Source organism: Ureaplasma ceti, assembly GCF_040369755.1.
Classification (GTDB): Bacteria; Bacillota_I; Bacilli_A; order Mycoplasmatales; family Mycoplasmoidaceae; genus Ureaplasma; species Ureaplasma ceti.
Genome location: NZ_BAABQM010000001.1, coordinates 230,685 through 346,027, shown reverse-complemented (window position 1 = coordinate 346,027; position 115,343 = coordinate 230,685). Strand labels below are relative to the sequence as shown.

Annotated in this window: 92 protein-coding genes and 1 other RNA gene (2 of these 93 cut by a window edge); 76 read left to right on the top strand and 17 right to left on the bottom strand. The window is 32.5% G+C overall.

Features of this window, described 5'->3' with window-relative positions; genetic code table 4:
* Positions 1-138, top strand: partial view of a nicotinamidase gene (locus ABWU82_RS01295; protein WP_353289704.1) — the final stretch only. Its footprint begins 501 nt before the window's first position; the window shows 138 of its 639 coding nt (coding positions 502-639); its start codon lies beyond the left edge, outside the window; the stop codon is at positions 136-138.
* A gap of 116 nt (positions 139-254) precedes the next feature.
* On the opposite strand, the gene plsY is transcribed toward ABWU82_RS01295, so the two are convergent.
* Positions 255-1,031 (bottom strand): glycerol-3-phosphate 1-O-acyltransferase PlsY, encoded by a 777-nt coding sequence (gene plsY / locus ABWU82_RS01290; RefSeq protein WP_353289703.1) that lies wholly within the window; start codon positions 1,029-1,031, stop codon positions 255-257.
* Between the two features lie 125 nt (positions 1,032-1,156).
* Here plsY and parE point away from each other — a divergent pair, with 125 nt between their 5' ends.
* The 8 genes from parE to ABWU82_RS01250 are packed head-to-tail and all read left to right on the top strand — an operon-like array spanning position 1,157 to position 11,753.
* Complete coding sequence (gene parE / locus ABWU82_RS01285; RefSeq protein ID WP_353289702.1) at positions 1,157-3,058, top strand: DNA topoisomerase IV subunit B; 1,902 nt, start codon at positions 1,157-1,159, stop codon at positions 3,056-3,058.
* A 19-nt stretch (positions 3,059-3,077) separates the two neighbouring features.
* Positions 3,078-5,594: a DNA topoisomerase IV subunit A gene (gene parC / locus ABWU82_RS01280; RefSeq protein WP_353289701.1), complete on the top strand. Its 2,517-nt coding sequence runs from the start codon at positions 3,078-3,080 to the stop codon at positions 5,592-5,594.
* Positions 5,595-5,602: 8 nt separating this feature from the next.
* Entirely contained in the window at positions 5,603-6,181 is a 579-nt protein-coding gene (locus tag ABWU82_RS01275; RefSeq protein ID WP_353289700.1) for a YqeG family HAD IIIA-type phosphatase, read from the top strand.
* On the top strand, positions 6,168-7,259 hold the full coding sequence (yqeH, locus tag ABWU82_RS01270) for a ribosome biogenesis GTPase YqeH (RefSeq protein WP_353289699.1): 1,092 nt from the start codon (positions 6,168-6,170) through the stop codon (positions 7,257-7,259). The genes ABWU82_RS01275 and yqeH overlap by 14 nt, the downstream gene beginning before the upstream one ends.
* Positions 7,246-8,349, top strand: coding sequence for a nicotinate-nucleotide adenylyltransferase (locus ABWU82_RS01265; protein ID WP_353289698.1), 1,104 nt, complete (start codon positions 7,246-7,248; stop codon positions 8,347-8,349). Before yqeH ends, ABWU82_RS01265 begins: the two co-directional genes overlap by 14 nt.
* A gap of 18 nt (positions 8,350-8,367) precedes the next feature.
* The gene (gene mtnN / locus ABWU82_RS01260) at positions 8,368-9,057 is read left to right on the top strand and encodes a 5'-methylthioadenosine/S-adenosylhomocysteine nucleosidase (protein ID WP_353289697.1); all 690 of its coding nucleotides are present in this window, start codon (positions 8,368-8,370) and stop codon (positions 9,055-9,057) included.
* Positions 9,050-10,852 carry a translation elongation factor 4 gene (lepA, locus tag ABWU82_RS01255; protein WP_353289696.1) on the top strand — a complete coding sequence of 601 codons (1,803 nt, stop codon included), beginning with the start codon at positions 9,050-9,052 and terminating at the stop codon, positions 10,850-10,852. Before mtnN ends, lepA begins: the two co-directional genes overlap by 8 nt.
* On the top strand, positions 10,845-11,753 hold the full coding sequence (locus tag ABWU82_RS01250) for a PQ-loop domain-containing transporter (RefSeq protein WP_353289695.1): 909 nt from the start codon (positions 10,845-10,847) through the stop codon (positions 11,751-11,753). Before lepA ends, ABWU82_RS01250 begins: the two co-directional genes overlap by 8 nt.
* 532 nt (positions 11,754-12,285) lie before the next feature.
* Here ABWU82_RS01250 and ABWU82_RS01245 read toward each other — a convergent pair.
* The 6 genes from ABWU82_RS01245 to ABWU82_RS01220 all read right to left on the bottom strand — a co-directional run bounded on the left by ABWU82_RS01245 (position 12,286) and on the right by ABWU82_RS01220 (position 26,100).
* The gene (locus tag ABWU82_RS01245; RefSeq protein ID WP_353289694.1) at positions 12,286-15,180 is read right to left on the bottom strand and encodes a DUF885 family protein; all 2,895 of its coding nucleotides are present in this window, start codon (positions 15,178-15,180) and stop codon (positions 12,286-12,288) included.
* Positions 15,181-15,524: 344 nt separating this feature from the next.
* Positions 15,525-18,674 carry a DUF885 family protein gene (locus tag ABWU82_RS01240; RefSeq protein WP_353289693.1) on the bottom strand — a complete coding sequence of 1,050 codons (3,150 nt, stop codon included), beginning with the start codon at positions 18,672-18,674 and terminating at the stop codon, positions 15,525-15,527.
* Between the two features lie 481 nt (positions 18,675-19,155).
* On the bottom strand, positions 19,156-20,904 hold the full coding sequence (gene aspS / locus ABWU82_RS01235; protein WP_353289692.1) for an aspartate--tRNA ligase: 1,749 nt from the start codon (positions 20,902-20,904) through the stop codon (positions 19,156-19,158).
* A gap of 25 nt (positions 20,905-20,929) precedes the next feature.
* On the bottom strand, positions 20,930-22,255 hold the full coding sequence (gene hisS, locus ABWU82_RS01230) for a histidine--tRNA ligase (RefSeq protein ID WP_353289691.1): 1,326 nt from the start codon (positions 22,253-22,255) through the stop codon (positions 20,930-20,932).
* A 2-nt stretch (positions 22,256-22,257) separates the two neighbouring features.
* A complete protein-coding gene (locus ABWU82_RS01225) occupies positions 22,258-23,823 on the bottom strand; it encodes a CTP synthase (RefSeq protein WP_353289690.1) in 1,566 nt (521 codons plus the stop codon).
* Positions 23,824-23,934: 111 nt separating this feature from the next.
* Positions 23,935-26,100 (bottom strand): RelA/SpoT family protein, encoded by a 2,166-nt coding sequence (locus ABWU82_RS01220; RefSeq protein ID WP_353289689.1) that lies wholly within the window; start codon positions 26,098-26,100, stop codon positions 23,935-23,937.
* A gap of 112 nt (positions 26,101-26,212) precedes the next feature.
* On the opposite strand from ABWU82_RS01220, the gene ABWU82_RS01215 reads away from it, so the two are divergent.
* Together ABWU82_RS01215 and ABWU82_RS01210 are read left to right on the top strand one after the other, a co-directional pair.
* On the top strand, positions 26,213-29,380 hold the full coding sequence (locus ABWU82_RS01215; RefSeq protein WP_353289688.1) for a hypothetical protein: 3,168 nt from the start codon (positions 26,213-26,215) through the stop codon (positions 29,378-29,380).
* Positions 29,381-29,413: 33 nt separating this feature from the next.
* A complete protein-coding gene (locus ABWU82_RS01210) occupies positions 29,414-29,935 on the top strand; it encodes an adenine phosphoribosyltransferase (RefSeq protein ID WP_353289687.1) in 522 nt (173 codons plus the stop codon).
* A 69-nt stretch (positions 29,936-30,004) separates the two neighbouring features.
* On the opposite strand, the gene ABWU82_RS01205 is transcribed toward ABWU82_RS01210, so the two are convergent.
* Complete coding sequence (locus tag ABWU82_RS01205) at positions 30,005-30,805, bottom strand: TrmH family RNA methyltransferase (RefSeq protein WP_353289686.1); 801 nt, start codon at positions 30,803-30,805, stop codon at positions 30,005-30,007.
* An 18-nt stretch (positions 30,806-30,823) separates the two neighbouring features.
* Here ABWU82_RS01205 and ABWU82_RS01200 point away from each other — a divergent pair, with 18 nt between their 5' ends.
* Positions 30,824-32,365, top strand: coding sequence for a hypothetical protein (locus ABWU82_RS01200; protein ID WP_353289685.1), 1,542 nt, complete (start codon positions 30,824-30,826; stop codon positions 32,363-32,365).
* A 40-nt stretch (positions 32,366-32,405) separates the two neighbouring features.
* Here ABWU82_RS01200 and glpK read toward each other — a convergent pair whose 3' ends face one another.
* Positions 32,406-33,908 carry a glycerol kinase GlpK gene (gene glpK / locus ABWU82_RS01195; protein ID WP_353289684.1) on the bottom strand — a complete coding sequence of 501 codons (1,503 nt, stop codon included), beginning with the start codon at positions 33,906-33,908 and terminating at the stop codon, positions 32,406-32,408.
* Between the two features lie 324 nt (positions 33,909-34,232).
* Here glpK and ABWU82_RS01190 point away from each other — a divergent pair, with 324 nt between their 5' ends.
* The 9 genes from ABWU82_RS01190 (at position 34,233) to ABWU82_RS01150 (ending at position 41,320) form a co-directional block, all read left to right on the top strand.
* Entirely contained in the window at positions 34,233-34,538 is a 306-nt protein-coding gene (locus tag ABWU82_RS01190) for an urease subunit gamma (protein WP_353289683.1), read from the top strand.
* A 21-nt stretch (positions 34,539-34,559) separates the two neighbouring features.
* On the top strand, positions 34,560-34,970 hold the full coding sequence (gene ureB / locus ABWU82_RS01185) for an urease subunit beta (protein ID WP_353289682.1): 411 nt from the start codon (positions 34,560-34,562) through the stop codon (positions 34,968-34,970).
* Between the two features lie 20 nt (positions 34,971-34,990).
* Positions 34,991-36,775 (top strand): urease subunit alpha, encoded by a 1,785-nt coding sequence (gene ureC, locus ABWU82_RS01180; RefSeq protein ID WP_353289681.1) that lies wholly within the window; start codon positions 34,991-34,993, stop codon positions 36,773-36,775.
* 103 nt (positions 36,776-36,878) lie between these two features.
* A complete protein-coding gene (ureE, locus tag ABWU82_RS01175) occupies positions 36,879-37,328 on the top strand; it encodes an urease accessory protein UreE (RefSeq protein WP_353289680.1) in 450 nt (149 codons plus the stop codon).
* Positions 37,309-38,025 carry an urease accessory protein UreF gene (locus tag ABWU82_RS01170; RefSeq protein WP_353289714.1) on the top strand — a complete coding sequence of 239 codons (717 nt, stop codon included), beginning with the start codon at positions 37,309-37,311 and terminating at the stop codon, positions 38,023-38,025. The genes ureE and ABWU82_RS01170 overlap by 20 nt, the downstream gene beginning before the upstream one ends.
* A 38-nt stretch (positions 38,026-38,063) precedes the next feature.
* The gene (gene ureG, locus ABWU82_RS01165) at positions 38,064-38,687 is read left to right on the top strand and encodes an urease accessory protein UreG (protein ID WP_478212873.1); all 624 of its coding nucleotides are present in this window, start codon (positions 38,064-38,066) and stop codon (positions 38,685-38,687) included.
* Positions 38,688-38,693: 6 nt separating this feature from the next.
* Positions 38,694-39,584, top strand: coding sequence for an urease accessory protein UreD (locus ABWU82_RS01160; protein WP_353289679.1), 891 nt, complete (start codon positions 38,694-38,696; stop codon positions 39,582-39,584).
* A gap of 110 nt (positions 39,585-39,694) precedes the next feature.
* A complete protein-coding gene (locus ABWU82_RS01155; protein WP_353289678.1) occupies positions 39,695-40,588 on the top strand; it encodes a Cof-type HAD-IIB family hydrolase in 894 nt (297 codons plus the stop codon).
* 60 nt (positions 40,589-40,648) lie between these two features.
* A complete protein-coding gene (locus ABWU82_RS01150) occupies positions 40,649-41,320 on the top strand; it encodes a ribulose-phosphate 3-epimerase (RefSeq protein ID WP_353289677.1) in 672 nt (223 codons plus the stop codon).
* A gap of 764 nt (positions 41,321-42,084) precedes the next feature.
* Here the strand turns inward: ABWU82_RS01150 and ABWU82_RS01145 are convergent.
* From ABWU82_RS01145 to ABWU82_RS01135, 3 genes are all read right to left on the bottom strand, one after another.
* Positions 42,085-42,426 (bottom strand): hypothetical protein, encoded by a 342-nt coding sequence (locus ABWU82_RS01145; RefSeq protein WP_353289676.1) that lies wholly within the window; start codon positions 42,424-42,426, stop codon positions 42,085-42,087.
* A 72-nt stretch (positions 42,427-42,498) separates the two neighbouring features.
* Positions 42,499-43,038: a M48 metallopeptidase family protein gene (locus tag ABWU82_RS01140; protein ID WP_353289675.1), complete on the bottom strand. Its 540-nt coding sequence runs from the start codon at positions 43,036-43,038 to the stop codon at positions 42,499-42,501.
* A 142-nt stretch (positions 43,039-43,180) separates the two neighbouring features.
* A complete protein-coding gene (locus tag ABWU82_RS01135; RefSeq protein ID WP_353289674.1) occupies positions 43,181-43,681 on the bottom strand; it encodes a dUTP diphosphatase in 501 nt (166 codons plus the stop codon).
* 94 nt (positions 43,682-43,775) lie between these two features.
* Here ABWU82_RS01135 and ABWU82_RS01130 point away from each other — a divergent pair, with 94 nt between their 5' ends.
* The 4 genes from ABWU82_RS01130 to ABWU82_RS01115 all read left to right on the top strand — a co-directional run bounded on the left by ABWU82_RS01130 (position 43,776) and on the right by ABWU82_RS01115 (position 50,755).
* A complete protein-coding gene (locus tag ABWU82_RS01130) occupies positions 43,776-45,140 on the top strand; it encodes a leucyl aminopeptidase (RefSeq protein WP_353289673.1) in 1,365 nt (454 codons plus the stop codon).
* A gap of 230 nt (positions 45,141-45,370) precedes the next feature.
* On the top strand, positions 45,371-46,318 hold the full coding sequence (locus ABWU82_RS01125) for a hypothetical protein (protein ID WP_353289672.1): 948 nt from the start codon (positions 45,371-45,373) through the stop codon (positions 46,316-46,318).
* Between the two features lie 128 nt (positions 46,319-46,446).
* On the top strand, positions 46,447-48,516 hold the full coding sequence (locus ABWU82_RS01120) for an AAA family ATPase (protein ID WP_353289671.1): 2,070 nt from the start codon (positions 46,447-46,449) through the stop codon (positions 48,514-48,516).
* Between the two features lie 139 nt (positions 48,517-48,655).
* Complete coding sequence (locus ABWU82_RS01115; protein ID WP_353289670.1) at positions 48,656-50,755, top strand: AAA family ATPase; 2,100 nt, start codon at positions 48,656-48,658, stop codon at positions 50,753-50,755.
* 28 nt (positions 50,756-50,783) lie between these two features.
* Here ABWU82_RS01115 and ABWU82_RS01110 read toward each other — a convergent pair whose 3' ends face one another.
* Entirely contained in the window at positions 50,784-51,533 is a 750-nt protein-coding gene (locus tag ABWU82_RS01110; protein WP_353289669.1) for a hypothetical protein, read from the bottom strand.
* A 69-nt stretch (positions 51,534-51,602) separates the two neighbouring features.
* Positions 51,603-52,142: a peptide deformylase gene (gene def / locus ABWU82_RS01105; protein ID WP_353289668.1), complete on the bottom strand. Its 540-nt coding sequence runs from the start codon at positions 52,140-52,142 to the stop codon at positions 51,603-51,605.
* A gap of 154 nt (positions 52,143-52,296) precedes the next feature.
* On the opposite strand from def, the gene gmk reads away from it, so the two are divergent.
* The 10 genes from gmk (at position 52,297) to ssrA (ending at position 60,570) form a co-directional block, all read left to right on the top strand.
* Entirely contained in the window at positions 52,297-52,872 is a 576-nt protein-coding gene (gene gmk, locus ABWU82_RS01100) for a guanylate kinase (protein ID WP_353289667.1), read from the top strand.
* A gap of 30 nt (positions 52,873-52,902) precedes the next feature.
* A complete protein-coding gene (gene rlmN / locus ABWU82_RS01095; protein ID WP_353289666.1) occupies positions 52,903-53,958 on the top strand; it encodes a dual-specificity RNA methyltransferase RlmN in 1,056 nt (351 codons plus the stop codon).
* Positions 53,942-54,682: a PP2C family protein-serine/threonine phosphatase gene (locus ABWU82_RS01090; RefSeq protein WP_353289665.1), complete on the top strand. Its 741-nt coding sequence runs from the start codon at positions 53,942-53,944 to the stop codon at positions 54,680-54,682. Before rlmN ends, ABWU82_RS01090 begins: the two co-directional genes overlap by 17 nt.
* Positions 54,675-55,856 (top strand): serine/threonine-protein kinase, encoded by a 1,182-nt coding sequence (locus ABWU82_RS01085; protein WP_353289664.1) that lies wholly within the window; start codon positions 54,675-54,677, stop codon positions 55,854-55,856. The genes ABWU82_RS01090 and ABWU82_RS01085 overlap by 8 nt, the downstream gene beginning before the upstream one ends.
* Positions 55,843-56,721, top strand: coding sequence for a ribosome small subunit-dependent GTPase A (gene rsgA, locus ABWU82_RS01080; protein ID WP_353289663.1), 879 nt, complete (start codon positions 55,843-55,845; stop codon positions 56,719-56,721). The genes ABWU82_RS01085 and rsgA overlap by 14 nt, the downstream gene beginning before the upstream one ends.
* Complete coding sequence (locus ABWU82_RS01075; RefSeq protein WP_353289662.1) at positions 56,721-57,095, top strand: hypothetical protein; 375 nt, start codon at positions 56,721-56,723, stop codon at positions 57,093-57,095. Before rsgA ends, ABWU82_RS01075 begins: the two co-directional genes overlap by 1 nt.
* A gap of 218 nt (positions 57,096-57,313) precedes the next feature.
* Entirely contained in the window at positions 57,314-57,883 is a 570-nt protein-coding gene (locus ABWU82_RS01070) for a hypothetical protein (RefSeq protein WP_353289661.1), read from the top strand.
* A gap of 2 nt (positions 57,884-57,885) precedes the next feature.
* Positions 57,886-58,404 (top strand): hypothetical protein, encoded by a 519-nt coding sequence (locus ABWU82_RS01065; protein WP_353289660.1) that lies wholly within the window; start codon positions 57,886-57,888, stop codon positions 58,402-58,404.
* Positions 58,405-58,540: 136 nt separating this feature from the next.
* A complete protein-coding gene (locus ABWU82_RS01060) occupies positions 58,541-60,118 on the top strand; it encodes a formate--tetrahydrofolate ligase (protein WP_353289659.1) in 1,578 nt (525 codons plus the stop codon).
* A gap of 45 nt (positions 60,119-60,163) precedes the next feature.
* Positions 60,164-60,570: a transfer-messenger RNA gene (ssrA, locus tag ABWU82_RS01055) on the top strand.
* Positions 60,571-60,668: 98 nt separating this feature from the next.
* Here the strand turns inward: ssrA and ABWU82_RS01050 are convergent.
* Entirely contained in the window at positions 60,669-61,631 is a 963-nt protein-coding gene (locus ABWU82_RS01050; protein WP_353289658.1) for a bifunctional 5,10-methylenetetrahydrofolate dehydrogenase/5,10-methenyltetrahydrofolate cyclohydrolase, read from the bottom strand.
* Positions 61,632-62,011: 380 nt separating this feature from the next.
* On the opposite strand from ABWU82_RS01050, the gene rpsJ reads away from it, so the two are divergent.
* The 32 genes from rpsJ (at position 62,012) to truA (ending at position 81,279) form a co-directional block, all read left to right on the top strand.
* A complete protein-coding gene (gene rpsJ / locus ABWU82_RS01045) occupies positions 62,012-62,329 on the top strand; it encodes a 30S ribosomal protein S10 (RefSeq protein WP_478212874.1) in 318 nt (105 codons plus the stop codon).
* A 25-nt stretch (positions 62,330-62,354) separates the two neighbouring features.
* Positions 62,355-63,068 carry a 50S ribosomal protein L3 gene (gene rplC / locus ABWU82_RS01040; RefSeq protein WP_353289657.1) on the top strand — a complete coding sequence of 238 codons (714 nt, stop codon included), beginning with the start codon at positions 62,355-62,357 and terminating at the stop codon, positions 63,066-63,068.
* A gap of 18 nt (positions 63,069-63,086) precedes the next feature.
* Positions 63,087-63,737: a 50S ribosomal protein L4 gene (gene rplD / locus ABWU82_RS01035; protein ID WP_353289656.1), complete on the top strand. Its 651-nt coding sequence runs from the start codon at positions 63,087-63,089 to the stop codon at positions 63,735-63,737.
* An 11-nt stretch (positions 63,738-63,748) separates the two neighbouring features.
* On the top strand, positions 63,749-64,084 hold the full coding sequence (gene rplW, locus ABWU82_RS01030; protein WP_353289655.1) for a 50S ribosomal protein L23: 336 nt from the start codon (positions 63,749-63,751) through the stop codon (positions 64,082-64,084).
* Between the two features lie 79 nt (positions 64,085-64,163).
* Entirely contained in the window at positions 64,164-65,003 is an 840-nt protein-coding gene (gene rplB / locus ABWU82_RS01025) for a 50S ribosomal protein L2 (RefSeq protein ID WP_353289654.1), read from the top strand.
* Between the two features lie 37 nt (positions 65,004-65,040).
* The gene (gene rpsS, locus ABWU82_RS01020; protein ID WP_353289653.1) at positions 65,041-65,307 is read left to right on the top strand and encodes a 30S ribosomal protein S19; all 267 of its coding nucleotides are present in this window, start codon (positions 65,041-65,043) and stop codon (positions 65,305-65,307) included.
* 24 nt (positions 65,308-65,331) lie between these two features.
* A complete protein-coding gene (gene rplV / locus ABWU82_RS01015) occupies positions 65,332-65,760 on the top strand; it encodes a 50S ribosomal protein L22 (protein ID WP_353289652.1) in 429 nt (142 codons plus the stop codon).
* Positions 65,761-65,762: 2 nt separating this feature from the next.
* Positions 65,763-66,572, top strand: coding sequence for a 30S ribosomal protein S3 (gene rpsC, locus ABWU82_RS01010; RefSeq protein ID WP_353289651.1), 810 nt, complete (start codon positions 65,763-65,765; stop codon positions 66,570-66,572).
* A gap of 12 nt (positions 66,573-66,584) precedes the next feature.
* Positions 66,585-67,007 (top strand): 50S ribosomal protein L16, encoded by a 423-nt coding sequence (gene rplP / locus ABWU82_RS01005; protein ID WP_353289650.1) that lies wholly within the window; start codon positions 66,585-66,587, stop codon positions 67,005-67,007.
* Positions 67,000-67,227 carry a 50S ribosomal protein L29 gene (rpmC, locus tag ABWU82_RS01000; RefSeq protein WP_353289649.1) on the top strand — a complete coding sequence of 76 codons (228 nt, stop codon included), beginning with the start codon at positions 67,000-67,002 and terminating at the stop codon, positions 67,225-67,227. The genes rplP and rpmC overlap by 8 nt, the downstream gene beginning before the upstream one ends.
* Entirely contained in the window at positions 67,227-67,481 is a 255-nt protein-coding gene (rpsQ, locus tag ABWU82_RS00995) for a 30S ribosomal protein S17 (protein ID WP_420017777.1), read from the top strand. Before rpmC ends, rpsQ begins: the two co-directional genes overlap by 1 nt.
* Before the next feature lies 1 nt (position 67,482).
* Entirely contained in the window at positions 67,483-67,851 is a 369-nt protein-coding gene (gene rplN, locus ABWU82_RS00990; protein ID WP_353289648.1) for a 50S ribosomal protein L14, read from the top strand.
* A gap of 14 nt (positions 67,852-67,865) precedes the next feature.
* Positions 67,866-68,195, top strand: coding sequence for a 50S ribosomal protein L24 (gene rplX / locus ABWU82_RS00985; protein ID WP_353289647.1), 330 nt, complete (start codon positions 67,866-67,868; stop codon positions 68,193-68,195).
* Positions 68,196-68,211: 16 nt separating this feature from the next.
* Positions 68,212-68,766, top strand: coding sequence for a 50S ribosomal protein L5 (gene rplE, locus ABWU82_RS00980; protein WP_353289646.1), 555 nt, complete (start codon positions 68,212-68,214; stop codon positions 68,764-68,766).
* Positions 68,766-68,951: a type Z 30S ribosomal protein S14 gene (locus ABWU82_RS00975; RefSeq protein ID WP_353289645.1), complete on the top strand. Its 186-nt coding sequence runs from the start codon at positions 68,766-68,768 to the stop codon at positions 68,949-68,951. The genes rplE and ABWU82_RS00975 overlap by 1 nt, the downstream gene beginning before the upstream one ends.
* 31 nt (positions 68,952-68,982) lie before the next feature.
* Complete coding sequence (rpsH, locus tag ABWU82_RS00970) at positions 68,983-69,384, top strand: 30S ribosomal protein S8 (protein ID WP_353289644.1); 402 nt, start codon at positions 68,983-68,985, stop codon at positions 69,382-69,384.
* A 22-nt stretch (positions 69,385-69,406) separates the two neighbouring features.
* Positions 69,407-69,958 (top strand): 50S ribosomal protein L6, encoded by a 552-nt coding sequence (gene rplF, locus ABWU82_RS00965; protein ID WP_353289643.1) that lies wholly within the window; start codon positions 69,407-69,409, stop codon positions 69,956-69,958.
* A 15-nt stretch (positions 69,959-69,973) separates the two neighbouring features.
* A complete protein-coding gene (rplR, locus tag ABWU82_RS00960) occupies positions 69,974-70,333 on the top strand; it encodes a 50S ribosomal protein L18 (RefSeq protein ID WP_353289642.1) in 360 nt (119 codons plus the stop codon).
* Positions 70,334-70,356: 23 nt separating this feature from the next.
* Positions 70,357-70,959, top strand: coding sequence for a 30S ribosomal protein S5 (gene rpsE, locus ABWU82_RS00955; RefSeq protein WP_353289641.1), 603 nt, complete (start codon positions 70,357-70,359; stop codon positions 70,957-70,959).
* A 19-nt stretch (positions 70,960-70,978) separates the two neighbouring features.
* A complete protein-coding gene (rplO, locus tag ABWU82_RS00950) occupies positions 70,979-71,428 on the top strand; it encodes a 50S ribosomal protein L15 (RefSeq protein ID WP_353289640.1) in 450 nt (149 codons plus the stop codon).
* 46 nt (positions 71,429-71,474) lie between these two features.
* The gene (gene secY / locus ABWU82_RS00945) at positions 71,475-72,917 is read left to right on the top strand and encodes a preprotein translocase subunit SecY (protein ID WP_353289639.1); all 1,443 of its coding nucleotides are present in this window, start codon (positions 71,475-71,477) and stop codon (positions 72,915-72,917) included.
* Positions 72,918-72,924: 7 nt separating this feature from the next.
* Positions 72,925-73,566: an adenylate kinase gene (locus ABWU82_RS00940; RefSeq protein WP_353289638.1), complete on the top strand. Its 642-nt coding sequence runs from the start codon at positions 72,925-72,927 to the stop codon at positions 73,564-73,566.
* Between the two features lie 79 nt (positions 73,567-73,645).
* Positions 73,646-74,401 carry a type I methionyl aminopeptidase gene (gene map / locus ABWU82_RS00935; RefSeq protein ID WP_353289637.1) on the top strand — a complete coding sequence of 252 codons (756 nt, stop codon included), beginning with the start codon at positions 73,646-73,648 and terminating at the stop codon, positions 74,399-74,401.
* Between the two features lie 236 nt (positions 74,402-74,637).
* Entirely contained in the window at positions 74,638-74,751 is a 114-nt protein-coding gene (rpmJ, locus tag ABWU82_RS00930) for a 50S ribosomal protein L36 (RefSeq protein WP_353289636.1), read from the top strand.
* A gap of 20 nt (positions 74,752-74,771) precedes the next feature.
* Positions 74,772-75,146, top strand: coding sequence for a 30S ribosomal protein S13 (gene rpsM / locus ABWU82_RS00925; RefSeq protein ID WP_353289635.1), 375 nt, complete (start codon positions 74,772-74,774; stop codon positions 75,144-75,146).
* Between the two features lie 26 nt (positions 75,147-75,172).
* Positions 75,173-75,538 (top strand): 30S ribosomal protein S11, encoded by a 366-nt coding sequence (rpsK, locus tag ABWU82_RS00920; RefSeq protein WP_353289634.1) that lies wholly within the window; start codon positions 75,173-75,175, stop codon positions 75,536-75,538.
* A 62-nt stretch (positions 75,539-75,600) separates the two neighbouring features.
* Positions 75,601-76,581 carry a DNA-directed RNA polymerase subunit alpha gene (locus ABWU82_RS00915; protein WP_353289633.1) on the top strand — a complete coding sequence of 327 codons (981 nt, stop codon included), beginning with the start codon at positions 75,601-75,603 and terminating at the stop codon, positions 76,579-76,581.
* Between the two features lie 36 nt (positions 76,582-76,617).
* Positions 76,618-76,977 carry a 50S ribosomal protein L17 gene (rplQ, locus tag ABWU82_RS00910; protein WP_353289632.1) on the top strand — a complete coding sequence of 120 codons (360 nt, stop codon included), beginning with the start codon at positions 76,618-76,620 and terminating at the stop codon, positions 76,975-76,977.
* A 160-nt stretch (positions 76,978-77,137) separates the two neighbouring features.
* A complete protein-coding gene (locus ABWU82_RS00905; protein ID WP_353289710.1) occupies positions 77,138-77,974 on the top strand; it encodes an energy-coupling factor transporter ATPase in 837 nt (278 codons plus the stop codon).
* Positions 77,962-79,281 (top strand): ATP-binding cassette domain-containing protein, encoded by a 1,320-nt coding sequence (locus ABWU82_RS03635; RefSeq protein WP_420017770.1) that lies wholly within the window; start codon positions 77,962-77,964, stop codon positions 79,279-79,281. The genes ABWU82_RS00905 and ABWU82_RS03635 overlap by 13 nt, the downstream gene beginning before the upstream one ends.
* Before the next feature lie 2 nt (positions 79,282-79,283).
* The gene (locus ABWU82_RS00890; protein ID WP_353289631.1) at positions 79,284-80,540 is read left to right on the top strand and encodes an energy-coupling factor transporter transmembrane component T family protein; all 1,257 of its coding nucleotides are present in this window, start codon (positions 79,284-79,286) and stop codon (positions 80,538-80,540) included.
* Positions 80,541-80,547: 7 nt separating this feature from the next.
* A complete protein-coding gene (truA, locus tag ABWU82_RS00885; RefSeq protein WP_353289630.1) occupies positions 80,548-81,279 on the top strand; it encodes a tRNA pseudouridine(38-40) synthase TruA in 732 nt (243 codons plus the stop codon).
* Positions 81,280-81,363: 84 nt separating this feature from the next.
* Here truA and ABWU82_RS00880 read toward each other — a convergent pair whose 3' ends face one another.
* The gene (locus ABWU82_RS00880; protein ID WP_353289629.1) at positions 81,364-82,329 is read right to left on the bottom strand and encodes an NAD(P)/FAD-dependent oxidoreductase; all 966 of its coding nucleotides are present in this window, start codon (positions 82,327-82,329) and stop codon (positions 81,364-81,366) included.
* A gap of 143 nt (positions 82,330-82,472) precedes the next feature.
* On the opposite strand from ABWU82_RS00880, the gene ABWU82_RS00875 reads away from it, so the two are divergent.
* The 6 genes from ABWU82_RS00875 to ABWU82_RS00850 all read left to right on the top strand — a co-directional run bounded on the left by ABWU82_RS00875 (position 82,473) and on the right by ABWU82_RS00850 (position 109,382).
* Positions 82,473-85,088, top strand: a complete 2,616-nt coding sequence (locus ABWU82_RS00875; RefSeq protein ID WP_353289628.1) for a hypothetical protein — start codon at positions 82,473-82,475, stop codon at positions 85,086-85,088.
* A gap of 33 nt (positions 85,089-85,121) precedes the next feature.
* On the top strand, positions 85,122-90,053 hold the full coding sequence (locus ABWU82_RS00870) for a hypothetical protein (protein ID WP_353289627.1): 4,932 nt from the start codon (positions 85,122-85,124) through the stop codon (positions 90,051-90,053).
* A 481-nt stretch (positions 90,054-90,534) separates the two neighbouring features.
* Positions 90,535-91,068 (top strand): hypothetical protein, encoded by a 534-nt coding sequence (locus ABWU82_RS00865; RefSeq protein WP_353289626.1) that lies wholly within the window; start codon positions 90,535-90,537, stop codon positions 91,066-91,068.
* A gap of 130 nt (positions 91,069-91,198) precedes the next feature.
* Positions 91,199-105,097 carry a hypothetical protein gene (locus ABWU82_RS00860; RefSeq protein WP_353289625.1) on the top strand — a complete coding sequence of 4,633 codons (13,899 nt, stop codon included), beginning with the start codon at positions 91,199-91,201 and terminating at the stop codon, positions 105,095-105,097.
* A 318-nt stretch (positions 105,098-105,415) separates the two neighbouring features.
* A complete protein-coding gene (locus tag ABWU82_RS00855; protein ID WP_353289624.1) occupies positions 105,416-106,957 on the top strand; it encodes a site-specific DNA-methyltransferase in 1,542 nt (513 codons plus the stop codon).
* Position 106,958: 1 nt separating this feature from the next.
* Positions 106,959-109,382, top strand: a complete 2,424-nt coding sequence (locus ABWU82_RS00850; protein WP_353289623.1) for a DEAD/DEAH box helicase — start codon at positions 106,959-106,961, stop codon at positions 109,380-109,382.
* A gap of 229 nt (positions 109,383-109,611) precedes the next feature.
* Here the strand turns inward: ABWU82_RS00850 and ABWU82_RS00845 are convergent, their stop codons facing one another.
* A complete protein-coding gene (locus ABWU82_RS00845; protein ID WP_353289622.1) occupies positions 109,612-110,118 on the bottom strand; it encodes a hypothetical protein in 507 nt (168 codons plus the stop codon).
* An 806-nt stretch (positions 110,119-110,924) separates the two neighbouring features.
* Here ABWU82_RS00845 and ABWU82_RS00840 point away from each other — a divergent pair.
* The 3 genes from ABWU82_RS00840 to ABWU82_RS00830 all read left to right on the top strand — a co-directional run.
* Positions 110,925-112,766 (top strand): type 1 periplasmic-binding domain-containing protein, encoded by a 1,842-nt coding sequence (locus tag ABWU82_RS00840; RefSeq protein WP_353289621.1) that lies wholly within the window; start codon positions 110,925-110,927, stop codon positions 112,764-112,766.
* 238 nt (positions 112,767-113,004) lie between these two features.
* On the top strand, positions 113,005-114,861 hold the full coding sequence (locus tag ABWU82_RS00835; protein ID WP_353289620.1) for a hypothetical protein: 1,857 nt from the start codon (positions 113,005-113,007) through the stop codon (positions 114,859-114,861).
* A gap of 404 nt (positions 114,862-115,265) precedes the next feature.
* On the top strand, positions 115,266-115,343 hold the beginning of the coding sequence (locus ABWU82_RS00830; protein ID WP_353289619.1) for a hypothetical protein. 4,197 nt of this gene lie beyond the right edge of the window; only the first 78 of its 4,275 coding nucleotides appear in the window; its start codon is at positions 115,266-115,268; its stop codon lies off the right edge, out of view.

Genomic DNA, 115,343 nt, shown 5'->3' with positions numbered 1-115,343 from the left:
AGAAAATTAGGTTACGAAGTTTACTTGATCCAAGACGCTACTAAACCAGTGTTTATCGACAAAGAACAAGAAACTTTGAACAACTATAGAGCTGTTGGGGTAAAAATTATTACTTCTGCAGACTTCATGAAATTATAAAGTTCGAATTAACTAAGTGTTAAAACAAAAAATCTTAGGGTCTGTGTATTCTAAGATTTTTTTGTACGAATAAAAAAATCTATGAAGTTTTGACTTCACAGACTTTAAGTTAAAAATTATTTTTGAATATCAGTTGGAACTTTATTTTCCACTTTATCTTTGCTAGGAATCTTTCAGAATTTGTTTTCTACACCCTTAGCGATTCTCTTTAAGTTAGGGATATGCAACACAATGATGAAGATACCTAAGAATAATAACATACCAAATAATGGTAAGAATATACATGGTTCGTGAACGGCAGTTCAAACTGAGAAATGAATATCAGGATACATTAAGTAAGTGTAGTTAACTCCAGGTACTAACGCCAAGAATGGTGCTAGTAAAACAGCGATTACTGAACCTAATGAGACATATCTAGTAATTAATACACATAGGATGATAATTAATCCAGCTGTCGCGCCCATAAAAGGACTCATAATTAATAATAATCCGCCTAGACTAGCAATACCCTTACCGCCTTTAAATTTGTAATATACTGGGAATAAATGGCCTAAAACTGCAAAGAAACCAGCGAAGTAAATAAAGATAGCGGGGTTATATCTTGTAGTAATGTGTGCATCTAATACATTCTTTAATGAGAATCAGTAAATAATGAACATAATTAGTGTCGGAATTACCGCTTTTAATACATCACAAATTAGAACGAAAGCACCGATTTTTCAACCAAAGACTCTAGTGGTATTGGTAAAACCAGGGTTACCTGAACCAAACTTCCGTAAGTCTTTTTTACCTAATCATTTGCCGATATGAACGGCATATAAAACGGACCCTGAAAGATAGCCAATCACAGATCCAACTAAAATTAATATTACTAATGCTCCTGCATACGTCATGAGAATATGTCCTTAATTGTCTATTAATAGTAGAAATGATTGATTTCTCAATTAACTTATTATAAATTTAATATTTTATAATTAATAATAAAAGTATAAAACATAAAAAAGGAATGAGAGTAACTATGGAACAAAATTACGACGCTAGTAAGATTAAAGTCTTAGAAGGATTAGAACCAGTACGAAAACGTCCTGGAATGTATATTGGTTCCACAGACATTAGAGGCCTTCACCATTTGGTTTGAGAAATCTTAGATAACTCAATCGATGAAGCGATGGCCGGTTATGCAAATAACATTGTTGTAACCTTGAAGGCAAACAATGTTATTTCTGTTGAAGATAACGGGAGAGGGATTCCCACAGACATTAATCCCAAATCAAAAATTTCCGCTGTAGAAACAGTGTTTACTATTCTTCATGCTGGGGGAAAATTTGACGATAGTGCTTATAAAACTTCTGGTGGGCTACACGGGGTAGGTTCTTCTGTAGTAAACGCTTTAAGTGATAGTTTAGTCTGTCAAGTTTACCGTGACGGTAAAATCCATGAAGCAAAGTTTATTAATGGCGGACACATTAAACAAAAATTGACTGTTGTAGGTAAAACCACTAAAAGAGGAACTTGTGTGGAATTTCACCCAGATCCTTTAATTTTTAAAGACTTAAAATTTAGTCCTTCAATTATCAATGAAAGATTACACGAATCAGCCTTTTTATTTGAAGGTCTAAAAATTACTTTTGTGGATGAAGTGAATAATGTAACTGAAGTTTTCCAAGCCAAAGAAGGAATTAAGGAATTTGTAGAATACATTAATATTCCGAAGAAGACAACTTCACCAGTTATTCTATACAAATCGGCTTTAAACGAAATTGAAGTAGATGTAGCGTGTCAATACACAACTGAGATGAACGAAATTATTGTGTCATTTGCTAACGCTGTTAAAACCATTGAAGGTGGTTCGCACGAAAATGGTTTTAAAGCTGGGTTAACTTCTGCTATCAATGCGTATGCAAGAAAATGAAAATTATTAAAAGAAAAAGATAAAAACCTTGAAGGTGATGATGTTCGGGAAGGTTTAACTGCCATTATTTCAGTGAGAGTTCCAGAAAAATTAATTACTTATGAAGGCCAAACTAAAAATAAATTATTCACACCTCAAGCTTATGAGGCTTTAAGAAAAATTACAGAAGAACAAATCACATACTGATTAGATCAACATAAAACAGAAAGTTTTAAAATTGTACAACAAGCGATTGCAATTCGGGAAGCACGTTTAGCTGCAAAAAAAACTAGAGAATCAGTAAAGAAAACGAAGAGTAAACAAGCAGAAAAAATCTTAAGTTCTAAATTAACACCCGCACAATCAAAAGATGCTAAGTTGAACGAATTATTCTTAGTTGAAGGGGATTCTGCCGGTGGTTCAGCCAAATTAGGTCGTGATAAAAAACACCAAGCGATTTTACCTTTAAAAGGAAAAGTCATCAACGTTGAAAAAGCTAAGCTATCTGATGTTTTAAAAAACGAAGAAATTGGTACAATTATTACTTGTTTAGGAACGGGAATTGGTAAAGAATTTAATATTGAAAAATTAAAATACCACAAAATTATCATTATGACCGATGCCGATGTCGATGGTTCACACATCCAAGCTTTATTGTTAACAATGTTCTACAGATTTATGAGACCACTTGTAGAAAACGGTCACATTTATTTGGCTATTCCACCTTTATATAAGATTTCTAAAAAAAGTAATCCAGGCGATTTTAAATACGCTTGAAATGAAGAAGAATTGGATCAATGAAGAGAACACTACAAGTCTTATGAAATCCAAAGATATAAAGGTCTTGGGGAAATGAATGCTGATCAATTGTGAGAAACCACAATGAACCCTGAACACAGAATGCTATTACAAGTAGATATTAAAGATTTAATTGCCGCTGACAGACAAGTTGACATCTTAATGGGTGAAAATGTAAGCGTCAGAAAAAAATGAATTGATGAAAACGTTAACTTTGAATACGATGACTAATTAAGATAGGAGCTTAAGAATGGATAAAGATAAAAAATTAATTAACCAACCACTTTCTATTTTGATTGGTGACTGTTTTGGTAGATATGCAAAATATATTATTCAAGACAGAGCTTTACCTGACGCGAGAGATGGTTTAAAACCAGTTCAAAGACGGATTTTATACGCAATGTATGAATTAGGCTTAACAGCTGATAAATCGTATAAAAAGTCTGCTAGAACTGTCGGTGAAGTGATTGGTAAGTACCACCCACACGGTGACTTTTCAATTTACGAAGCGATGGTTAGAATGTCTCAGGACTGAAAGAACAATTTACCATTATTAGATATGCACGGGAATAATGGTTCTATTGACGGTGACTCAGCTGCTGCAATGCGTTACACTGAATGTAAGTTATCAGAAGTATCTAACTTAATGTTGTCTAACATTAAAAAAAATACTGTACCATTTGCCTTTAACTTTGATGATTCTGAAAAAGAACCTACTGTTTTACCAGCAATGTTACCTAACTTATTAATTAACGGTGGTATGGGGATTGCTGCTGGTTACGCAACGAATATTCCGACGCATAACCCAACTGAAATTTTTAACGGAATTATTTATTTAATCGATAACCCTAACGCTCATTTAGATACATTATTAAAGATTATTCCTGGACCAGATTTTCCAACTGGTGGAATTATAGAAGGCGCGGCAGGTATTCGTGAATCCTTTGAAACTGGTCGTGGTAAATTTATCATTTCTTCAAAAATTAAATTTGACGAAAAAGATAAAAAAGTAAACCGTTTAATCGTTACAGAAATTCCTTATGATACTTCTAAAGCTACTATTATTAAAGAATTAAACGAAATTCTTTATGACGAAAAAGTTGGTGGAATTTTAGAAGTGCGTGATGAATCTGATAAAAATGGTATCAGCATTGTTATTGATGTGAAAAAAGACAAAAATTTAAACCAAGTAAGAAATTACTTATTAAAAAACACACACTTACAAATTAATTACTCAACAAATTTTGTGACGATTGTAAACCGTAAACCAGTGTTATTAAGCATGAAAGAAGCCTTACAAACTTACATCGATCACGCGTTAGATATTCAAAGAAAAACTGCTTTATTTGATTTAAAGAAAGCTCAAGATAGATTAGAAATTGTTGAGGGTTTAATTAAAGCAATTAATGCAATCGACATTGTAATTAAATTAATTAGACAAGCTGATTCTAAGGAATCGGCAAGACAAGCGTTGATTGATTACTTCAACATCACTTGAAACCAAGCAGAAGCTATTGTAGTCTTGAGATTATACCGTTTAACTAAAACTGATATAAACGACTTATTACAAGAATCAGCTGAGTTGATTGAAAAAATCAATAATTTACAAGCGTTGTTAAGTTCTGAAGCTTTACAAAAACAATTATTGAAACAAATCATGCGTGATTACCGTGAAAAATACGGATACGACAGAAAAACTCAAATCAGAGAAGATGTGAGAAAATTAGAAGTTGATGAAACTGAAATGATTGAAGTGAAAGAACTAGCCGTATTGGTCAGTCGTGATGGTTACATCAAAGTTGTAACGAAGAAAACATTTGATTCTAATAGTTTACAAGACGGCGGTATTAAACAGTCAGATTTTGTCTTCTATGTTAACAGTTGTTTATCTAACCAATACTTATTGTTAGTAACGCAAGAAGCTAAAACTTTAGTGCTACCGCTTTACAAAATGAATACTGTAAAGTGAAAAGATGTAGGTGAACATATTAATAGTTTCACTACTATTGGGCCAAAAGATAAAATTATGTATGCACAAATTGTGAACGAAGTTCAGGCTGATGACGCTTTAGTTTTAATTACTAGAAATGGTATGGCTAAAGTAGTGAAAGCTGATGACGCTTTCAACACAAAACAATTAAAATCATCAACAGCCTTTAAACTAAAAGGTGATGATGGCTTGATTTCGGTTTCACCGGTAAAATTGAGTCAAGATTACTTTGTAAGTATTTTAAATAATCACGGTGTAGGTTACACTTTCAGTAGTGGTGAAATTCCAATCACATCTAAGACTGCATCTGGCGTGAAAACTATGAAGTTAAAACCAGATGAACATGTAGTTAATGCTGTAGTAAGTAAAACGCTAAAACCATACGTTTTATTAGTGTCTTACAAAAACGGTGTAAAATTAGTAAACTTAGCTGACTTTAAAGTGTCAGCACGGACTGCTGTCGGTAAAATCGTTTCAGAGCAACCTAAGAATATTGAATTAAATAATATGGTATTAGTGAACCGTAGTTCATCTGTGGTGACAATTTTAACGGACGAAAATGACTTATTATCAATTAACACTAGTTCATTGGAACCAAACGCTGTGAGATTTACTAAAATTAAAACAGTGAATGCTATTGTTGATTCACACATTAACGATTATTTATCTGATGCAATTAAAGATCAACCATCATCGGGTGACGTATTACCAAAAGCTCGGGCTAATGAAACTAGCGAAGATACCGATGATGACGTGGAACAATTAACAATTATTTAAACAAACTCATGATTAAAGATAAACAATTTGCTTGGTTAAACTATTTTCGGCCAAATATCTTTGTTAATTCAATTGAAGATATCAATATTAATAACTTTAAGCAACAAGGTTTTCGGATGGTCATTTGTGATTTAGACAATACTTTAGTACCTCACTTCACAAAGATTCCTACCAAACAAGCGATTAACTTTGTGAGAAGCATCCAAAAGCAAGGATTATTGTTTATTGTAGTGTCTAATAACTCCAAAAAACGGGTGACTGAATTTTGTAAAATTTTAAAGCCTGATGATTATGTTTGAAACGCCAAAAAACCAATTACTAAAAAGGTGAAAAAGGTGATTCAAAAATATAATATGAACAAAGAAGACGTAATTTTTATTGGTGACCAAGTGGTTACAGACATTTGGGTCTCAAACAGATTACAAGCAAAGTCGATTCTAACTTTACCCATTGTTAGTTCGACAAAAGAAAAAAATGGGTGATTATTAAACTTGCTAGACAAGTTTATTTATAAATATTTACAACATAACAATATGTTGAATGATAAAGAAGAATTAGAAATTGAGGATATGTATGAAATCTTATAACGTAAAATGCGTAGGTTGTGGTGCCTACTTAAATGACGACCCTAAAAAAACTGGATACGTCGCTAAATTTGAAGAAAACAAAACTAAATACTGTCAACGTTGTTTCCGTTTAATTAATTACGGTGAAATTGACAACTCTAACTTAGATGTTGGTCAAATCGTGCAACAAATTAAAGAAATTGACTTAGATAAAGCCGCTCACATCTTCCACGTAGTAGACGTTTTAGACTTGAACGACACCGTGTTAACTCAATTTTTAGACCACCAAGATAAATTAACTTTTGTGGTAAATAAAGTCGACTGTTTACCAAAGAGATTAAACTCACAATTAACAGCACAAATGATTGAAAAAACTATCCAATCATTTGGCTTTAGAAAACCAATTATTTTATTTACTTCAGCTAACAATAAATCTTCAATTAAAAGACTTTACAACGAAGTAGAAAAAGTTCAAAAGAAGAAAATGAAAGCTATCTTTGTTGGGTGCACTAACGTAGGTAAATCAAGTTTAATTAACCGTATGTGTGAACTAAACGAAGTAAAACCAGAATTAACTATTAGTCCATACGTTAACACAACAATCTTGTTACAAAAAGTGAAAATTGGTAGATGTGAAATTATTGACACACCGGGTTTACCAATGGACCAAAACATCTTAAACTACGTTGGCAGAGCTGAAGTGAAAAAATTAACTAACTTCAAAAACACACGTCCTAAAAACTACTTCATTAATCCTGAACAATCTTTAATGATTGAAGGTTTAGGTTTTATTGACTACTTAGAAGGCGAAAGAGCAACTTTTACTTTCTACGTGTCAAACGAAGTAACTGTAAGACGTACAAAATTTGATAAAATTGACAAAATTTTCTATAAGAGAAATGAATTAGCAGACATCCAAGTTCACTACAGTGATGAACCAACTTTTGTAACTCACACATTTGAATTAGACCCAACTCGTAAGCACAACTTATGTATTTCTGGTATTGGTTTAATTACATTAAATAGAGGTATTAAAAAGATCACCGTTACAATGGACCAACGTGTCGGAGTAAGCGTGGCTAAATATGCAATCATCTAAAAAAATTATTCTTTTTGGTGGATCATTTGATCCAGTCCATTTTGGACATACCAAAATTTTAAAAAAGGCAATGGATATTGTCCAACCAGATAAGGTTTTAGTTTTACCTAACTTTCAAACGCCGTTAAAAGACAGAGTTTTAACTCCTGGTGCTGAACGGTTAGCGATGCTTAAATTAGCATTTAAAAACTGACCATTAGTGGAAGTAAGTGATTATGAAATTGCTCAAAACCAAAAGTGTTACACAATTGACACTCTAGAACACTTTCAAGAAATCTATACTGACCATGAATTTTATATTTTGTTAGGTAGTGACCAAATGGTGTCTTTCAAACAATGAAAACGTTACGACGAATTGTACAAAAAAGCAAAAATTATTTGTTATAAAAGACAACACTACTGTAAATGTTGCAGAACTAATACTTGTTTATGTGACACCCCGGTGAGAGATTTTCAAGACATCATTTATCTAAAAGAAGAACTAGTAGAACTATCTAGTACAGAAATTAGAAAAGAACCCTTAAAACCATATTCATTAAACGTAGATGTTTTAAACTACATTAACGATCACGGATTGTATGCTATTGAAAGAATTCAACAATTCGAAAAAGAATCACGTTTTAAACACTCTTTAAGAGTAGGCTATATGGCGAAACAATTAATGCAAGCGGTAAAACCTGAATGAGCACATTTAGCGTATTCAGCAGGAATTTATCATGATATTTGTAAAGATATGCCATTAGATTTACAAGTAGATATTGCAGAAAATATTTTAGGCATTACTGACTATGTGAGTCCTAAGGTGTTACATGGTTATATTGGGGCTTACAAATTAAAAGCAGAATATGGTTTTAGTAACGATTTAGTGTTAGATGCAATTAGAAGACACACTAAACCGTTTGATTATTATGAAACCGAACCAACTTTATTGGATAAAGTGGTTTATTTAGCAGATAAGCTAGAACCTAATAGAACTGACGAAGATGTTTGTGGTGACATTGAATACTTCAGAGCGCTAGCTAAACAAGATATTGACAAGTGTTTTGTTGAATTATTCGAACATACACAAAGAGCATTTAATAGAAAATAATTTAAAGGAGAATTTACGATGTTAGGTATTATTGTTGCATTAGACTATGAAACCGATAAAATTGCTCAAAATGCAAGAAAAATTACAAAACATAATCAAGTCTTCTATCAGTTAAACGATTCAGTCGTATTAACTTTTAGTGGCATCGGTAAAGTTAATGCAGCAGCTAGTTGCATGAATTTAATTAATAATTTTAAAATTGACGCCATCATTAATGTGGGTACATCAGGTAGTTGCAACGCAACAATCAACCCTCTAGATGTTGTTTTAGTGCAAAACAATGTGTACGGTGATGTAGACGTTACTATTGACGACAGTTATGCAATGAACCAAATGCCTAGAGAAACTAAATTTTTCAAAACTAATGAAGAATTAACTCAAACTTTAGGTGGTTTGTTAACTCAATTAAACATTCCATTTAAAGCGGGTAACTGCATGACAATTGATTCTTTTGTAACGAAAAAGAATTACATGAAATTTAACGAATTAGAAGATGTGCAAGCTTATGCAGTAGATATGGAATCTGTGGCTTTAGCTCAAGTTTGTCAACACACACAAACTCCGTTTGGCTGTGTAAAATTTGTGAGTGATGTATTTGATTCAAAAAATAATCACGACGATTTTTTAAAAAATGTACAAACTATTTCAGTTTGAATTGACCAATTATTAAGTGAAATGATTAAAACTTGAGAGGTAAAACATGGATAAAAGTAAAATTAGAAACTTTAGTATTATTGCTCATATCGACCACGGAAAATCTACTTTAAGTGACAGAATTATTGAGTTAACTAATACTTTGACTAAGCGTGAAATGAAAGACCAAATTCTAGACTCAATGGACATTGAAAGAGAACGTGGAATCACAATTAAATTAAATGCTGTGCAATTAAATTACCACGCAAAAGATGGTAATGATTACACTTTGCATTTAATCGACACACCAGGTCACGTTGACTTTACTTATGAAGTGAGCCGTAGTTTGGCTGCTTGTGAAGGTGCTGTTTTAATCGTTGATGCTGCCCAAGGGATTGAAGCTCAAACTTTATCTAACGTTTACTTGGCGTTAGAAAATAGCTTAGAAATTATTCCAGTAATTAATAAAATCGATTTACCATCAGCTGATATTCCAAGAGTAAAAGATGCAATCGAGAATGTAATTGGTTTAGATGCTTCAGAAGCGCCATTAATTTCAGCTAAAACTGGTTTAAATGTAGAAGATGTTTTAGAAGCAATCGTAAAACATGTTCCAGCCCCAAAAGATAATCATGATGATGCTAAATTACAAGCTTTAATCTTTGACTCTTACTATGACTCATACAAAGGGGTTATTTGTTTGGTGAGATTAGTAAACGGAACCATTAAACCTGGAGACACAATCAGAATGATGGCCACTGGTAAAGAATTTATCGTGACTGAAGTTGGTGTAAGAACGCCAAAAATTGTGAATAAAGATATCTTAGTGTCTGGTGAAGTAGGTTGAATTGCCGCTTCAATTAAAACGGCACGTGATGTTCACGTTGGGGATACTGTTACTTTAGCTAACGATCCATGTGAGACACCGTTACCGGGTTATAAAAAAATTATGCCAATGGTGTTCTGTGGATTATATCCAATTGACACCGCTCAATTCGAAGATTTAAAAGAGGCGATGGCTAAAATCAGTTTATCAGACGCTTCTTTAACTTACGAATACGAAACTTCTCAAGCCTTAGGTTTTGGGATCCGTTGTGGTTTCTTAGGATTATTACACATGGATGTTATTCGTGAAAGAATTAGTCGGGAATTCAATATTGAATTAATTATGACTGCACCGAGTGTTGAATACTTGGTAACTAAAACTAACGGTGAAGTAATAAAGGTAGATAACCCTGCCAAATTACCAGAAAAGACAGAAATTGCAGAAATGACAGAACCATTTGTCAAAATTGAAATTATTACACCACAAGAATATGTAGGTTCAATTATGGAACTATGTCAAGAATACCGTGGTAATTACTTGGATTTAGAATACTTAGATAACTCTAGAAGAAAACTAGTTTATGAATTACCGCTAGCAGAAATCATGTATTCATTCTTTGACAGATTGAAATCTATTTCTAAAGGGTATGCGACTATGGACTACGAACTAATTGGCTACCGCAAAGAAAAATTAGTAAAAGTAGATTTAATGTTAAATGGTCAAAGAGTAGACGCTTTAAGTTTCATTACTCACCAAGATTTTGCTTATAAAAAATCAAAAACAATCGTGGAAAAATTAAAAGATTTAATTCCACGTCACCAATTTGAAATTCCGGTACAAGCCGCTATCGGTTCAAAAATTATTGCAAGAGAAACAATTAAATCTTACAGAAAGAACGTTCTAGCTAAATGTTATGGTGGTGACATTTCTAGAAAGAAAAAACTGTTAGAACAACAAAAAGAAGGTAAAAAACGTCTAAAAGCAATTGGCCAAGTAGAAGTGCCACAAGACGTATTTGTTAAAGTTTTAAAATCAGATGATTAATAATGCTAATTTTTTCACGTCGCACATTACTGATTTACACACAATGGGTCATGTACCGGCTTGAATGGATCAAGTTTTATTCATTATCCAATTAATTTGTTCTGTTATTTCTGTTTCTGCTGCAATTCCACAAGTGATTAAAGTCTTAAAAGAAAAACGAGTTGGTAATGTCTCTTATGCTTCCTTTTGAGTGTGACATTACGGTTCTTTCTGTTGGGTTGCGTTTGAAGCCTTTGCGCCTGGCATCTTTCAATTTCCTAATGGTAGTTATTTTTCTTCTTATTTAATTTCTTTTGTGGCTGATATGACCTCCCTGGTCATTAACGGAATTTTATTAATTATGTTGTATTACTACAACCCTAATTTAATAAAGAAAAAATCAATACGAGCTTACGGTTTGATTACATTAAATTGAATACTAATGATTGTGTTTATTTGTATACACTTTACGACTTTTCAAACCGAACACTTTATGAATGGAGTCTACTATCCTGAAACGCACCATGTTGTAAGGTTTAGTCAGACAGCGGCTACAGTTTTTTCATTACTGTGTCCCGCTTTAACTGTAACTTGATTAATTCCTCAATTAATTAAGTCGTATAAATATGCTAAGTGAGATGGAGTCTCTGTTTGAACTTTCATTCTTTTATTCATCATTAACTGTTTATGGTTATTCTGATATTCAGTTTCTATTTCTCAACAAGTTATTTTGTTGGGTAATAAAGGTCAGTACGGCGAAATGGCTGGTGGATTAGTCTGACAATTAATTTATTTTGCAACCGTAATCGCACAGATTGTAGGTTACACTTTAAACAAACGTAAACTAAAACAACAAGCCGCTGTAAGAACGTGGCTGTTCGCAACCATTCGTGCAAGAAACACTAGATGCATTGATGGTTAAATTTATAATAGTACAAGTTGAACAAAATCTTGGTCTAATTCAATTGGACCAGGATTTTTTATTAAAAAAGCAATTTGTCTCTAATAAAATAAAAATTTATTATTAAATTAAGTAAATTTAATAGAGTTTTTTAGGAAAAATTTAGTACAATATTTTCATTGTCAAAACATTAATTAAGTGTGAAGCTACATATGGTTATGCAGAAACTATAGTAGTGCAGAATAAATAATCTAATTATTTTTTTATTACGTATACCAATCATTATATATACCTATTGAAACCTTTTAAATCGCTTGAATTAAGATCTCGTCAATCTTAATTATTAATTTAAGCGCGTAGTAAATAAATATCGTCCTAGAATATTTCTTTGTTAGGTTTATGTAAATAAATAACACGATTAGTTTTTTGTAACAATTGTCTTTACTGATTTATTGATTGATAAAGAATTAAAGACCTAACCAAAAAAAGAAGTAAGTGTCAAAGCTTACTTCTTTTTTGTTACCTAAATAATTCTGAATAATAAATTAAAGAACTATCTTTGTTGAGTGGCACTGTTAATAGATGATGCAGTAGCATCGTTTTCAGTGTAACTTCTGTTTTGACTAATCATTGCTTGTTTATCATCTACGATATAAGCAATCATGTCAGGGTTGTCTACTTCGTTTTTCAACGCATCTAACGGAATAGAACCGTTTCTTAAATAAATGTCGAAGAGTTTTTTAACTGCTGTTGTGTCAGACACTAATTGTTTATTAGGGTGAGTTTTTTGGTATGCCTTATTAACGTTAGTGTATAACTCTTCCATCACGTGTTCACCAGTCATGTAACTTGTTGCTTGACCAGGTAAAACTAAGTAACGAATAGATTCAGCTTGAATGTTACCGATATCTAATGCTGAGTTATTCTTTAAGTATTTTCTAACATCGTTAATTGAAGCGCCAGAAGCTAGACTACCATCTTGTGAAGTAGCACTGAATTTAGCGTGAATAGCAGTATCTACAGCTTCACGCATGTTTCTTAATTGAGCTAAGTTTAAGAAACCATAGTATTGCAACATATTGCCTAATTCAGTTGCGATACTTCAACCAGCTTTATCATCTTTTAAAGTGTAAGCTTGGTTATGTTGTAATTTATCTCAGTAAACTCCGTTTTGGAAACCAAAGCTTGTAGTTTCGTTACCGGTTTTAACTCTTAAAATGTCTTGGTAGTTTTCACCACCATGATCGTTACCGTGTAAATCGCCAGCAACAAATCCTTCTGCATCAGTACCTTTGAAGCTTGAAGGTAAACTACTTGAATAGTTGATTTCGCCGTTTGCTGGTGCTTGTGGTTTACCGTAAGCGCCGATTTGGTTTTGGAATCATTCAACGAATAGTGCTCAACCTTCAGCGTAAGAAGAGAATGAGAAGATTGGACCTTGTTTATTGTTTACTTTAGCTCCGTGTTCAGCTACGTATTCACCTTGAGTTCTGTGACCTAAGAATGTTTCGTGAGCTACGAATGAGTGTTCACTTCATTTTGATAAACCATAGTATGGGTCAATGTTTAAATAGAAGTGGTTGTCATCAGGTCCGCCAGATGCACCAGCCCCTTGAGTATTTCTATCATTGTATTTTCATGGTTTGATACCGAATTCAGACACACTCTTTGTGAATCTACCATTTTCATACTTCATTGCATAATTAGTAACAAAAGCTTTGAAGTCGCGGTATTCTGTGAAAGCAGCACATAAAACAGATTTAGCTGGGATGCTACCGTACATTTTATTGTCTTGGTTTCATTGTGTTCAGTAACCGTTAGTTTCTAATTCATTCTTTCAGTATTTGTAATCAGCAACGCTTAAACCGTATCTATTTAATTGGTCTTGTGTAGGAGTGTTTTGACCTAAAAGGATGTCGTAGTCTTTTTGAGTGAAGATAGAAGCGTCATTTTCTTTTTCTCTACCTCAGAAGAAATCTTCATCATTTAATCAAGTGTTAAATTGAGTTCAGTTTTTAGTTCAATCAGCACTGTTTGCATCAGTTGTATATTTGAATGTTAAATTAGTTGCTTGTGGAGCTTGTGGCCCGATACCGTCATGGTCAATGTTAACATTAGTAGTTCAAGTGGTTTGTGTCTGAATACCAGATTTAGTAGCATCAGCATCAATGTACTTGTTACCAGTTTCTAAGGCAACTACAGCATTGGCTAAAGCTTTCATATTAGCTGTACCGTTTTGAGTATCTTTAATACCTGTATTAAAGATTTCTTCAGCGGTTTTATTAGTTGTAGTTGAAAGTTCAAGTAAGTGGTTGTAAAGATCAGCTCCAGCTGTAGAGTTACGCATGAATGATAATCCTACGCTATGAGTGTTTAAATCTTCTTCAGTTAAACCTAATCCATAAAGAGAATGTGTACCGGCTTGGTTAGTTCAAGTCATTTCAATTTCTTGATTATTATCCATTTGTTTTTGGTATAAGAATGGTCTAGCTTTAGCTCCCATTGCTCCACCAAAACCGTAATCACTGCCCTCTTTAATAGCGTTAGCAAAATAATCCCCAACATAGTAAGTGATAAATTGGTTCAATTGTTTTTGAGCATTTTCACAAGCTGTTTCGTATGCACTGACATCTCCAACGTTTGCTTGTTTAACATCTTGCAATTGTTGTAAGAAGAAGTCGGTTTTTGGATAATCTGTTGCTCCACTAGGACCGTTAATAAAATCATTAATAGTGATAATACCGTTTGCACCAGTTCCCTTATGACTTGGGTTTGCTCATCATTCTAATTGTTCGGGATAGAAGTTTTTTAGCATATCACCAATTAATAATCTTTGACCAATAATAGATTGGGCTACTTGGTGGGCTACCCCTTCTTTTAAATTAGTTTCTAGTAATTTTAAATAGCCAGTATATTCTGTTAAATTGTGAGTCACACTATTAACATCATTGGCACTAATTTCTTGAGGATCTAAACTAGTTCCTGTAGTATTTCATACAACATAGTCTTGAATAGAAGCTAACGGATAAGTAGAACCGTTATCTAGTGAAGAACCACCTAATCATTGAATATGAGTAGAATAATTTTTCAATTCTTGTTCTAGGTTGTAAATAATTGAATTAATTCAAACTACTTGATCAGAGTTTAAGTTTAATTCTTTACTATTTTTGGCTAAATTATTAAATTTTTCTAATCATGTATTAGTCAAAGCAGTTAATTCTTGAATTTGACTATCAGAAGCTAAACCACAGTGTGATTTGCTAGTAATTTGGTCTTTAGCGTTAGTAAAATCACTGTATGCGTCTAAGACAGGGTTTACTAATTTTTGTTGTTTATCATTACTGTAACTACATGCTGATAAACTAGCTGCTAAAGGTACAACAGTTAATGCAGTAGCTGCGATACCTAAAGTAGTAAATAAAATTTTTTTATTACGTTTAGAAATCATCTTTATATACCTAATCTTCAATTACTGTACGTAATTGTAACCTTATGATTTTAGTTACTTATATCTCGTCATATAAGTAACACTTATATTATCTATTAAGTAAATTTTTCAAAAGAACTAAATCCTAAAATTCTTAGGAATTTCTGCAGACAAAAAAACTGCAAAACCGCGTCTTGCGGATTACATACAAAAACAGGAAAAAAACAGTTTTAATCTTTGTTAAAATTAAATTGTTTATTTCATTAAAAATAGCCTACGCCATTACTGACGTAAGCTATTTTTTATGTATATGTTATTTATAAAACTTTAAGAGGTTTGTATTTTGTTATTAGGGCAAGAATTAATTAAATTCTTGAAGCTGTTGGAGCATCAGCGCTTTTTGCTTCAGCTGTAGAGCTTGCATCAGTAGTTGTTGTAGATGGTACATCCTTTAATTCTCAATTATATACTCTGTTTTGTTCAATCATTTTTTGAGTATCATCGATTACATAAGGAATTTGTGGTTCTACTGAGTTCTTTAAGACATCTAATGGAATACATCCATCTCTTAGATATAAGTCGAACAATTTCTTCATTGCTGTTTGGTCAGTAAGAATTTGTGCGCCTGAGTGTTTAGCTTGGTAAGCTTTGTTAGCATCAGTATAAATAGTTTCCATAACGTGTTTACCAGTCATGTAACTTGTAGCTTGAGCTGGGTAAGCTAAGTAACGAACAGATTCGTTAGCAACGTCACCAACACCTAAAGCTGAGTGAGCATGTAAGTAGTTTCTAACATCTTGAATTGATGCACCACCAGTTAATCCGTTGTCGCTTAAACCTTTTAATGGAGCGTGGTAAGCAGTGTCTACTACTTGTCTCATGTTTCTTAATTGAGCTTCGTTTAAGAAACCGTAGTATTGAAGCATGTTACCTAATTCAGTAGCAACACCTCAACCGGCTTTATCATCTTTCAATGTAAAGGCTTTATTGTTTTGTAATTTGTTTCAGTAAACTCCGTTTTGGAAAATCTTGATATCTTCAAAATTACCACCAGTAGTACTATTGCCGTGTTTATCACCAGCAACAAATCCTTCAGTATCTTCGCCTTTGAAGCTTACTGGTAATCCGCTTGATAAGTTAACAGGTTCAGAACCTTGTGAAGTTTTACCGTAAGCACCAATTTGGTTTTCGAATCATTCAACAAATACAGCTCATCCTTCTGCGTATGAAGTGAATGAATAAACTGGTCCACGTTTTCCGTTAACTTCAGCACCATATTGGTGAACGTATTCACCTTGAGTACGGTGTCCAAGAACTGTTTCGTGAGAAGTGAATGAAGTTTCGCTTCATTTTTGTAAATCGTTGTATGGGTCAATGTTTAAGTAGAAGTGGTTATCATTTGGACCACCAGATGCACCAACACCTGAGTTATTTCTATCTACATATGCATATGGTACGATTGTAAAGTCCTCTACAGACTTAGTAAATTTACCGTTTTCATATTTCATAGCATAATTTTCGATGAAGTTTACATAATCACGGTATTCAGTAAATGTTGAACATAACACTGATTTAGCTGGAATACTACCGTAGTTACCAGCAACATTTCATGCTTTTCAGTAACCTTTATCTTGTAATTGACCTTTTCAGTAGTTGTATTGATTAACTGTTAAGCCGTATTTATTTAATTGTGTTTGAGTTGGTTCTGTATCACCCAACAACACTTTATAATCTTCTTCTCCAAATAATGATTGTGTATTGTTTGCATAAGTTCAAGCTGGATTACCAGTTGTTTCATCTGAAACTTCTGCAGCCGCATGGGTAACTAAGTTTTCAGATGGTTGACCAGAAACATGTGAATCTCCTTCAGATGAAGTATCGGCCGGAGCACCATCGTTATGTTCTACTACTGGTCCTGATGAACTACCACCGTTCACTACTTGTTTAGCTGTAACTTCTCTTCCTCAGAAGAAATCTTCATCGTTTAATCAGTGGTTAAAGTCTTGTCAGTTTTTTGTTCATGCTGCTGAATCTTCTGATTCATTAGCAACGTATTTGAATGATAATTTTTGTTGAGTTGGTAATTCAGAACCGATACCATCGTTATCACGAAGAATAGTAGTATCTCATGTTGCTTGCGGTGTAATTGAACCTTTTACATCACTAGCATCTACATATTTATGCCCTGTTTCTAAGGCTACAACAGCGTTAGCTAACGCTTTCATGTTAGCTACACCATCATTTGTATCTTTAACACCATTTTGGAATACTTGATCAGGTGTTAAATCTGTAGTTGTAGATAACGCTAATAAGTGGTCATAAATTTGTGAACCAACTTCTGAGTTTTTCATAAATGATAAACCAACATCTTTAGTGTCTAAGTCTTTTTGAGTTAAACCTAAACCATAAATATAAGTTTTGGTACCGCCTTTTTCTGTAAATGAAACTGTTCTTTCAACTTCTTTATCTGTTGAAGATTCAGTTCTGCTTAATAATGGTCTTGTAGTACCACCAAAACCGTATGAACTATCTGCTTTAATAGCGTTTGCAAAGTAAGTGTCACCGAAGTAAGTTACAAAAGCATCTAATTGTTTTTGAGCAACTGTAGCTTCTGGTAAGCCACTGCCAAAGAAGTTTGTTTTATTTTCTTCTGGAACGTTTAAGAATTGAGCAATTGTTAATGTTCCAGTGCTTGGTCAATGAGATGCATTTGCAGGGTTTGCTCAGTATTGTAATTCATTACTATAGAAAGTTTGTAACATGTTAGACATGAATAAACGTTGAATAATAATTGATTGTGCAACATTATTTTTTGCACCTTCTTCAAAGTTAGTTTGTAATTGTTTTAAATAACCTGTGAAAGCTGTTAGTTGTTCAGCATTACCTTGAGCTGATTCAGCGTTTCAAACAACGTAGTTGTTAAATGCACTTAACGGATAAGCTGAACCGTTATCTGTTGCTAAACCACCTAATCATTGAATATTGATATTGTAGTTTACCAATTCTTGTTTCAAGTTATATAAAATTGAGTCCATTCATACGACTTGGTCAGAGTTTAGTTTTAACTGACTTGATTCTTTTTTAAGATTTTCAAATTTAGTAATTCAGTCTTGAGTTAAAGTTTTTAAAGCATTTCTTTGTGAATCGCTTGCAAGACCCATGTATGATCCCTTTAAAGCGTTTTCTTTAGCTTGTAAGTAATTGTCGTATTGTGCTAAAACTGGGTTATTTGCTTGGCCTTCTACTAATTTCTTATTAGTTTTTGTACCACTTGTTTCTTTGCCTGTAGTGCTTGATCCGGATTGATCGCCAGAAGTTGTACCACTAGTTGTAGTGCCAGATGTTGAACTACCACTTGTAGTTCCTTTTTTATCACTAGTATCAGTTTTTTTAGTTGTTGTAGTTGTTGTTGAACCACATGAAGTTAATCCAACAGCTAACGGAATAACAGTTAATGCAGTAGCTGCGATTCCGAAAGTAGAGAATAAAATTTTTTTAGTACGTTTCGTCATCATATTCTTAATATACCTATTTAATTTATTCATGTTTTCGTCAGGCATGAATAAATCCCTTTATTTCGCTATTGACAATGCTCGTCTTTTATATTGTCTAATAACAACTTTATTATATTAAATGGAAGACCTACTTTTTTTAACTACCAGAAGAACGTAAGCATTATTAAAAAGGTTATTTTCGAAAATAAGAACTTTTTTTATGATTGGTGAAAAAAAGTCAAAAATAAGCATCGTTTTTAGTGTTAAAATAAAAACGTTCGTATTACTAAAAATTAATATCGATTTTTTCAGATAATTTCAGGAAAAAATATGGAAATTTCATAGTTTTAAGGTACACGAACTATCATTAAATTTTTGAGTTTTAGAATTAAAAAATCATTCTTCTTATAAATTAAGAGGAGTGATTTTTCTTTTGTTTTATTGACTTTCAATAAAAAAAACTAAGAAGAAATGACTTTCTTCTTAGTTCTAAAATAATAAATTATTTCTTTAATTGGATTCCTAACTCATCAAGAGCTGCTTCATCAATTTGGCTTGGTGCTTTCATTAAAGCGTCCACAGCGCTTGTGTTTTTAGGGAAGGCAATACATTCTTTAATGTTGTCTAGGTTTAACATGATAGCAATTAATCTATCAAAACCTAAAGCTAAACCACCGTGTGGTGGAACACCATAGTTGAAAGCTTCAATTAAGTAACTGAATTTACTTTCTACTTGTTCTGGTGTTAAACCAATAGCTTTAAACATACGGTCTTGCATGTCTGGGTTAGTGATTCTGATACTACCACCACCAACTTCGAAACCGTTTAAAACGATATCGTAAGCTCTTGCTTTAGCTTCTGCTAAATTAGTATCGAATGTTGCATGACAACTTTCTTGAGGTTGAGTGAATGGGTGGTGAGCTGCTACGTAACGGTTTTCTTCTTCGTCGTATTCGAATAATGGTCAATCTACCACTCATAAGAAACTGAATTTGTTTGGGTCTTTTAAGCCTAAGTGACTGGCTACAACGTTTCTTACCATACCTAAAGTGGCGTTAACAACGTTTAGTTTATCAGCAACTAATAACACTGTACCTTGAGTTAAGTGGTTTTCGTCTAAGATAGCCTTAACGATGTCAGCTTCTACAACTTTAGCAATGCTACCTTCGAAGATGTTGTTGTCTTTGTATGACACTCAAGCTAAGCCTTTAGCCCCCATATCTTTAGCGAATTTTTCAAAACCGCTAATTTCTTTTTTAGTTAATAAAGCGTCAGTCACGATACATTTAATCACTTGACCGTTGCTTGCAGCGTTTTTAAACACTTGGAATTGAGAATTACTGAATTTAGCAGTAACGTCTTGCAATTCTAAACCAAATCTTAAGTCTGGTTTGTCACAACCATAAGTGTTCATGGCAGTGTTGTAGTCCATTCTTAGGAATGGTGTTTGTAAATCTACATTTAAAGCCTTTTTGAAAACATCTTTCATTAACTCTTCAATTAGAGTTTGAATTTCTAATTCGTTAGTGAATGATAATTCCATGTCGACTTGTGTAAATTCCGGTTGACGGTCACTTCTTAAGTCTTCGTCTCTGAAACATTTTGTAATTTGGAAGTAACGGTCCATACCAGCAACCATTAATAATTGTTTGTAAATTTGTGGTGATTGTGGCAATGCATAGAAGTTACCTTTGTTTACTCTTGAAGGAACCAAGTAGTCTCTTGCACCTTCAGGTGTTGGTTTACCTAACACTGGAGTTTCTACTTCAACAAATCTTTGGTTAATTAAGAAGTTTCTAATGTAATTAGCAACCATACTTCTGAAGACTAAGTTCTTTTGGATGTTTGGTCTTCTTAAGTCTAAGTATCTAAATTTCATTCTAAGATCTTCTAAAGCGTCAGTTTCGTTTTCGATAATTAACGGTGGTGTTTTAGAAATGCTATCAACTTGTAAATCGTTTAGTTCGATTTCTACGTCTCCGTTTTTTAAGTTATCGTTAGCGTTTTTTCTTAAAACAACAGTACCTAAAACTTCTACGACTGATTCTCTTGGTAATGATTTTAAAGTTTCGTAGTTAGGGTTAGTTTCGTTAGCAACAACTTGTACTAAACCTGAACGGTCAGAAATATCCATGAAAATTAGTTTTCCTAATTTTCTGTTCTTTTTGATTCAACCTTTGATTAACACTTGTTGGTTAGTTAACGCGTTTGAAACTTCCCCACAATATGTTCTTTTTAATGAAGTTTCCATCTTCAATTCGTCCTTTGATAATGTGTTATTTTGCTGATTCTTCAGCTAATTCAGCTTCCATTGCAGCAGCTTCTAAACTTTCTAATTCGTTATTAATTCAATTTTGTACTTCAGTAAATTGAATTAATTCTCTCTTATTAGTTTTTAAGTTTTCGATGTAAATCTTTTCGTCTTGTGTGCTTTCTTCAGATAAGTAAATGAAGAAAGTAGCATTTTTTCTGATGGCTAATTTAGCGTTACGGTCTTTTTTGAATTCACCGTTTTCACAGCTAACTTTGTAACCTAAGTTTCTTAATAGAGTTGATAAACTTAAACCAACTAAACTTAGATCTTCAGTTTCAGCGCCAATGAAGAACATTGGTGAGTTATCGTATTTTCATTCGTAACCATTAGCTTCTAAAGCTAAGATTAATCTTTCAATACCGATCGCGAAACCTAAACCTTCTTGGTCAGGTCCACCAGTATCTTTGACTAAGTTAGCGTATCTACCACCACCGATAATTGTTGATTTACCAACTAGGTTTTCATCGTTTGAAACAAATTCAAACACGATACCAGTATAGTAGTCTAAACCTCTTACTAAAGTTTCGTCAATTTCGTAATCGATTTGTAAAGCAGATAAACCAGCTTGGATTTTTTCAAAGTATAAGTTATCTTCGTCAGATAAGTAGTTTTTTAGTTTAGGTGCATTTAAAACAAAGTCTTTTTGACCGTCAACTTTATCGTCTAAGATTCTTAAAGGATTTTTTTCTAATCTCTTTAATGAGTCTTCAGTTAATTGGTCTTTGTAATCAGCAAAGTATTTCTTTAATTCTTCCATTCAAACAACTCTTTGTTTAAAACTACCTAAGTTGTTGATTTTTAAAGTTACTTTATCGTTTAAATCTAAGAATGTTAAGATGCTACTTGCAAATGAGATTGCTTCGATATCATCTAACACGCTGTTTGTGTTTAAGTATTCCACACCAAATTGGTGGAATTCTCTCATTCTACCGCCTTGTGGACGTTCATATCTAAATAGATTGATTAAGTAGAATAATTTAGTTGCGCCAGTTTTGTTAGCAAACATTTTGTTTTCAACGTAAGCTCTAACAGCTCCGGCTGTTCCTTCAGGTCTTAAGGCTAAATCTCTGTCGCCTTTATCCTTGAAGTTGTATAGTTCTTTTGAAACGATGTCAGAAGTTTCTCCGACAGATTTTGTAAATAATTCTAAGTTTTCAAATGTTGGAGTAACGATTTCGTTAAAATCGTATAATTCAGCAACAGTTTTTAACATGCTAGACAATTCTTCGAATTTTAAAATATTATCTCCGAATCAGTCTTGTGTCCCTCTCGGTTTTGTGAAGGCCATAATTATTTTCCTTTCTTAGCTAATTCTAATAAGCGAACGTATAAAGGATTTGGTTTAGTTGGTTTTGAAGTAAATTCTGGATTTGCATAAGTTGCTACAAAGAATTCTTGGTTAGCTAATTCTACAAAGTCCACATTACCGTATGTGTCAACACCAGATACGATTACGTTAGATTTTTCTAGTTCATCAATGTGAGTTAAGTTAAACTTGTAAAGATGACGGTGACGTTCGCTCGCTTTGTCGTCGCCATAAATTGATTGAAGGTTTTTAGATAATAATTTATCTTCTCTTAAACCTAAGATTAATTGGTTATTGTCATCTTTAACGAAGATTGGGTTAGCACCATGATAAGCGTTATGTTCACGGATTGCGTTTTCATCCATTTGACTTAAGATGAATGATTCGATTGCAGTACCATAAGCTAATGTTGGAGTTTTCTTTTTAGCTAGGTAGTTGAATAATTGGATAGTTTTGTCTTGAGCGTCGTAATGGTCTGCACCAGCTACAATGACACCATCAACGTTTCTAAAGTTCTTAGTGTAGTTTTCTTTATCTAAATCTTTAACTTGTAATCACTTAATGCTGAAGTCGACATTAGTGTAGTAAGAAGCTAATTCTAAAGCTGATTTCACTGAGAAGTAAGCGTCATGTAATTCTACGTATTCACCAACTAAAGCGATAGTTACTTTATTTGGTTTTGGTCTCTTGATTGTATCTGTAAAGTCTAATCAAGATTTGAAATCGTCTTCTTTAATCTTTAAGTTAAAGTGTTTCAAAATAGGAAGGTAAATTTGTTGTTTGTAAAGTTCTTCTGGTAAGAAGTATGTAGATTCTAAATCTGGACAAACAAAGATGTTGTCTTTACTTACTGAACATGATCAAGATAATTTATCGATAGTTTCTTCGTCGACTGGTTGGTTCACTCTTAATAATAGTAAGTCTGGTGATACCCCAAGTGATCTTAAAACTTTGACTGAATGTTGTGCTGGTTTAGTTTTTAATTCGCCAAATACTGTTGCGATTGAAATTAATGGTACACAGTGAGCAAATAAAACGTTAGATTTGCCGTACTTGTGGCAGAATTCGTTAATTGCTTCGATGAATGGTAAAGATTCGATATCTCCGATAGTACCACCGATTTCAACGATGGCAAAATCAGTTTTATTAGTTTTAGCTAATGATTCTAATTTTGAGATAATGTGTCCAGTAATGTGTGGCACCACTTGCACAGTTTTACCGTTGTAAAGACCTTTTCTTTCGTTTTCAATAACTTCAGAATAGATTCTTCCAGATGTGACAGTTGAGTATTTGTTTAGGTTGTGATCTACAAAACGTTCGTAGTTACCTAAGTCTAAGTCAGCTTCTGCACCATCTTCAGTCACGAAAACTTCTCCGTGTTGGTATGGAGAGATGTTTGATGGATTAACGTTTAAGTATGGATCCAATTTTTGCATTGTGACACTAAAACCTAATTGTTTTAATGTTCTTCCGATACTACTTGCAGTAATACCTTTTCCAAGTGATGAGTATACCCCACCGGTTACAAAAATAAATTTAGTATTTTTCATAATAACCTTCCTATTTTTATCGTGTGTTATGAATTAATATTCTATAAATTATAAATAAATATTATAGTACATATATATAAATATGAGATAGTTATCAGTGAGATAATGTCATTAAATTTTTGGCATTTTAATAATGTTAATTTCTTCGCCTAATTTTTTGAAACAACAGTTCACACAAGAAATGCCAGAAACATAAACGACAAAACTTACAGAACAACTGTTATCGACCTTATCTCTTTTAATTTTGAGTTCGGAAATATCTAGTTTAAATTTATTAAACATTTTTGCAATGATGTTCCCAATGGTTGGGGTTCACATTGCTTCAAAAGTACCAGTAAACTTGAAGTTTTTTGGTCTAGATTCTAATTGTTTATCATTTCAAACCAATGGATAAATCTTTTGTTTCTTTTCTCTAGCTGCATCTAATTTTGCACAATCGTGACTATGTACTTCTAAAACATCATGATCGATTAATAAACCTACAATATCCATTTTAGGTACTTTATTACAGCAATTTGGGAAACTTAAGCTATCAAAGAACAAACCTTCTAGTGGTTTTAAATATAGTAAGTTCATTCTTCATTCAGCATATTTTTTATTAAAGTTTTTAAAAGCATCTCGTGAAACTTTTTTTCTCTTGTCGAAAATGTTAATTAAATCAGTATCGTTATAAACATCATACGGAACGATTTCTAAGAATTCTTCTAGAGTATTTACACCCATGTTGTTTTGTAAAAATAAGATTAATTTGTCATAACCAATAAAATTATCGCCTAAGAAATCTTTAATTTTTCTAACAAAATCGTTAGAGTTAGCTAACTTTTTGGTTTCGTTTTCGGCCAAAATATTCTTAAATACTTCTAAAGTATTAGGATGGTTGCTAAGTTTTAGTCAAGATTCTTCAAAGGTAATTTTGTTAGCATAACTAAACTTTAAAGTATCACCAGGATTAACAGCGGTATAGAATGGTACCTTTTCTCCGTTGATATAAATAGCTTTTAAACGTTTAACGTAATCGGGATTTCACTTTGTGGCCACATCAATAACTCTAGTTTTATTGTTCACTACTAACTTACTTTCGTCATTTAGGATTAAAATTTCAAAAATTACGTCGTTAGTTAACTTTTTAATTTCTTCGACCGACTTGTCTGAAGAACTTAAGAATTCGTGAATTAAATTGTTTTCTTGCGCTAATTCTGTTACACTCTTAGTCTTACTAAATTCTTTGTATCTTCAGTGCGCCGCTAATCCTCTATTAGCTACCATATCCATTTCGTTTGTCCGAATTTGAATTTCCATTAAAGTTTTATTTTTTAAAACAGTAGTGTGGATTGATTGGTATAAATTCATTTTGGGTGAAGAAATATAATCTTTAAAAGCGTTCTTTAAATAAGTAAAGTTTAGGTGAATTAAACCTAAGACTTTATAACAATCCATGACGTTATCCACAATAATTCTGATGGCATAGATATCGTGAATATCCATGATGTCATAGCCCTTTTCTTCTTTTTCTCAAGTGGAATGAATTCCTTTAACTCTACTTTTAATTTTGGCTTGAATTGAATAAGAGTCAAAGATGTCTTGAATTCGACTAGTCATTTCGTTTCAGTCATCTTGGTTTTCATCAATAATGCTTTGAATACTATTTTTAGTACGGTTATAAGCTTCAGGATTTAAGATTGCAAAAGACATATCAATTAAATCGGTTTTGATTTCGTACATCCCCAGTCTGCCAGCAATTTTTGCGTATAGTTCTAGGGTTTCTTGTGCAATTCTTCTTTGTTTATCTTCTCTGAGATATTGAATTGTAGTCATATTATGGTAACGATCAGCGAGTTTAATAATCATCGCTCTTAAATCGTCTGACATAGATAAAAAGACCTGAATAGTGTAGTCTTTTTGAACTTCACTTTTTTCTAATTGTTCTTTTCTGTTTTCTTTAGAATATAAACTTACTTTTGTAACGTACTTTACTAAAGTTAATACTTCATGACCGAATCTTTCTTCAATTTCTTCGTCTTTTGTGATGGTATCTTCTAATACATCATGTAAAATTCCGGCCATAATAGTACTAATATCCATATCTCAACTAATTAAAATAATGGCGGTACAAATGGGGTGAATTACGTAAGGTTCACCTGATTTTCTAAACTGATTATTGTGTTTGATACGAGCGAATTCAGCGGCTGCTAGTGCTTTTTGGATGTCAGGTTCTTGGTAATTCGCTTCAATTAATTTGGTTTTAAGTTCGTTAATTTTTTCTTCTATTATTGACATAGTTTGCCTTAACTCATTAAATAAATATTATTAATATTGTATAATTTTAAAGTCGTGGTAGTTCTATCGACTACTATTTAATACAAATATATCTCTCTGGTGTAAGACGTAAATGATTGACAACTTTTTTAAAAAAACAAAAAATAAACCTTGATTAAAGATCCTCGGATGGCTAGCCTTCTCCTTAATGATTGTGGCTTGTTTATGTGGTATTGGATTTGGTGCGAACCATTTCGCCCGAACGGGAACCAAAAATAAAGGTAACCAGTATACCAATAGCTTGCAATCAGTTGTCCAAGTAGAGCTAGATCAAAATAAAACTGATGCGCAAAACTTAAAGGTAATTCAAGATATTGCCAATAAAGTAACGAACGAAGTGAAGTTAATGGGTGCAAACCAAATTCAAGTAGAAAGTGGCTTGCAAAAGAATACCAATATCATTTCTACATCAGGTAAACCAACCGCTTACGGTTCAGTATATGTTTATACCGAACAAAATTTAAAGGGTTTCCCTTTAGATTTCAATAATAACCAACAAGACGTTCAAAAAAATACATTATTTGAACAAAAATTAAAACTATATTATGCGTTAGCTAACTCTAACAATATGCAGTTAGAAAACTTCAGTGCGTTGAACTCAAAGGCTAACGATAAAACAAATAAGGACACTTTAGAAAACTTCAAAACTAACTATAATTTAGTTTCTGACAAAAATAAAGCTTTCAGTAAAGATGGCTTAATCCAATTTAAATTGCCAGAGACAACTACAAAAGCGAAAAAGTGAAACTTATCTGAATTCCAAAAACAATTTACTAATCAATTTGCTTGAGACGGTAAAACTAACAGAAATGACGTAGTTGCGAAAGCTAACGGTACTATGTTAGCAGCACCAAAAGACCAATACATCTTATGAAATAATAGAACCGGTTTAATCAACCGTTTAGAAATTGATGCCACAATTGGTACTTTAAATAAAAACTACTCAGGTTTAAATGCAAACCAAGTGATTGCAGTTAGATCAATGTTTAACGCTTTAAGTCCAGAAGACCAAAACTTTGCGGAATGAGCTGGAGCGGTAACTTCTTCTACAAGTTATCAATCAGTGATGAGTGCGTTAACATCTGCTAACCAAAATAATTATGGTTTAAGTAAAGACAGTCAAACAAACGTTGAAACTGACCCTTTATTAAACTTATTAAACCAATACTACACAAGTAATACTTATAACGAAACTGTTGGTGTCACTCAACAACCTAACAAGGTTAAATTTACTACACCTTACCAATGACTATATTCTTGAAACTTTAAGAATTTACCAATGTTAAGTGGTTACTTTGTACCAATTGACTACGATAACTTCTTTACGTTCTTCAATGATAATTCAGACTTCAAAAAGACTGATATTAAACAAATTAAATCTGAATACTATTCAAACTCTTTCAGTTTACCAATCATTGGTAAGAGTGCACCAGAAATCGCTGATATTTTAAATAACATTAATAATTCATCATTTACACAACCAATTATTAATGAAGCAATTATTTCACCTTACTATCAAGGGGAAAACAATAACAACGCATCTAAAATTTATGAAGGGCTAAATGCATTTGCTAGCAACTTCATCTCTCTATACAACAATAAATCGACTAAATCAGTTACAACGTTAGACGCTTTTAACGGAACTTTAGTTGGATTAAGTGTATTAATTTTATTAATTGGTATTGTGGTAAGTATTATTTACCGTGTACCAGGCGCGTTAAACTTCTTAACTGCCGCTTTAACTTTTGGTTTAACACTTGCAATGTTTGCATCATTACAAATGTTATTCTCAGTGGATACATATTTAGCATTATTTACTTCAATTATTGCTTCGTTTGTACCATTCTTAATTAGTCAAACTGATTTTAAGCGAGCCATTCGAGATAAAAAACTGAACTTACTAAACTCATTTATTTACAGTATTAAGAGTTTCTTAAGAAATGCCATTACGATTTACATCGCAATGCTAATTGTAGCGTTAGTCTTCATGTTCTTTGGCCAATACCAAATTAAAGGTTTTGGTTCGATGCTAGTTCTAGCTTCATTTGCGAACATTATTTCATCCGCTACGATATATCTACTCCTATATTCAACAATTTACTGATTGGCCAATAAACATTCACCACAAATCTTTGTAACGAAAAAGTACCAAACTATCTTACATGAAATTGGTACAACAACTTTTGGTGAAGGCGAAGTTGCACCAACCGCTCAATCATTATTAGATAAAGCTTTAGACAGATTAGTTTTAGGTTTTACTAGACAAAAATGATGAGTATGATTTATCTTTGCAATTGTTTTAGCATTAGGTATCATTGGTTGTATCCTATTAGGTACAATTGGTCCTGGTTATTCATTTGCGTTCAGATCTTCTTCTGAAATTGTCTTAACTTGAAGTCCAACTAATGGTACTACAAGTGCAGATATTTCAAGTTTAAAAGCTCAAATTGCACAACACTTTAACATTACTTGAGTAAATAACTCTGGTTTAAATGCTGCCGGTAATTACCAAGAAGTGGGCTATGCAAAAAATAGTTTAAACATCGAAAAATTCTATAGTTGATTCGAACAAAATTATCCACAATCAGCATTACTTAACAACATTTCATTTAGATCAACAAGTGACTACATGCCATGATTATTATTCAATAATTCATTAAAATGCATGTTTATTTCAATTGGTTTCTTAGCTATTTGATCAATTCTTGCATTAAACGTAGTTAACTTTATTCCAGTATTTATCATTTCATGTCTTGCTAACTTAGCAGCCTTTGGTATTGTTGGAATCATTAGAGTTCCAGTTGATAATTCATCAATTTCAACTGCTTGTTGTATCTTTGCATTCACACAAATTCTAATTTATGCCGTTTACGGTTCAATCAAATTCCAATTCAACATGAAAACGAGAAAAACGTTGAAGGAAATGTTAGAGTTTGTTGTGCAGGCAGTTAAATCAATGTTCAGCGTTTACTCATTCATTGTGGTAGCGTTCTTCTTAAGTTCATTGATTATGATGATTTTTACTTCAACAAACTTTGTTTACAACCAAGTGATCTTATTTGTAAACTCATTAGTGGTGTACGCAATCATCATCGTATTAAGTCCAACCGCCTTTGGCTTAGCAATGATGCTAAGAGAGTTATACTTAGGTAAAGTTGTGACAAACAAAAAACTTCGTATTAAACATAAAGAATACGATAAGGTTGACGAACAAGAAATTTACGGCATCAATCACCGTTAATTTCAAATAAAAATAGGTAGGTATATTGTTATTATGAAAGATTTAAAAAAACTTGAAAGCCAAATTTTAACTGTTAAAGATTATCCAAAGCCAGGTGTTATGTTCAAAGACATCACTCCATTATTCTTAGAACCAGAAATGATTAACGAAATCATTGATGATTTTGCAGAATTTGCAAACCAACTAGACGTAGACGTTATTCTAGGGGCTGAATCTAGAGGTTTCTTATTTGGAGTTCCTTTATCACTAAAATTAAACAAACCTTTTGTCTTAGTTAGAAAACCAAATAAACTTCCTCGTGAAGTCTATGCACAATCTTATGATTTAGAATACGGTTCATCTACAGTGGAAATGCATAAAGATGCATTAAAACCAGGTCAAAAAGCCTTAATTATTGATGACTTATTAGCGACTGGTGGAACTGTAGAAGCTATCGAAAAATTAGTGAAACAAGCTGGCGGTGTAGTAGCTGGTTCTGCTTTCTTAATTGAACTAGTAGACTTACACGGTAAGGATAGACTAGCAGGAAAAGTGCATTCAATTTTAAAATACTAATCTTGAATATAAGCAAACAAAAATCACTCAATTCCTTGAGTGATTTTTTGTTGTCTGTTTTTAAATAAATTAGTTGAATTTGAGTTGGTAACACACAATTGCAGTTGCGATAGCGGCGTTTAAACTTTCCATGTTGTTTTGCATGTCAATCATAATCTTGTTAGTTGACATCTTAATTAATTCGGGTTGGATACCGTGACCTTCGTTACCAATTAAAATTACATTATTATTTTTATTGAATTTGAATTTATGTAACGGAATGCTGTTTTTATCCAAACACATAGAAATAATTTTATATTTTAAAGTTTTGTAGTTGTTTAAAGCTTTGATTGCTTCGGTTTGGTTGTCTAATTCGAATAAATTAGGTTTGAAACAACCACCCATGCTAGCTTTAATAACTTTACTGTTTGATAAAGAAACGCAGTTGTTTAACAAAATTAGGTCCATGCCTAAGGCGAAACCAGAACGAATCATGGTACCTAAGTTTCCGGGGTCTTGGATGTTATCTAAGAATAACACGTTTTGGCCACTTCTAAAAGCAATGTGTTTTTGTGGTTTTCTTTCACAGATAGCGAACACGTAGTTAGCTGAAGCATTGTCAGTAAGTTTGTTGCAAACACTTTCGCTGATTAAAATGACTTTTCTTAAGTCAAATTTTAATGCTTGTAATTTAGGTTCAATTTCGGCTAATTTACTTTCTAAAACGAAAATTGTGGGAATTTTGAAGCCATTTTTATAAGCTTCTTCAAAAAGTTTGTACTTTTCGACAACGAACATATTATTTGTTTTAGAATATGAATTGTTATTTATTAATTTATAAGCATGTGCTATTAATTCATTTTTGGGAGAAACAATTGTCTTGTATTTCATAATAAGATAGGACTTTCTATGTCTATTTTAACTAGTATAAATAGTCCAATCGCACCAACGGCAGCCCATTATTCAATTTGGCTGACGGAACCTAAAGCCATTGCTTTAGCAGGCATTAACTGCGGACTATTATTCTTAATTTTATTATATTTTATTGTATCAAAAGTAGTTACAAAGGCGCCTAAGGTCAAAGCCAAAGCACCCAAATGAGTGCTTTGATTATTTAGACCGGGTTGAGCGACTTGATTGGCTTTTATCCTAGCGTTTATCGTTGGGTTAATCTATTATAGTCTTTCTAAAGAATACCATTTAATTTGAAACCCTGCAAACACTGCAGATCCTTTCGGAGGCAAATTATGAGTATGACAATCAATTCAATTTATGTACTCAATCGGTTCATGAATTGTTATCTTTATCTTATTTAGTTTATGACTATCTTCACCATTTATTGCTTTAATTAGTTTTAGCAATATGTACAAAGAACAACAAAATACACAATATCACATGAAGAGATTACTATGAATTTTAATCGTTCTAGGAATCACTTTAGGGGCTGCTAACATCATGTGAGCTTTCCCTATTAACTCACAATATACAAGTTTAAGTATGTTTGGTTTGAATGCTCTAACCGCACCACACCAAGACTACTTCTACCACAGTATGAAAGTGGTTTACGAATACGTGATTTTAACTAAGTGATATGCTTGAGTGTTCTTATCTTACTGCGCAATTTGTATTTTAGTTGCATGATCATTAGTTCATGTTGCTTATACTAAGAGAATTCACGGCTGATTCTCAAGATACTGAATTTACAAAGATACTTCAGAAGCTTACCAAAACACATTTAAAACAAGATTTAACCAAGTAAAATTCTGATTTACCTTACCGTTTGAAGTATCTAACTCATTATCGTCTCTTGAATTTTACGCCTTCTGAATCGCGTTCTCATTATTCAACATTAGATCATTATGATTACACATTACTTTCATCTTGATCGTATGTTTAATTGCTTATGCAGCAATCGTACTTGTTTCATTAGTTTACGGTATGTTTAAATACAGAAAAGAAGGTAGAGCTTACTGAAAAGCTGTTGGTGGTATCACTTGAGATATTATCAAACCATTCTTCTTCTTAAAACACGACAAGAACTACGATTCATCAAGAATTGAATCAGAACGTATTAGAGCAGTTTATGACAACAACTCTAAATTAGCATCTGCTAAATTATCAGAAAACATTGTTGTGCCGGTAGCCTTCACTGTCTTCTTGGGTATCTGTAACTTACCAACTTTCCCTCAAGGTGTTTACCAAGTAGGTACTTACACATATGGACCAATTATGCATGGTGCAAACTACTGATTAACATTAATTATTTCTGGTTTCTTATTTAGTTATATGTACGTGGGTGTTGGCGGTTCAACATCACACGGTAAAAACATTGTGGGGGCTTCAACTTACGCAATTACACCAGGTATGCAAACCGGAGTTTTAGGTACACTTTCAAGTACTTTAACTCACTTTGCTAAATGAACTGATAACTGTGTAAAACTAGTCTTTTAATGTAGAAAAAATACTAAGCTTTTTACGGCTTAGTATTTTTTTATTGTTTTCAGTTTAAACATTTTTGTACAGCACGATGTCAACCAGCCAATTTTTGTTGTGCTTCTGTTAATGGCATTTTAGGTGTGTAAATAGTTGCAATTTTTTCAATGAGTTCTTCTTTAGAAAAAGACTGACAACCTAGTGCGGATAAATATGCAATGCCTAAAGAAGATGATTCAGGGTTGGATGTTTTTTGTACAGCGATTTGTAACATGTTGGCGATAAATTGGCATAAGTACTCTGATTGGCTTAAACCACCATCTACTTTAATTTGGTTCACACTTAAATTGTCTTGTTCGCCAACCATGGAATCAATAACATCTTTTAATTGGTACACGACCCCATCTAAAGCAGATTTAATAATATGTTCTCTCTTAGTACTGCGTTCAATGCCAATAATCATACCCCGTGCGTTCACGTCTCAATACGGTGCACCTAAACCTGTAAAGGCTGGGATAAAGTATAGGTCGGTTTGTTCATTGGTTAAAGCTAGTTCACCATACCAAGTGGCTTCTTGGGGATTGTAGAGAACTTTTAAATCATTAGATAATCATTCAATAACGGTACCTGCATTGAATACACTACCTTCTAAAGCGTATTGTACTGGTTCATGTTCTAATGAACAAGCAATTGTGGTTAATAACTTGTTTTTAGAATGAATTCTAAATTTGTCGGTGTTCATAATAATAAAACAACCAGTACCAAAGGTAGCTTTAATATCACCTAATTTAAAACAGTGTTGACCAAATAAAGAGGCCTGTTGGTCACCAGCAATGCCAGAAATAATCGTAGTAGATTTTGCTAATGGGTCAATTAATTTGTTGTCTAAGTGGCCAAAGATATGGTTTGAAGCGTATACTTGTGGCAAACACTTTTTATCCACTTCAAAGAGTTTTAATAAGTCATCATCTCACTGTAAAGTATCGATGTTGAATAACATGGTTCTAGAAGCGTTAGTGTAGTCAGTAGCAAATACTGCTCCACGAGTCATTTTAAATAATAATCAAGTGTCAATAGTACCGAATAATAATTGGTTTTTTTCTAACAGTTTTTTAGCTTTGGGAACGTTGTCTAAGATTCATTTGATTTTTGATGCAGAAAAGTAAGGACTAATTACTAATCCAGTTTTTTGAGCAATCATATCTTTATGTTCTTCTAACTCTAAGCACATGTCGTTAGTTCTAGAGTCTTGTCACACAATTGCGTTGTAAATTGGGTTTCCGGTATTTTTGTCTCAGGCAACAATTGTTTCTCTTTGATTGGAAATACCAATTGAAATAATTTCGTCAATCGAAATGTTGGATTTAATTAATACTTGTTGAATTGTACTTTTTTGACTGTTTCAAATTTCAATGGGGTCGTGTTCTACTCAATGTTCTTTAGGAAAAGATTGGGTTAATAAGATGCTACTTTTAGCTACTTGTTGAAAATTGAGATCAAAGATGATACTTCTACATGAAGTTGTTCCTTGATCAATCACTAAATAATATTTTTTTTCCATAATTACCTCTTAAATTTATTCTACTATTTTGCCTTTTTATTTTTTTAAACACTATAAAATTTGATTAATAAAGCAAAAATGCTGTTTTCATCTCGTTTTGTTTTTTGCCATATATAGATAATATTTATATACCTAATTTCTTTAGTTATATAAATAACTTTTTAGTTGAAAAAAATAAAAAAATTGTTTCGTTTTTTCATAAAAGTACTATCATTTAATTAGTGCTTAATATGTAAATAAAAAGTTGTTAATTTGGATGGTAAATTAGCAATGAAAGTAATAATTTAAGCACTGATTAAATATGTTATTAGGTGGTTAAAACTTATGTACTTAACATTAAAAGAAATGCAAAAACTAATGATTAGTGTTGCAGGTGAAGTAGCTAGTAAACGTAAAGCAAGAGGCGTTAAACTAAACTACCCTGAATCTGTTGCATACATCACTAACTTTGTAATTGAAGGCGCAAGAGACGGTAAAACTGTTTCTCAATTAATGGCCGACGCTAGAAAAATTTTAAAAATTGATGAAGTAATGCCTGGTGTTGATTCAATGGTTGGAATGATCCAAGTTGAATGTACATTCCCAGACGGTACAAAATTAGTAACTGTTCACGACCCAATTTGTGAATAATTTCAAAGGAGAACATTTATTATGGCAGATATTAAAGCAGAAAACCCATATACAGTAGTTCCTGGTGAATTACACTTCGCTGACTCTGAAATTACAATCAACGTAGATCGTCAAGCAGAAGTTATCGTAATGGAAAACACAGGTGACCGTCCAGTTCAAATCGGATCTCACTTCCACTTATACGAAGTAAACCCAGCAATGGTATTCTATGACGAAAAAGGTAACAAGGACATCGACCGTTTAATCGCATACGGTAAACGTTTCGATATTCCTTCAGGAACTGCTATTCGTTTCGAACCAAACGAAAAGAAACAAGTAAGTATCATCCCTACAGCTGGTAGCCGTGAAATGTACGGTTTAGACAACTTAGTGGATGGCCCTCTTGGAAATGGTCCAAAAGCTCCATATTCAAAAATTAAAAACTTATTATAATCGTTAGAAGAGGCTAGATTATGCAAAAATTAACAAGAAAAGCTTACTCTGATCTATACGGTATTACAACTGGTGATAGCGTTAGATTAGGTGATACTAACTTATGAATTCAAGTTGAAAAAGACTTGAGTATGTATGGTGAAGAAGCTGTCTTCGGTGGTGGTAAAACACTTCGTGATGGTATGGGACAAAACCCAATCGAACCTATTTCAAACCCTAAGGTAATGGACTTAGTTATTACTAACGCATTAATCTTAGACCACCGTGCAATTTACAAAGCAGATATCGGTATTAAAGACGGTAAAATTGCTGCTATTGGACACGCTGGTAACCCTGTCTTAACTGACAACGTAGACATGATCGTTGGTGTAAGTACTGAAGCATTCGCTGGTGAAGGTAAAATCTTTACAGCTGGTGGTTTAGACACTCACGTTCACGCATTAGAACCACAAATTTGCGAAACTGCAATGGACAACGGTATTACTACAATTATCTGTGGTGGTACAGGTCTTAACGATGGTACAAAATCAGCAACTACAACACCTGGTCCTTGATTCATCAAGAAAATGTTACAAGCTGCTGAAAGTATGCCAATTAACATTGGTTATTTAGGTAAAGGTAATGGTGCTGCTATGGAACCATTAACTGAACAAATCGCAGCTGGTGCTTGTGGTCTTAAGATCCACGAAGACTGAGGTGCAACACACTCATCAATCGACTGATCATTACGTGCAGCTGATAAATACGACATCCAAGTTGCTATCCATACAGATACATTAAACGAAAACGGATTCGTTGCTGACACAATGAAAGTAATCAACGGTAGAGTTATCCACACTTACCACTCTGAAGGTGCTGGTGGTGGTCACGCCCCTGACTTAATGGTTGTTGTAAAATACCCACACATTTTACCTTCATCTACATCTCCAACAATTCCATATACTGTAAACACATTAGCAGAACACTTAGACATGTTAATGGTATGTCACCACTTAAACCCTAAGGTTCCTGAAGACGTTGCATTTGCAGACTCACGTATTCGTAAACAAACAATTATGGCTGAAGACATTATGCACGATATGGGTGCTATCTCAGCTACATCATCAGATACATTAGCTATGGGACGTATCGGTGAAGTTGTTGCTAGAACATGACAAATGGCTGACAAGATGAAACAAAACTTCGGATTCTTAAAAGGCGATAGCGAATTTAACGACAACAACCGTGCAAAACGTTACGTTGCTAAATACACAATCAACCCTGCAATTATCCACGGTGTTTCAGACTACATCGGATCAATCGATATTGGTAAAATCGCTGACATCGTTTGTTGAGAACCAAAATTCTTTGGTATTAAACCATACTGTGTATTCAAAGCTGGTATGATTTCACGTGCTGTATGTGGTGAAGAAAACGCATCAATTCCAACATGTGAACCAATGATCATGAGACCTGCTTATGGTGCATTAGGAGAAGCTGTTAAAGGTACTGCTGTATTATTCACTTCTCAATTAGCTATGGAACGTAATATTAAAGCTGAATACGGCTTAAGAAAAACATTATTACCAGTACGTAACTGTAGAAACTTAACAAAAGACGACTTAGTAAACAACACATGTAGACCAGACGTTGAAGTTGACCCTCAAACATTTAATGTAAGTGTTAACGTTGCTGACCTAGAAAACTGAGTTGCAGACTCTTCTGCTTACGCTTCATTCCCTAAATCAGCTGATGGTAAGAGACTTGTATTAGTTGCTGATCCATTAGAAGAAGCTCCTTTAGCTCAACGTTACTTCTTATACTAATTTACTGCTTGCAAACTAATTTAGTACTCACTAAATTACTGACCACGGTAAAAGTAAATCAAGAACTTATATAAAGTTTAGTTAAACTTTTAAAATTATTTTTATGAATATCTATAAAACAGTTTTAGGTAACATAAAAAATATCGAAAACTCTTCTCTACCACACGTAGAGAAGTTGTTTTTGAGCCCTGATGATTTGCTAAAGAAAGTAATCGTTGCAACTACTGATCACGGAAATGAAGTTGGCGTTGTTTTAGAAGACAATAAACTTATCGAAGATGGGGACATTATCTTCCAAGACGACCACAATATTATTGCAATTTTCAAAACAAATACTGATGTATTGATCATCAAACCTATGAGTATCAAAGAAATGGGTATCATTGCACACAACTTAGGTAATAGACATAGCCCTGCTCAATTCACAGACACTGAAATGCTTGTGCCTTATGATTACTTAATTGAAGACTATTTAAAATCGATAGGAGCTTTATATGAAAGAAAAGCAATCAAACTTGAACAAGCATTCAGACATGTCGACGGCGCTAAATAAAAGTCAGTTATTAGACGTGATGCAAATCACTAATGCTAACTTCCCAATTGGTACTTTTAGTCACTCTTTTGGTGTAGAAACTTACATCAGAAAAGGTATGGCTGAAACTCCGGATGAATTAGAAAAAGTGATTGTTGCATATCTTTATGAAGTCTTTATGACTGCAGACTTATTAGCCATCAAGGAAATTTATAGAATCTTAGATGATGACCCAGAAGATTTAGACACGGTCTTCGCATTAGATGAAGTCATCGCTAATCAATCTATGGCAAAAGAATCACGGGATGGTGCTAAGAGAATTGGTACCCAAATGGTAAAAATTTACTTAGAATTATACCCAGACTGTGAATACCTAAAAGCGTACCAAAAGAAAATTAAAGAAAAGGTATGTTACGGTAATCCAGCAGTCGCATTCACATTACTTGGTTACTACTTAGGACTTAGTTTATCTGATGCAATTTACACACACATGTATTCATCAATTACTGCCTTAATTCAAAACTCTGTTAGAGCGATTCCGCTAGGACAAGTGGCTGGGCAAAAACTAATGTTCAAAGTAAAACACACTTACTTTGATGATGTTTACGATAAAGTGATGAAAGCTAATTTTGAAAAAGATTTCTGTAAAAATAATCCTGCTTACGAAACAGCACAAATGGAACACGAAGCAATTCACGTTCGTTTATTCATGTCTTAGTGAGGATTATTAAAAGTTTAAGAAAGAGGAATTTCATTATGAGACCATTAGTTATTGGTGTTGGGGGACCAGTTGGTGCTGGTAAAACCCAATTAATCGAACGTTTATCACGTTACTTAATTACTAATAAACAAATTAAATTAGCCGCAATTACAAACGATATTTACACTAAAGAAGACGCTAAGATTTTACTTAGAGATTCAATTATTCCAGCTGATTGCATTGCTGGGGTAGAAACTGGTGGATGTCCACATACAGCGATTCGTGAAGACGCAAGTATGAACTTTGCTGCAATTGAAGAAATGGAAGAAAAACATCCTGATCTTCAATTATTATTCTTAGAATCAGGTGGAGATAACTTAGCTGCCACATTCAGTCCTGACTTAGTTGACTTCAGTATTTACATCATTGACGTAGCTCAAGGGGAAAAAATTCCACGTAAAGGTGGACAAGGGATGATTAAATCAGACTTATTCATCATCAATAAGACTGACTTAGCTCCATACGTTGGTGCTGATCTTGAAGTTATGAAAAAAGATACACTTGCTCAACGTGGCGATAAAGAATTCTTATTAACAAACTTAAAATCTGACGAAGGTCTAGAAGCTGTTGCAACTTGAACAATGAAACGTTTAGACCTTTGATTAGCAACTCAAGAATAGTATTTTATGACTCCATTAAAACTATGAGATGTCGCTAAAGCTCAAAGAGAATTTGAAGGCTATATCGGCATTGAAATTGAAAAACGTTATAAGAAACTAACAAACGAACCTTACACAAGCTCTGACATTAGATATACAGAACTTTCAAGAACTTCAAAAGCGTTATACTTGAAAAAGGATGACCCAACACCGTTATTCCACTTACTACATATGGGTGGTGGTTTTATTGGTGGTGAAAAGTTCAGAACTGATATCATTGTAAAAGATAACACGCACGGTATCTTTACATCACAATCAGCAGCTAAAATTTACAAAGTTAAAGAAAAAGGGGTACCTTCTTTCTACTGAGTAAATGTGGAAATTGGTGAAAATTCTACAATGGAATTCATCAATGACTCTGTTATTCTTTATCCAACTGCAGAATATTTACAATACAACGTATTTAATCTAAGAAGTACATCAACTTTCTTCTACTCTGAAGTATTCTCACCAGGATACGCTCAAAACGGGGGAAAATATGAATATACAGAAATGTTGTTAAATACAAAATTGTATATTGATGGCAGACTAGCTTTATTTGATAACTTGGACTTCGAACCAAAAAGTAATGACCCTTCAAAATTTGGGGTTATGGATGGTTATGACCGTTGTGGAACTGCGTTCTACATCAGTCCAAAAATTACTGAGGATTTAGCTGAAGAATTAAGAACATTAGTAAAAGAACAATGTTCTGATATTGATCACGAATTAGGTATCTCTAACTTCATTAGTACTGGTGTTGGAGTCAGAGTCCTAGCGAACGAAACTTACGAAATCCAAAGAATTTTAATGTTGATTCACAACTACTTAAGAGATAAAATCTTAGGGCTAGAAAACCTTGATTTAAGAAAATGTTAGATAAATAAACAGAAAAATCATCCCAGTATGGGGTGATTTTTTGTTTCTTCGTTTTAATATTTCATTACAATAAATACATATATCTAAGCTAATATGAAAGAGAGATAAATATGGCTTCAAACAACAACAAAAAACTTGTGTTCTTCGATATGGATGGAACACTATTGAACAGTAAAAAAGTTTTTAATCCATCAACTATTCAAGCGATTAAAACTTTAAAAGAACAAGATTTTATTTTCTGTATTGCGACTGGGAGAGCTTTAAGTGAAGGCATTTTAGATTTTGCTAAAATGTTAGACCTAGAAGATTACTTGGTTTTAGCAAACGGAAGTTATGTATGAGATATTCAAAGTGAAAAATTAACTACACTAGGATTACCGTTGCCAAGAACTGTAGTGCAATTATTCTACGAAAAAGCATTAGAACATAAAAGACAATTAAACTTCTACTTTGAAGACGGTTCTATTAAATATTATTACTTTGGTGACGACCAAAACGAAGATATTAAAGACCCTAATTTCTTTAGGGTAGGACCAATCATTTATAACTTTGCAGATCCAGCAAAAATTCAGTTCGATTTAGAAAAACCGATTATCCACGCGGGTATTAAAGCGGAAGGTAGCGTAATTAGACAAATTTATCCAGAAGTAAGTTCTTTAGAAGCAATGAACTTAACGCAAATCAGTAACGTATTAGACGTGTACATTGATGCTGATCCAGCTGGTATTTCTAAGTGAAACGGGATTCAATATGTTCAAAGAAAATTAGGCATCAGTAACGAAAACACATTCGCTTTCGGTGATTCAGGCAACGATATTTTAATGTTACAAAATGTGGGTCACGGGATTGTAATGGGTAACGCAGAAGAATCTATCAAAGCAATGTTTAAACACGTAATTGGTGACAACAACTCTGATGCGATTGCTGAATGTTTATACTCTATTGCTGATGGTTCTTTCTTTAAAGAAACTGTTAATGCTGACGATACAGTTGACAAACATTAACTTAGATAACACTCAACAACCACAATTTACTTACTAAACGAAGAAAATTAATTAATAATTATGAAAAACAACAACATTTTAGCTCCAAGTTTACTATCCTTTCCGATAGAAAACTGAAACCGTGATTTTGGTTTATTTACAGATAGCGGCATTGATACCATTCATTTTGATGTAATGGATCCTCGTTATGTGGGCAATACCGCTTTTAATGAACAAGATTTCCAATATTTCTTACAACACAATCATGGTTTAGTAGCCGACGTGCACTTGATGGTTTGTGATCCTTTAACGGTAATGGAACATTATTTTTCGAATCAAACGAGAAGTATTGCATTTCATTTTGATGTTTTAACTAATAAAGCCGAAGTAATACAAGGACTACACAAAATCCAGAGCCAAAAAATTAAAGCTGGGATTGCAATTAACCCCAACTTTAGCATGGCAGATATAGAACCTTATTTAACTACAGTAGACTTTGTGTTGGTGATGGGCGTTTTTCCTGGACGGGGCGGACAAGCCTTTATCGATAGTACACTTAAAACGGTAGATGAATTATACAACTATCGTTTAAATCACCGCCCAGATTTATTAATTCAAATTGATGGTGGTATGAATCATGATACGATCCCTCTAGTTCACCACCATACTGATTTAGTTGTTGCCGGTAGTTTTTTAGCTAAACATTTAGACGAGCTACCAGCAATTAAAAGTTGGTTCGACCAACTAGCATAAAAATAAAAAACCTAGTGAGACTAAAATCTCTCACTAGGTTTTTCTTTACCTCCTCAGAGGCGTAAAAATACCCATCACAACCTCGCGTATTTTGAGGTTAGCGTGATGAGTACGGATAGCTACTACTTATGTTGTTTTAACTTATTAAAAATTCAAAAAAGGAATAACAAAAAATATAACAATGAAAATTGGTTATATATGAAAGAAACTTATATTTTACGAAAGGAGTTCAAATATTAGAGACTTTATAAATGAATGTACTAGAAGACTGTATGACTAGAAAACCTGCACGAGTAAAAAAGAAAGGTTTAACCTTCGTAAACGACTATAAAAACAAAGGTTAGAAAGCAGGATTAATAAAAAAGAGACGGTCTAGTCAAAATTTGAGAAGAATGTGTGAATGTCTTCTAGTTTATGTAAAAAATATTTTATATAAGTATTAAAAGGGTAAGAAGTGAAACTAATGAGATAATACGCAAAAAAGAGCTCGTTAGATACTTCTTGACAACATTACATTGGTGGAAAAAAAGAAAGGAAAACCAATGTAGGGGGAAACCGGTGCTATCCTAGACCCTTTTTCCCTTAATAAAATAATACTGTAATAAATATAAAATTAAAAGATAAATGTAAGATAAATGTAAAATATAGAAAAACTTTTTTTCGGAACAGACAGTTTCGCTCGTAAATATATTTATGAAATATACCTTGAAAATGAATATCCACGAAAAAACCTTTACCTGTTTTAACAGATAAAGGTGTTGTAATTAAGATTTGTAGTGTTTTTCTGTTTTGTCTTCAGCTGAAGTTTCTTTTTCTTTAGCTGTATCTTTATTTGTTTCAGAACTTGATGCTTGAGCACCTTTCATCATGTTGTTTAGCATTTCTTCTAAACCACCAGCGCCGCCAAAGCTGTTCATCATGTTCTTGAATGAATCGCCCATAGCGTCCATTTGTTTTTTAGTATCAGCGTAAGATTTTAATAATTCTGATAAGAATTCTTCGAATGTGAACTCAGCGTTCATGTTCATTTTCTTAGCTTCCATGTAAGATTTTTTTAGTTCTTCAAAAACTGAATCTTCTAATTCGATTGCGAATTTACGAGCCATATTATTTATCCTTTTATTTGGGAAGTTTATTGCTGGACTGCGTTGCGTCCACTTTCAATATCTATGTATATTTTAAACTAAACAAACTAAGTTTTTTTTAAATGCTAAATAATTAGGACAATATTTTGTTAATAATGAATAAAAACCCGTCCCGTGATTATAGTGCACTAAATGAACTAGTTCGTGAATAATGATGTAGTCCCAATAAGCAACAGGAAAAGCCAATAATTTGATATTGAAGCACAACAAATGTTTAGATTTACTGTATGAACCTCATTTACTAGAGACTCACTTGAATTGCACCTTAGGCAACTCTGAACGGTTTAAATCTGGTTGCATAAGGTTAAACCAATAAGTTAAACGGTTCATGAAATAATATTGGTTATTGCTTAATAAGTAATTGGCTAAAATTTTGTGTAGTTGCTTACGATACTCTAAATCTACATCAATCTGGTTTCAATCTATATTTATATGTAAATCTTGACTAAAAACAATAGGGACACCAGCACTACAACATTGCCTTTGGTTAAAGTTTAAATAAGAAAAACTTTGTTGTAAGTTTTGCATTTTATTTTTAAACTGTACAAGTTCTTGTTCGCATAACTCAACCACTTGTGCCAAAGTGTAATAGTTGGGAGTGGTGATTTTAAAATTAAAGTTGGATATATATCTTAAAATCACTTTTTTGGCGTTCCAATTTTTAGATCACTGAATGTGATATTGGTTGCCACCTAATTCTAGCGAGAATTCGGTTTTAGTTTTTGAAAGATTCTTGGACTTTATGATTCTTTTCAATTTTTTTCATGTAACTTTCAAAAATTTGGTCTAAGTTATAGCCTAACGCTAAGCCTAATTCAAATAATCTAATAGTAAAGATTTTGTAAGTTTCAGCTTGGCTGTCATCTAGTTTAGCGTATAACTGAGTTAGTTCCAAGAAACGGTTTGTTAATTGCAATTTAGATTCAGCAGTAATGTTATCAGCTAGTTCTAATTCATCAAAGTGGTATTGTTCGATAGCTGATAAAGTAAAGCAAGTAACATCGGCGAATTCTTCTAAAATATCATCATCTGTACCTCTCACTTTTTTAGATCAGTAATTAAAACAACGAGTTTCGTTACATAACTCCATTAATTCGATCATGATACAAAGTTGAGCTTGTGGTAACACTTGAGCTCTGCTAAGATGTTGTGTTTCAAAGATTTTTTTGTCTAAAACTTTTTGAACATCAGAAAATCTTTTTATATTTAAAATCATTATTAAACTCCTGACAATAATTTATCTCTGTAAAAGTTGTTATAATTATACTTAACAATATTAAATATTGTATTTAGAGAAAGAGGTTATAAAAATGTTAATTAACGGTGAAATTAAACAAAATTATGTTTTAAAAGCTGTTTCTAAAAACCACAATATTGCTGAATTTGAAGACGAAACTTCAGCTTACAGCATTTTCAACCATGAAATGAAATCTTACAACATTGTTATGGAAGAAAAATTAAACGGTGATGAATTCTTCAGAGCTGTTTCAGAATTTATTGCTAAACAATCTAAACATGCATTCGCAATTGATCTTGATTCATTTACAAGCGTTGTTGCTAAAGAAGACTGAAACTCATTAGTAAGTATCTTAGTATCAGCTGTTGAATATGGATCAGTAACTCCATGAAGTGCTGACACAAATTGTAAAGCTAAACCTCAACACAATGTATTAATTAAAGACGAAAAATTAGCTAAATTAGCTGAAGAAGCCTTAGTTGTTGCTGAAGATAGAACTTTCGCAAGAAAATTACAAGATATGCCATCTAACTTAATGGTGCCTGGTAAATTTGTTGAAGAAATGAAAGAACACTTTGCTGGTATTAAAAATGTAACTATCAAAGTTCTTGAAAGAAAAGAATTAGAAGAAAAAGGCTTAAACTTATTAGTTGGTGTTGGCCAAGCTGCTAACGTTGAAGCTGATCAACCAAGATTAATGATCGTTGAATACCACGGTAATCCAGAAGACCAAAGTCAAAACTTAGGTTTTGTTGGTAAGGGTGTTTGCTTCGATACTGGTGGATCAAACGTAAAACCTGGTCCTCACATGAGATGAATGAAATACGATATGTCAGGTGCTGCTATCGTTGGTTCAACAATCCACGCTTTAGCTAAAAACGAAGTTAAAGTTAACGCTGTTGCTGTAATGCCATTAGTATTAAACTTAATGGACAGCAATGCACAACGTCCTGACGACGTAGTTGTAAGCTACAACGGTATCTCTGTTGAAATTGACAACACTGATGCTGAAGGTAGATTAATCTTAGCTGACGCAATTACTTACGCTATTAGAGACTTAAAAGTTAGCCAAGTAGTTGACGTTGCAACATTAACAGGGGCAATGATTTACTGTTTAGGTGAAACTTATACAGGGGTATGAGCTTCAACTGAAGAATTATGAAGTGAATCAGCTACAGCTGCTCAAGAAGCTGGTGAATTAATCTGAAGATTACCATTCCACCACGACTTCAAAGACTTATTAAAATCTAAATACGCTAATATCGCAAACTCAGTTTCAGATATTAGAGGTGGTTCTTCAAGAGCTGCAATGTTCTTAAAAGAATTTACAGAAGACATGCCATACGGTCACTTTGACATTGCTGGTACTGGTGACAAAGGCCATACAGGTACTGGTGTTATGGTGTCAACATTCTACAACATGGCTAAAAACAAATAATTAGTCTAAAACTATCATTAATTATTAATTAACAATAATCACATCAACAAGATGAATCTGTTCACAAATTTAGAAGTGAACCTTCATCTTGTTTTTTTGTCTCGAACATAGTGAAATTATTTAAGAAAATACACGCAAAAAAATCTAAATTTATTCCTGCAACACGATGATTATTTTTTGATTTCTATTAGTATAATGTTTAGAGTTAAATAATGAAAAAGGAAAAAAATATGAAGTTCCAATTAAATAAATTTTTAAAGATTAGTTTAGGACTAGTCGGTGGGGCAGCATTAGCTGCTGGTATTAGTGTGGCTGCTGTTTCATGTAGTTCACTATCTCAAACAACTAACCAATCAGAAGCAAACAGTACAGCTAATTTCTTATCTAACCACGGTACAATGTCATTAGCTCAATTCAACGGTGAAGGCCAAGACATCGCTAACGTAAACGCTTTAATTAATGCAGACGCATCTACAGCATTCTTTACAACTGGTAAAGAACCAACAGTAACTCAAAAATCTAACCAAGCTAACTTAGTAAAAGCTGTTCAAACATTCTTAAAAAACAATGCATCTTGAGAAGAACAAGCTGCAACTAAATCAATTAACTGAATTACTGGTGGTAAATTAGGTTTAGACTTTGCTAACGCAACTTACAGTGCTTCATCAATTACTATTAAAGTAACTTGAGGATCAGGTAGCAACATGGCTACATCTAAAAAAGCTATCCAAATCAACGGTTTCAATAAAACTACTAACGCAGTTTCAGCTGCAGCAACTACAACTTTAAAAACTAAAGAAAAAGCTGCTAAAGCTTTAAACGATACAACTGCAAGAACAATTGAATCAAGTATTAAATCAATTATGTTAAGCGATTCAAAAGCAGTAGCGTCATTTAAAGATATCTCTGCAGATACTGCATCAGCAGTAGTAAAAAACGACTACAGTAAATTAAATGCTGACTTTGTTGCTTACTTAAAAGCCAACGAAGGTGCATGAACTAAAGCAATTACTAAAGTAGATTCTAAGATTACAAAAGCTACTTTTGGTTTATACCAACCAACATTAACTTGAAACGAAAAAACTGGAACAATCTTTGCTAATGTCTCTGTAGGTTCAGGCGACACTATGGGATTATCAACATTCCAATTAGCAATCACTGGCTTTGCAACAAAATAATTAAAAATCTTTTGATAAAGTATTTAACAAATAATTAAATTATTTGTTAATATAAATTAAATGTAAAAGCATCTCTTAAAGGGGTGCTTTTTGTTTGTAAAAATAATATTTATATAGGTGAAAAAAAGATGAGTGTGAAATTAGAACTTCAAAATTATAGAAATATTTCTGTTGGTACTAAAAAATCAGCAAATTTAATATTAGATAGAAGTTTAGATTCCGAAAGAAAAATGGGCGATTTAGTGATTTTAATCGGCTCAAATAATTCAGGTAAATCAAATATTTTAGATGCCTTACTTAAAATGGGAACAAATACTCCAGAAAAATGTATACGCAAATCTGATGAACCTTATTGTCTAAATAATTTTTCTGAAAATGATTTAGTTCAGTTGTCATTAAGAAGTGATGATTTATATTACATAGAAATGACTCGTAAATGTAACGATTTAGATTCAGAATGATTAAGTATTCAAAACAACATAAAAAGACTTATTAGTAATGAATTTATAGATAAAGAAAAAATATCTAAAAATAGATTTTATTTTAAAAATTTTAAATACTTATTTGAAGAAAAAAACACTGCAAGTGATCTTTATTTGGAACAATTGTTTATACTTATGAATACATTAATTTCTGGAGAATTAAGTAATGTATCAATATCAACAATTGGCACTATTTTCGATTCTATTGCTTGGTTAGATTCAAAGAAAACAAGATTTGTTACTGTAAGAGACGAAAAATTAAAAGAAGCTGAAAAACACATAAAAATAAACGACTTAGTTATTGATAATGATGGTAATGAAATTAAATTTTCTTCTTTATTTAAAAATAACTTATCAAAATATAAAGAAATTATTTTAGATATAGAAAAAACATTAATTCGCTGTATTGAATATTTTCCAAAACATTGTTCTTTCAAATCTCCAGAACTAGTGCCATATGTTTATAAGTATTACAATGTAAATTTTATAGATCAACATTTTACTTATAAATTAGGTAATGAAAATAATATTTTGTTTAATTCAATTTTTAATTTTTTAGAAAGAAAGAATCCTAAATTAACGTCTAAATATATTTTAAGTTCTTCAAATAAAATGTATTTAATGAGTGAATTAAAGAGACCAATTAAAGAGTTATCTGACTCGTTTAATTCGTTATTTAAAGAAAAAGATTATTATTATAAATTTGATATTTGCCATGCAAATGATAGTATAAGCTTTGAAATTAATAAAGAAAAAGTTAATGATAAAGAAGAACAACAAGATATTATCCCTTGTCCTTATACTTGACAATCGGATGGTTTTAAGTGATTTTTTAATTTATATTTCATTTTTTTAATTAACATACCTAAAATGACTCAACCTGGAGATATTATATTAATCGACGAACCTGCGACAAATATATGTATGTCTGGTGCAATAGAATTAAGAGAAATGTTGAAAAAAATTGCGTTGCAATATAATGTTACTATTTTAATTACAACGCACAATGCTTACTTAGTTGATCCTGATTTTTTAGAAGAGCTAAGAATAGTGGATAAACAAGGTGACATTTCAAAAATTTATAATAATTTCAATTATGGGGAAATTAATTGTCACGGAAGCAACACACTGAAGGGAACGTTAAATTCTTTAAAATGTTTACCTAATGCACTAACTAAGTGCAATTGTAGCCCTAAGTATGTTTTTGTCGAAGGTGTTACTGATTATTTATATTTAACAGGAATTAAAAGATATTTTTTACAACAAAATAGTGATAAATCTAAAAAAGAATTAAAAAAATATGAAAGATTAATTTTTATTCCTATTAATGGCGCTGGTAAAGATGAAAATGTTTCTAAAGACATTTATGAAAAAATTTGTGAAGAATACGAATATAATGATTGCTTATTTTTAGTTGATGGAGATGACCCTGGAAGAACACTAAAAAAGCAAGAGGAAAAAGATAAAATTAAAGTTTTCACTATAACTGATTTATTAGATAATAAAAATATTATCGAAATAGAGGATTTAATTGACGAATCGGATATTGATAAATTTAATTTATTAACAAAGGATTCTAACGGCAAAAACATTAAAAAAATGGATATAGTTTATCCATTTAAACGTCAGCTAATTCTTAATAATGAAAACGAAGATTATAAAATTTCTAACGAAACTATAAAAAACTTAACTGAGTTATTCATTAAGTTAGCTTAATAGATTTGTTCTTGAAACCACGATTTTAACTTTAATAGTTAGAATTGTGGTTTTTTGTTGGGAATTGATTGAACTTTTCATAAAATTAACATATTATTTTTGAGGAAATTAAAACATAAATAGACGAGAAAGGATAACTATGGGAGTAAAATTTGAAGTAAAAAATTTCCGGAATATTGCAATTGAGCCAGATGATAAACCAGCGTCGTTAATTTTAGATAGAAATTTAGAGTTTGCACAAACCTCTGGTGATTTAGTCATTTTAATTGGACCAAATAACTGTGGCAAAAGCAACTTATTAGACGCTTTATGCATTTTAGGTACAGATAATAACTTATATGTTGAACCGACTGATGAACCATACTATTTAGAAAAATTTGGCGAGGAAAATAACGACGAAATTAAACTTAGTTTAATTAACGATGCGGAAAAATTAAAAAGTACCAAAAGATATTATTACAAAGACAAATACACAGATGACTTTGAAAGATTAGAAGAATATTTCACAATCATTTTAGACCAGTTATTTTTAAAAACTAAAGAATTGGAACAAGATAAATTATTCTTGAGCAACTTTAAATGATTAAGTGGAACAGAAACTTTTGCAACATATTCTTTAAAAAACTATTTTGACAAAATTAGAAGTTTAGTTGCACATAAAATGACTGTCAAAAACGTGGTAGAACTTTATGAAGTCTTTAATTCAGTGGTGTGAGCTGAAAGAGACACGGATAGAGTCTTGAGAAGTACACGTTATGAAAAATTAAACATTAACGACGTCCCAGAATATTTAGTAGAACATAAAGATGATGTCAACTTCCGTGTAAGCTTTAAAGATTTATTTGATAATCAAAACTTACAGTATGCCTCTAAGATTTACAAGATCATTGAAATCTTAGATAAGGTATATAAGAGCAATAAAGCGCACTTTATGTGACAAAGAAGTTATCCTATTAATATTTTTAAATATGAAGACAAAGATATTTCTAAAAAACATTTTATTTATAAATATGGTGATAAAGATAACTGGTTGTTTAGAAATATTTTAGAATTCTGTGGCGTAAAACCTGACAAACTAAACAAAGAGAAATTTTTAGAAGCGAAAAAATTCTGAAAAGATAAATTAAACGCAAACTTAAAACAAATTTCAGATGAATTTAACCGTTTGTTTACCGAAAAAGATTATTTATATACTTTTGAAGTAGACATCGATATGAGTGGGTTAACGTTAGAAATCTTCAAAGAAAGAGCGGATGAAGATGCTGAATCACAAAAAATTATTCCGCTTCCTTACGACCAACAATCCACTGGTTTCAAGTGATTCTTTAATTTATATTTCCAATTATTAATTAACAAAGGTCATTTAGAACCTGACAGCATTATTTTGATGGATGAACCAGCGAATAACTTATGCCCTTCCGCCATTGCTAAATTAAGAGATATGGTAAAAGAATTTGCTATTAAAAATCAAGTAGTAATCTTGGTTACTACCCATAACCCTTACTGAGTAGATTGCGACCATTTAGAAGAACTAAGAATTTTAGATAAAAAAAGAGACAATGTGAAAGTGTACAACAACTTTAATTACGATGAAATTAATCATCATGGTAGTAACACTTTACATGGAGCAATTTCGGCTTTAGAATGCTTCCCTGCCTCTTTACTAAAGACGAATGTGCCACACTACGTGTTTGTAGAAGGTTTAAGTGATTATTTATATTTAACAGCCGTTAAAACGCTTGCCTTAAATGATCCGAATAAAACTTCAACAGAATTAAAAAAATACAACCAGTTAATTTTCTTACCAATTAACGGGGTGGGCTTGAATAAAACGGAAGCTAAACAAATTTATCAAGAAATTTGTAACGAATACGAAGAAAAGCGTTGTTTATTCTTAGTAGATGCTGATAATCCTGGTTTACGGTTTGAATCAGTAGAAGCGCCTGGACAAATCGAAATTAAAACTTTAGCAGAAATCATGGAAGATGATCAAGTAATTACGATCGAAAGTTTAATTGCTAAAGAAGATGCAGATAAGTTTGAACTTATCGTACAAGATGAAAAAGGCAAAACGAAGTGAAACAAAGATGTTAGTCATGTATATACGTTCAAAAGAATCTTGACTCACGAAGAGGTAAATAAGAATCTATCTATAAGCGATTCAACAAAAATAAAATTATTTAAATTATTAGATAAACTAGCAAACTATAAATTTAAAGAATTAGTTTTTAATGATTAGTAGACAAGAAAAATCTAAACCCGAAGGTTTAGATTTTTTTATCAATAAATGAGAATTTAGTCAGTGATAAACTAATTTTTTGGTAAACATATAAACTACTGACAATACCACAAGTCATTAAGAAGATGAAGTATCATCATTTTCTTTTGACGTTCAATTCACTCATCATTAAATAAAAAGTGATATTGATAGCTACGCTACAAGTTCAAGGTAAAATGGCATAAAACAAGAAGTTTAATAACCAAACATAATTGCCTCTAGTGAATCTTCTAGCAAAGTAGTATTCGCCGCATAAAGCCAGAATAACCATTAAGACGGCTACAACTAGCAAGCCCACGTTTCAAACGGTTAAACGTTCGTTAGCTTTCTTTAAAAAAACTTTATTTTTTAAAGTGGTTAAATCTGAATTTTTCTTGTACAAGAAGATTAAGATTAAACAAACAATTCAGTTAGCGATAAAACACAAAGGAATTCATGAGATAATCTTTAAAATTCAGTACAGGTGGTGTACTCTCACGGGAGTAATAACGGCGATTAAACCGCTGATTCAGTACAAGAAAATAATAGTTAAGCAACACCCAACGGTGGCTTGGTAGGGACTAGAAGTTCAAAAACTAGTTCTTAGGTTTACAAAAAAATTATTATTTAAACTAATTAGGGTCGTGACAGCAACAGCAAAACCAAATGCCAAAAAAGATACAAGACTAATACCAACGATATAAATTCTTTGTTCACGTCAAAGGTTGTCGTTGCGAGTTTTTACTTTTGAATAGTTCATAACTGGTTCCAAAGGGTAGGTAAGAAATAAAAAAATCGTCTGGTTGCTCAGACGATTTAATTGGATAAATTAAATTTTCTTTCAATTTTCGTCTGCAAATTGTGGGTTAAACACGTTAATTCTATCGTAGTACAACTTACCAGATAAATGATCGATTTCGTGTTGTAACACAATTGCAGCATAACCTTCGGCTTCAATTTTAATTGGACGGTTATTTAATAAATCATATGCTTCAACTTTAATTCTTGAAGCTCTTGGAACAATGCCTTCATGATCTTCAGGAACAGATAAACAACCTTCACCACCGTGTAAGTATTGTTTGTCGTATGAAGTTTCAACGATTGTTGGGTTAGCTAAAAATCAGTGTCTTTCCACGTTGTGTTCATCATCAAAGTGTAAGTATGTCACTCTCTTTAAGTAACCGATTTGGATTGCAGCGATAGCTACGCCAGCTCTGATGTGGTATTTTTCATCTTTGCCGTAGTAGCAGTTGTCGATGTAGCTTACCATTTTTTCCATTTCCACTCTGTCTTCTTTAGTGATTGGAAACTCTAAGTCTGCACATTGAGTTCTAATACGTGCATCGTCATCAGTTACGATTCAGTCCATAGTTGGACTTAGACTATTGTTAGTATAGGGATTATATTTTTTAATAAGAAAAACCTCTTTCTTTTATCTTTCCAGATTATTAATTAAGACAACCATTAATAATCGCTATTATTTATTATAATAATAAAAACATTTTGCGATGAATGAGGAAAAAATGAAAAACGGGAAAATAGTCATTATTAGTGGTCCGTCTGGTGTTGGTAAGAAAACCATCCTCGACCAAGTAATGGCAGATAAATCTTTAAATTTGTCTTATTCAATTTCAATGACAACAAGAAATATGAGACCTGGTGAAGTGAATGGGGTTGACTATTACTTTGTGAATGAACAAGAATTTGACCAAGCCATTCAAAATAATGAACTAATTGAATGAGCGGTTTTTTGCAATAACAAATACGGTACGCCAAAAAAAGTATTACAAGAACAAATTAGCCAAGGAAAAAACGTGGTTTTAGAGATTGAAGTTGTTGGGGCTTTAAACATTTTGAAAATGTTTAAACCAGAAGAACTTCTATCAATTTTTATTGTTCCACCTTCAATTGAAGAGTTGAAACAAAGATTATTAAAACGTGGTAGTGAAACAGAAGACGTAATTAACACAAGAGTTAAACGTGCTTGTGAAGAACTTGAAGTACAAAAACACTACCAAAACATTGTGGTGAACGATGAAGTTGACAGAGTAGTTGCTGAAATTAAGGAAATTATTCGGAACAACACCCACAGTTTATAAAGTAAAAAATATTAATGAGGGATGAATAACATGAATCAAACAAACAAGAAAAATATCTTAGGATACACACTCGAAGATTTAAAACAAATTGCAGTAGAAAACAATTTAAAACCATATTTAGCAAAACAATTGTTTGACTGAATTTATAAGAAAAGAGTAAACTCATTCGACGAAATGAGCAACATTTCTAAAACTAACTTAGCCTTTTTAAAGGAAAATTTCTACTTTGGTACTTTGAAAGAAGTGATCAAACAAGTGGACCCTATTGATGAAACAACAAAATTCTTATTTGAATTATCTGACGGTTACAAGATTGAAACTGTGTTAATGAAATTTGATTATGGTTATTCAGTATGTGTTACAACTCAAGTGGGTTGCAACATGGGATGTAAATTCTGTGCGTCTGGTTTATTGAAGAAAAAAAGAGACTTACACGCATCAGAAATTGTACAAGAAATTTACACTGTACAAAAATATCTAGACGAACACAAACCTGGTGAAAGAGTAGGTAACATCGTTGTAATGGGGATTGGTGAACCTTTAGACAACTTTGATAACGTAGTACAATTCATTCGGATTGTGAACGATGATAACGGTTTACAAATTGGGGCTAGAAAAATTACCGTTTCCACTTGTGGAATTGTTAACAAGTTTGATAGATGAATTGAAGAAATGCCACAAGTGGGTTTAGCTATTTCTTTACACGCTTCTAATAATGAAGTTAGAAACCAAATTATGCCAATCAACAAAGCATTTAACTTTGATAAAGTATTAGAAGCTGCACAAAAATATGTAGACAAAACTAAGAGAAGAATTACTTTTGAATACATTATGTTAAGAGGAATTAATGATTCTAAAGAACACGCCTTAGAATTAGCAGAAAGATTAAAAGGTATGTTATGTTACGTTAACTTAATTCCGTATAACCCTGTAAGAGAAAATGACTTCCAAAGAAGTACAAGAGTCAAAGAGTTTGCCGATACTCTAACAAAACACGGTATTACTGTTACGACACGTCAAGAAAAAGGTTCAAACATTGACGCTGCTTGCGGTCAATTAAGGGCGAAAAATGAAGGAATTCTCTAAAAACAATTACGCAATTTTATCTAAAGCGGGACCAAAACACGAAGTCAACCAAGACAGTGTGGTCGCATATTTTGATGAACACAAACCTTTAGGTTTCATAATTGTTTGTGATGGCGTGGGTGGTTATCCTGGAGGAGAAATCGCTTCTCAAATCACCACTGCTCATTTTTATAAAGCTTTTTTAAACAAAGATGTTTCTTTAAATTGAGAAACTTGATTTTTAGATACACTCAAAACAGTAAAAGTAGAATTACAAGCTTACGTGGTTAAAAGACCAGATCTAAAAGAAATGGCGACCACCTTATGTTTGACTGTGGTAGATGGTGAAGAACTGCACGTGTTTAATCTTGGCGATTCAATGGCTTATGTGTACAATAAAGCTAGTCGAGAAACGTTAACCGTGCCCCAAAACCTGTACAATTATTTAAAACGTACAGGTAAAAGTATGAGTAACTTAAATGTGGACGCTCGTCAAATGGCATCTTTAGTGAATTATGTGTCTGCTGATAGTCCCAAAAAAATTTGATTCGACTACAAAGTACATCCATTAAAACCCGAAGAAATTGTAGTGGTTTGTTCTGATGGAGTGTATAAGTTTATCGATTTAAGTTATTACGATTTATTTAAATTAAATCCTGTAGAAATGTGTGAAAAAATCATTAGTCTAGCTGTTTTAAACGAGACCAATGATGATGCTTCAGTAGGAGTTTGATACCGTGGCTAAATTGAATTATGCAGAAAAAGCCAGCGTAATTAACAAAATTCTTTTAAATAAATACAAAATTACAAATTGATGAAGAGACGGAGGTCTCTCATCAATTTTTGAGGTTTTACCAGTTCTGGATAATAACGGTCATTCGTTAGATGAATCACCTTCAGTATCTAAAATTGTCAAAATTATTAAATTAGAGAATCAGGAATCGAAAAAACTAGATGACCAAAAAGCGTTTGATGAATTGCGCTTATTTCAAAACCACGCTTACAACGATCGTCATATCGTAAGCATTTATGATTATTATATTGATGACAATTTCTTATATTTGGTTTTAGAAAAAGTTTCTGGCGAATCGTTAGATGAACAAATTCGGAATGGCAAAATTTTTACAGTAGAAGAAACTGTTTTACTAATGGGCCAGTTGGTCACAGCTTTAAAACTAATGCATACTTCTTATGGTCAACATCAAATGATTCACCGGGACATTAAACCTCAAAATATTATTGTCGACGATAAATTAAAATTAACTTTAATTGATTTTGGAATTTCGACAATGTACGATGATATTCAACCACTGACAGAAGAAGGAGAAATTTTCTGTTCTCCTCAATACACTTCTTCAGATTTGTTAAAATTGAATTCCAAAATTAGACAGGGTGTGGCAGTCGGAAACTCGGAAATGCTAAAAAAATTCCATCAGATTGTTACGATTCAACTAGATTTACATCCTGTAGGAGTAATTATGTACCAAATGTTAACGGGTAAACTACCTTTTGAACAGCTGGCAAACCCTAAAATAACGGACGCAAACAAGATAAAATTATGACAACAGTTTGACGTGCCGTTAGTGTCTAATTTAAGAAAAGATGTCCCAGTCACGATTGACAATATTATTTATCGTTGCACTGCATCAAGAAGTGATAATTTAAAATATAGATATACAACTGATGAAGAGCTAGAACAAGAATTAAAAAAATGTCTTAATGTAGAAGTTATTAAAAAAACGCAACTAATTGCACCATTAAGAGAACGTCGTTTAGAGTCGGCAACGATGATTGAAGAATTATCTACATTAAAACCCGATAAATTCTTTAATAAAAAAACTATGATTGGTTTTTCTATTATTAGCGTTTTATTAGTAATCTTATTAATTGTAATGGCGGTAATATATGCAACAAGATAAATTAACAGGTAGAATTTTTAGCTATATCGGTGGTTTAGCTAACATTTATGTAGCTAGTCAAGATAGCTTTATTAAAGCTAAAGCGAAAGGAATTTTTCGGCACGATAAAATGGAATACAAACCCATGGTAGGCGACTATGTAAAATTAACAGCAGTTAATGATACGGAGTTTGTTATTTCAGAAATTTTAGAACGGGACAATTCATTAATTCGTCCAAAAGTGGCTAATGTAGACGAAGTAATTCTGATTCAGTCGGTCAAAGAACCTGATCTTAATTTATTTTTACTTAACAAATATTTAGCCTTCTTTGAATCTAGAATCGGCACAGTAAAAATTGCTTTAAGTAAAATTGATTTATTAAGTGAAACAGAAAAACAGCAAGTAAGAGATATTATTGCGATGTATCGTCACGATGGTTATACTATTTACGATTTGTCGCAAGAGTCAGACTTCTTGGATTTAAAAACTGACTTAAGTTCTAAAACTGTATGTTTAGCCGGTAACTCTGGGGTAGGCAAGTCTACACTTTTAAACCGGATTGATGCTAATTTAGCTTTAAGAACACAAGAAATTTCTAAAGCGCTAAACCGTGGTAAACATACAACCACTAACGTTGGTATTGTGCAATACCAAAACGGTTATTTAATTGACACACCGGGTTTTTCTAGTCTAGAAGTGAACTTAACTAAAGAACAATTGGCGTATTCGTTCCATGATTTTAGAGAAATTAGCTGTCAATGTAAGTTTTCTAACTGTTTACATCTAAATGAACCACAATGTGCTATTAAACAAGCGGTTATAGATACTAAAATTTCACAGTTACGCTACGACGACTATTTAAGGTTGATGAAAGAGATTAAATAGTGAAAAATATTAGTTTTAAGCAACTAATAGTAATAAACAAATGGCAATGTGCCATTTCGTTTTTTACTATTATGAGTTCTATCGTTATGATAGTATTGCTAGCAATCCATCAACACCACACTAAACCTTATACTGTTATTGGGTTTATCTTTTTAGGCATTAGTTTACTATTTTTAATAGTAAATTTTGCGTTAATGACAATAATGTCAATCAAAATTAGTTTTATCGAAAAAGAATTTGAGTTGAAATTTAAGGGTTGAGTACATTTAATTTTAGGTGCTTTCATCTTTTGATTGAGTCTAATAAATTTGAAAAAATTGAAAATTTTAGCAAATGAAATGATAAAAAGCAATAAAAATAACGATTTTATATAATTTGTTGGTTTTATGTGTTGATAAAGTAGTATATTTAAAATGTATTAATAAGACTTGCTTGTTTCATGAGGAAATAAACATATTAATACAATTCTGAGTTGTAAAAGTTTTTACTTTTAATTGGGACGCTTAGACTTTTAATAATGACAAAGAAATTATTAAAATTTCAAGTCGTTAATTATAGAACTTTATATACAAAAACTCTAAGAGGTTATTTTATGAGTATTGCAATGTCAATTTTCTCATTGCTAGGTACGTTTATTATCGGTTTCTCAATGTTACCGCAAACTATCATGACAATGAGATTAAAAGATACAGCGAAACTTTCATTACCTTTATACTTCGTAATGGGTGTCGCTACATTCTTAATCTTCATCTACGGTATTGGACTATGTGTTGTTCCTAACCCACAATGAAACACTGAAGCTGTAGGAACTACAGGTAAATCATTTGCCGACATGATCGGACCAGGTTCATTCCACTGAGACCACGCTAAAGGCGCTAACGCAAACAACTCTTCATGAGTATTTGCTTGCTACCAAAACTGAGTATCTGGATTTGTTGTTCCAGGTGCTGCCGTAATCTTCGGTGAATTATTATGTGCTATTACATCATTCATGATTGCTGCTGTTAAAATTCAAAACATGATTTCAGCTAAAAAAGCTGGAGTTTCAGAAGCTGAATACGTTGAACAACACTTCGGTGAAATGATTAAAGCTCACGCTGAAAAAATGAACCACAAAACTTCATTAAAAGAAAAATTACACCACGAAGCAAGAGGAGCTTAATTATGGATTTCATTACATTAGCTGCCAAAGTTGCAAACATCGCTGGTAACCCACACGGAACTAATGGTTCTATTAATGAACCATGATCTCCAGTTGGTACATGAGCATTCGGTATTGTAATCGTTGGTGCGATTTTATTATTCTTCTCATTCTTACCAGGATGAATTAACACAGTTAGAACTAAAGACACAGCATCTATGTCATTAGGTATGTGAATTATTTCAGTAGTTGGTTTAGCATTCTTAGTAATCTTCTATGCATTAGGTATGGCAAACAGACCAGTTATGGCTGGTGGTAAATTAGGTCCTGTATCTGCACAATTTACTGTTGTATTCGTTTGTGAAGCATTATCATTGTTATTATCTATTTACATCTTAATCTACAAACTATTCAACATGGGTATGGCCCACAAATTAGGAATTACTGAAAAAGAATACTGTGAAAAATTAGCTGCTAAATCTGGTAAAGGTATTGGCCAATTATTCGGTCACAGACACCACGAACCAGTTGAAAACAAATAATTCTAACTAACACTTACACATATATAAAAAAACTAGGCTCGTCCTAGTTTTTTATTTTGTCTTTGTGGTTCTTATTGATTAAAATATATATAACTTATGTCCGTTATATCAGTGATTAAGGAGATAAATGAAATATATGAAAAGAAATATTATTCAAGAAGTAATGCTAAATAACCAATTAGCAATTACTGATTTTGAAAATTACACTTCAGAAATTGCTAAAGTAACCCAAATTGAACCGACTGGGAAAAAAGCAAAATTAGTGTTAGTAACTTCAATGAACCCAACTCCAGTGGGTGAAGGTAAAACTACTACTTCAATTGGTATTGTAGATTCTTTAAACAGTTTAGGTGTTAAAACCGTCGGTTGTTTAAGAGAACCATCAATGGGTCCGGTTTTCGGAATGAAAGGTACAGGTAGTGGTTCTAATAATGCTAAATTATTACCATTTGATAAAATTAATTTACATTTTACAGGTGACTTACACGCAATCACCTCAGCAAACAATTTAATTAGTGCAGTCATTGAAAATGAAATTTACCAAAATTCTGATCTAGATATTGATCCAAACAGAATTTTATGACAAAGATGTGAAGACATGAACGACAGAAGCTTAAGAGATACATCTGTTAACTTATTCAATAAAAATAAAGACCGTGTTAACACTTGCTTCAATATTACAGCGGCTAGTGATTTAATGGCTTTATTCTGTTTAGCTAAATCTAAAGAAGACTTTAGACAACGGATTAACGATGCGATTGTAGCTTACTCTCGTAGTGGTCAACCAATTAGAGTGAGTGATTTAGAAATCACTGAAGCCATTATGACTATTATTAGTGATGCTTTAGATCCGAACTTAGTTAGAACTATGGAAGACAGACCAGTGTTTGTTCATGGGGGACCTTTTGCTAATATTGCTCATGGTTGTAGTAGTGTAATTGCTACGAACTACGGCTTAGATTTAGCAGATGTTGTTATTACTGAAGCTGGATTCGGTAGTGAATTAGGAATGGAAAAATTCATGGATATTACTTGTCAACAAGCTGGTTGAACACCTAACTTGATTGTTTTAGTAGTTTCATTGAAATCAATTTTACATCATGCAAAAGATACTGGCTTAACTGGATTCGATGCAGTTAAATATGGTTTTGATAATGTAAAACACCACATTAATCACTGTAAACAATATGGTTTAAATTTAGTGATCGCAATTAACCACAGATCAGAAGATGATTTAGACCAATTAAAATATTTATATAAATTATTAGATGATGAACACGTCGCTTACGCATTAGCTGACACTTGAGCTTATGGTTCAAAAGGTGGTCAAGAATTAGCAAAAGTTATTTTACAAGAAATTAACAAACCGGTAAACTTCACACCGCTATATGCGAAAGAAGATAATCTATTTGATAAAATCAACAAAATTTGTCAAAAAGCTTATGGTTCTTTAGGGCCTAAATATTCAGCATTAGCTCAAAGCAAACTAGAAGAATACCAAAATTTAGATGGTTACTACGTATGTATCGCTAAAAATCCATACTCATTAACTTGTGATCAAAAAATATTAGGTCGTCCAACTAACTTCTATACAACAATTGAAGATGTAGAAATTAACCACGCGGCTAAATTAATTATTCCAATCACAACTGTTGTCTTTAGAATGCCTGGTTTACCAAAAGTACCAGCTGCGAAAAATTTTGTGATGAAGTAATAAAAATAATTTAAAATAATGGTACGAAAACCATTATTTTATTATGGGGATGTCACGGTTTCGACGGGATTCATAATTTTATAAGTGCAGTGGGGTCTGCCCCTTACAGCTCGAGGCATTCAATAAATGCAAACGAAAACAAACAAAACAATGTTGAAGTAAGTGCTTTCGAAGCTAACTTATTCAACCAAAACCAAAGATTAGCTGCTTTAGCTTTCTAATCTTTACTACAAACTAGAACTCAATAGAAGTTTATTTCTTTGTAGTCTTTAAATAGGCTAAAAAGGGCGCTGGTAGTGTGCCTAAAACATTACCAAACTCTTGACTTGACTGGCTTTGTGTTTTTATTAAAGGTTAAAGGCAGAGGATAAAGATTTTAAATAAAAACTAAACTGTAGACCTTATTCTTGAGTGGATTGCGGAAAGGGGTTCGACTCCCCTCATCTCCACCATGTGGATGACAAGCAGATTGTAAAAGTGCAATTCTTTTACCATCCTAAAAGAAAATATAAAAACCTGAACTCTTTTCAAAAGACGTTCAGGTTTTATTTTATTCTTGGTTAGATTTATGAGAATGTTGTACATTACGTTTGTGTGAATGTTGAGTCTTGGGTTTATGGTGAGTGTTATGTCTAGTTTTAATTCTGTCTGAAAGTTTATGTTCTTTTAACAACTGGGTTTCAATTAAAGAAACTAAGTTATTAAATAGTTCATAAACAGTAATAGGTCCAACTCCTTTAGGTACTGGAGTAATTTGACAGAAATGTTTTAGCTCCTCAAAGTTAGTGTCTCCCACAATCTTCTCGTTAAGTTTATTGATGCCAACATCAATAACAATAGAATTAGATTGGATGTCATTAATATCTAAAAAGTGAGGAATTCCCACAGCAGAAACAGTAATATCGGCAATCCGTGAATATTGGTATACGTTTTCTGTTTTACTATGACACATGGTCACGGTACAATTTTCAAAGTTTAATAAGTGCAATAAAGGTTTACCTACGAGTTCACTCCGGTTAATTAAACAAACCTTTTTACCGGTTAATTGGTTTTTAGTGACTCATTTTAATAACTCTCATACACCTTTAGCTGTAGCAGGCATAATATCAAACGGGTGATAATGTTTCGCTAAATAGAAGTGAGCCTTGTTTATGTTAGTTAAACAGTCAGGATCTTTGTTAGGATTAATGCTGTTTAATACTGTTTCTTCGGATAAATCTTCACGAAGTGGTAGTTGTACCATAATACCGTGAACACTTGGATCTTCATTCAAACTGTGAATTAGTTTTAAGAGTTTATATTGAGATTCTGTAAACTGAATCACTGTAGTTTGGATACCTAGCTCTTTAGAAAGATTCACTTTATTCTTAATATAAGAAGCGCTTGCTGGATTATCTACAGTATTAATAATGACGATATGGGGAACGATTTGAAAGGTTTTATTTAAAACATTAACTTTTTCTTTCAACATTGTTTTTTTATGTTCAACAAATTGTAGGCAATTAATAATCATAATTTCATGTCTCCTAAATAATATTATAGATAACTGAAAAAATTCTTTTGCGAAATATTTCAAAAAACAGCTTTGCTATATTATCATTTATATATAAATCATTTAGGAAAAAGACAAACTGCTATCTCTGGGGCAGCTTTTTTCAGTAATAAATGGTTTTATAAAAATTGAAAGGGTCAGGCTCTTTTTGAAGAAAATTCAAGTAGTGGAATTTTTTTCAAAAAAAGACTTGCTTTTTTTGATTTTTATTGTATACTTTTATAGGTTTTACTATTACTAAGATTGCTGATACACCAAAGCCAGTTGTCAACGTATCAGGTAACTTACTAATAGCAATTCTATGATTCGTAACATACATCGTTACAAGGAGGCAACTATTAATGAGTCATGAATTAGATAAAGAATTGAGAATTAAACTTTACTCATATGACCACAAGTTATTAGACCAATCAATGAAAAAAATCATTGAAGTAGCTAAAACTACAGGTGCAGATGTTAAAGGTCCAATTCCTTTACCAACAAAAACAGAAATCTTCACAATTTTACGTTCACCTCACGTTAACAAATCAAGTCGTGAACAATTTGAAAGAAGAACACACAAACGTTTGATTATTTTAACAAACACTAAACCAGAAACAATGGATAAGTTAAAACACATTTCTATGCCAACAGGCGTTGAAATTAAAATCAAATTATAGGTCGCAAAGAAAGGAAAATTAGTCAATGAAAGCTATTTTAGGAACAAAAGTTGGAATGACACAAGTCTTCACAACAGAAGGTAAAAAAGTTCCCGTTACAGTTGTTTACGTTGAACCTAACCAAGTATTAGCGACAAGAACAAAAGAAAAAGACGGTTACACAGCTACTCAAGTTGGTTACTATACTGTAAAAGAACATAACTTAAACAAACCTGAATTAGGTCAATTTAAAAAAGTAAACTCTGAAGCTAAGAGATTTATCAGAGAATTACGTGGAGTTGAAGGCTACGAAGTTGGTAGTGCAATCGATTGCTCTATCTTCGAAGCTGGAGAATTAGTTGACATTCAAGGTACAACTAAAGGTCACGGTTTCACTGGATCAATTAAACGTCATAACTTCAGTATGGGTCCTATGGGTCACGGTGCTGGTTACCCTCACCGTTACGTTGGTTCTATCGCGTTTGGTCGTGGGGGTTCTCAAGGTCAACGTGTTATTAAAGGTACAAAATTACCTGGACATTACGGACACGAAACAGTAACTACTAAAAACTTAACAGTAGTTGATGTAATTGCTGACAAGAATCTTATCCTTATCAAGGGTGCTATTCCTGGTCCAAAAAACGGATTATTAACAATTAAAACATCAGTTAACAAACCAAACCACAAAGTTGAAGTTCAATTAGTAAACTACAACCAAGCAGCTGCTGAAACAATCTCAACTGATGAAGAAAACAATTAATTAAGGAGCAATCAATAAATGAATACTAGCATTAAGTTATTAAGCATTGATGGTGTTGCAAAATCAACTATCGATGTAACAGCAAATCTTTTTGTTGAAAAACCTAATAAGCAAGCAATGTTTGATTGTGTTATTAGTGAAAACGCAGCTGAAAGACAAGGAACTCACTCAACATTAACTAAGGGTGAAGTTCGTGGTGGTGGTAAAAAACCATGACGTCAAAAACATACAGGCCGTGCAAGAACTGGTTCTATTCGTAACCCACAATGAACTGGTGGTGGTATTGTTTTTGGTCCTAAACCAAACAGAAACTACTTAAAGAAAGTTAACGCTAAAGTTAGAATCTTAGCATTCAAATCAGCTTTAACAATCAAATTAAACAACGAATCTTTATTCGCATTAGAACAATCTGCTAAATTAGAAAAACCATCAACAAAAGCAATGGTTGCATTCTTAAAAGCAGCTAACTTCGAAAACCAAAAAGTATTAATTATTACAAACAGCAAAGAAACTAACATCGAAAAATCAGCAAGCAACTTACAAAGAGTTAACGCTAAATTATGAAACACAGTTTCAGTTAGAGATGTTATGCACGCAAACATCGTTGTAGCTCAAGAAGATACATTCAATATGTACGCTGCAAACTTCGAAAAGAAATTCGCTAGATAGGAAACAATACAATGGAATTAACTCAAATCATCGTTAAACCTTACTTAACAGAAAAAACTTACACTGTTAGAACATTAAACGAAAAAGAAGTAATCGCATTCGTTGTTAACCCAAAAGCAAGTAAACACGAAATTAAATTTGCATTCGAAGCTATTTACGGAATCAAAGCTGAAAAAATTAATACTATTACAAAACTTCCTGTTGCAACTAGAACTGGAACACAAAAACCTGGTATGACTAAGTTAACTAAAATTGCTTACGTTACTTTACCAGCTGGTGTTAAATTAGCTGTAACTAAAGAAGAAATCGAAGAAGTTAAAGAAGAAATGAAAGAAGAAGCAAAATAATTATTTCTCTTTCTAAAAAAAACACAAACCAAAATAAATCATAATTTCAATAGTCGAAAAGCTTATATAGGAGGCACGTATGGCTGTTAAGCGTATTAAAGCTAGAAGTAGCGGTAAACGCCAAACTGTTATGATTGATTACAAATCTGTATTAACAACTAACAAACCTGAAAAATCATTATTAGTTGATTTAGTTGAAAAAGCAGGCCGTAACAATCAAGGTAAAATTACAATCCGTCACCACGGTGGTGGACAAAAAAGAAAATACCGTTTAATCGATTTTAAACGTAACAAAGACAACATCGTAGCAACTGTTAAATCAATTGAATACGATCCAAACAGAACATCTTTCATTTCATTAGTAGCATACGCTGATGGTGAAAAGAGATACATCATTGCACCAAAAGGAATTAAAGTTGGTGATAAATTAGTTTCAGGTACTGAAAACATCGACATCATTCCTGGTAACACAACTATCTTAGCTAACATTCCTGAAGGTACATTAGTTCACAACGTTGAATTAATTCCTGGTCACGGTGGTCAATTAGCTAGATCTGCTGGGGCATTCATCCAAATCTTAGGTTCAGATGATACTGGTAGATTCGTAGTATGTAAATTAATGAGTGGTGAAGTTAGAAAAATTCGTAAAGAATGTAGAGCTACAATCGGTGTAGTTTCTAACGAAGACCACAACCTAGTTAACTTAGGTAAAGCAGGACGTAGCCGTAACATGGGTATCCGTCCAACTGTTCGTGGTTCTGCAATGAACCCTAACGATCACCCACATGGTGGTGGTGAAGGTAGACAACCAATCGGTAAAGACGCACCAAGATCACCATGAGGTAAAAGATTGATGGGTGTTAAAACTCGTGATAGTAAAAAAGCTTCTTCAAGCTTAATCATTCGTCGTCGTAAATAATTTAACTTAAATTAACTTAGAAAAGGAAAGGACAAATATGTCAAGAAGTGCTAAAAAAGGTGCATTCATTGAAGCTAGCTTATTAAAAAAAGTAGAAGAAATGAACGCAGCTGACAAGAAAAAACCTATTAAAACTTGATCACGTAAATCAACTATTTTCCCTGAATTTATTGGTAACACTTTCGAAGTTCACAACGGTAAACAATTCATTAAAGTTTTCGTAACAGAAGACATGGTTGGACACAAATTAGGAGAATTCGCTCCTACTAGAACATTTAAATCACATACAGAAGCAAAACGTTAATAAGGGTAAGAGGAATTAATTAATATGAAAACTCGTGCAATTATTCGTAATGTACATGTGTCACACCGTAAAGTTAAATTAGTTATCGACTTAATTCGTGGAAAAAAAGTTAATGAAGCTATCACAATCTTAGAAAACACAAACAAAAAATCAGCTCCAATCGTTAACAAATTATTACATAGTGCAATCGCTAATGCTATGAACAATCATGGTATGAACGGTAATGAACTATTCGTATACGAAATCTTTGCTAACGAAGGCCCAACAATGAAGAGAATGATGCCAAGAGCTAAAGGTTCTGCAGACACAATCTTCAAACGTACAACTCATATCGAAATCGTATTGAGTGATGATGTTGCTCAACGTCAAAAAGATATCAAAGTTATTAAAGATAGAATTGCTAAACGTGCAGCTAACAACAGAAAATCAACAGAAAGTCAACAAGGAGAATAACGATGGGCGCAAAAGTAAATCCTAATGGTTTAAGATTCGGTATTAACAAAGAATGACAATCTCGTTGAGTTGCTAGAGACAACAAACAAGTTGCAGAATGATTAGTACAAGAAGATAAGATTAGATCATCTTTAATTAACAACTACAAATACGCTAGAATCGACCACATCGAAATCGAACGTACACAAAACAAAATTACATTATTTGTTTACTGTGCTCAACCTGGTGTTATCTTAGGTAACGAAAACAGTGAATTAGCAAAAGCCATTTTAATGGTTAACAAAATTGTTGGAAGAAGCATTAAAGTTAAAATCAACGTTATCGCTTTAGAAAACAGTAACGTTTGCGCAAGATTAATCGCTAGAGAAATCGCTGATGCAATCGAAAACCGTGTTTCATTCAGAAACGCACAAAAACAAGCTATTAGAAAAGTATTACGTTCAGGTGCTAAAGGGGTTAAAACTCACGTATCTGGTCGTTTAGGCGGAGTAGAAATGGCTCGTGAAGAAGGTTACTCTGAAGGTGTTGTTACATTATCAACATTACGTGCTGATATTGACTACGCATTAGAAGAAGCAAACACAACATACGGTATTATCGGTGTTAAAGTTTGAATTAACCGTGGCGAAATCTTCAAAAAAGATTTAAGTCAAAAACGTCCTTCAAGAAACGGTAGAAACGGTAAACCTGGCTTCAACCGTGGTGAAGGTAGAGAAAACAGAAGATTTTCAAATAACAGAGCATCAGGTGAAAGAAGAAATTCTTCATCAACAAGAACATCAAGACCAGCAAAAGCACAAGAAGCTAAATAGGAGAGAGATAATATGTTACAACCAAAAAGAACAAAATATCGTAAACCTCACAAAGTAAGTTACGAAGGAAAAGCTAAAGGTAACTCTTACGTTGCTTTTGGTGAATACGGCTTAATGGCTACTGAAGGTACTTGATTAGACGCTCGTCAATTAGAAGCTGCTCGTATTGCAATTTCTAAGAGACTTGGTAAAACTGGTAAGATGTGAGTTAGAATTTTCCCTCATATGTCATTAACTAAAAAACCATTAGAAGTACGTATGGGTTCAGGTAAAGGTGCTCCTGAAAAATGAGTTGCTGTTGTTAAAGAAGGCACAGTAATGTTTGAAATGGCAGGTATTCCAGAAGAAATCGCAAGAGAAGGTTTACGTGCTGCAGGTAATAAATTACCTATTAGATGAAAAATTGTAAAGAAGGAGGTTGTTGATCATGAGTAGTAGTATCAGTAAAGACTTACGTAAAAAAACTAATGATGAATTAGCCGATATTGTAACTAGATTAAAATCTCAATTATTAGAAATTAGATTTAGTGTAGCTAGTGGTGAAACTGATAAAGTTAATAACGCTGCAGAAATTAGAAAAACAATCGCCAGAGCTTTAACAATTTTAAACGAACGTGAATTCCAACAAGAACAAGTTAATAAGGAGACTAAATAATGGAAAGAAGTAATCGTAAAGTTTTAGTTGGTGTTGTTACAAGTGACAGTATGCAAAAAACTGTAACTGTAAAAGTTGAAACTAAATTTAAACACCCATTATATAGAAAACTTGTTATTCAAAATAAGAAATACCACGCTCATGACGAACACGAAGAAGCTAAAGTAGGCGACATTGTACAAATCACTGAAACAAGACCAATCTCAAAAACAGTTAACTGAAGAATTTCAAAAATTATAGAAAGAGCAAAATAGTATGTTACAACCTATGTCTAGACTTGTAGTTGCTGATAATACAGGCGCTAAAGAAGTCGGAGTAATTAAAGTATTAGGCGGATCTAAACGTAGATACGCAAATGTTGGTGACATCGTTGTCGTTTCAGTTAAAAAAGCACAACCTAACGGTATGCTTTCAAAAGGTCAAGTTTGCAAAGCTGTAATCGTTAGAAGTAAAAAAGGTGTTAAACGTGAATCAGGAAACACTATTACATTTAACGAAAACGCTTGCGTAATCATCAAAGATGATAAATCTCCACGTGGTAGCCGTATTTTCGGTCCCGTATGTCGTGAATTAAGAGATAGAGGATACACTAAGATCGTTTCTCTAGCTCCTGAAGTACTTTAGAAAGGAAAATTTGTATGAACCGTATTAGAAAAGGTGATACAGTTATTGTTTTGTCTGGTAAAGAAAAAAACAAAGATGGCACTGTTCTTCAAGTATTCCCTAAAGAAGGTACAGCTATTGTTGAAGGTGTAAACAAAATTAAGAGACACCAAAAACAAGATTCTACACATGAACAAGCAGGAATCATTGAAAAAGAAGCTCCTATTAGATTGTGTAAATTAGCCTTAATGGAAGTTAAGGGTAAAGAAAAAGGAACAAAAACAAGAGTTAAATACGTTATTAACAATAATGGCGTAAAAGTACGTGTTTCTAAACGTACAGGAAATGAAATCATTAAGAAATAAGGAGTTAATTTAGAATATGGCATTTTTACAAGATAAATACATTAAAGAAATTGCTCCTGAATTAAAAACAAAATACAATCTTTCTTCAGTGATGCAACTTCCTAAATTAGAAAAAGTCGTTATCAACATGGGTATTGGTGACGCTGTTCAAGACGCTAAGAACTTAGAATTAGCAATGAACGAATTAGAATTAATTAGTGGTCAAAAACCAGTAATTACAAGAGCTAAAAACTCAATCGCTACTTTCAAAGTACGTGCTGGTCAAGGAATTGGCTGTAAAGTAACTTTACGTGGCGACAGAATGTGAGCTTTCGTTGAAACTTTATTCAACATCGCTTTACCAAGAGTACGTGACTTTAGAGGTATCTCAAACAAGTCATTCGATGGTCGTGGTAACTACACATTGGGAATTAAAGAACAAATTATTTTCCCACAAATCGTATATGATAACGTTAAAAAAGTCCGTGGTTTCGATATTACATTCGTAATTAGCGGCGACAGTGATGAAATGTCACGTGATTTATTAAAACAATTAGGGGCACCTTTCCAAAGATCTAAGGAGGAAAAATAATGGCAAAGAAATCATTAATTGCTAAGCAACAACGTCAACCTAAATACGCAACTAGAGCTTACACACGTTGCGCTAAATGTGGTAGAGTACACGCAGTTAACCGTAAATTTGGTATCTGTCGTTTATGCTTCAGAGATTTAGCTTACAAGGGAGTTATCCCAGGCGTTAAGAAAGCTTCTTGATAAGAAAGAATATTAAAGGAGAAAGAAATACATTATGCATTTAGATCCAATCGCAGAATTATTAACTAAAATTCGTAACGCTAAAAATGCTCACAAACCTCATGTAACTGTTGCTACTACAAACATGAAATCAGCTATTTTGTCCCTATTAGAACGTGAAGGTTACATTCGTGACTTCGAAGTTAAACAATTAGAAAACAATAAATCAGAAACTGTTATCAGATTAAAATACAACAAAACAACTAAAGAATGCTCAATCCACGGTTTACGTCAAATTTCTAAACCAGGTTTAAGAGTTTACGCACACGCTGACGAATTACCAAAAGTAATTAACGGTTTAGGTGTTGCAATTATCTCAACATCAAAAGGTATCTTAACAGACAAACAAGCCCGTGAATTAAACGTGGGTGGCGAAGTAATCGCATTTGTTTGATAGTTTAAAATAAGGAGATCAATTTATGTCAAGAATCGGAAATCGTATTTTAACTATTCCTAATGGTGTTAGCGTTGAAATTGCTTCAAACGAAGTAATTTTAAAAGCTGGAGCAAACAGTTTAGTTGTAAAATACCCAAGCAACTTATTAAAAGTTGAACAAAAAGACGCAACTCTAGTAGTTGTTAGATTAGATGAAAAATCAAGCGAAGCAAACATGTTCCAAGGAACAGTTAACGCTAACTTAGCAAACGCTTTAATTGGTTTATCAAAAGGTTTCACAATCGACCTTGAATTAAAAGGTGTTGGTTACCGTGCTAAAGTTGAAGGAAGCAAATTAACTTTATCTTTAGGATTCAGTCACCCAGTTGTGTTTGATATTCCTAAAACATTAAAGATCGAAATCCCTTCACAAACTGAAATTAAAATTACTGGTGCTGATAAAGCCGAAGTTGGTCAATTTGCTGCTGATATTAGAAAATACAGAAAACCTGAACCATACAAAGGTAAAGGTGTTCTATTCAAAGGCGAACAAGTTGTTCGTAAAGCCGGAAAAACAGCAGACAAGAAAAAATAATAGGAGCTTAATTATATGAAACGTATTAATTTTGATAAAAAACACCAACGTTTATTACGTCACAAAAGAACTTTGAACAAATTCAAAGCAATTGACAATGGTAAACCAAGATTAGTTATCACAAAGACTAACGCTCACATTAACGCTCAATTGATCGATGACGTACAAGGCAAAACATTAGCATCAAGCTCTTCAATTCAATTAAATCTTGCTAACGGTAACAAAGAAAACGCTGCTAAAGTTGGTAAAGATATCGCTGAAAAAATTCTAGCTTTAAACATCACTGAAATTGCTTTCGACCGTGGTGGTTCTAAATACCATGGACGTGTAGCAGCTTTAGCTGACGCTGCTAGAGAAGCTGGATTAAAATTCTAATTTTGATTAAAGGAACAGAAAAAATGGAACAAGAAAAAGTTGAAACTTCTCAAACTGAAACATCAGTAGAATTAAACCCAGTTAAAGCTAGCTCTTCAAAAGAAAAATCTGACAGAGCTATGAGAAAACAAGCAAATTCAGCTGAAAAAGAAAACGGTTTTGAAGAAAAAGTTGTTGAAATTAAAAGAATCTCAAAGACAACTAAAGGTGGACGTGTAATGCGTTTCAGTGCTTTAGTTATCGTTGGGGATAAAAAAGGTACAATTGGATTCGGAATGGGTAAATCAAACGAAGTTCCAGATGCAATTAAAAAAGCGGTTAAAAACGCAAACAATAATTTAGTACAAGTGAAAATGAACAAACGTGGAACAGTTTACCACGAAGTAATCGGTAAACACGGTGCATCTAGATTATTATTAAAACCAGCTCCTACAGGTAAAGGAATTGTTGCCGGTGGTGCTGCTAGAGCTGTTGTTGAATTAGCAGGTTTCCAAGACGTATATGCTAAATCATTAGGTTCTAACACAAAAATTAACGTTATTAGAGCAACTATTGACGGTTTAACAAAACAATTCAGTCCAAGTGACATCGCAAAAGCACGTGATAAAGACATTAAAGATTTATAGTAGGAGAGAAAATTAAATTATGGAATTACATAACTTAGAATTTACTAACGGTTCTCGTGGTCAAAAAGCTAAACGTGTTGGCCGTGGACATGGTTCAGGTATGGGTAAAACTTCTACTCGTGGATCTAACGGTCAAAAATCACGTAAATCAGGACACACACGTTTAGGATTTGAAGGTGGTCAAACTCCTTTATACAGACGTGTACCAAAAGTTGGTTTCAACAACGTTAACTTCGCAAATAACTACAACGTTATTTCATTAGCTATGTTAAACGACAAGAAATTAACTGGTGAAATCGATATGGCTAAATTAGACCAAGCTGGTTTAATTGAAGACGTAAAATTACCAATCAAAGTTATTGGTAACGCAAAAGTTGATAGCTCATTAGTTATCAAAGCTCACAAATTCTCTGCTGGAGCTATCAAAGCTATCGAAGCTTCAGGTGCAAAATACGAATTAGTTAAATAATCATTTATAATTAATTTAATTTCGTATTTAGGCAAGGAATTTTTACATGGTAAATAATAGAAAAAGGAAAAATTATTCACCAGGCCTACACGAATTAGCAATGATTTTTAAAAATAAAAAAGTGATCATTGCAATTCTGGTTACATTAGGGATTTTAATATTATTCAGAGTGGGTTCTGTAATCCCCATGCCATTTATGAGATTAGAAGTGCACAACGAGTCCAATAATTCGTTCATGCAAATGATGAACCTTTTAGGTGGTGGTGGGTTAACCCAAGTGTCTATCTTTGCGATCGGAATATCACCGTATATTACCGCGCAAATTATTGTTCAGTTACTTTCATCTGACCTGATTCCTCCGTTAGCAAGAATGGCTAAGTCGGGCGAACGGGGCCGAAAGAAAATGGAAGTAGTCACTCGGTTACTTACTCTTCCCTTTGCAGGTATTCAAGCGTATGCCATCTTAACAATGGCGACGAGCGCCCAAAGAGGCTTTGTCCACTTTGCGTCTAACCTACCGTTTGCGGTGGGTTCACCTGCTTACTACTTCTTCTACATCGCTTTGATGATTGCTGGTACTTATATCGCAATTTTCTTAGGTGACCTTATCACAAAGCGGGGTGTGGGTAATGGGATTACCCTAATTATTCTGTCTGGTATTATCGCATCCTTGTTCAGTTCTTTCCAAACAGTCTTTATTGTTTTAAAAGCAATTACTGGACAAAGTGCCCAACTAGTATCTATCATTTCCTTTATTGTTTATGTGTGCTTCTATATCATCGTCTTACTGTCTGTTGTCTTTATCAACGGATCAGTTAGAAAAATCCCTATTCAACAAGTGGGCCAAGCATTAAGCAAAAATGAAGATGAATTATCTTATCTCCCAATTAAGATTAATTCAGCTGGGGTTATTCCAGTTATCTTCGCCTCATCCTTAATGACCATCCCTTCAACTGTAGCACAGTTCTTACCGGAAGGTAGTGCTGGGGCGTTGTGAATCAGACAGTATATGGTTTTAAACTCAATTAGTGGGTTAATCATTTACTTCTTCTTGATTATTCTCTTCACCTTCTTCTACAGTTACATCCAAATTAACCCTAACAAAATTTCTGAAGACTTTAAGAAGTCTGGTAGATTTATTCCTGGGGTGAAAATGGGTCGGGATACAGAACAACACATTTCCAGAACGCTCTTTAGAGTCAACTGAATTGGCGGACCGTTCTTAGCGTTAATTGCTGCATTGCCATATATTGTGTCAATCGTATCCAACCACGCTAGTGGTGGAGTAATTAACATTCCAAGTTACGCAGCCTTAGGTGGTACTGGTATCGTTATTATGGTGTCAGCCACAATTGAATTGTGAAGTTCAATTAAATCTACTGCGACAACTACTTCTTATACATACCAAAGAAAAGAAATTGAAGCATCATTATCTGCCACTATTTCTAACGAAACAGTTAACGATAACGATGACTCTCAATTATGATAGGTGAAACATGAAAATCATTTTATTAGGTGCTCCTGGATCAGGTAAAGGGTCATTAGCTAAAAAATTATTAACTAGTTACAATTTAGCACACATCTCTACGGGAGATTTATTCAGAGCAGCCATCAATAAAGACGATGATTTTGCAAAAGAAATTAAGTCTATCATCGCTTCAGGACAATACGTTCCTGATTCAATTACAAATAAAATTGCTGCTGATGCAATTTTAGAAGCTTCAAACCACTATGACGGTTTTATTCTTGATGGTTATCCAAGAACTATCGATCAAGCTAACTATCTAAAAGAAGTGTCAGGCATTGACTCAGTGTTATACCTTGACATCGATAATAGTGAATTGATTAAAAGAATTACAGGTAGAAGATTATGTTCACAATGTGGAGCAATCTACAACGTAAATACTTCACCAAAACCAGCAAATGCAAGTGTTTGCGACCAATGTGGTGGTGCTTTAATTCAAAGAAAAGATGACAACGAAGAAGTTGCTCACAAGAGAATTCAAGTGTACATGGATCAAACAAAACCATTGATTGATTTCTATGAAGCTGAAGGCTTATTACACACTGTGAACGCAGCTCAAGACTTAGATTCATTGTTTAATGATGTAGAAAAAATTATTAGTTCAAAAAACTAATAATTTTTTTTCTCATATTGGAATTAATTGCGTATAATATGAGAATACGTTGCTTTTTTAAGAAAGTGGGTTTTATACTGTGAAAGTAATTATTAAAACAAAAGATGATATTAGCAAAATCAAAGAAGCTGTCAGAATTTGAAAAATTGTAAGACAGGAAATCCGCCAACAAATTCATGCTGGCATGACAACACTAGACTTAGATAATTTAGCTAAGGAAGTGATTGAAAGTAACGGAGGGATTCCGACATTTTTAGGTATGTATGGTTTCCCAAATAATATTTGTATTTCAGTGAATGACTGTGTCATTCATGGAGTCCCAAATGATATTCCGTTAAAAGATGGTGATATGGTTACTTTTGACATGGGAGTAACTTATGAAGGTCACGTATGTGACGCCGCTTTTACTGTGATTATCGGTGAAAACCCTGAAGCAGAAAAAATTTCTGCAGTTTGTCGGGGTGCTTTAATCAACGTGAAAGATTATTTGAAGCCGGGCGTTTCTAACTTACAAATTGCCCAAATTATGCAAGAATACATTGAATCTCGTGGATACGAAGTTCTACGTGACTTTACTGGACATGGCTGTGGTAACAGTTTACATGAAGACCCAGCCTTCCCAAATTACGTAGACTATAGATTCCCTATTTACAAGTTAAGAGAAGGGATGGTAATTTGTTTAGAACCAATGATTCTAACAGATTCTCGTCAGTATGAAATTGATCAAGAAAACGAATGATCAGTTTATGCAAAAAACCATAAATTAACTTGCCACTGAGAAGATATGTTCTTAATTACAAGAGATGGCTGCGAATTATTAACTAGCGAAGATTAATGGCCAATGGCACATGATGCTAGCCACGCATTAACACAACCTTACAGGCCGTTTGACTTAGATACATATCAGATAAAATCTTTTGTGTTTGTCTGATATCCAGTTACAAAACGAAATTTTATCAGTTGATACTATGGATGCTAGCATTGCATAGTTGAGTCGAAGAAGCGATCCTTGTTTGACATGTATTAAACCGCCTGTAAGTAACACAAGAAAAGAAATTAAGGAGCATACAAATGAAAGTAAGAGCATCAGTTAAACCGATTTGTAAAGATTGCAAAATCGTAAAACGTAATGGTGTTGTTAGAGTTATTTGTAAAATCAAAAAACATAAACAACGTCAAGGATAATTTGAAAGGATTAATTTAGTATGGCACGTATTTTAGGTGTTGATATTCCTAATGATAAAAGAGTTGTTGTTTCATTAACATACGTATACGGTATCGGTAGTACAACAGCTACACAAATCCTTAAAGAAGCACAAGTTGATGAAAACAAAAGAGTTAAGGATTTAACTGAAGAAGAATTAGCAGCAATCAGAAAAGTTGCTAGTCAATACACAATCGAAGGTGACTTACGTAGAGAAGTTGCAATGGACATTAAGAGATTAATGGAAATTGGTTCATACCGTGGTATTCGTCACCGTCGTAGTCTTCCTGTTCGTGGACAACGTACAAAGACAAATGCAAGAACTCGTAAGGGTCCAAGAAAAACAGTTGCAAATAAGAAGATTGAATCTAAATAATAGGTGTTAGAAAGGAAACATAGAAAATGGCAAAAAAGAAAAAATTAACCTTTACTAACGGTTGCGCACACATCCATGCAACACGTAACAACACAATCGTTACAATTGCTGATGAAAACGGAAATGTAATTTCATGAGCATCTTCTGGATCAAGCGGATACAAAGGTTCAAAGAAAAAAACTCCATATTCTGCAGGGGTTGCTGCTGAATCAGCTGCAAAAGAAGCTTTAGATATGGGTCTTAAAACTGTTTCAGTTAACGTTAACGGAACAGGTTCAGGTCGTGATACAGCGATTAGAAGTTTACAAGCTGTTGGATTAATCGTTACAAGAATTAACGATGTTACTCCAATTCCACATAACGGTTGCCGTCCACCTAAAAAACCTCGTTAGTTTTTAAAGGACTAGTTCAAGTCTCTTCATAAGACTAACATTACTGAAAAAAGGAGCACCAAATGGAAAAATTCTTAAGATTTAAAACTAATCCGATCGAAGTTTCGGAAAGTGAAAACAAAGCTAAAATCGTTTTAGAACCATTAGAAAAAGGTTTCGGAACAACTTTAGGAAACGCTTTAAGAAGAATTTGCTTATCTAACATCCCAGGTGTAAGCATCTTTGCGATTAAAATTCCTGATGTAACTCACGAATTCCAAGCGATTGAAGGCGTTTATGAAGATGTGATCAGCATCATCTTAAACTTAAAACGTTTAGTAATTAAGGGAGACTTAAATGTTCTTTCTGAAGAAGAACTAAACGGCAAAACTATTGAAGAATGACCAACATTAAAAATTAACTTTAAAGGTCCAGGTAACATTACTGCTAGAGACATTGAAGTACCAGCTGGTTTCACAATTGTAAACCCTGACTTACATATTGCAAGCATTACTAAAGCTAGAGATTTCCAAATGGAAATTTACGCAAAATGAGGTAGAGGTTTCAAAACTAGTGAAGAAAATAAAGAATCAATCACTACTTTATCAATCATCCCAACTGACTCAAACTTCTCACCAGTACTAGCTTTCAACTACAAAGTTAATGATGTGAAAACTTCAAAGATTTCAACTAGCGACTCATTAGAATTAGATGTTGCTACTAATGGTGCAATTTCAGCAAGCGACGCAATTGTTTATGCTGCGAAAATCTTATCAGATCATTTAGAACCAATCATGAAGTTAAATGACGCTGTCATGAACTTACAAGTTTTAAATGACGAATTTGAAGAACAAAGAAAAACAAGTTTATTTATTCCAATCGAAGATTTAGACTTAACTGTAAGAGCTTACAACGCTTTAAGATCTTCTGGAATTTTAACAACACACGAATTAATTGAAAAATCTAAACAAGAAATCGAAAAGATTAAAAACTTGGGTAGAAAATCAGTTAACGAAATCATTCAAAAAATTCACGAACGTGGTTTAAAACTACGTGATGAATAATTCACTAAATCTCGATTAGAAAGGACATATCTGTAAATGAGCTTCATTAATAAACCAGGTAAAACTCGTGCATGACGTAAAATGATGACTCGTCAACAAGTAACTGACGTTATTGCTTACGGTCAAATCATTACAACTCATACAAAAGCTAAAGAAACTCAACGTCACGTTGACCGTATCATCACATTAGCTAAGAAAAATACATTAGCTAGTAGACGTGCAGCTGCCGCTATCTTATTAGACAACCAAAAGTTTAGTAAAGACGAATTATTAAAAAGATTATTCGAAGTAATCGGCCCTAAATACCAAGAACGTAATGGTGGTTACACAAGAGTTCTTAAATTAGGACAACGTCGTGGAGACAACGCTGAAGAAGCAATTATTCAATTAGTTTAATTTTTTAAACTAAATTAAAACATAAATCAAAAATATAGGTGTTACAACCTATATTTTTTTTATAAAATAAAAGAATAAAACGGTTTGGCAAACCTAGATACTTTTTATGAAAGTACCTAGGTTTTTCAAATACGAGACTACTTCTTACGATGTAAAGGAAATGAACGTGGATCATAAAAACACCTTAGCTGTCGAGTTTGAAAACGTTTATTTTAGCTATATTGAAGGCATTCCTGTATTGCAAAACGTAAACTTTGAAATTCATCAAGGAGAATACGTGTGCATTATCGGCCATAACGGCTCTGGAAAGTCAACAATTTCTAAAGTGTTAGGTGGCTTGCTGAAACCGCAAGCAGGTAAAATTAAACTGTTTCACGAGGAAATCAACTCACTCAATTTAAAAAAATTAAGAAACAACATCGGAATTATCTTCCAAAACCCAGACAACCAGTTTGTGGGATTAACAGTTGAAGATGATTTGGCCTTTGGTTTGGAAAATAGAAAAGTCCCACGGTCTGAAATGCAAAAGATTGTGAAGATGGCTGCTGACGCTTTAGAAATTAGTGATTTAATGACTAAAGAACCTGCTCAATTATCTGGGGGACAAAAACAACGGGTAGCCATTGCGGGCATTTTAGCCATTAATCCTGAAATCATCTTGTTTGATGAATCAACTTCCATGTTAGACCCCAAGGGTAAAAAAGAACTGAAAGAATTAATTTACGATTTAAGACATAAATTGAATAAAACCATTATTAGTATTACTCACGATATGGAAGAAGTGGTATACGCTGATAGAGTAATTGTGATGGAAAAGGGCCAAGTCGTGGCCACTGGCAGTCCAGACGAAATTTTTGTCAACGAAAGCAATTTAAGAAAACTGAAATTAGATTATCCGTTTACTTTAAAACTAGCTACATTATTAAATGAGGCTGGTGTTAGTTTAAATAAGACGTTAAAATACCAGGAGTTAATTGAAGAGATATGTCAAAAATAAAGAATGAAGTAACGACTCCTTGTTTAAGTGCAGATACTGCTATTAAAATTAACCATTTATTTGGTGTGTATAACGAAGGTAAAGAAAGTCAGTTTGTCAGTTTATGTGACATTAATTACGAATTCAAAAAAGAAAAAATTTATTTTATTATCGGTAATTCTGGCTCAGGAAAATCCACTTTAGTGACCCACTTTAACGGTTTATTAAAATCGCGTTACGGCAAAATTGAAATTGAAAATAATTATCCTATTGGCAAAGATTTTAATATACACGATTATTTTATTGGTGTGATCAATTTAGAAGAATTTAATAATCATCCTTTATTGATTAAACAAATTAATCACTTCCAAAAACAATGAGCTAATAAACCGGTATATGTTGCAGCCTTTAAAGCTGCTTTACCAAAAAATTTAGTTCAGATTTTGTTTGAAGCTTATTTCAAAGTAAAGACGCATAAAATCAAAACTTTATTTAGTCACGAAATTAATTGTTACTTATATTTACTTACTGCTTCTTCGGAAGAAATTGAAATTCATATCAACCGTTACTGAACGTTAAAAGAGATTACGGCTTTAGGTTGCACAAAACCCCAAAAGTTAATCAATACTTATTTGGACCGAGCTAAATTTTTAATGCAATGAAAATTAGCTAACCAAAAGATTAAAAAAATTAAACGGGTAAGAAAAACAGTAGGGATGGTCTTCCAATTCCCAGAATATCAGCTGTTTAAAGACACAATTATTAAAGATGTGATGTTTGGCCCTACCGCTTTAGGAACGTCTAAATCAGTGGCCTTAGAACGCGCTAAATACTACTTAAATGAATTGGGTATCCCTGAATCATACTTAGAAAGAAGTCCGTTTGGTCTTTCTGGTGGACAAAAACGAAGAGTTGCCATTGCTGGTATCTTAGCAATTGAACCAGATGTACTGATTTTTGACGAGCCTACTGCAGGTTTAGATCCGGTAGGGGAAGAAGAAATGTTGAATATCATTAAGAATGCACAACAAAAACATAAAACGGTAATTGTCATTACCCACACAATGGACCATGTGTTAAAAGTAGCTGACGAAGTTCTGGTAATGAACGATGGGGAAATTATTAAAAGCGGTACTCCTTATGAAATTTTTACCGATAAAGAATTATTAACTAACACGTCAATCGATTGTCCTAAAGTAATTGAAGTTATTAATGACTTAACGTCAAAAAACGAAAAGTTTGCCGCATTATATAAGTACCAACCTAAAACCACTGAAGAATTAGCTATCGCCATTAAAGAGGTATTAACTCAGAAAGGAGACAGCTAATTATGAATGGCCAAGGATTTATTAAAAGAGAATCGGTAATTCACCGATTAAACCCCGCTTTAAAATTTATTGCGTTTATTGTTATCATTGCGATGATTTTTATTCCACTAGGTTTTTTTGCCCAATTATTAATTGGTATCGCAGTGTTAACAGTGTATTGAATTGCAAAGTTGCCAGCTAAAATGTTATGAAACATTTTAAAGTCAGTAATGTTTTTGTTCGCATTATTACTGCTAGTAAACTGGTGTATTTATAAAGACCCAATTGCGGTTTTTGTACCGCCTGGACACTTTGGGTTGGTGACTGGTGATTTAGGTATGAATAAAAATATGATTCAACTAGAAGCGGATCACACTTATATTTCTAAATTATGAGGCGGTCAAGTAGTAAACTTCATAACACCTACTGGGAATATTTCGGTAGATGGTCATACTTTTACTTACCAAGAAATTATTAACCAAAACGTAAAAAATGTGAAAACTTTAGACCGCATGTTTAGAGATTTATCACCAGAGTCTCAGACTCAATTATTAAAATTGTGTCATAATGACCAAACTTTAGCAAAAAATTATCTATGAATAATTAATAATAGTTATACTTTAACTATTGATGGTGCAAAATATCGGATTACCACAACAGTGTTAAACAATACCAACAGTGGTTTAATCAACGATCACAGTGTAGTTTATTCAATTACTCACTGATATACCTTAAGTCCTAAAGCGATTGAATTAGCTTTATATGTGTCAATTAAGGTATTCTTAATGATTGTTATTGCAACAATTTTGACATCAACAACTACTTCTATTGAATTAACTTACGCTTTAGAAGATATTTTCAGTCCATTGAAAATCTTTAGATTCCCAGTGGCTGAAGTAAGTATGATGATTGCCATCGCTTTAAGATTCATTCCTTCTTTATTAGCAGAATCACAAAGAGTCTTAAATGCCCAATCATCAAGAGGGGTTGACTTTAAGAACGGCAAGTTTTTCGACAAATGTAAAGCTATCGTTTCTTTAGTGGTCCCATTATTTAGTATTGCATTCCAAAAAGCGGGAGAACTGGCAAACGCAATGGATGCTCGTTCTTACAACCCAAGATATGCAAGAACTAGATACAGAATTTTTCAAGTGAAATGAGCTGACTGATTAGCCTTTGCGCTTCTATGTGTGCTGTTTGGTTTCTTAATCGGAATGGCCGCTGTGAAATTAGACTTTGCTCCGTTTGGAATATTTGAATTAGGAATATTATTAGGATAAAAAATTTATGAATTACAAATGTACTATTAGCTACAAAGGTACTAATTACTATGGTTGAGCAAGACAAAACCAATTACCAACAATTGAAAGAATTTTATTAGATACTTTTGAAGAATTGTTTGGTTATGAAGTTGCTTTATTCGGTTCAGGTAGAACTGACCGTTATGTTCACGCGTTAGCTCAAGTGTTTTCAGTAAAACACGACGAATTAACTATTGAACCTGAACAATTAATGCATGCTTTAAACTCAAAATTACCAAAAGATATTAGAATCACTAGCTGTGAAACAGCTCCAGATAACTTCCACGCTCGTTTCCATGCTACTGCTAAAACTTATATTTACAAATTATCAACTCACCCTAACTACAACTTATTCACTGATGAATTAGTGTACCAATACAATCATGAGTTAGATTATGCTAAATTTGAAGATTTTAAAGCGTTAATTATTGGTAAACATAATTTCTTATCATTCTCAACATCAGAAATTCAAGACACAGTTAGAGAAGTAACTCGTTTTGAAATTCAAAAACAATCTGGTGACATCACTAACTTTGTGATTACAGGAACTGGTTTCTTAAGAAACATGGTAAGAATGATTGTTGGTACGTTCTTAAACTACAATGAAGGTAGAATTACATTAGAAGACGTACAAAAATATTTAGATGAACCTAAAAAAGGTCAAGCTATTAGAAAAGTAAACGGTTGTGGCCTTTACTTATACAACGTGGAATACTAATTATTATTTAGATAAATTACACAAAGAAAAAACCATTGGGATTAAAAACAATCCTAATGGTTTTTGTTTGTTTTTAAGCTATTTTTATCAACCTACACGACCTTCATGTGGGATTTCAGATCTAATGCGGTTAATGATTAAGTTAACTTCGCTAATACCCATAATAATCATGTTAATTCTGTTAGGTCTTGAGACACAATTACCAGCAGCATAGAACCTTTTAATGTTAGTTTCAAAGTGTTCATCTACTACAAATTTATTGGCTAACTTATTAAAACTTGCTCATGAGTGGATGTTAGAACCTAAGTTCTTTAAGCCATATTGTACTAGTAATAAGTCGTATTCAATTTGTGTTTCTGAACCGTCTGGGAAACTAAACTGACATGAATTCGTTGTTCAACCGGTTAAAGTGGCCGGCATTAATACCTTAACCCCGGCTTGTTGTAAATCTTCAACCGTTAGCCCATCGGCACGTAGTTTATCTCTTCTGTGTGCTAAAGTCACTGATAACGAATTAGTTTTTTCTTGAATATGCTTAGCATAATCGACAGCGGCATCCCCACCGCCTAAAATCAAGATTTTTTTATTGTCATAAGTGTGGTCTGGTTCTAAACAGTATTTTACTTTTTCACATGTTAAACTGTCGGCGAATTGTTCTAGTTTCATTGGTTCAAATGCCCCAATACCAACAGTTAAAATAACGTTTTTAGTGAAGTAGTGGTTTAGCTTATCATCGATTAAAATAATAGTCCCTTCTTCATCGATTTCGTAGCTAACAATTTTAATTCCTGTTTGAATACTTGTGTATTGTGAGTATTGACGTGCTTGTTTTTCTAAAATTTGGGTTAGTTCTGAACCCGTAATTTTTTCATATCCCGGGAAGTCATAAATAAATTTACTTGGGTAAACTTTATTAGGTTGACCACCCAAAATTTCGTCTGCTTCAATACATAAGCAGTTTAATTTTAAATAACCGGCAATAAATGTAGCATAAAGTCCTACTGGTCCACCGCCGATTACGATTACATCATAAATTTTTACATTTTCCATATACAGTAATGTTATTAAAAAAAATGTAAAAGTTTGTTTTATTTACTAATAGCAGATTATTTAAAGTAAAATACTATATATATCGCGCAAGCGTTTATTTTTTTACGAAATCTTGTTAAATACAGACAAAATAGGAGAATTCCATGCCAAACAGAGATATTGATGCGAAAATTGCAGTCATTAGTAACGACGATGCAAAGAAATTAGGCATTAAAAAAGAAAAAGAAAATTTAGTCACAATTGATGGGCAAATTGTTGATCTTGAATGAATTGATGAATTCGCTGAAGACTGACACTTACCTTCAATCGTTTTAAAGGCTCAAGCTTATTTAAAGACTTTAAAGAGTCCTGAAAATAAGAAATATGTAAACTTAAACAGCAATAAATACGAAAACTTCAATAGATTAGTTGAATTCGATGTTATCGAAGGCACTAGTTTAGATAAGGTTCGTCAATTTTTAGTATTAAACGAATACGGACCTGAATCAGCTATTGATGAATTCAACTATGGTGTTACAGCTGTTGAATCAAGTAGTGATGCTGAAAAGATTATTAACAAAATTGCTAATAACATTAAAGTTTACAACGAACAAACTCTAGAAAATCAAGCCTTATTAAACGAAGCGGAAGAACAGTTCGAAAATTTTGAAATTTCAGACGAAGAATATATCGACAAGAAATCTGATGCAATTGCTAGTCTTAAAATCATGGTTTTATCTATCTACAGAGATATGGTGTTATTAAACTCAATCTCAGATGCTCCAGTTAATTTTGAATTAGCTGATTCTTGCACTAGTCCTGAAGAATTAGCAAAACAATTAGCTGAAGTTAGTGAAAAAACAAAAGATTTAAAAGAATCAGCTGAAGAAGATATTGCAAAAGTTGAAACCCAAAAATCTGTTGATGCTCCTGTATCTGAATCTTGTAGTAATAATGATTTGGAAGAAAATTCTGACAATCAAAAAGAAGAAGTTCCTGAAGAAACTAACCTACCTGAAGAACACGACTCTTTAGATTCAGTGATAAATGAATCAGAACCATACGGTTTTACAGTTGATTCAACAAGCGATGCACCTGAATTACAAAAAGAATGAACTCCAGAAGAATTTAGTTCAGAAGGTGAATCTCACGGTTTTACAGTGGATTCAACAGACGCTCTTGCTGAAACTCAAAAAGAATGAGTTCCAGAAGAATTTGCTGAAACACACGAAGTAACTCCAACAAAGGAAGAAGAACCAGTAGTTGTTGAACCAGTTGAAACTCTTGCTATTCCTCCGTTTGATATTGATTCATGAGCAACGCTATTCTATTACCACAACGAATGAATTCCTAGTGAATTTAATGATGCAGGCAATAAACCGAAAACAAAAGGATTATTTAGAAAGAAAGATGCTGATGAAGAATTAGACCACATCGAAACTTTCTATTTAGTAAATAATGCGAGATATGAATTAGATGAAGCTAAATTACAAAAAGAATGAGTTCCAGAAGAATTTGAACACATGTCAACTTCATCTGCAGATTCTGAACCAGTTAGTGTAGAAGAAATTAAACCAGTAGAAATGGTGAATGAAGAAGCTCCAGCTGAAGAAGTGGTTGTTGCCTCTCATTGTGAAGAATGTGATGAACTAACTGTTACAGAACCTGTTAATTCTGAAAAATCAGTTCAACCATACGATTTTAGTATTGATTCAACTGATTACATGCCAGGACTTTACCGTGAATGAACTCCTGCAGAATTTGCAGAATACCAATCTGTTCCAGTAGACCCAGAAGATTTAGATTTACAAAATAAATCTTCAGAAGAAACGACAAATGCACCAGCTGCAGAATTTACAGTAGACTCAACTGATGCAGATGCTGAAACTCAAAAAGAATGAGTTCCAGAAGAATTTGAACATGAATCAGCTGCTGAAGAAATTCCAGCTGAAGAAGTTAAAACTCCAGCTGAAGAAAATTCAGAATCAGTAGAAGAAGAATCTGAAGAACCAGCTGCAGAAGAAGAAGTTGAAACTCCAGCCGAAGAAATTTCAGTTGAAGAAGAATCTGAAGAACCAGTTGCAGAAGAAATTCCAGTGATTGAAGAACCTGTTGTTAAAGCAGAATCACCAATTCAAACTGTTTACCACGAACCATTTGATTTTGAAATTGATTCAACAGACTTTGCACCAGCAGCTCACCGTGAATGAGTTCCATCAGAATTTGCTAAATACGAATCTATTCCAGTAGATCCAGAAGATTTAGACCTTCAAACTAAACCATTAGATGAAGTTCCAGTGACTGAAGAACCTGTCTCAGAACCTGTTGAACTAACTCCGGTAGAAAAAGAATCTGAAGAACCAGCTGTAGAAGAAACTCCAGTGACTGAAGAACCTGTTAAAACAGAAACGCCAGCTGCTGAAGAAGAATCAACTCCAGTTGTAGAAGAACCGATTGTTGAAGAACCAAAACCAGTTCAAGAACCAAAACCATTTGAATTTGAAATTGGTAACGATGATACAATCGCAAATAATCAAAATGAATGAGTTCCAGAAGAATTCGTTCAAAATAAAAAAGACCCAGTAGTTTTAGATGATGAAATTAAAGCGGTAGAAAACCAAATTAACTCTTTAAACAAAACCACTGAAGTTAAACCAGTTGTTAACGAAACTAATGAAGCCAACCCAGAATCAATTGATGATCTTGATGATGAAATTAAAAGTCTTCAAGACCAAATCGATGCAATTGAAGCGCAATTGCATTCATTAAAGAATAATTAGGACAGTACATCATATATTAAGAGGTAACCCATTATGGAAAACAAAGAAAAAAACATCAATAGAGTTGATTTAGTATTTGATGGAAACGGTGCGCCAACATTAGCTAACAGAGAAGAAGTACTTAACAACCTAAACGATGAAAACAAAGAATCTCACAAAATTCATAATCACGTTAACGTTAAAGAACTTAACGAAAACGAATTCGGTAACCAATGATTAAGAACTATCGACTTATTAGCAGTTATCGAAGATCAAGATGACGAATTACTAGTAGATTTTGTAAAAAAATTAGAAGCTAAATCTGAACAACTATACCATGATTTAAATAAAGTTATTATCGACAGATATAAACTAGATGAAGATAGTGAATTAGTTGCTAAAATTGTTGCATTAAACAAGAAAAACAATCCAAAAATTAGCGAATACTTAGATAGAGTAGATGATGTTGTTTACAACATTGAAGCTGATTGAAACGATGATGTAGCTCTTGAAAATAAATTAAATTTATACGAAATGACTACAGTAACTTTAGGTGAACACCAAGCGTTACATGCTGAAGAAACTCCTGAAGTCAAAGAAGTTGAAGCTTTAACAGAAGAACATGAAGAAGCTGAACAAACAGAAAATAACGAATTCGCTTTAAATCATGACCTTCAACAAATTGTGGCAGATAATGCTAACAACAAAGTGGATCCAAGTGTTTTAAGCGCTGAATTAAAAGAAAAGGGTGCAGACGAACTTTACGACTACATTAACACAATTAGTTCACAAATTCGTTTTGTACAAAACCAAATTACTAACCAAGTAAGTTTATACCAATTCTTATCAACTAAAAAAGCGCCTAAAGATTCTCAAAAATTAAATAAAATCTTTACTGATTTAAAAGGTAACTCTGAAGTTATCAACAAAATTTTAGATACTGTAGATGCATCTGATGATTTTGATATTAAAGAAATCTTTAACAGCGATTTTGAAGCTATTGATAAAAACAGTAACTTATTAAAGAAATTATTAAAATTCATTAAAGCCGATGACCACTTAAATGAATTAAATAACGAAGTAACTGAATTACACAAAGCTCTTGATACTTTAACAACTAAGTTATCAATTGCTTATATGGTGGCTTTCGAAAACGGTAGCAAATTTAGTAAGAGATTATTAAGACGCAACCGTCAATTAGAAAAGAAAGCACAATTAGCTTTAGAAAACGATGCTAACTTAGATATTCATAGCGCAGAAGCTGATGATACTGAAGGTGCTGAAGAATTCGAATATTCAGATGAATACAAAGAATTATTAAGCAAATACAGAGATGATTCACAAGTTTTATACGACGAACGTTTCAACTTATTTGCTACAAAAAATAAAGCTAGCGCTTTCAGAAAGTTACTAGATAAAAAATTAAGAAACTTAATGAAGTTAGAAAACAATAAGTTTACTACTTTAGATGCAAAAGAATATGCAATGAATGAATACTTCTTATTCTTGAACTCTGAATTAGGAATTGTTGGTGATTTAACTGAATTAGTTGGCTTAGTTGAATTACAAAGAATCAAATTAATGACAGAAATCGCTGAAAACTGAGTTTACAACTACAGAGATGCTGATGCTAAATCATTAATCGAATTCAGCTTAAGAGATAACTTTGAAACTGTCAAAATTTTAGCTGCTGAAATTTTAATTTTAAAAGCCATCTTATTACACAAAGATGTAATTAAAGTAATCAAAGCTCAAGCTAAAAAACAATGTACAGATATGATGACAATTATCGCTTGAGATAAACGTCTAAACTGATGAACAGACACAACAAGAGATGTTGTGGCAGAAGCTTACTTCGATCCTGTTTATGGTAAAGACCAAGGTGTTCAATACCTATTCCATGAATTAGTGGAACTATACGATGAAGAAGACCAAATGTCTGAAGAAGACGGTATGTATGAAGAATGTGATGATGCTGTATGCACACACAACCACCACATTCACAATGCATACTACAATGATGCACATGATGGTTCAACAAATGTAAGAAGAGAACCACTAGTGATGAAGTTTGAAGCAGAAAAAGAAACTATCAAACGTATCCCATTAGTGATGAAATTCGAACGTGATAGCGAACACATCAAACGTATTCCATTAGTGATGAAATTCGAACACGAAACAGCCGTGGAAAAACGTGTTCCGTTAATCATGAAATTCCAAACTGAAAAGAATAACGTTAAACGTATTCCATTAGTGATGAAATTCGAACACGAAACAACTGTGGAAAAACGTGTACCATTAGTAATGAAATTCCAAAACGAAATTACTAAGACAAAACGTGTACCATTAGTAATGAAATTCCAAAACGAAAAAGTTGTGGAAAAACGTACTCCATTAGTAATGAAATTTGAACACGAAACAACTGTTGAAAAACGTGTACCATTAGTAATGAAATTCCAAAACGAAAAAGTTGTGGAAAAACGTACTCCATTAGTAATGAAATTCGAACACGAAACAACTGTTGAAAAACGTGTACCATTAGTAATGAAATTCCAAAACGAAAAAGTTGTGGAAAAACGTATTCCATTAGTAATGAGATTCCAAGAACAAAAAGTTGTTGAAAAGATTGTAGAAGTTGAAAAACGTGTTCCGTTTGTAATGAAATTCCAAAACACTGAAACAATCATTAAAGAAGTTCCAGTAAGAGTGGTTGATTTCTATGCGACAAACGAACGTCATGATAGTTCATCATTAGACAGATTAGTACAAGAAGTTCAACAAATTAAAGAAAAAATGCCTGAACTTACAGTGGCTGAAGAAGTAAAGGTTATTGATCCAATTAAAGAAGTGGCAGTAACTAAATACGAACCAGTCGAAGTTGAAAGAAAACCAGCTGCACTTGAACTTGCAATGGGTAACGGCGACATTAGAACAATTAGATACATTGATTACATTCCAGTTGATCACGAAGTGATTAAAGAAGTAGAAGTGATTAAAGAAGTAGAAAAAGAAGTTCCTGTTGAAGTTATCAAAGAAGTTGAAGTAATTAAAGAGGTTCCAGTAGAAACTGTAGTAAGACCGGCTGCACTTGAACTTGCAATGGGTAACGGCGACATTAGAACGATTAGATACGTAGATTACGTTCCGGTTGATCATGAAGTTGTTAAAGAAGTTCCAGTTGAAGTAATTAAAGAAGTAGAAACCATTAAAGAAGTTCCTGTTGAAGTAATTAAAGAAGTGGAAGTTGTTAAAGAAGTTCCTGTTGAAGTTGTAAGAGAAGTTCCAGTTGAAACAATCGTTAAACCTTCAGCTATGGACTTAGCAATGGGAAACAGCGACATCAGAACAATTAGATACGTAGATTACGTTCCGGTTGATCACGAAGTTGTTAAAAATGTTGAAATTCCTGTTGAAAAAGAAATCATCAAAGAAGTTCCTGTTGAAATAATCAAAGAAATTCCAGTTGAAGTAATTAAAGAAGTGGAAGTCATCAAAGAAGTTCCTGTAATTACTGAAGTGGCAAAACACACTTACGTACCATTCTCACACGAAGTGGTAAGAACTATTGAAGTTCCTGTTGAAAAAGAAATCATCAAAGAAGTTCCAGTTGAAGTAATTAAAGAAGTAGAAACTATCAAAGAAATTCCAGTGGAAGTAATTAAAGAAGTGGAAGTCATCAAAGAAGTTCCTGTAATTACTGAAGTGGCAAAACACACTTACGTACCATTCTCACACGAAGTGGTAAGAACTGTTGAAGTTCCTGTTGAAAAAGAAGTAATTAAAGAAGTTGAAATCATCAAGGAAGTTGAAAAAGAAGTTCCTGTTGAAATCATCAAAGAAATTCCAGTGGAAGTTATCAAGGAAGTTGAAAAAGAAGTTCCAGTTGAAGTAATTAAAGAAGTGGAAGTTATCAAAGAAGTTCCTGTAATTACTGAAGTGGCAAAACACACTTACGTACCATTCTCACACGAAGTGGTAAGAACTGTTGAAGTCCCTGTTGAAAAAGAAGTAATTAAAGAAGTTGAAGTCATCAAGGAAGTTGAAAAAGAAATCCCTGTTGAAATCATCAAAGAAATTCCAGTGGAAGTTATCAAGGAAGTTGAAAAAGAAGTTCCAGTTGAAGTAATTAAAGAAGTGGAAGTCATCAAAGAAGTTCCGGTCGAAGTAATCAAGGAAATCCCAGTAGAAATCGTCAAGGAAGTTGAAAAAGAAGTTCCTGTAATTACTGAAGTTGCAAAACATACTTATGTTCCAGTTGATTGTGAAGTAATTAAAGAAGTTGAAACAATCAAAGAAGTTCCAGTCGAAGTAATTAAGGAAGTTCCAGTCGAAACAGTTAAAGAAGTCCCTGTCGAAGTAATTAAAGAACTGGAAGTCATCAAAGAAGTTCCAGTCGAAGTAATTAAAGAAGTCCCTGTGGAAATTATTAAAGAAGTTCCAGTGGAAACTATTAAAGAAGTTGAAATTCCTGCACCGGTTGAAGAAAAAGATACAGTAATTAAAGAAATTCACTATGCTGATGCTCCTTCATTTATTGAAGAAATTCCAGAAAACGAAACTGAAGAAGAAAAAGCGGAAAGATTAAGAAAATTACGTAATAAAGGTATGACTGCTGCTGGTAGAAGAATCAACGACTTAATCAACCAAACTAAGAGAGAATTAATCACAGCTGAAAAAGATCTTGAAAAAGAACAAGCTGAAAAAGAAAAACAAAAAGCTAAAGAAGAAGCTGCTGCTAAAGCTTTAAAAGAACAACACAAAAAAGAATTAGCAGAAAAACGTGCTAAACAATTAGCTGATTTAAAAGCAAAACGTGAAAAAGAAAGAGCTTTATTAAAACAAAAAGAAGCTCTTAAAAAACAACGTGAAAAAGAAAGAGCTGCTCTTAAAAAACAACGTGAAAAAGAAAGAGCTGCGTTAAAGAAACAAAGAGAATTAGAAAAAAAACAAGCTAAGGCTAATAAAAAAGCTGACGATGCTGAATAATCTATAAACTCTTGTTAAACATAAAAAAGTCATTTCACTTTTAACATATTTGTTAAAAGATGGGATGATTTTTTTGTTTTTTTAGAAAAAACTTGAATTTTTTAAAGCAAAAAAGTTAGAAGTTTCAGTAAGGTTCACACAATAGAAAAAAATACTCTTTCTTTTCTAGTGTTAAAATATATTAAGTTATGACAAAATTTAGCAAAAGAATATGATTTAAAACTGTAATAGGGCTTGCCTTTGCTGGAGTGAGTGCAGTAGGTTTATCGGTCGGATTAACCTCTTGCCACTCTAATGTCCAAAAGCAACCTCCTTAATTCCGTTTACGCCTAACAATACTGTTAGCGCCAAGACCACTTTAAAAGATGTTGAAAGTACATTAGCAGCTTTTGGTCACATTAGATCAAATGCTCAAAAAGAAAGCGAAGTTACTGTTACAAGAATTTTAACTTTATTACAACTATCATCTGCTGATGCTGAAGTGAAATTAGTTCCTTCATTAACTTTAGTATCTTTCAGTGTAACGTTGACTAATAAAGACCTAGTGTTTGATGAATCTATTGCAAACGCAATTGCTAACCACCAAATTACTGGCTTAACTTACCGTCTTAACACTTTAGATTTCCACATTCCGATGAGTAATACGACAGGTACTGATAACATTAATTTTTCTACTCAAAGTTTACAAACCTTGTTGAGTGCTATTAATGGTATCCAAAACCAACAAAGCTATAACGCTTTATTAACTAACCAAAATAATGGTAATTACTACCAAATGTTAGATTTAGAACCCACAAATGCAGACCTTGTATTCTCTGCGGGTCAACCTGAGAATCAAACCCAAACAGTGAATGTGCAAATTAGCTTATTAAACGGTTTAACATTTAATGTTGATGCTATTGCCAACAAATTTAACAACCTTCCTTCACCATACAATAATATTCAATATCAATTTAATAACACTTCTAACGTGTTAACCATTCAAAATGTCTTAACAGTTTGTAGTCAACAATAATCAGAATATTGTTGACTATTTTTAACTCTAACAAAGTTATATTTATATTTTTCTTTCAGCCAATAGCTAGTGAGAAACCAGTTGTTGGTTTGAGTGTAATGTAAAATGCAAATAAGGAATTATAACGACAATGAAAAAAAATACAAAAAAGATTGTTTTTAGCGGATTAGCTTTAACAACTTTAATCCCCATTATTGCTGTAGCTGCTACTAGCTGTTCTGATCCGGCCAATAAAACAAATAAACTAACGCCATTTAAATCTACTGTAGCCCAAGAACTAACTTTCAACCAACAATCTTTACAAGATTATTTAAACAGTCACCCATTGACTAATAGTGTTACTATGGGTAACGCTGTGCAATACTGAACTTTAGCAAGTACTAAATTAGAATTGCAAAATTTAGTAGGACAATTCTTAATAAGTAATGGTGAAAGTCACCCTGGTGCTATTGAAGCCATTAGTGCAACAGCGGGTAGTGAACCAAGTACAATTGATATCAATTTAACTTTAACTAAAGATAGTTTCTTCAAGGGTACTTACAAAACCAACTTACAGATTTCTAATTTATTAGTAAGTAAATTAGTAACTTTTGACAACAACGAATTAAGCCAACAATTAGCAGGTTTTAGTTCTTCTCAATTAAACCATACCCAAGTATTAAATTGCTTAATGGGCGCTGGGGTGCCAGAAGCTGCTATTAATGATCAAACTACTAAAGTAAATATTAATTATGCTCAAGATACAGCTGATGTCACTTTAGGTTTAAACCCTGGTTACGTTTTACAAGCTAAAAACAATACCTATGTTTCACAAAAAGACTTAGGTAGTTTTAAACTAAAATTGAATAAAGATGTTCCGTTTGATTTCGGAGAATTCAAATCAGACATCGAACAATTAGATTTAAATAACGCTCAAAAAGAATCAGTTATTAGAAAATACTTATTAAGCTCTGGTTTTACTAACTCTCAAATTAGTTCTGTTCAAATCACAACCAACACTCAAGTAACTGTAAATACACCTGAAACAATTAGCGTGAAAGTTAACTTAAAACCTGGGGTTAAAGTTAAATATGATAACGGCACCAACACTCAAGTAGTGTCTCAAGTTTTAGAGTTAAATAATTTACCAACAGCTACTTTAAAAACTCAAACTGTAACTTTACAACAAGACGCATTTATCAAGACTGTAAATTCATCTAACTTTGATGCCGTCAATACAGATGGTAAAGTCCAAACTTTATTAGAAAATTACGGTTTATCAAGTGAAGAGATTAAACATGTCAAAGTCACAACACACCAAGTTTTAGGCCAACAAGATGCAATTGACGTAACTATTACCTTAAATAAAGGGTATTTATTTAACAGTAACGGTGCAGATACTTTAAGCATGACAGACTTAAAGACTCAAACAATTGATACTCAACCAGTCAACTTCCAAAAACAAAACTTTGAAAACATTGTTGCTCAATTACAAATTGGTCAAGTAACAAATGACACTATTAAAGGTTTATTAGAACAAAAACAAAGTGGTTTATTAGCGAGTCAAATTGCTTCAGTAAACGTTACACCTGATGCTAAAGTTTTAGGTAAACCAGAAACCGTAACCATTACAGTAAAGTTAACTGCTGGTTATTTATACAACAACTCTAACACAATCATTATGCCTAATGTAGCAACTGCTACAGTTTATTCTCAACCTATCCAAATTGATGAAGCAAGCTTTAAAACTGCTATTGCTAAACTTTCGCCTGCAGAAATCCAAGCAAATAATAACCAAGCTGTATTATCTGCTTTAGAAAAGAGTAGTAATTTAACGGCTCAAGAAATTAATGTTGGTACTTTAAAAGTTTTAGAAAACAAACAAACTGTTGGTCAAAAAATTAGTTTTACGGTTACATTTGATTTAAATAACGGTTATTTATACCAAGGTTCTAATAAAGTTGAAATTCCAGATGTTCTTTCTAACCAAATTGCTACTAGTGGTGTAGCAGTTCAAGGTTCATTCAATACTGCTGTAAATAAGATGCGTTTTGCTGATGCTACTAACAAAGACACAATTAAAACCTTATTAGAAAATAATGGTTTACCACCAAAGGCAATTAAAAACGTAATAATTACTCCTGTAAAAAATATTCCTGTAGGTGCAAAGAAAAAGGTTAATGTTACTATTCTTTTAAACCCTGGCTATTATGACCAAGGTTCTAAAACTCAAAGCGACACAATTACAATTGATAACATTTCTACTGACACAATGCAAACGCAAACAGTTACTTGAAAGCAAACTGAATTTGTTCATGCAGTAGCTCAAAGTCAATTTAATAAAGTAGACACTAAAGCGGAAGTACAAACTTTATTAGAAAACTATGGTTTAACAGCTAACGAAATTAGTAAAGTCAATGTTTCAACTAATACTGTTAAATTAGGTCAACACGAAACAATTACTGTAACTATCGATTTAAAACCAGGTTATGAATTTGATACAACAAAACCGACTGGTCAATTAACGTTATCTAACTTACCGACTGCCACATTAAACACTCAATCAGTCAACTTCCAAGAACAAAACTTTGAAAACGCTGTTGGCAATTTAGACGCTAGTCAAGTAGCATCTGACGCAACAATCAAAGGTTTATTAGAACAAAACGGTTTAACAAAAGATGAAGTTGCTAGTGTAGATGTATCTCAACCAACTAAAGTTTTAGGTCAAAACGAAACTGTTAATATTACAGTTCATTTACAAGCTGGTTACTTATACAACAACCAATCTACTATCTCAATGACTGGTGTTCAAACAAGCACTATTTATCAAGAAGTAGTTTCATTTGATAAAACTCAATTTAAAACTGCTATTGCTAAATTAGACGTTAGTGCAATTAATACACAAGCCATTGTAAAAGCATTAGAAGCTGCTGGCTTAAAAGCTGATCAAATTAACACTCAAGCTATTAAATTTACAACTAACCAAGTAAAAGTAGGTAACAACATTACAGCTAACTTCACAATTGGTTTAGCTACTGGTTATGTTTTTAATAAAAACTCAAACATTACTGTAAACGACGTTGCTACTGCAAGTCTTCAACAACAAACAGTTGCGTTAGATAATGCTGCATTCGATACAAGTATCGCTCAAACAGAAATTAGTAACATTACTCAACAATCATTAACTGATTTATTAAATAAAGACGGTTTAAACGGTGCAATCCAAGATGTAACATTTACTAAAAACACTGATGTGCCTGTAGGACAACAAGAAACTATTACTGTAACTATTAACTTAAAGAAGGGTTATGTAACAGCTAATAATGAAAGTAAAATTGTGCTTTCTGCTTTACCAACTAAAACAGTTAAAACTCAAGTGGTTTCATTCAAAGAAATTGATTTTGAAAACTTCATTAAAAAATCACAATTTAATGATGTAAATACAAAACAATTATTAGAACCATTGTTGAGTAAGTTCGGTATTGGCTCAGACGCTTTAGAAAATGTTGTTTTACAAACTAATACAACTAAATTAGGTCAACCTGAAACAATTTCTGTAACGATTAATTTAAAACCAGGTTATGAATTTGACACAACTCAAGCCTCTAGCCAATTAGTTTTATCTGATTTACCAACTGCAACTATAAGTACTCAACCAGTGAATTTCCAAGAACAAAACTTTGAAAATGCTGTTGGTAATTTAGATGCTAGTAAAGTAGCATCTGACGCAACAATCAAAGGTTTATTAGAACAAAATGGTTTAAAAGCAGGTGAAATTGCTAGTGTAGATGTATCTCAACCAACTAAAGTCTTAGGTCAAAATGAAACAGTAAATATTACAGTTCATTTACAAGCTGGTTACTTATACAACAACCAATCTACTATCTCAATGACTGGTGTTCAAACAAGCACTATTTATCAAGAAGCAGTTTCATTTGATGAAACTCAATTTAAAACTGCTATTGCTAAATTAGACGTTAGTGCAATTAATACACAAGCCATTGTAAAAGCATTAGAAGCTGCTGGCTTAAAAGCTGATCAAATTAACACTCAAGCTATTAAATTTACAACGAATAAAGTTAACGTAGGAGACAACATTACTGCTAACTTTACAATCGGTTTAGCTACTGGTTATGTTTTTAATAAAAACTCAAACATTACTGTAAACGACGTTGCTACTGCAAGTGTTCAAGAACAAACAGTTGCGTTAAACAATACTGAATTTAATGCAACTATCGCTCAAACTGAAATTGACAACATTACTGAACAATCATTAACTGATTTATTAAATAAAGATGGTTTAAATGGTGCAATCCAAGATGTAACATTTACTAAAAATACTGATGTAGCAGTAGGCACACAAGAAACTATTACTGTAACTATTAACTTAAAGAAGGGTTACGTAACAGCTAATAATGAAAACCAAATGGTGCTTTCTGCTTTACCAACTAAAACAGTTAAAATTCAAAAAATTAGCTTTGATCAAACTAGCTTCACAAATACAATTAAATCTTCAAAATTTGTTGACGTTAATACTGATAAAAAAGTTCAAGCATTATTAGAAAATCATTTTGGCTTACAAGCAGATCAAATTGCTTCAGTTAAAATTAGTACACATACTACTTTAGGTCAATTTGATACAATTGACGTTACCGTAGTGTTAAAACATGGTTACGAATTTACAAGTAATGATACTAATACATTAACTTTATCTAACTTGCAAACTGCAACTAAAGATACTAACGGTGTTCAATTTAATGAACAAAACTTCTTAAACTATGTAAATGGTCAACGAGATACAACAGTAACCAAAGGTAATGTACAAACTTGATTAGAAAATAATGGTCTAAAAGTTAAAGAAATTGAAAATGTCACAATCGCTCCTGTTGCTAAAGTTTTAGGTCAACCAATTGCGTTTAATATTACAGTTCAATTAACTAAAGGTAACTTATACAACGGTGAAAATCAAATTGTAATGAATGATGTCGAAACTGCTACAGTTTATACTCAACAAGTTAAATTTGATAAAAAAACATTTACGGAAAAAATTGGTCAATTATCAGCACAAGATGTCAACCAAAAGAATGTTTTACAAGCTTTAGAAGCTGCTGGTTTAGCTGCAAGTCAAATTAATACTACAAACGGTACTGGTATTAAAATTGTAGAAAATACAGTAAACCCTGGTTCTGCTATTACCTTTAATTTTGTGATTACATTAGCTACTGGTTACGAATTAGGTGAACAAACTTCAATTACTGCAAATAATGTACCGTCAAAAACAACTAAAATTGTTAACGTTACATTAGACCAACAAAATGTAATACAAGCAATTGCTGCTGACCAAATTGATAGCATTAACACTAATAGTTTGCAAACATTAGTGGAAGCTAACGGTTTAACTGATGCTGTAGAAAGTATTTCAGCACTCCAAAAGAATACCGATGTTAAAGTTGGATCATTAGAAACTGTAACCTTCACAATTAACTTAAAATCAGGTTACGAATTTGCAAATAAGCAAACAACAATGACTTTAACTGCTACAACAGCAACGATGAAACAAGAAACAGTTCACTTTGATGCAACTGCCTTTACTCAAAAAATTAGTACTTTAAATATTAGTCAAGTAAACACTAACTCTCTAGTGAAAACTTTATTAGCTAATAATTACGGTTTACCAACAGGTGCAGTTAAATCAGTAAAAGTATCTTTACCAACTGTAGCTTTAGGTGATAAAGATCAAATTGTTGTAGAAATTACATTGAATAATGGTTATACATTTGCAACTAACCACAAAGACATTTTGACAACTAAAGCCTTAGATACTAAAACAGTTAATACAGAAACTGTTCAATTTAGACAACAAGACTTTATTAATGCTATTGGTCAAATTAGTAGTGATCAAGCTGAACAAGTGCCTGAAATTGAAAAATTATTAGCAGCTAATGGTTTACCAACTACTGATGTAAAAAATGTGGAATTAACTCCAATCACTCATAAGATCGGTCAATTAGATACACTAAACATTACCGTGGAACTAAAGAAAGGTATTTTAGTTAATAACAAAAATACGATTGTAATGAACGGTGTAGAAACTGATACCACTTACACACAACCAGTTAAATTCCAAGAATCAGACTTTAAAACGGCTTTTGCTAAGACTTTAGCAAAGAATGTAAATAACACTAACATTCAAGCTGCTTTAGTAGCTGCTGGCTTAACTGCTGATGAAATTGCTAATATTAGTTTCAGCTCTGTACAAGTTGCAGTGGGTTCTCACTTAGAATACAACATTACAGTAACTTTAAACAATGGTTATACATATGGTAAAACTAACCAAATTGTAATTAAGAATGCTGCTATTGCTTCAATTCAAACAGCTACAGTAAACTTTAACCAAGCTGGATTTACTGGTTCAGTAGCTAGTGAAAAAATGCCAGATATTACTAAGGATTCTATTATTAAATTATTAGAAGCTAATGGCGTACCAGCTGCTGCAATTAATCCAGCTAATGTTACATTAGTCAAAAATGTAAACAGTATTGCTCCTGGTCAGTTAGAAACAATTAACGTCACCGCTCAATTAAACCCAGGATATTACACAAGCGGTACTGACGGAGTGATTAGTTTAACTAACGTTGCTACAGCAACAATGAAAACTGATACTATTTCAAGTTTTAACAACGCTCAATTTGAAGCTGACGTCAATAAATCTGCTTTCAAAGATGTAAGCAATAAAGCAGCAGTTACAAAATTGTTAAACAAATACGGTTTATCATCTAATGTAATTAAAGATGTACAAGTATCAACTCAAACACCTTTAGGTGAAAAAGATTCTATTACCGTTGTTATTAATTTAAAATCAGGTTACTTATTTAGCCAAAACAATAAAAATACGTTAACTCTATCAGATATTAAAACTGCTACAACTAACTTACAACCAGTGAAGTTTGCTGAACAAAACTTCATTAACGATATTAATGCATTAGATGCACAAGCTGTAACTAAACAAAAAGTAGATGAGTTATTAAAAGAATGTAATTTAACAGCAAATCAAATTGCTAACGTTCAATTAAGCGCATTAACAAAAAAAGTTGGTCAAAACGAAACCGTTACAATTACAGTAACTTTAGCTAAGGGTTATACATTTAACGGTAGCAATGTAATTACTATGCCTAATGTGGCTACTAACACAGTTTATACAGAAACCGTTACATTTGACGAAGCTAAATTTAGACAAGCTTTACAAACTCAAACAGCGACTGCAATTAACGCGAAAACAGCTGTAATCAACGCTTTAGAAGCTAGTGGTTTAAAAGCTGATCAATTAAATATTGATAGTTTAACTATTACGCAAAATACAGTTGCTGTTGGTCAATTAATTTCATTCAACATCAGTATTCAATTAACCAACGGTTACTTATACGGTCAAGAAAAATCAATTAGATTAACTAATGTAATTTCTAATACTGAATATAAAGTTCCAGTTCAATTTAATGAAACAGCCTTCGAAAATGCTGTTCAAACAAAGCAAATTGATACTTTAAACAATACTACAGTTCAAAACTTATTAACTACTGTAAGTGGTTTAAGTGCAACAGAAATTGCTAATGTAACAGTTACACCAGTTGCTAACACTAAAATCGGTAACCAAGAAGCTGTGAATATTACAATTACCTTAAAACAAGGTTATGTATTTGCCAATAACCAAAACACAATGACATTAACTGGAGTTGCAACAGCAACTGAAGCAAAGACGACAGTTGAATTTAACGAGTCTGGATTTAAACAAGCAGTAAATGGTTCAAAAATTTCATCTGTTAATACTAAAAAATTAGTTCAAGCTTTATTAACTAAATATGGTTTAACTGACTCAGAAATTGCTAATGTAGAATTAAACGTTAACCAAACATTAGGTGAAAAAGAATCAATTAATGTAACAGTTACTTTAGCTAAGGGCTATTACTTTGATGCAAGTCAAACTCAAAATTCATTAGTTATGGATAACATTAGCACTCAAACAGTTTACGAAAAAGAAGTTCAATTCAACCAAAACCAATTTGAAACAGCAGTAAACGGTTTACAAAGTGCAGCAGTAAACGAATCTGAACTTAATAAATTATTAATTGCTAATGGTTTAACAGCAGATGATTTATCTTCAGTAACAGTTTCACAACCAACTGAAGTAGTCGGTCAAAAAGAAACAGTTACAATTACTGTAAACTTGAAAAAAGGTTATATTTTCGGTAATAAAACTAGTCAATTAGTGATGAGTGATGTAGCGACCGCAACAACATACACTGAAACTGTAGACTTTAATAAAAAACAATTTAAAACTGCGATTGCTAAATTAGATAACAATCAAGTAACAGTATCTAACGTTACAAACGCTTTAATTAGTGCTGGTTTAAATAATGATGAAATTGCAACTAACGGTATTACTATTACACCAAATTCAGTTAAAGTGGGTCAAACATACAACTTTAACATTACAGTAACTTTAAAAACAGGTTACCTATTTGATGGAAATGGTGTCATTAATTTAAGTGATATCTTAGCTAAGAATATTAAAACTGCTAATGTTACATTAGATACAGCTGCATTCACAAAAGCAATGAACCAAAAGAGTTTTACTGATGTGCAAAATACAACCATGGTAAAACAATTATTAGAAGCAGCCCATTTATCTGCTGATGCAATTGCTAATGTTTCAGTAACTGAAACACCAAATGTTGCTGTCGGTCAATTAGAAGAAGTCAATGTAACAGTTAACTTAAATCCAGGTTACTTATACAACAATAGCAATAACCCAATCGTAATTAACAATATTAGTACAACCACTGAAAAAACTGCCACTGTCAACTTTGAACAAAGTCAATTTGATGCTGCTGTTCAAGCCTTACCAATTTCAGCAGTTAATACCAGTGATTTAGTAAAAGCATTATTAACTAAATATGGCATCAATAAAGATGCAATTAATACGGTTAATGTAACTTTAAATCCTAAAACATTAGGAGATCCGGAATCAATTAATGTAGCGATTAATTTAAACAAGGGTTATAAATTTGCTTCAAACAATCAAGGTGAATTAAACTTAACTAACCTTGCTACTAAATCTGTTTACAACATCGAAGTATCATTTAACCAAGCTAACTTCATTGCCGCTGTCAACGGTTTACAAAGTGCAGCAGCTACTCAATCTGAAATCACTCAATTATTAATTGCTAACGGTTTAAAACAAAATGAAATTACTTCAGCAGTAGTTTCACAACCAACTCATGTAGTAGGCCAAAAAGAAAAGGTCAACATTACTGTTGAGTTAGCTAAAGGCTATATTTTTGACAACCAAACTGGTACATTAGCAATGAATGATGTATCAACTGCTACAACTTACACACAAGAAGTGAAGTTTGATGAAAGCAAGTTTAGAACGGTTGTTGAAGAATTATCTGATTCAGATGTAAATGAACACACTGTAGAAAAAGCTTTAATTAATGCTGGTTTAACTTCTAACGAAATTACAGTGAATAATATTGCAATTACCCCAAATACTGTTAAAGTTGGTGAACAAGATAGTTTTAATATCAAAGTAACATTAAACAATGGTTACCTATACAAGACTAACGATGTAATTAATTTACAAAATGTTGCGTCTGCTACAATGAAAACCGCTCAGGTAACTTTAGATAAGCAAGCCTTTATTGCAGCGATGAACAAAGAATCATTTACAGATGCTCAAAATGTGGAAACTGTAAAACAATTATTGAGCCAAAACAAATTATTAGCTGCAGCAATTGCTAATGTAACAATCACGCCAACCAACAACATTGCAATTGGTAGTTTAGAAGCAGTTAACGTCACAATTACTTTAAATAAAGGTTATTTATACAACAATAGTAACAACCCGATTGTGATTAACGATATTAAAACTACTACAACTAAAACTACTACAGTAGACTTCCAACAAAGTGGATTTACAACAGCAGTAAATAACGCACAAATTCAAGCAGTTAATACTAATGCAGCTGTGAAAACTTTATTAGAACAATACGGTTTAACAGATACTGAAATTGCTAATGTCACAGTTGATAGTAATAAAAACGTGGTTGGTCAAGCCGAAACAATTAACGTAACCATTACTTTAAAACACGGCTACTTATTTAAAACAAATAACAGTGACACCTTAAATTTAGATAATTTAAAAACCGCTACTTACTACACTGTGGGTATTAAATTCCAAGAACAAAACTTTATTCACGCAATTAACGCTTTACCAACTAAAGACATTACGCATGATAAAGTTCAAGAATTATTACTTGCTAACGGTATTACAAGTTCTGAATTAGGTAACTTTACAATTACTAAGAATCCACAAGTATTAGGTGAAAAAGATACAGTTAATATTGTTATTAATTTAACAAAAGGCAACCAATTTAACTTAAAGAATGTAATTACTTTAAATAAGGTTAAAACGGCAACAATTGATGCCACAGTAGTGAAATTTGATCAAACAACATTTGATAACCAAATTAAAGCGTTAGCAGCCAATAAAGTAAATGCTCAAACAATTCAAGCGGCTTTAATTGCTGCTGGTTTAAAAGCTAATGAAATTAACGCTGCTTCAATTAAATTTACACAAGATCCAGCAATATTAAATAAACCAATTACGTTTGCAATTAGTTTCTCATTAAATAAAGGTTTTATCTTCAGTGATGAAACAATTAGTATGAGTTTAAAACATGTTGCTTCTCAAACAATTAAGACAATCACTATTGCCTTTAACAACGATGCCTTTAGAGCAGCTATTCAAAAATTAGCATCTAGTGATGTAAATACTCAAACTGTTCTAAACGCTTTAGAACACGATGGAGGTATTACTGCTCAAGAAATTGATGCAAGTTCATTAAAAGTGACTGCTTTAACTCCAGTCATTGGAAAAGCTAAAGCGTTTGATGTAACCTTTACTTTAAACCCTGGTTACTTATACGAAAATAAATCACAAGTAGATTTAACTAACGTAGCTTCAAAAACAATTGCGATGAGTAACTTCTGAATTAGTTCAGATTTACAAGGTAATCCAAATGTTTATAAAAATTTAAATAGTGCTTCTTCACCGACTGTGATTATGACAAACAAGAACTTAACACAGTTCAATTTAAACCAATTAGGTCTAAAGGGTACTAACGCAGTTATTACCGCTGATTCAGTCGACCAATCACCAGTGATTAAAGAAGTGTTACAAGCGTTAGCCAAAATTCCACACGCAGATCAAGCAATTGCTAACGAAATTACTTATAACTTCAACGAAAAATTACAAGAATGATTAACAGCTGAACACTTAAGTATGAGTTCATTAAATGCTGATAACTTCTATGTAGTAAATACTTTAACTGTTACAACAAACAGTGATGGTTTATTAGAAGTGAACGGTAAGATTGGTTTTGAATACTACAACGAAACTAATACTCCATTAGAAGTACCAGCTAATAGCGTTTTATTAAACAATCCAACCGCTTTAAGCGTTTGCCATGGTGGGGTAGTTGGTATTTGTTACAGTTTCGATCACAGTGCTTTAAACCCAACGATTACTTACGATAATAGTCAAACAATCCGTGGTTCTAATAACGTCAAAGTGGGTACGCCAATGTTAAGTTACAACTTAACTAGTGCTAATATTACTCACATTACTGGTACTGTAAATAGATATGCACAAACAATTGCTCAAAGTGGGGTAAATAACGCTACAACTAAAGCACAAGATGTCAACCCATTTACAACCGATATCAAGACAATTAAAGTGACTTTACCTGGTGTGTTAAACGATGGTACTGCGACTTTCTTCAACAACAAACCAAACTTTGATAAATACTTAAGTGGTTTAACTAAAGAAACAATTCAAAGTCAAATGTTGAAACAAGACGATAAGATTTGAAACTTTGTTATCTTAATGTCTGAAAGTGTGCAAAGTATCTTCTCAGAAATTGGTAAGAACCCAACAATTACAGAATTCTTACATTCATTACAATTCCCAGTAGCTACTGTTGTAGGCCAATTAACACAAAATCAAGAATACGGTAACTTAGCTGGTAGCATTTTCGGCAATACACCAGTGTTAACGTGATTTAACCAAAATAAACCAGAATTAATGAGTATCTTTAATAGATTTAAAGTTATCGTAACGGATAACCCAGAATTAAATAAAGAATTCATGAACAAAATTAAATCATTACTTGGTGATAAGTTCAATACAGTTCAACAACATATGCAAGGTTTAACTGCTGCTGCAATGTATACTTTAGCAATGAAGCCACAAGCTGAATTAGATAAAGCTAACCTAGGTCAAGAGTTCATGGAAATCTTACAACAATTTGCTAAAACTCCAGGATTAAAAGTGGCTGAAGCCAGATTAATGAACGACATTAAAACTAAGTCATTAGTAGACATCTTTGGCACTGATTTGCAATGAGCTTTAGAGTTGATCTTATCTTCAACAAAATCTACAGAAAGCAATAACCCAGCTTACAAATTCTTAGTTAGCGTTGATAACATGATTAAGAGCATTGAAAAACTGCAAGGCGTAAGCAATGTTGGTGATGGTAGATTATTTGATATCATCGACAATAAAGATGAATTAGACATCGTAAAAAACTTCATTGAAAAAGATATTCCAAGTTTCTTAGGTTTAATTTCACCACAAGTAGAACAAGCCTTCAATACTTACACATTGCCTTACATTGATTTAGCGTTTGACGCATTCTTCGAATTACACTTAAACAATATTCCGTTAATTTTCCAAGCTTTATCCAGTCCAGTAGTTGACGGAAAAGTTGTAACAATTCCTTATGTGTTAAAGAATTGTGTGAAATTTACACCGACAGTGACTGTTCAATCATACGACCAACAAACTCATAAATTAACTTATAGTAATGTAATGAACTTTGAGTTCACTAAGAATGTAACAATTAACATTCAACCAATTTACAACACAATTAAAAATGACACCGTTGGTCAAATTATGGTGATTCTAAATAAAGTGTTAAAACTTGGTTTACAAGGAAATAACTTTGGTTCTGAAGCGTTTATTGATGCATTATTAAGACAAAAAGGGGTTGACCCATCTAGTGGTGCTATTAAACAAGTTTTAGATGCTTTACCAATCCACCCTGGTGATGGTTGAAACAGAGATTTATTATGAAACTTAACTCTAGGACAAATTTTACAAAACACTAAAGCAGAATTGGTTGCTGGTGAATCTATCTCAACTTCATTATTAGGTCAAAACATGACGGTTAATCCAATCGTGAAATTTGATAGAATGTCATGATGAGTTAACTCGAATATGCAATTGCACTTCAATATGATTCCAACAGCTATGGCATTCGTTCAACCAATTGCAAATAACTTAGGAAATTGATTAAATGACTACAAAAATGGACTATCAGGATGATCGCATTTTGAATCTAAAATCGTTATTCTTCCAGCTTTAATCACAAATATTTACAGTATTCCACCAACAATCGTAAACATGTTCTGTAAGAATACTTATAACTTTGTAGCGGGATGAGTTAACAGAATTAATACACCTGGTTATGAAACTCCAATCTACAACTACTACAAAGATGTAGAAAACATTAACTACAAAGTGTACGCTAACAAGATTGATTCAAATACATCTACTGGTAAACAAATTATTAATATCTTAAACGGTCTAAGCAGACAAACTTCAATCGAAGGTCAATACATTCCTGCTGATAATGTAACGTTAGATAATCAATTGTTGCCACTAATTATTAATGAATCACAAACACCATGAATCAGAAACGCCAGCGATTACTATAAACCTGAAATCGTGGTGCAATACAATAGAACAAATGAATTACCAATCGTATTAAAATTAGGTGCATTAGGAAATATTCCAGTCACTAAGATTAATATTCCTGGTGGTTACACAGTTCAAGTGAAATTCCCAATGAGCGTCCCAGTCACTTATGACGGCGGTCAAACTTGACAAATGCAAAACACTATTTCAATTAAGTTGGCTTTAAAAGCTTAATTTAATAAATAAGAGATAATAAAAATCATCCTTTTGGGGATGATTTTTTTGTGCCTTATGGTTATAAATTGTCTAAGAAATTATGGCTCTATGTATGAACTGATTAAAACCTTGTTAAAATATTAGAGACTTGAAAACTATTTTAAAAGAGGAGTGTAGAAATATGAACCAAGATGTAGTGATTAAGTACATCACTGATCAAGATGCAACCAGTGAAATTGCAGAGAGAGAGAGAGAGAGTTAAAACAATACAAAGCTAAACAAAAAGAACTCTTAAAAAATAGTGCTCGATCTGAACAAAAAAATGATGACCAATTATTGGTCATCAATAATATTATTGACCGCTGTGAATCGGTCAATGAAATCGATAAAGTGGTAGCGTTATTAGCGCACCGTATTAAATTGGGTTTTGTCTTTGATGAAGCTCCAATTGTGAGAAGTGAAGATACTATTAGTGTCTTAACCAAAGATGAACAATTATCTTTTAGTGGGAAAGCAGACTCACCACGCCACAAATTAATTATTGGCGATAATTATGACGCCTTAAATAATTTATTAATTACGCACCGTGGTCAAATTGACGTCATTTATATCGATCCACCATATAACACTGGTGGAGATAACTTAGGTTATGTGGATAAATTTTCAAAAAATGCTTGATTAAATATGATGAAAGAAAGATTAGTCTTAGCTCATAAATTATTGAGTGAAGATGGAGTAATCTTTATTTCATTAGATGATAATATGCAAGCGTATTTTAAAGTCTTGATGGATGAAATTTTTGGCGAAGAAAATTTTGTAACTTCTTTTCCTAGAGTTACTGTTAAGGGTGGGAAAACACAAACTAATTTATGCTCAAATAATTACGATTTAATAATTTGTTTTGCAAAAAACATTAATTGTTGTTCGTTTAATAAAATAGTTGTTGAAGATGAAGCGTTCAAATATAAAGATGAACACTTTAATAAAAGAGGATACTTTCACAATAAACAAACTTTAGATTCTAACTCTCTTGGATATGTTAAAAGTTTAGACTTTCCCATTACATTCAAAGGTAAGATTTACTATCCTGGTGGATATGATAATTTTATAAAAAGACAAAATAACGATATCTCTTCTGATAATGAATGACGTTGAACTTGAAGTGAAGAATTAGTAAATTTCGCCATAAAAAATGATTTTTTAATTTCAAAAAACGATAGATTATGACCTAAAAAATATTTGAACGCAAAAATCATTCAAGATAAAAATTCTGACGAAAAATATACTATATTATTTGAATCTAGATTTAAACCGTACTCTAATTTGCATTTCTTGCAAAATGAATTTTCCAATCCCAATGGTAAAAGAGATTTAGATGTTTTAAACATGGAAGGTAAGTTTAAAAATCCAAAACCAATTGACTTAATAAAAACATTAATAAATTTGAATACTAATAAATGTATAAAAATTTTGGATTTCTTTGCTGGTTCAGGAACCACAGGACAAGCGGTTCTAGAATTGAATAAAGAAGATGGTGGTTCAAGAGAATTTATCTTGTGCACTCGTGAATTTGATGGCAAATATAATGAAAATAATATCGCGATTGACGTTACTTATGAAAGACTTTACAGAATTAATAATGGCGAAGGAACTGATCGTTCAAATGATTTTGAATGATTGAAAAAGAACGAACCATTCCATAATTCTTTAGATGTTTATCGCGTTAAAGATGTTAACATTGGTGTTCATCAAAGTAAAACTTTAGAAGAACTGGTTGATATTAATGTTTATAAAGATATTAATCCTAATTTAGCGATTAATGATAATAACAAAGTTAACTTACTTTACCCTTTATTAAATCATTTAGGAGTGAAGTAAGATGAGTTATATTTTAAAACCTTGTCAACAAGAAGCGTGCGACGCCTTGTTTGACAAGATTAGTTATTATAGTAATGAACAAGAATATACCTTCCAAGCACCAACAGGCGCTGGTAAAACTTTAATCTTGTGTGATTTATGCGAAAGATTATTAAAAGATTTTAATCATAAAACCTTAATTTTATTTTCATCAATTTCTACTGGTGAAATCTATAAACAAAATTATGAAAAAGCTCAAAAGTATAAGTATGTCAATGGTTATAACTATGAAACTCATTTAATTGAATCACCAAGTAATGATAAGAAGTCTAAAAATAATGATTTCATGTACGATATCCCTTTAATGGAAAACTGTATTTACTTTATCGGCACCCAAAGTTATACTAGCAGTTCGATTTTGTATAACAATGGGTTTTTGGAACAATTTTTAAAAGATGCAAAAAACCAAGGTTACCGGATTATTTTCATTCGGGATGAAGCTCATATTGGCGGAACGATTTCACGTAACGATAAAACTGGTTCACAAAATTTATTAAACTTGCATAATTATTTCACGAAACAATTATTGGTATCAGCTACTTTATCAAATAAGAAAGTGATCGATGTGCAAATTAGCCCACAAGCTGCCGAAGCTGATGGACTAATTAAAGCTAGATTAATTAAAGGTCAAGGCTTAAATGAAGTTGATGAAGAAGGTTTAACTTCAGAACAATTGTTAGAAATTGCTTTACAGCAATTTGAAACAATTAAACAAAAATATCCCCAAACAATTCGTCCTGCTTTATTGATTCAAGTTGGTAATAAACAAACTAATAATATTGACTACGAAGACACCATTGCGTTAGTTTTACAAAAAATTAAAGCGCATAACTTGAACTATGTTTGGTATTCTTCAGAAACAGGATTAGATACTAATCTCGACAAGTTATTAAAAGATAGCGATGGTTTATATGGCAGTAATAAAGATTTAATTGTCAATAATGACTCCATAATTGATGTCATTATGTTTAAAGTGTCAGTAGCGACAGGTTATGATATTCCTCGATCTTGTATGCTGGTACAGTTAAGAGAAATTTACAGTGAAAACTTAAACATCCAAACCATTGGTCGGATTAGAAGAAATCCTAACCCTGATTTAAAGTTTCATGGTGAGAATGACATCACTAATAATTATTATGTTTACAGTAACTACCGTGGTAACGGAAAAACCAAAATTAGAGAGCCATTAAAATTATTTCCAGATTTTCAAAATGCCCAATATAACGTCTTACGTTACAAAACAGAATTTATTGATAACTATAACAGTCAAACCCAAATTAATTTAGAATTTGCTAAGCAAATTCAAAACCAGTTATTGTTATTTAAAGAGAGCTTTTTAGAATACTGCGCTCACTTTAAAACTGAGAAGGGTTATAAAATTGCTGTTAACGAAATTGAAACCAATAATAGTACTAAGACCGTTTATAAAGAAGTAATCAATTTGTTTGATGTACAAAGAAGGTTCCAACAATATTTACAAAATAAAACTAATTTTTATAAAGACAATTTAAAGAACCAGATGAAATTATTCTGTCAAAAATATCACTTAAATTTATATGTTTTACAACTATATTTGATTAGCAATTTAGATAGTGCTAATCAATTAAGACAAAGTTTAGAAAAAAGTTATGATGAGAAAGTGACAGAAGAAACACAGTACTTATTTGAAACCGTGATGTTAGCCAAAGAAGTGAACCAATTTCACAATGATCATTTAGTCTTTGAAGGCAATGAACCTATACGCGAATTATTATTAGACCCCAAAGACATCGATAAAAAGACTTACAAATATAAACCGAAAGGATGAGACACGTTAGTAAGCAAAACTAACTATAAAGCAAAATATTTCTTTGATTCTAATCCTGAAATTTGCTTTGCAAACTCTGTCTTAAAAATGTTTAATAGTGATAACGCAAAAATCTTTTTCGGTCCATATCGTCCGTTACCAAAATTTAGTGTCACTAAAAACTATGATGATAGTTCGTTAGTTAAGTTCGAATATTTTAAACATGTGAGCGGCATCGCTACTAAAGCACACTCTTATCCTGATTTTATTGTAGATATTGATGACAAAACTTTCTTTATTGAAGTCAAGTCGTTAAAAAATGACTATGATTCTAATAAAACTCATGATTTAGATGTGGGTTATCAAAATATTTCCTTGAAATATAAAACAGCCTTACAAGAAGATTCATGGAAACCATGAACGCAAAATGTGAACAGTGTGTTAGAACATACGCACTATTATTTCGGTATTGCGTGAGTGGATAACACCTTTAAAGATGATCCTAAATTTACTTGAACAATTTATCATGATGGTGAAATTTTTAGTTCAGGCGAAAATGTAAGTAAGAGTAACATTTTTAAAATGTTTATTCTAAAGTAATTCTGGTAAAGAAAAAAAGGTTTTTAAACATAATATTAGTTTAAAAACCTACTCATTATTTTTTATTTTTTATACAATGTAATTGTAGTGGAGAGGGTGTTATTTATAACGGTCTCTCTGGTCTTAATTAGTTAAATGACTAGATTAAAGGCGATTAAAATTATCACATTTCTGTGATAATTTTTTTTATTGCACTAAATTAATAGAACACTATTTTTATGATGAGTCATTATTCCAAATCCTTTGGAGTTAACTCTTTTCATCATTCGTCATCATCATCTTCGTCTTCTAACAATTCTTCAATGTATCAAGTAGAATCATCACAAACATAATAGTCACCACGATTTATTTCGTTTAAACGATTAACAATTAATTTGATTAAGCTTAATAATTTGGGTTGTATTTTCTTTAAACCATCATTATCAATATGAATTGATTGTCCGTCTTCAAACACTAATTCATTTTGAGAAGGAAAAATATAAACGGAATCAAATAAATCGCTGATTTCGTTATTTCATTCGTTTAATAATTGATCATTGTTGATGTAATCCACTCCAACGTCTATTTGATTTCCTCTTTCATAAATATGTTCACGTTTATTAATTAATTTTCCTTTACATAATGATAAAGGAGGATGATTATAATCAATATTTAGTTCAATATTTATTAGATTAGATGATTTTGCTTCTTTGTATGTACATTTTTTACCATTGGGCAAATAATATTTTTCTTTCATAAAATAACCTTCTCTTTCGCGCTCACTTATTTTTCTTCGTTTTTTCAATAATCTTTGAGAAATTGAACAGAATATAACTATTTTCACGATACAAAATTTAATTATTCAACTTATACCGCATAAAAAACAAGAAGAATACACAATTAATTTATCGATTTTATCAGACCTCATTTAAAAATGACTACTGCTAAAGATGTGTCATCTCTATTAGGGTTTCAATCACAAAACTCTAAGGTAAAAGATAACTTGAGTAATTTTTTAGCTTTATATCAATTAAAGTACTTTTAATCTTTTTCAGCGCTACAGTTGAATCCATTTTTTAGATTCAACTTTTATTTTGTTTGTATGCTGATTATAAAGTTATTTTGAGTGTTCAATTATGTTAGATGACATCTTGGGGAGTACAGTTAAACTAACTTTAATGTAATAATTTTTTAACAAAAATAATTAATTTATATTTTAAAAAAAGATCGTTTTTTGCAATAAATTTGACGTCTCCAAAACTTAAGAATTGGTGTTTAAATGCTTAATTATATGCGAATTTTAATTGATTTATTTTAGAAAATATGAATGCATTCCCTAAGTAATTATTTAAAATAATTACTTCTTAATTAGAAAAAAATTTTTCATTTTTTTGCGTTTTACTCTTGACATTTTGACGAAAAAAAATTCTTGCTAAAAAACCATAAATTCTTTTTTGACTATGTCTGTTTTTATGTAGAATATAAACGCTACGTAGAACAAATAACGCGTCTTGTATGTACAAGATAATTCTTTGAATATATAAATTAATTTTTTAGGAAAATATGATTAAAAAATGAATGTGAGTAACCCCACTAATGGTGGCTGCAGTCGGTGGATTAACTGCAGGAGTAGTGGGTGGTTATTTTGCAAACGTTCGTGGGAATCCGTATCGCGATTATGCGAGCGCTCCAGCGGGTCATAGTAACATTGATTTAATGCAAATGTATTTTGCTTCAGCAGTTAACGATACTAAGCTTATGGTTTTACCTGGCTATTTACACACTAAGCCTTTAACTCAAGCTTTAGCAGTGACTGCACAACAAAATGCTCCTATGCATAAATACTTAACAAAAAGTGGATTTATTTTATTAGACGATACTTATGGAATGCCTATTTGAAATAAAACACAATTAGACCGTAATACAGCTCAACCACTTTGAAGTACTCAAGTGGCAGCAATGAAATTTCGAACAGATTTAGGTTCTTTTATTACTGGAATCGCTGCTGGCGAATTTTTAAATGAATACCAATATTACTTTGCACCTCGACCACAAGATGAACTAACGTTTGCAACTTACGGTGGTGGACCCTTTTCTTCAGTAACTGGTTATATGGGCGGTTTGCAAAGAGGAATCAGATATTTCAACGAATACATTGTTCCCTTTGCAAAAACTCTTTCTGGTCAACCCTATAAAAAAATTAAAGAATTATTTGTAGGTAAAACAGAAGTGGCTAATTTTTCTAACGGTTTCGGACCAACGCAAGGTGATGCCTTAATTAATTACTTCTTATCTAAAAACGTTTCTTTATTAATGCCGGTTGCAGCCGGACAAACGCAAAGAGCGGTTCGGTTAATTAAACAAAACCATAAGAGAACAATTGTTTTAGGTGTTGATAGCGCTAATGAGGATGATACTAATTCCAATTTAACCTTGTCTACTCCCGGATATCAAGCAATTAACGGAACTACTAAAATTGGTGGTACTGATCGCATTATTCAATTTTCAAGTATGAAAAAATTGGATGTTGCTACCGCTTTATTAGCTAAGAATATTTATGATGGTGTAGTAGCACCTAAATTAAATTCCACAATTGGTGGTTTTGGTTGTAATTCTTTAGGAACCCCTGAAAACGATTGTGTGGGTTTAAGCGTTGCTGGATACCAATACTTTGTACGAGCAATTCAACTTGCACTATTAGCTCACCAGAATAATTTAAATACATTACCCGCTGACACTAAACTCAATATGTCAGTTACTGGTCAAACCATCGCACAAGCAGAAATTAACAAGGTTTTTGCTGTGCCCAACAATAATCCAAAAACTAATCTTCCCTCTGATCCTGAATACAACACTTATTGACTTCCTTTATACCAAAAGTATTTAAAGGTAATTAATGCTACGCCAACATTTAAAACCTTAAATCAAGCTAACCAAAAAGTGTTTTATGCAATTGAAGATTGAGAACCAGGTCAAGCAACAAATAACGAATTCTCTTTCTCTTACGCTGATTTACCTAATGAACACCAAATGATGATGCCTCTAGATGCTTGAGGCACGATAACTAATCCTTTGGCTAAACCTGAATTTGCAACTTTAGAAGCATGGTTTCAAAAATATTCCACTAATTCTTCTGACGCAAACTTGAATCATGAACGTCTACAAAATTTAAAACAATGGTTCATCAAGAACCAAACAGAAATTAGATATAGAAACAGTTTTAACCTTATTCATGCTATGAATAAAAAAAGCTATCAAAATAATAAATCTGTATTCAAGGTATTATTATCTTCACCTTTAGATCCATTGTTAGATAAAGGTTTTTCACAATCAGCCTATATGGGATTATTAGAATATTGACAATTATTTGGTATCAATTTACCTAATCCTAATGTAAAAAAATAAAATCATTTCTCAAGTGTTTAAGTTAACAAGCTATTTAAACACAATCGCAAGTAATCCTCTACAGATTAACTTCTGATGTAGTTTAACTTTTAAACTACTTTAATACAGTGAATACGGTTATAGTTAAGCATAAATAACAATTCTTGAATTGTTTCATTTACCTTTCATGAACGAATCTCACCTGTTTTGTATGTAGAACGCAAACATCTGAAAAAGAAAGATAGAACAAACAATAAATATGATGAAAAAATGAATGTGAGCGACTCCTTTGGCTTTAACCGCAATTGCTGGTATCACCGGTGCTGTAGTGGGAGGATATTTTGCTAATGTACGGGGTAATCCGTACCGTGAATATGCTGCTTCTCCAGTAGGAAATAGCAATACTGATTTGATGCAAATGTATTTTGCAGCTGCTGTTAACGACACACGTTTAATGGTTTTACCTGGTTATTTACATATGGTGCCATTAACCCAGGCATTAGCAATCACAAAAACACAAAATGCGCCCATGTACAAATATTTAAGTAAAAGTGGCTTCATTTTATTAGATGACAGTTATGGTATACCCGTCTGAAACGGTAATCATTTAAATTTAAATGTGGCTCAGCCGTTATGAAGCAGTCAAGTTGCTGCCATTCAATTTAGAACGGATTTAGGAGCATTTGTTACTGGTATTGCTGCTGGTGAATTTTTAAATGAATACCAATATTACTTTGCACCTCAACCACAAGATGAATTAACCTTTGCTACTTATGGTGGTGGACCATTCTCTTCTGTTACAAGTTATATGGGCGGATTACAAAGAGGTATTAGATACTTTAATGAATACATCGCACCGTTTGCATCAACAAAAAACGGTAAACCGTATAAAAAGATTAAACAATTATTTGTGGGTCACACTGAAGTAACTAACTTTTCAAATGGTTTTGGACCAACCCAAGCAGATACTTTAGTAAACAATTTACTAGCTAAAAATGTTTCTTTACTATTACCAGTAGCTAGTTCGCAAACACAACAAGTGGTTAGATTAATTAAACAAAACCATAAGAGAACAGTTGTGTTAGGAGTGGATAGTGCGGCTGAAGAAGATACAAACTCTAACTTAGAACTATCAACACCGGGTTACGAGTTAGTTAATGGTACGAAAAAAATTGGTGGAACTAATAGAATTATCCAATTTTCTAGTATGAAAAAATTAAATGTAGCTACCGCTTTAATGGCAACTAACATCGAAAAAGGTGAAAGCAAACCAGAGATTAATTCGACAATTGGTGGTTTAGGCTGCGACTCTTTAGGAACTACTAACAACAACTGTGTGGGTTTAAGTACGGCCGGATATCAATACTTTGTTAGAGCGATGGAAATTGCTGAACAAGCTCACCATAATAATTTAAATAACTTACCTGCTGCTTTAAAATACAACATGACAGTTTCAGGAACAAAAGTTCCATCAGAAAAAATCCAACAAATTTTTACAATTCCTAATAATAATCCTGAAACTAATTTACCAGCTAGTGCAGAATATAGCGATTATTGATCACCACTATACCAAAAATATTTAAAAGCGATTGGACAAACACCGACCTTTAAATTATTAAATGACCCTGATCAAAAAATCTTTTATGCTTACAATGACTGAGAACCTGGTCAACCGGCTAATAACGAATCAGCATTTTCTTATGCAGATATTCCCAACAAATATAGAATGATGATGCCATTAAATGCTTGAGGTACCTTAAAACAGCCATTAGTTAAACCAGATTTTCAATCCTTAGACCAATGATTTCAAAAAGATGTAGCCTTAGCAAATAATATTGCTAACGCTAAAACAATAAATTCTGAACGTTTGCAATCACTAAAACACTGATTTATGACTAATAAATTAGAAATTAGACAAAGATATAGTTTTACTCTAAAAGGTGTTCTTAATAAAGAAGCTTATGAAAAAAATAAATCCATTATGAAAGTATTTTTAGCTTCACCTTTAGCTCCTTTATTAGATAAAGGTTTTTCTGAATCAGCTTATATGGGACTGGTAGATTACTGAAAACAATTCGGAATTAATTTACCTAATCCTGATAAATCTAGTAGATAAAACTCCATTCATCTAGTTCGCTAGATGAATGTTTTTTATATGAAATATTTGATGAAAAAATCTGATGGTAATATTTGTGTACGATGCATTCTAAATCGTTGAATTTTCTTAGTTTAATCATAGTTTGATAAACTAAATAATGATTAATTCTCTAGTAAAAAAATATATTATTTTTCTTATATATAGTAGAGAAATCTAGAAAAACTGAGTTTTTGGTAAATTTTCCGACTTTTTTCTATCATTCATAACGATGCTTATTGTTCAGATACTATAATAGTAATTTTTAATAATGATAAAATAAGATATATTATCGTTTTAAAATGCTTAGAGTTATTTGAAAATTAACCTAATTGAATCTCCATCCTTTTAATTCAAATAAACTATTTACAATTTAAGGAATCATAATGAAGAAGTTAAATAAAAAAGCGAAAATTATTTTGAGTACTAGTTTAGCGGTGGCTACTTTAGTTCCTTTAGTGTCT